This window comes from Endozoicomonas sp. ISHI1, assembly GCF_024606225.1.
Taxonomy (GTDB): domain Bacteria; phylum Pseudomonadota; class Gammaproteobacteria; order Pseudomonadales; family Endozoicomonadaceae; genus Endozoicomonas_A.
On the sequence record NZ_JAGRPU010000008.1, the window covers coordinates 57,672 to 163,606 of the forward strand.

Here is a 105,935-nt window from a genome sequence, read left to right on the forward strand (position 1 = left end):
GAGCGAAATATTCAATCCCGGAAAAAAGAGCAGCGATTTGATGAATATGGCTCTTAAGTCCATAACGCACCTGAGATATAATCCCTGCCTTTGCCAGCCTAACAGAGAATAAACCGCCCAATGCAGTTGATTCGCGGAATGCACAATATCAGACCGGAGCATCGCGCCTGTGTTGCGACTATTGGTAATTTTGATGGTGTTCATCTGGGGCACCGCACTATCCTGGAGACACTGCGGCAGCAAGCCTTCGAGTTGGGCGTCAGGGTCTGCGTGATCACTTTTGAACCTCAGCCCCGGGAATATTTTCAGGGCGGTCAGGCGCCGCCGAGGCTTTCCAACCTGAGAGAAAAACTGACGCTTCTGGAAGAGGCCGGTGTTGAACAGGTATTGTGCCTGCCTTTTAATCAGAAGCTGCAAAACCTTACGCCAGATGATTTTGTTATGAAGGTGCTGGTGGATGGGCTGGACATACGCTACCTGATAGTGGGAGATGATTTCCGTTACGGACTGAAACGGCAGGGAAATTTTGCGCACCTGAGAAAGATGGGCGATCAGTTCGGGTTTGAGGTGTGCGATACCCGAACGGTATCCATGGATATGGATCGTATCAGTAGTACCCGGATCCGTCAGCAGTTGGCGAATGTGAGTCTGAGTGCAGCAGAAAAATTGTTAGGGCGTCCCTTCACCATGATGGGGCGTGTTATCAAAGGTCGGCAGCTGGGTAGGCAGCTGGGTTTTCCAACAGCCAATATACGTGTCTGCAGGCGGACGCTGCCCATACAGGGAGTGTTTGCAGTCAGGGTGTTGTTCGATGGCCGAAGCCACGATGCGGTAGCGAATCTGGGTGTCAGGCCCACATTGGAGGCTAAGCGTGCCATGCTGGAGGTGCATCTTCTGGATTACCAGGGAGACCTTTATGGCCACACTCTGCGGGTTGAGTTTATTAAGAAAATCCGTGATGAGAAAAAGTTTGAATCGCTGGATGCCCTCAAGGCAGCGATTACCGATGATGTAAAAGCAGCAAGAAGCTTCTTTCATCAATAAGCCAGATTGAAAAACCTGTTTCATGAACGCTTAGATGGAACAGGTCGTGAGAAGATTGCCGGGAACGTCGTTCGGAACCTCCGAACGAGTTTCTTAAAACAGTTTGGGATGACGATTGATGGGCATGTGTGTCTGGCCCGCAAGACGTGTGATGATGAGATCCAACTATGACCGACTATAAGCATACATTGAACTTGCCGGAGACTGATTTCCCAATGCGTGGAAATCTGGCCAAGCGTGAGCCTGAAATGCTCAAGCGCTGGTACGACGAGGCGCTTTATGAAGAAATTCGCAAGGTATCTGAAGGTCGTGAAAAGTTCATTCTGCATGATGGCCCTCCTTATGCCAATGGCGATATTCATATCGGTCACGCGGTCAATAAAATCATTAAGGACATGATCATCAAGTCCAAAACCCTGAGCGGTTTTGATGCGCCCTATGTGCCGGGCTGGGACTGCCACGGTCTGCCGATTGAGCACAAAGTGGAAGGTATGCTGGGCAAAGCGGGTGATAAGGTTGATTTTAAAACTTTCCGTGCCAAATGCCGTGATTACGCCAGCAAACAGGTTAATGGTCAACGTGAAGACTTTAAGCGCATGGGCATTCTGGGTGCCTGGGATAAGCCCTATCTGACCATGGATTTCCAGACCGAAGCCGACATAATTCGAGCCCTGGGTAAAATAGCCGACAACGGTCATCTGGTGAAAGGTTATAAGCCTGTTTACTGGAGTGTGGCCGGAGGTTCTGCATTGGCTGAGGCTGAAGTGGAATACCAGGAAAAAACGTCCACCCAGATTGATGTGCGTTATGCCGCTCTTGATGATGCTGACCTGCTGTCTGCATTTGATTTTGACAGTGAAGAGCAAGGTGAAGGGGAGGTAGCTGTTGTCATCTGGACAACAACGCCATGGACTTTGCCATCTTCTCAGGCGGTGACACTGGGAGCTGAATTGGGTTATGCCCTGATTCAGTGTCAGGTAAACGGTCAGCCTGCACGACTGATTCTTGGCGAGCAGTTGGTTGAGTCAGCCATGCAGCGTTATGGCATTGAAGACTACACCATGATTGCCCGTAGCCCGGGCGTCCGGTTGGAAGGCAAAAAAGTTGCCCACCCATTCTACAAGCGTGAAATCCCACTGATCCTGGGTGATCACGTCACAACCGACGCTGGTACCGGCTGTGTTCATACTGCACCTGACCACGGTGTGGATGACTTTAATGTTGGTAAAAAATACGGCATTGGCACTCTGAACTACCTGGATGATGCCGGTGTTTATCGCAGCCACGTTGAACAGTTTGCTGGTGAACACGTTTACAAGGTTGATCCAAAGGTTGTCGAAGCGGTCGAAGGTAATGGTCGTTTGCTGGCTCAGGCCAAAATGGTGCACAGCTATCCACACTGCTGGAGAACCAAAACGCCTTTGATTTTCCGGGCTACACCTCAATGGTTTATCAGCATGGAAAAAGAAGGTCTGCTGAATACCGCCATGAAGTCACTGGATAACGTCAAGTTCACTCCGGACTGGGGCCGTAACCGTATGGAGTCCATGCTGGGTCAGAGCCCCGACTGGTGTATTTCTCGTCAGCGTACCTGGGGGGTGCCCATTGCTCTGTTTATTCACAAGGAAACCGAAGAGCTGCACCCGGATACTTCTGCCCTGATTGAAAAAGTGGCCTTGAAAGTCGAGCGTGAAGGTATGGATGCCTGGTTTGATCTGGAGCTTTCTGACCTCTTAACAGCGGAAGACGCTGAACATTACGTGAAGGTGACAGACACTCTGGACGTCTGGTTTGATTCCGGCGTCACTCATTATTCTGTGCTGGATCGTCGCAAGGGCCTGCATTCACCTGCAGATATTTATGTAGAGGGTTCTGACCAGCATCGTGGCTGGTTCCAGTCATCCCTGAAGACCGGTATTGCTACCAAAGGAGTGCCTCCCTATAAGCAGCTCCTGACTCATGGTTTCACGGTGGATGCCAATGGTCGCAAGATGTCCAAGTCTCTGGGTAATGTCATTGCTCCCCAGAAGGTATTCAAGTCACTGGGCGCCGATATTCTGCGCCTCTGGGTCTCTGCAACTGACTACACCGCAGAAATGACCGTATCTGATGAAATTCTCAAGCGTACGGCAGACAGCTATCGTCGTATTCGAAACACGGCTCGTTTTCTGCTATCTAACCTGAACGGTTTTAACCCTGAAACTGACACTGTGGCCCGGGACGATATGCTGTCTCTGGATCGCTGGGCAGTGGATCGAGCCATGAAATTGCAGGAAGAAGTCATTGACGCTTATGACAGCTACAATTTTCTGAATGTTTACCAGAAAGTCCATAATTTCTGCTCTCTGGATCTGGGCGGTTTCTATCTGGATATTATCAAGGATCGTCAATATACAACGCAGTCAGATAGTCTGGCGCGTCGAAGCTGTCAGACCGCTATGTTCCATATCGTTGAAGCGTTTGCCCGTTGGATAGCGCCTATCACCAGTTTTACAGCTGATGAGATCTGGCAGGCTATTCCTGGTCTGCGCAGCAAGTCTGTTCTGCTGGAAACCTGGTATGAAAACCTGATAAGTCTTGAGGGTGATGAGTTGGGTGCTGAATACTGGAACTCCGTCATGACCGTGAAACACGCTGTTAACAAGGCTCTTGAAGATGCTCGAAAAGGTGACCGTAATGAAAGTGTGATCGGTGGCGGACTTGAAGCAGAAATAACCTTGTTTGCCAATGAAGAACTGCTCGAAACACTGGGCAAGCTTGGCGATGAACTGCGCTTTGTCCTGATTACTTCCAAGGCTGAACTGAAGCCTCTTTGTGAAGCTATTAATGCCGTGGATACCGATGTTGATGGTCTGAAGGTGGCTGTTCGCAAGTCAGAGCATGAGAAGTGTGTTCGTTGCTGGCACCGTCGTGAAGACGTTGGCACTATCGAAGCTCACAAAACACTCTGTGGCCGTTGTGTTGATAATGTTGATGGTGAAGGTGAAGTAAGGAAGTTTGCCTGATTGATCATCATGAGTCAGAAATGCCCGATACAGTTCGGGCATTTTTTCACTCACTGGTGCTCCATTTTTTGACTGCAAGAACAGTCAACCAGAGAAGGAATACTAAGTTCCTCGAGTTATAGGCTTAGAGCTTTATCTTATATTTCGGTTTGTAACCATATCGACGTTTATACGACTCGGCATAAGATTTAACTGGGACTCACTAAGACAGATTAAAAGGGCCTCAACGGTATGAGAAAAAATTCCTGGGGAATGCTCCACTGGTTGTGGATCAGTGGAGTGGTTCTGATTCTGGATCAGCTGGTCAAGCATCGGGTAGTGGACAGTTTATATCTTTATGAGCAGGTGCCTGTCATCCCATCCTTTTTCTCACTGACTCTGGCCTATAATACCGGCGCTGCTTTTAGTTTTCTGAGTGATCAAGGGGGCTGGCAACGGTGGTTTTTTGTGGGAGTGGCATCGGTTGTCAGTCTGATGCTGGTCATCTGGCTTGCCCGAATGAAAAAAGATGAAAGATGGCAGGCATGTTCCATGGCTCTGATACTGGGAGGTGCACTGGGCAATCTTTATGACCGGTTCATGAATGGTTACGTCGTGGATTTCTTGCTGGTGTATTATGACGGCTGGTATTTTCCATCCTTCAATCTGGCGGATATGGCCATTACCTCCGGTGCTGCGATGTTGATTCTGGATATTTTCCGGCCTCAACACAACAGTCATAGCTGAAATTATATCGGACTGTGAGGCACCCGGAACCTCTTGGCTGACGGTTGCCATTGTCTGTGTATGAATGGATTTTTCGAAAGCGGGTATAGAAAAACAATGTCTGATGTTGTGGTAGGACCAGGAAAGCAGGTAACGCTGCACTTCGCCCTGAAACTGGAGGACGGGCAGGTGGTAGACAGTAATTTTGATGGCCAGCCTGCCACTTTTGTCGTGGGGGATGGAAACCTGCCTCAGGGTTTTGAGCAGGTGATCTATGGTCTGTCCGAGGGCGATCAGGGCAGTTTCAGAATTCCTCCTGCCGGTGCTTTTGGCATGCCCAATCCTGAAAATATCAGGGAATTTGCCAGGGACAGTTTCTCTGGTGACATGGCGTTGCAGGAGGGCTTGGTCGTTTCTTTTGCCGATGCGGCCAACTCTGAGCTGGCTGGCGTTATTACAGGTTTGACAGACAGTCATGTTCAGGTGGACTTCAATCATCCACTGGCAGGTAAAGAACTGTTGTTTGAAGTGAACGTTCTGAACATCACTCAAGCGGCTAATACACCAGAAACTCATACACTAGATAAAGAGTGCTGAGGTATGAAAATCAGGCTGGCAAATCCCCGGGGATTCTGTGCAGGCGTTGACCGGGCTATCGACATTGTAAACCGGGCTCTGGATGTTTTTGAGCCTCCTATTTATGTGCGTCACGAAGTTGTTCACAACAAGTTTGTGGTCGAAAATCTCAAAGAGCGTGGTGCCATATTTGTCGAGGAGCTTCATCAGATACCGGATGATTCTATCGTTATTTTCAGTGCTCACGGTGTTTCCAAAGCGGTCGAAGCAGAAGCTGACCGTCGAGGTCTGAAAGTCTTTGATGCATCCTGTCCTCTGGTCAAAAAAGTCCATATGGAAGTTGTGCGGTACTCCCGTGACGGCATGGAGTGTATTCTGATTGGTCATGATGGTCATCCCGAGGTGGAAGGTACCATGGGCCAGTACGACGACGCTAATGGCGGGAAGATGTACCTCGTTGAAACAGAAGACGATGTTCAAAAACTGGCAGTGAAAGATCCGAAACATCTTGCTTACGTGACTCAGACGACACTGTCCATGGACGATACTGCGAGGGTGATTGATGCTCTGAGAGTCAGGTTCCCTGAAATTAACGGACCACGTAAAGACGATATCTGCTACGCCACTCAAAATCGTCAGGATGCTGTGAAGGCTCTGGCATCGGAATGCGATACAGTCTTTGTGGTAGGTTCTGTGAACAGTTCCAATTCCAATCGCCTCAGGGAGTTGGCAGAAAGAACAGGTGCATCAGCTTACCTGGTTGATGGTGCTGATGATATTCAGCCTGAGTGGCTGGAAGGTAAACAAACTCTGGGTATTACCGCAGGTGCTTCCGCTCCTGAAGTGCTGGTGAAAGGTGTTATCAACCGACTGATTGAATTAGGCGCTGAAGAGCCGAAAGAGCTTGAGGGTGAAGAAGAGAATATTGTTTTCACTATGCCCAAAGAACTTCGGATCGTAGAAGTTTGATTTCTAAATGCTTAACTGAATCCTGATTGCTCTGGTACAGCCTTTGCTTATAAATAACCTGTGAATAGTTATCTTTTCAGGGAAGAGAATGTTGCAGGTTATGGATTCAGTGTTGTTGATTGGAGACCGTTCGTCTCGACTATCTGTTTTGAACCGCGCACTGAATGAGTTTGGTTATGAAGTCATTGAGCGACAAGAACAGAATGAGGACCTGCTGACCCTTGTCTCCAGCCTCTTGCCCGATATTCTGGTGATTGGTCTGGATAAACCTGCCCCTTCGCTTTTGGAAAAGCTCGCTTTGATCAGTAAGGCTTCTCCACTTCCTGTCGTCATGTTTGTAGAGCAAACCACCGAGAATATTGTCCAGCAAGCTATTCGATCCGGTGTTAATGCCTACATCGTGGCTGACCTTCAGCCACAACGCCTCAAAACTATTATTGACGTAGCCGTTGCCCGCTTTCAGGAATACCAGTCATTGAAAGATGAGCTGGTGCAGACCCGGAATCTTCTGGAAGATCGAAAGATATTGGACAGGGCTAAGGGTTTGCTGATGACCAGGCAAGGGATTAGTGAAGACCTGGCATATAAAAAGTTAAGAAAGATGGCTATGGATAACGGCAAAACTATGGCGGCTGTGGCCAGAAATGTCATTGATGTTTTCAACATGCTAGAAGAAAAAACGTCATGATCGGAGGGTTGCACGTTGTTGGTGCGCATTTTCACTGCGATGCACCAAGCTGAAATAAAATGAAAGAAAATTCAAAAAATAAGCATTGTTAGAGACTGAAAATAGTTGGCATTAAAAATGCTTAAAGTCAGCTACAACAATAAAAAATGTTCCTGCCAAGGGTGGCAGGAACAGACATTCACAACAAAGGCGTTGTGAAAGAGAGCAAAGGCGCTCACCGCTGTCTGGAAGAATTTCCAAGGCGCGGTGGGCGCTTTTTTTTACATGGATGTACTGTGTCCCTGAAATGCAAGACGACAGGATGTGGTTGTCAGAGCGAAGCAGGCGCCATAGCCGAGGAGCCATTTTCAGGGAGCGGTGCAGAATAATAAATCTTTAGGTAGCAGGGCTGTGAGCTATCAGTAGAGATGTTGGGAGTAATGAATGAAGTGGTTTAAACCCTTAAAGTCGGTCGCACTGAGTGCTCTGATTAGCGTCAGTGGTCTTGTATCGATGCAGGCAAAGGCTGAGTTGGGCTATCCAGAAAAAGAAGAGCTGAGGTTTGGTTTCATCAAACTGACGGACATGGCTCCCATAGCCATCGCCTACGAAAAAGGTTACTTCGAAGATGAAGGTCTGTACGTCACGATTGAAGCTCAGGCAAACTGGAAGGTCTTGCTCGATGGTGTGATCGATGGACGACTCGATGGCGCGCACATGCTGGCCGGTCAGCCTATTGCTGCGACTATGGGTTATGGGACTAAAGCTGAAATTATCACTCCGTTTTCCATGGATCTGAATGGTAATGGTATCACCGTTTCCAATGAAATCTGGAAACAGATGAAGCCAAATATTCCCAAGCGGGCAGACGGCAAGCCTCAACATCCTATCAAAGCCGATGCCCTGAAGCCGGTTGTGGAAAAGTACAAAGACGACGGCAAGCCATTCAACATGGGCATGGTCTTCCCGGTATCTACACACAACTATGAATTAAGGTACTGGTTGGCAGCAGGTGGCATTCACCCTGGATATTATGCTCCGCACAAGGGAGATACTTCGGGTCAGATTAATGCTGACGCACTGCTCTCTGTGACTCCACCACCCCAGATGCCAGCCACTATGGAAGCAGGCACGATCTATGGTTACTGCGTAGGTGAGCCCTGGAACCAGCAGGCTGTGTTCAAAAATATCGGTGTTCCTGTTGTTACGGATTATGAGATCTGGAAAGACAATCCTGAGAAAGTGTTCGGTATTACCAAAGCCTTTGCCGAGAAATATCCCAACACCACGATTCGTCTGACCCGTGCATTGATCCGTGCTGCCAAATGGCTGGATGAAAACAACAACGCCAACCGTCCTGAAGCCGTGAAGATACTTTCCCAGTCCAATTATGTCGGTGCTGATTACGATGTTATTGCCAACAGCATGACCGGGACTTTCGAATATGAGAAAGGCGATAAACGTGAAGTACCGGATTTCAACGTCTTCTTCCGTTACAACGCGACTTATCCTTACTACTCTGATGCGATCTGGTATCTGACTCAGATGCGTCGTTGGGGACAGATTCCTGAAGATAAACCCGATGCCTGGTACGTCGACATTGCCAAGAAAGTTTATCGTCCAGACATCTACGAAGCAGCTGCCAGGTCCCTGATTAAAGACAAACTGGCTAAGGTCAGCGACTTCCCGAACTTTGCTGAAGAAGACGGGTTCAGAAATCCACAGACTCACTTCATTGACGGTATCGTCTACAACGGCAAGAAACCTAATGAGTACATCAACAAGTTCAGTATTGGTCTGAAGCAGGGCGACAAGATCTGATTTCGTCTTGAATGGATCAGCCTGAGGGTTGATCCATGCAAGCTCGGACTGAATTGTCCGCTCAAGGCTGTTTGGGGGAGAGAACAAACATGACAACTGAAACTGCGTTGGCCAATAACAACATCAATAAGCCAATTATTTCCGAAAGTCTTAAAACAACAATAACAAAAACCTTTAAAACCCTGCTGATTCCTTTTGCCGGCATCCTGGTCTTTCTGATGATCTGGGCAGGAGCCGCCAGCAAGATTGATACATCACTGGGCAAATTTCCCGGACCGTCGGCAGTCTGGGAGCAAATGGGGTCGCTTTATGAAGAGCATAGCGCTGAACGAGTGAAAGAGCAGGCCTTCTATGAGCGACAAGAGAAGCGTATTGAAGCCAGACTGGCGAAGGATCCGGATTACGTACCCAAAATCCGTGCCTACACCGGTAAAGAAACGTTTCCAGACCAGATCTTCACCAGCCTTATCACTGTGCTGAGTGGATTTGTCCTGGCAGCAGTCATCGCCATACCCCTGGGGATTGCCATAGGACTGAATAAAACCCTGAATGCGGCAGTGAATCCTGTTATTCAGATTTTTAAACCGGTTTCTCCTCTGGCTTGGCTACCTTTGGTGACCATGGTCGTCAGTGCTGTTTATATCAGTCCTGACCCTTTGGTAGCCAAGTCCTTTTTAAATTCCATGATTACCGTCACGCTCTGTTGTCTGTGGCCCATGGTAATCAACACTTCAGTGGGCGTTTCTTCTATTGAGAAGGATCTGGTGAATGTCAGCCGTGTGCTGAGACTGCCAGCCCTGAAGCATGTTCAGAAAATTGTTCTGCCCGCTTCCATACCGATGATTTTCACTGGTATGAGATTGTCGTTAGGCGTTGCCTGGATGGTTCTGATCGCTGCAGAAATGCTGGCTCAGAACCCCGGTCTTGGAAAGTTCGTCTGGGATGAGTTCCAAAATGGCAGCTCAAACTCTCTGGCCCGGATTATGGTGGCGGTTATCGTCATCGGGTTTATCGGTTTTCTGTTGGATCGCACCATGCTTCAGCTGCAGCGTTTTGTCTCCTGGGACAAGGCCGGCACAGCCAGTTAATTCAACACGGAGGTGAAACAGACATGAACGCTCAAAAAGCAGCCAGCACTTTATTGGATATCAGCCATATCGACATGGTGTTTGATACGCCAAAAGGTCCATTCACGGCACTGAAAGGAGTGGACCTGAAGATCAGCAAAGGAGAATTTGTTTCGCTGATTGGCCATTCGGGTTGTGGTAAGTCAACAGTACTGAACATTGTTGCCGGGCTATACCAGGCCACTACCGGAGGCGTAGTCCTTAACGGTAAAGAAGTCAGGGAACCGGGGCCGGAAAGAGCCGTCGTGTTCCAGAATCATTCTTTGTTGCCCTGGCTGACAGCCTATCAGAATGTTGAGCTGGCGGTTAAGCAGGTGTTTGGACGCTCAAAAAGCAAGTCTGAAACCAAAGAATGGATAGAGCATAACCTCGAGCTGGTGCATATGGAGCATGCCATGCACAAGCGACCTGAAGAAATTTCCGGAGGGATGAAGCAGCGTGTCGGCATTGCCAGGGCTCTCTCCATGCAGCCGGAAATTTTGCTGATGGATGAACCCTTCGGTGCCCTCGATGCCCTGACCCGGGCTCACATGCAGGACTCTTTGATGGAGATCCAGCAGGAGCTGAACAATACCGTCATTATGATTACCCATGATGTGGATGAAGCCGTGTTGCTGTCAGATCGTATCGTCATGATGACCAATGGGCCAGAAGCCACTATTGGTGAAATTCTTGACATCAATCTGGAACGTCCCAGAGATCGCTTGGCTCTCGCAGAAGACCTTGAGTACACCCGCCTGCGCTCAGAAGTATTGAAGTTCCTCTATGAGAAACAACGCAAGGTGGAAAACATTAGCAAGCATAAAAAGAAAAAAGAAGCTTCCGGCAGTAAGAAAAGCTTTCAGGCTGCGTAGTATCCGAAAGGATAAAAACGCAGCTCAATCAACAATAACAACAATAAATCAGCAATGAGCGAGAGAAATAATTTTTGTCGCCCCGGTGATAAAAGATTATTCACAACAAAAAAACGGAGTTTAAGTCCTTGAAACACACAAAGGTAACACTACTGGCAGCAGCTATTGCGGGGGCAGCGGCTGTCTCAACGACTCAGGTACAGGCCGATGAATTTATAGAAGCGCTTACCGGCGGGGAGGCGTTTGGTGACTTCAGGCTCAGATACGAGACGGTTGATCAAGACAATACCAAGAAAGATGCTAAAGCACTGACGCTTCGGTCTCGATTGGGATACAAGACAGGTGATTATTATGGCTTTTCTGGCCTTTTGGAATTTGAAGACTCGAGGTCCATAGCGGGTATTGATGATTACAATGATACGGTTGGCAATGGTACTGACTATTCTGTGATTGCTGACCCGGGAGTTACGGAAGTCGATCAGGCGTTTATTCAATATAAAATGGAAGGGTTGACTGCAAAGCTCGGCAGACAGGTCATCGCTTACGACAATCAACGTTTTGTAGGGCATGTGGGCTGGCGACAGGATCGACAAACCTTTAATGCCCTTAGCGCTGATTATATGCCTGTTGAAGGATTGTCACTGAAGTACGCTTACATCAACAAACGCAACCGGATTTTTGCAGAAGAAAAGGATCTGAGATCCAAGGATCATTTGCTCAATGCTTCTTATGCCACACCCTTAGGCAAACTGACCGGTTACGCGTACTTACTTGAGTTGGATGATGATACCGACAACAGTCTGGATACCTACGGCGTGCGACTCTCAGGTTCGGCAGATGTCAGTGACCTGAAACTCCTCTACACCGGAGAGTATGCCACTCAGGAGAGCGAATCAGGCTCAAATAAATACGATGCCAATTTCTACTTTGTCGAAGGTGGAGTAGCGATATTCGGTATTACCACCAAAGTGGGTTATGAAGTGCTGGGCTCTGATGATGGTAATTATGGCTTCTCGACACCACTGGCTACCGCTCATAAGTTCAATGGCTGGACGGACCAGTTCCTGAGCACTCCTGCTGAGGGTCTTAAAGATCTTTATGCTTCGGTGGGTGGCAAGCTCTTTGGTGGTAAGTGGTCGGTTACCTATCACGACTTTACTGCTGACGAAGAGACCGCCACTGTTGAAGATCTGGGTAAAGAGATCGACCTGGTTTACAGCAAAAAGTTTGGGAAACACTATAACGCAGGTGTGAAGTATGCGACCTACACTGCCGGCGATGAGGCTGCTGGCAAGGTCGATACTGATAAATTCTGGTTGTGGGTGGGTTTAAGTTTCTAACATTAGCGAAAAGGGAGGCTTGAGCTTCCCTTTTTCATAATAGGTGCAAGTAGACGTGCAGAGGAGGTATTTGATCATTTCACTGTAAGGTGAGTCTGTTATTCTGATCTCTCAACTCAGGAAGTATCGCTATGACTTTTCAAACGAATTCTGCCATCAAACCCAGAATGGTGGGCTCTGTGCCTGTTCTTGAAATCGACAACCCTTTTGCCAACGCCATGATTTCATTGCAAGGGGGACAGGTTTTGAGTTATCAGCCAAAAGGTCAGGAGAAAGTCCTCTGGATGAGCCCACTGGCAGATATGACTGAGGGAAAAGCGATTCGTGGTGGTGTGCCCGTTTGCTGGCCATGGTTTGGTTCCAGAAAGGAAGGAGGCCCCAATCATGGTTTTGCCCGTACAAAACTTTGGCAATATGAGTTGAGTGAAACGCTGGACAATGACAAGACCAGAGTCGTGTTGTCTTTGCCCATCGACGGTGTTCAAGAATGGGATGGGAAAGCAGGCCTGGGTATAGATATTATTGTTGGAGAAACACTGAGAATCAGTCTGACCTCCAGAAACAATGGCTCCAGGAAGGTTCAAATAAGTCAGGCGTTGCATACTTATTTTAGTGTTTCAAATACGGATCTGATCTGGATTGAAGGACTGGATGGGAAACGTTACCTGGATGAGACCGACGAGAGCAGAGCTTTTATTCAGGAAGGCGAAGTGATCATCGAGGGTGAGGTTGACAGAACCTATATTGATGACAACGAAACCTGCATCCTGCATGATCCCGGTATTGGAAGAAAAATCACTATCAAAAAATCCGGTAGCAACGGCACAGTTGTCTGGAACCCGGGGCCTGTTCGGGCAGAAAAAATGCACGACGTGCCTACTTTTGATTACAAGTCTATGGTTTGTGTGGAAACGGTAACCTTGCCTCAGGTTCCCGTAGAGCTGGAGCCGGGGCAGAGTCATGTTTTGATGGCTGAGATTTTTGTGGGGTGATTGGTTTTTGCAGGAAGCCCCCAATTTTGCTGAGGGCTTTTTTTCTTGTGGCTAGTTCCAGGCTCCCGCAGCCGTGCCACCACGAGTCCCTACAGAGTCTAATGTAATAGTGGCATTGGCGGTTATGCCGGAGCTTCCTGTGGCCGTTGCCGTCAGCGTATAGGTTCTGCCATTCGCAGGTACTGCAATGGCCAGATTGAAGTTGGCATTACCACTCTCTGGGCTCTGGGTAACAAAAATGCTGGGAGCACCATTGTTGTCATCTCCACCTCCAACGGAAGCGCCCAGGTAAGAGCCTCTTTGAGCTCTATGTCTCTCCATTGCTCCAGCTAGTCCAATCAGAGATGACTCAGCATCCCTCATAGCAGAAGTAGTGACATGCTGGTTGTAACTTGGCACTGCTATAGTTGCCAGAATGCCAATGATTGCGACAACAATCATCATTTCTATCAGAGTAAAACCCTTAATATTCCTCTTCACTGTTACTCCCCTTTATTATTTCTTTTGTATCCAGTAAGTGTTACCTTCCGGGCTTCCTGAATTCAGTTTTTCAGGATCAAGTCCCCTGATAATGTAATCCTCTTTTGTCCCGCTGCCATCAGCGTTTGAAGCAAGTCTGACAAAGACTGAGTTGCCCACAATGCCATTAGTTTCAATTTCGTCTCTTTCAACCAGTTTACCAGTCAGGTTTACTTGCCAGCTCCAGGCTTCTCCTGCAACAGCTGAGCAGGTGTTAGATGCTTGTGCAGAGGGTATGTAAGTATTGAAATAAATCTGAGAAGAGTAGATCGCGGGATCACTCATGACCTTCTCGTCATTTCTCATGTTCATAAACCAGCCGTAGTTATTGGTTGCCCCGAACTTGGCTATTTCCGCAGTGCTGGCATTGCCATTGCTGTCTGGAGTGAAATTGGCAAGAGTACCGACATTGTGCTTGATTGTCGTGTGAGGAGGTACAGCCTTGCTACTTCTGTTGGCAGTATCGACGGTGGGGTTTGCCAGTTTTGGTGAAACCAGCATGTAAAATCTATCTTGAACATCACTATTGAGTAGACCCAGAGGATCTGGACGCAATCCTGAGCCAATGCTGATTGCAAGTTGCCTTTTACCGTTCAGAGCCAGGTCAGAGATGTCTGGGCGAGTGAAGAATTTTCTTGCATTTATCTTCTTCTGAGTCGCTGTCATATCATTCGAATAGCCGATGTATGCAATGACGCCATCATCACTGTCTGAGAAGCCGCCTCCATCATCATCTGCAGCCCATATGAGATGTTGTTTGTCACTGAGACTTTGGACGGCACAGTTACTGACACTTCCATTTGAATCTGCTGTGCAGTTGTTAATATAAAGTCTCCAGACTTGCCCTCCAGTATCAGCAAAGAAGAGCTGGTCGCCATATCCATCACCATCGATATCCGCTACCGTCACTCCACCTGGAATACTGTACTTCATTTTGTTCAAGGTGAGAGTATGTCCACTTGAATGACTGGCAGACCAGATCAAAGCTCCGGTTTTTGCATCGACAATATAAATTGCATTTCCCATGCTGTCTTGTGAATACAGAGCCTGAGAATCCTGGTTGACATCATAACCCCCGGAGAAAATCAGTACGTCCTTGCTATCAGCACCAATTTTGAGCTTGGTTCGAACCGGTCTTGACCAGGATTGCCCTAATTGCTGGAAGGGGGCCACACCGCCATTAATGTACCAAAGCATTTTTGGATTGCCGGTATCAGTCACATTCAAGGCATAGTAATTTCTCCCTCCCCTTCTCATGCCTACGTAGGCGTAAACAAACTCTCCATCATTTGGAGTTGTCTTACTCAACTCCTCTGTAGTGTTACCATCGTTGTCTTTATCTGCAGTATCTGCTCCACCATATATGACGCCATTCTTATTCACATCATTTGCCCAAAGAACCAGATGACCATCTAATCCGTAAGGGCGTCCATGACCCGGTGTTCTATTAGTAGAACCATTGGTATTTAAGTGCCTGACATTGGGAAGTAATTCCTTTGGCATATAGGCAAACAGTTCTTCACCTGTCTGCGCATTAACAGCGTGGAACATGCCATCATTTGTACCGAGGAAGAGGGTGAGGTCAAGCTGGTTTTCTGCACAGCTGAAAGGAGCACTTGCAGAGTAGTTTTTACATTTATAATTGACCAACGCAGGTGTGGAGTGAAGTGGGTCTCCGATACCTTTGGAACGATCCCTGATCCAGTTAATAAGCTCATCTCTTTCGGTCGTTTGACTATCGCTTAGTCCGAACAGAGTCGGTGATAGCGAATTATTTGTATCTACGACTGCATTAGTGCTGGTTAAGATTTGAGCGCCACTATTTACACCTGCAGGACTACTACCAAGAAAGGTATAAACTTTTCGATGACTACTATTGGAGGATGAAACCGAGAGGATATCATTTACACCACCCTTTTCGACTTTACCGCCGTCAATACTTGTGCTCCAGAAACTAAACGCATCTTCTTTGAAAAAACCTGTAGAGGTATCTACGGCGGGCTTAGGCGTTGAGCTGTTATCATATATTTCAGCAGGATCTCCCAGCAATTGATACTTTTTCAGGTTGCCCTGCCAGCGATCGGTCTCTGAAGGTTTGAATATAGAATAATATAATTTGTTGAGGTGTCCGGAACGGTTAAATGAATTTGCGGCTACACCAGGTGCTGCAAATGTACTTTCGTTATCAAGAATACTGTTGACAATGTCGTTAAAAGCATCCGCCAGCTCCTTCGCATCAGAAGCAACAAAATAGCTACCCTTACCTTCCGCCGCTAAATCTTCCATGAATTTTTTTGCATTCTGATCTGTTTGAGTTGCAAAGGCTATTGTATGGGTCGTGACTACGTTATCAGATTCAATAGAGCTGCTGAGGTCATTGGTTGCCATCCAGTCTGCCAGTGTCCTGCCACACTTTTCACCATCATTGCTGGCGTCAGCTGTGCAGCTCTGTCCTGTCAAACTGGCAATACCATTCTTTGCTGCGTCGGTATTACTATTCGCTTGCCCATCTGTAAGTAATACCAGGTGGTTAGTCTGACAGGCGTTTATAATAGGGGAACTCTTTCCTGCGAAGCTGCTTGTATAATATTTGGCGGAGTCATACATACTCGGAACAATAGGAGTTCCTCCACCTGCTGACATGTTCTGAACCAGGGAGACCAGATGATCTTTTACCCGGTATCCTGCACTACTATCGATTCCTCCACTGGCAACTCTGACAATCAGTCTAGGTGAATAGGAAGGGCTTCTATCAAAACTCCTGACATAGCGTTCACCTCCAGTCGCTTTGAATATGAAAGTCAGGTTGTTGCCTGCTCGCCAACCATTTCGGTTGATGACTTCATTGATAATATTCTTGATATCAGGTGAACGGTAGGTTGTCCCATTACTCCAGCTTTGGTTTATACCCCAGTCAACGTATGCTGAAGTCAGGCTGTTTCTTTTCGTTATATTTCTGTAGCCACTGGTAAAGGCAGAAGAAGTATCTTTGTCTTCGGCTTGAATTCTGATGTTCATGTTGCCATAGCTATCAGCATCGGAAGTCAGTTCCAGATAAGCTTCAAGAATGGTGGCATTTTTTTTCAGTGGAAGGTTTGGGTAATGCAGCCCGCCGCTTGAGTACGTACTCTGATTTCCACCAAGTCGTATTTCATTGTATTGGACGTACATGTTTCCATCATAATGCCACTCATAGGCATCCTGATCAGAACCGTTTATACGAGTATTAAGTGTTGCAGTTAAACAACCACTGCCATCTGCGGGTGGAGTATACTCGACAACAAGGCGAGGTTTTTTGGAGCTGTTACCATCAATGTTGTGTGCAATTCGGTTGCCATCACCTGAGCTTTTTTGGAAATAGAAGGTACTGCTGTTATTACCACACCAGTTACTGTCGTTAACTACCTGTTGAAGCAGTGTTGTTACATTGACATCATACTTGCTGGGATTTTGTGAAGTTCCCTGAGTCCAGTTGCCTGGTGTCCAAGATATAGAACCAAATTTTTCTCTGCTGCTGAGGTTCTGGTGGCTCTCAGAAAACGGGCCATTGTGGCTACCTGTTGGCTTACCAGCATAAACATTCAATGAAATTGGAGCAGAGCGATTTTCCGAAGATGTGAACTCAATTTTAGCGCTATTAATTGTTGAACCACTGGGAATACCAACTGACTGGAAGCGAATCCCAGTCATTTTCTCTGTTGTACTCTCAGGTACAGAGTATTTGATATACAACTTTGGAGCGTAGCTCGCATTGTGGCCGTTGTTTTCTTGCTCCTTATAAATATGTCGATCATTTGGTGTCCCTCCAGTAACCTCCATAAACAAGGCAAGGTTTTTTAGCTTTTCGCCTGCAACCCAGTTGAGTGAAGAGTCGTCCAGTATAGATTGGATAATGTTTGAAATGTCGTCAGATTCGCTGTTAGTGCCTTCTGACCAATCATTTGGAGACCAGAGTGTATTAGCAGACGTTCTATTTCTGTTGCCATAACTACTTTGATTAGGTCCCATCGGCTGTGGATTTTTTGCCAGTTCTGCATCGATTTTTATCTCTACGAACTCACTGGATGCATATCGGCTGCGAAATTTGATACGAGCTTCTTCAATAACAGCATTGGAAGGTATATTTAAATCTCTAAAATAAAGGCCATTTAACTGGGTGCTATAAAATGAGTAGTATGATGTGTCATACCAAATTGAACCATCTGAAATAAGCCCTTCAGGACTGTCATAATAGTTTTGAAGCTGATAGGTTTGTTCTTGATCACTTATAGCCGAATTGCTCACTATACCAAGGATCAGTTTGTTGGAAGATGTAGTTACTGTTCCTGTTGCAATATCCTCATTTGCATCATCAGTCGATTCCAAAAGCTCAGGTGTCCCGGCCAGAATAATATTTGAGCCATACAGAGAGTCTATATCTGTAACGGGAAATGTCAGTCTGCTGGGTTCCCCGGATCTGGCATGAAGTTTCATTAAGCCAGCATTGATATCAGATGCATTGCTCATAATGTCAGAAAATGCAACTTTCATGACGTCCAGCCGAGAATCCTCTCCATAACCAGCATCATCATTATCAGTCAGAGACCAGTCCATAGAGCCAGAGTTATCCAGTATAAAAAGGACGTTTGGCTTAATGCTGCTGTCGTAATTAGGATTGCTCAGAAAAATGTCAGTGTCGTCTGCAGAGGACAGAGTACTGGTTGTTAATAATAAAGAGGTGACTAACGTTGTTAGCCCTTTTCGAAACAACATTATTATTATCCTGTTAGTTTGAGACGACGTCAGGCTTTATAAAGCCTTCTTCGAGCACCGTGCTGATATTCATAGCGGTAAGTTCTGATGTGGCTTCAGTGGTATAAACGTAAACCTTTGGTGCAGAACCATCAGCACTTAAAGAGTTACCCCCCAGAATACCTGTCCGAACAGTATTTGTGTTGGACTGAATCTGCAGGCCAGTGACTGAATTGCTTGTCGTTGAACTTAAACTAAATCCACCAGGATCTTTAGCTTGCTCTGATGCTATTGGGCTATCAGATAACATGACTTGAGCTTCAATCAAAGAGCTGTCTGCAGTCTGAAAGGTTGAGTTCTTCAGCTGATAGTTAAATGAAATTCTCTGGCCGTTTGTTGAGAGGCGACTACTCCCTATAGCAACGATGGTGATCAGCAGTAGTATGATCAATGAGACGAATAAGATCGCACCATCTTGTTTAGTCTTATTCATGTTTAGCCTCTATTTCTCAGCTGAATGGTGCTAGTAAATACTCTTCTCAACCTGCGGTCATTAGGCTGAAATGTACTTTGAGCAGCTTGCACATTTAAGATGGGGTAAGACTGATTATTTTGCTGTGAGCTGACTGGGAAACTTGAAGAGACCACCATACTGAGTTTTATATGAGTAATATTGCAATCACCAGACGAAATTTCTGTAGATGAACAGCTTTCGGCATATTTAGTGTTTCCTGATGAATCCGTAATGCCCAGGAGAAACTGCAGGTTCTCTACCCCTTCTACCATCTCATCCCCGTTCACGAAAAGAGCGGGAATAGTATTTCCGTCAGTGGCTGTTAATGGGTTATTGCTCGAGTCCAATCGGTCTTGAACTGCATATGTGCTTCCATTTGCAGAACCCAGTTGATACAAAATAGGACAAAATTCAAGTGTTGCTGTCGAGCAATCATCAGGAATAGCAAAGCCTGATAAGTTAATACCGTTGTCGTTCTCTCCGATTGGAGTGACTCTTTCATTACTAGAGGTTTCAGGATTGGTTGTGATGCATGCTGCAGCTTGTTGGGGCTTGAAGGTGGCAACTTTTTGTCCATCAGTGATCAAGAATATATCGTCTGAGTCATAACAGATTGCCCGGTCAAACTGTAACTGGTTGCCATTGGCTGTGTCATAAAAGTTGACAACTCTTACAACTCCATTTCCTGCGTTGCTATCACTCAAGTCCATTGATTTACTGGTTTCGAAGGCTCTCTGTACTCTCAGGATGTCACTGTTTGTGGCATCAGTAGTGTCTGCAACAATACTCACTGCCTGCTGTGAAAGGTCAACCAGAGAATTGGTTTCTGGTACAACAGAGCTTGGAGCATTGCCTTGAAAACCGGCCATCCGTACGTCTTTCTTGATGACTTCCATGGCAATGCGAGCACTATCTTGAACCTGGGCAAGGGCCGTTTCCGATGAACTGTTGGAAACGCTGTCTGCGAACATTCTGGTAACGCCGAGCATCAGGACTGCACTTAATGCCAAGGCAATGATTAACTCTACCAAAGCCAAACCTGTTTGCTGATGAGGCATCTGAGTAGTTGTCATAATGTAAACCTCATCTCATAACTCTTGTTTAACTCTTGCTTGTTGCCATTATCTGTACCTGCTTCCGTCCAGTTAATAGTCAGAGTAAATTCATTAGCGTTTCTTACCAGACTGGCAGTGCTTCCCGGTAGAGCAGATTGCCAATTATTCCCGCTCAGACCTATACCTTGAACATCGGTGATATTGTCAAGCCACTCCCTGATATCCTGTGTTGCGAGCTGGGTATTGGTACAACCTGTAGAAATACAATTTGGAGAGTTTGGAGCCGCCTTTTGTGAACCATCAGCTTCAATAGAAATGTCTGAATAGCCGTCACTGAGAGCTGTGCCAGGATTACGTCTCATCCGCTCGGCAAGGTCATAAGCAAGCATCGTGGCCTGGCTGCGATTTAAAGCTCCATTGGAAGATTGCATGCTCAGTATCTGTAACCCTGCCACGCCAAGAAGGCCAATGGCCAAAACTAATACTGCCACCATTATTTCGATCATGGTAAAGCCCTTTTCTTTCTTCAACACGACGGAGTCCCTCCAATCCTTACCTGTCCTGAACCATTGATCGTTATACTATTTGCGTAGTTATTACCGCGTGAATCACAAACCGAGAGCGTATTGTTAGTCGAATGACCCTCGTCATTAAATGCAACGATTGCGCCTCCTGTGATGACATTTCCTGTAACGCCTTCAAACACTTTAAGCACAGTGTTGGTATTGGTTTCGAGAATGATATAACCGGCAGACCAGTCAGCGTTGTCACAGTTTGTCTGATCGGTGGATCCGCAGACCTGTACAGGAATATTTCGGGAGGCAGCTTCGCTTCTGGCGTATTGAAGAGCCGCAAGTACAGAGTTGGAGTTAGAGGTAATTCGGCTGTTTTGAATACTGCTCTGATAGCTGGGTATCGCAATACTGGCGACGATAGCGATGATGGCTACTGTCACCATTAGCTCTATCAGGGTAAAGCCTGAGTCGGTTGTTGAAATCTGAACATCCATTAGAAAGTAATTCTTATTATATTTATTTTTTTCTTTTCGCACGTTGCAAAGCGTGGACTGCAACGTTGCATGCCAGAGTTGATCACAATGTTTTTTCAGTTGGCAGTGGATATCGATAATCGGCATTTAGCCCGGACGAGCTGCGATAAATATTGTATTTTTCTTGTGTGTTGCAGGTTTTTATTCTGGTAAATAAAGTGGTGTTTGCCATTGGTCGGTTGAAGTGGTCTTACTATCCGGCCCTTAAGTGGTACTTCTACGGTTCGATATCAAGAACAACTAGAGTGCAGTAAGACGATGAAAAACCTTCTTCCTGAAGCATCGATGCAGAGAACTGATTATGGTGTTCAGACTGGTTCAAAAGCGGATAAGCAAAGCAGGGATGACGCTCCCTGAAATGCTGGTAACACTGTCTGTTTTTGCAGTTCTTATCGCCATTGCAGCTCCCTCTTTGAAAGACTTGTTGGCAGATCGTCGTGTCGCAGCACATACCCAGACACTGTTCGGCAGTATGTTGCTGGCCCGAAGTGAGGCTATTAAACGACGAAGTCCTGTTTCGATTTGCAAGTCCAGTAATGGGTCGGGGTGTGATAACTCACTGACGAACTGGAGCACAGGGTGGCTGGTGTTTGAAGATGAAGATGCTGATGGTGCTCTGGATTCGGGAGATCAGCTAATCAGGGTCTTTGAAAAAACGGAGAATCTGGTTTCGATGCAGTGGAATAACGGCAATACGCTGGGTTTTAACTATCATGGGCAAGCCCGACAAGCAGGCACTTTTACTCTCTGTGAAGCCAATTCGAGTGGCTTTGAAGTCAGGCAGATAGTCCTGAGTCTCACCGGGAGAGCAAGGGTGTCAGAGTCGGGAACGTGCAACTGATTAGACTGTGAAATCTACTGAGGTGCGTATGAAAGGAAGTACACGCAACCTGCTCAACCGACTGCGTCAGAAGGGGGTTGGCCTGATTGAGGTTATGGTGGCTCTGCTGGTGATATCCGTCGGTGTGTTGGGCATGGCTGGCCTGCAAACCAAAAGCCTTCAGCATAATCAGTTGGCTTATCTCCGCTCCCAGGCTGTCATTATTGTTAACGATATGATGGATCGTATTCGTGCCAATAAAACAGTCGCGGCCACAGGTAGTGATTACATTACCACGGAATCAGAGCATGTTGCTGCTGGTTGTACTACTCAGGATTTTATTAATAGTTGTGAATCTTCAGCCTGCAGTGAGTCTCAGTTAGCTACCTATGATGTTCAGCAATGGAAATTCCAGATGGCCTGTCAGTTGCCAGACGCCACAGGCTCTATTGCTATAGAAGATACTTCCTCGGGTCGTGTTTATGTCATCACTCTGAAGTTCAATGATTCCCGTGGTGCCCAGGCCGCACGGGAAGTGGTGTTGAGGAGTGCATTATGAATGGAGAGAGGGTAAGACAGGCAGGGTTATCGCTGGTGGAGATGATGGTCGCCCTGCTGCTGGGGCTTTTTCTTATCGCAGGTATTGGACACCTTTTTTTGACTGCCAATCGTACTTACATGCTTCAGGATGAACTCTCCCGCATTCAGGAAAATGCCCGCTTTGCTATTGATCTGATCGCAAGGGATATTCGCATGGCTGGTTCTACAGGTTGCCCCCTCAGTGCGGATATTGCCAATGCAGTATTTACCAGCATGGATGACCGCACCTGGATGGCGCACTTTGATAAGGGCATTCTGGGTGTTCCTGTGGCTAATCATTCCAGAGTCGATAGCAATGCTATTTCAGAGAGTGTTGTCATACACAGGATTGACCTGGAAAGCGGGCTGAATGTTGTCAGCCATAATACCGGCACAGCCAGAATGACGCTTTCGGAACCTCATAGTTTTAATCAGGGGGATCTTCTGGTTGCGGTTCGCTCTGACTGCCAGGGAGTTTCTGTTTTCAGTGCCGGAGCCAATACCACCGGCTCAACGGTCTCTCACGAATCAGCTTCCAGTGGCAACTTGTATAACTGCACCAGCCAGTTGGGTGGTAACTATAACTGTCTGACATCCGCTGCTGATGCCAGAGGCGAGAGTCATACCGGCTCACAGGTTTTTCCACTGTCGTCTGTCGTTTACTACCTCAGGGACAGCAATGGTGTTCCGAATCTCTATCGCAGGTTTGCCGGTGAAACAGCCTCTGGCGCAATTAATTCAGCTGAAGCGCTTCTTGAAGGTGTAGAAGACTTAAGTCTGCGTTATGGCTATGACACTGACGCCGATGGCATTGCAAATCAGTACAGGACCGCTTCAGACATAGGGTTATTCAGTCTGGATTGGCAAAATGTCACCAGTGTCCGGATGGAATTACTGGTTAGAAGTTTTCAGGAAGTGACGGACACACCTCAGTCCTATTTTTTTGCCGGAAACCGAATAACCCCCACAGATAATTTTTTACGCCGATCTTTTGTGTTCACCATGGAGTTGCGGAATCGAATTCCGCAGTGAGGATCGCTCAATGAAGAGTCCGATAGAGTCCCAGCAGGGAAGTGTGTTACTGGTCAGTCTGGTGCTGCTATTGATTATCACAGTAGCAGGTATTACTTCGATCAGGGTGGCCAGTCTGGAAGAGAAAATGACCGGTAACTTCCGAAATGAACAGTTGGCCTTTCACTCTGCCGAAGTAGGTGTGCTTGAGGCTGAAAATTATGTTGCCAATACTGTTTTTTCGCTTTCCAGTTTTAATGCGGACTGCAGTAATGGGCTTTGTTTCAATGGCACCCAGAGTACCGAGGTTGGAACCTGCGAAAATAGCACTGACAGGCCATGGGAAGATGAGTCTGTCTGGTTGACGTCTTCAAAGCATCGGACAACTGCCATCAATCTGGAGGGAGTTTCTGCTCAGGCCAAATACATTGTTGAGTTCCGGTGCTATCTACCTAAGGAAAGTGATGGCCCTATTCCCGACCCGGCCATTTTTAGTGACTGGGCCCAGTTTTATCGAATTACCGTACTGGCAACCGGTGGCTCGACAGATGCCAGGGTCATGTTGCAGACCACTTACAAGAAGAATGACTAGCAAGAAGATTGACTAGCAGAGCTTTAAGCTCAAGGAGTGCAGTCATGAAGATAAGACAAACACTGATAAAAAGCCTCTCTGTTCTGTCAGTCTGGTCCACTTTTGCATCAGCAGATCCTTCATCGAATCTCTATTCTTCGGTGCCACCACTGTTAAGTCGCAGCTCGGAGCCTCTGGTCATGTTGGTGATGTCGGTTGATCACGAGCTGTTTAAAAAAGCGTATCCGGATTACTCGGACCTGGATGGTGATGGTCAGTTGGATGTGACTTATAAAGACAACTTCGAGTACCTGGGGTACTTTGAAAGTCAGTGGTGCTATTCCTACAGTTCCTCTAATGGTCGTTTTTCTCCGGCTGCACAGGCAACCGGTAGCAACGGCCATTACTGCGATACATCAGCTGCGCCATGGAGTGGTAACTTTCTGAATTGGGCCACCATGAGTCGAATGGATGTGCTGAGAAGGGTGCTCTTTGGGGGTAAACGCTCTGCTGATACTGCATCTCTGACCGTTCTTGAACGAGCCTATTTACCCAGAGATATTCATGCTTTTGTCAAAGTCTACAAAGGCAGTGATCTTGCCAGTCTGACTCCTTACACTGGTTCCGTAAGTCTCTGCAATCTGGCGACCAGTGAAGGTGGTGAGCCAAAGCTTCGTATTGCCAGTGGACAATGGCCTCGCTGGGCATCCACTGAAGTGATTCAGTGCCAGTGGGGGACGTCCAACAGTCCTTCCAGCAGTGATGAGTTAGCAGAAAATACGGTTCGGGTTGAGTCTTGCGTAACAGGTAAAGATGCATCAACATCGGATCGTTGCAGAGAATATTCCAATGGCAACGCCAAGCCGATAGGTTTGCTGCAGCGCTATGGTGAAGATGGCAGTATCCGGTTTGGCCTGATCAGTGGCAGTTACGACAAGAATATTTCTGGCGGATTGCTGCGTAGAAATATCTCTAAAATTGGCGGTAACTCGTCGTCTTCTGATGATGAGGTCAATGTCTCTAATGGTATTTTTAATAACTCCGTCAATGGCATCATCCAGCACATCAACAGCTTCAGAATTGCCAGATACAGTTACAGTCAGAATAAATATACCGACTGCAGCACTTATGGCATTTCTATTGATACCTTCAAATCCGGGCGTTCAACCTATTCCAATCGACATTGCAGCAACTGGGGCAATCCACTGGCCGAAATGTATCTGGAGGCTCTGAGATACTTTGCTGGTCAGTCATCACCCTCCAGTGCGTTTGATACCAGTGTTGATGATCAATTTGTGTCAGGATTATCCACCGAGTCCTGGATTTCTCCTGTCACTTCAGCCAACGCTTGCGCCAACTGTTCTATTATTCTGCTGTCCAGTGGACTGAACTCTTTTGATTCCGATGAACTCTCGAGCAGTGCCGACTTGCCCGGCTTGTCCGGTACTGCCAGTGTCAATAGTAAAACCGATGAAGTGGGTGAGCTTGAATATAACAATAATTTCGCTGGTAACTATCTGGTGGGTGGGACTGGTAGCACACGACAATGTACAGCCAAGTATCTTAATGGGTTGTCAGAAGCCAAAGGTTTATGTCCTGAACTGCCTCAGCTGGAGGGTAGTTATCAGGTGTCCGGATTGGCTTTTTATGGCAACCAGACCGATTTGAACAGTACTCTCGATGGTGTGCAAAAAGTCAAAACCTATTCTATTCAGTTAGCAGAAAGTATGCCCAGCTTTACCCTGAATGCCGGTGGCAAGTCTGTCACTTTCCAACCGGTTTGTCATACCAGTTCCAATTTTGGCACGGGAACGAATTTCTCTGGAAGTGGTAGTGACTGCTCACTGACCGATGTAGTGGTAGAAAATACAGTACTGAATTCTGATGGTGAGGTTGTGGAAGGCAGCTTGCTGTTTACCTGGGAGGACTCTCTCTGGGGTAATGACTTTGATTATGATGCTTCTTCACGAATCAAATTTTGTGTAGGAACCCAGTGCACAGCCACTTCAGATTCAACCTTGAGCATTGGAAGCTTTGGCAGTGATCAGATACGAATGGCTGTTCATGTAGACGGTGTTTACGCTGGATTGAACTTGAGGTTCAGTTACACAATGGCCGGTACCTACGACGATGGATTACAAAATGATTTTGTCTACAAAGGGCAGGCGGGTTATGAAGTGAAAAACTTTACGGCCAGTGGCAACTCTGCAGGCCGACTGGAAAAACCGCTCTGGTTTGCGGCTAAATACGGAGGCTTTGTTGACCTTGATGGTGATGGTACTCCCAAGTATGACGATAATGGCGATGGGATTTCAGATGATGACCGTGAGTGGGACAGCCGAAATAATACTACCGGCTCGTTAGGGGCAGATGGTTTACCTGACAACTATTATTTCGCTCGCAATCCCAGTCAGCTAGAGGCTCAGCTAGGGCAAGTTTTACAGGATATTGTCAGCAGGGTCTCCTCTGCCACCAACGCAGCCCTTTTTTCGAACAGTCAGACCGGAACAGGTGTTCTCTATCAGGCTCTGTTTCAACCCGTTATGGAGTACAACGGTAAAACAATTTCCTGGGGAGGAATGCTTCATGCCCTCTTTGTAGACAGTAAAGGCTTACTCCGGGAAGATAGTAATGGCAATGACAGGCTTGATGATTACTCTGTTGACAAAATCGTAGAGCTGGTTTTTGACCCCAACTCCAACCAGACTCTGTTTCAGCGGTATTCTACTTCAGATTCAGGGGGGACACTGACACCCGATGGCGCTCTCCAGTCCCTCAATCAGCTGAATGCAATCTGGGATGCCAGAGATCAATTGTCCAGTCTCTCCAATGTCACCAGCCAGCGCACATTCAGTTCTCTCGCTTCAGGCGGCCGCCATATTTTGACCTGGTTGGATGAAAATAATAATGGTGTCGTTGATACCGGTGAAACTCTGCCACTGACGCCTGATACATTCAACACAATGGAAGGTTATTTGGGGGTTTCAGCATCTGAGGTTGCCAATGTCGTCAACTATGTTCGTGGTGAGGAAATCTCCGGAACCCGTTCAAGAACCATCGACTACGATGAAGACGGAGAAGATGACGTCTGGCGTCTTGGTGATATTATACATTCAACACCGCAGCTGGTCTCTTCTCCGGGAAGCCGGTTCGATGCCCTCTATTCCGATACCACTTATACCACCTTTTATGAACAATACAAAAACCGTCGGCACGTGCTTTACGTAGGCGGTAATGACGGAATGATCCACGCTTTTAATGGTGGCTTCTGGGATGAAAGTCAATATGGCTATAACGTTACTGGATACAATAACGAAGTCAGTCATCCATTGGGTTCGGAACTTTGGGCTTATACGCCCATGAATCTGCTGCCCCATCTGCAGTGGTTGAAAGAGCCTGACTATCCCCATGTTTATTACATGGATGCAGAGCCAGTAACTTTCGATGCCAACATTTTTGACAGTAATGACAGTGATTATCCCGGAGGCTGGGGAACCGTTCTGGTTATGGGTATGCGACTTGGTGGCGGTGGTTACGACGTGACCTTGGGAGGGAATAACAAAACACTGCGCTCTGCCTATGTGGTGCTGGATATAACTAACCCAGAGGCCCCCCCTAAACTGCTGGCGGAAATAACCCATCCGGAACTAGGCTTTACAACTTCCCGCCCTACATTGGTAAAACGTCGTGTGGCTGCCAAAGATAGCCAGGGTGAAGATGACTGGAGTCAAGCACCTACGACGAATGAATGGTATCTGGCATTTGCATCAGGACCTATCGGTACAGGTGAGGCTGGAATACGAACAGCACTGGATGATGGATCGAGTAACCAGAATCTCAAACTCTTTGTCTATGATCTGAAAAGTAAAGCTTTTGTGTCGGGCATGGCAGCTATGGATTCAGGGATTTCTCAGGCGTACGGTGGCAATACTACAGCCGTCGATTGGGATCGGGATTATAAGGACGATGCTCTTTATCTGGGCGCTATTGAAACCGGTACATCAACTCTGGATGGGAAGCTTCTGAGATTGCGTTTGCAGGATACCCTGACCGACTCAACACTGACAACGCTTCTTGACACCGGGAAGCCTGTTTCAGCCGCTCCTGTTGTGGCCTCAGACAAGAATCGTCACTGGCTTTATGTAGGGAGTGGAAGGCTTCTGACGTATGATGATAATCGCGCCACACAAACCCAGTCATTCTTTGGCTTCAAGGAGCCGCAGAGTAGCAACGGTGATTTAACGTATAATGCGGTGTCTTTGTCGGACTTGGTTAATACGACGGACGTACAGGTATATACCAATGGCACTGTCAATAAGAAAACCAGCAGTGGCAATGTAGCCTTTACTGTGGACTCCTCAACCGTCGGCAGCTTTACTGCACTTCAGTCAGTGATTGCGACCAAGAGTGGCTGGGTGCTTGATCTGGAGGGTGATGGTGTTATTCCTGCCGGAAGATCAATCACTTCGGCTTCCCGATTGTTTTCACTGGTTCTGTTCACTGAATACAGACCGTCAGAAGACAGTTGTCGAGTGGATGGCTCTAGCGCCCTGATTGGCTTGCATTACCAGACGGGGACCGCATCGCCCGATCCCGTTCTGGGTGGGCAGGATCAGGGCGATCAGGTCAGTGAGGATCTTTCCATAAAAAGAGTCAATCTGGGACTGGGTTATGCATCATCTCCCGTTATCCATCAGGGAGCCAGTGGTCATCGAACGGCGGTTACCCAGGGCGCTGGAGGCAGTATCAGCAGTCACGAACTGAATTACAATTTTCAGACTTCCGGTAGAATGTCATGGCGACAGATCTTGCGCATTCCCTGGGGAAGCGAATGATTCCATGGATCTCTGGTATTGCCCTTCATTCTTTTCGATTGGATATTTACAATCATTGTTCGGTATTCACCAAATATGTCACATAACTTCAGTATTGGGTAAAGTCATTATGCTTCACCCAAAAAGACCAGATAACGTCGCCAATCCAGACCTATTTTTTCGAGATAGGCAAGACTACAGCTCCGCACTTCTTCAGGGGAATAATCTCTGGATGCTTTGATGTCAGCAGGAACGGGTTCCAGAGGGACGTTATCACGCCGACACTGGTGGACAAATTGAAACCAGGCCTGCAAGAATTCATTGACCAGTTGTACCTCTTCAGCTGTTTTAGGGCAGCGAAAAAAACGGAATTCCATCGTTGGAAGTGCATCGATACCAGCTGTTCCGTTGATATGTAATAACGAGATCGCCATGTACTTTTCTGCAACGCCTGAAAGCGCATCAAATTGATCGCATGGCCAAAACTTCCATTTCCCGGTCATATGCTGAAAGTCGGTCATATGAACAAATCGACTGTAAAAACCAGTAAACTGTTTCAGGTTTTCCATTTTTTCTTCATTGGTTACTCCTTGCAGATTGCTGATGCAATAGTCCCCATCCATTAGTTTCGTATTATAATGCGCAATCATTTGATTCATCCTGACTATCGCGCTACCCTTCAGCTTCTCAAAATCACCGAATGTTTTATGCCATTGCGCCTCTCTGTCCGAGACAATTCGTTTATCATTACCAAAAAATCTGAGTAAATAGGGATTGTTTTGTAATTCACATTCGATTGCCATAATAATTGCGGGATCGCCGCCTGTAGCACTCAACACATCAACATGTTTGTGCCCCGAGCTATAACTGATAACCCTGTTATTGCGCAGGAAATCAATCGCATTAATCACCTTTTTAAAGCATTCATGGACATGTTTATCATCTAAATGGTATGGCTTACAGTTTATTTCAAGACACTCCATTGTATCCAGGAACGAGATAATCTCAAAATCATTGTTTAGGGTATACCGTCTCTGGTTATGTTTATTCAAACCAAGGTACTTAAAACCCTGCTGTTCAAGGCGCTCTTCAAGAGGATACAGGGCTTTATGCCTAGCTTCACTTTTCGTGTCCGATAAAGAGTTAAGATAATATTCGAACTCTTCTCCATATTTAAGGCATGGACTCATCAATGGATACCCGCTGCTCTCCACGAATTCGGACTTTTTGGCAAACATACTGTCAATAACATGCATATAGCGTCGTTCAAATATTTCTGCCATCATCGATTTGTTAAATGTTTCGCGCAGGTCATCATCGGTGCGTAAAACACGCGACAACAAATTATTATTGCCATAGCCAGAAGTTTTGGCAATCTTAATGAAATCGGATTTATGTTTGTCAATAAAACCAAATATAGCGATTAGCTCAGAAAACTTGCCGTAACGTGATAATATTTTTTCAAAAAATTGAAACAGTTGCCTGCGCAAAAGCCAGGGTACATTATCGCCATTCTTCCAGACTGGGATAAAACCGGTTTCTGCAAGATAATCAATCAGCATTTCAGCGAGATCATAATTTAGACCTTTGTCTTTAAAATAGTCTTTGTTAGATTTTACTCCTTGTGAATGCTCTTGGAATATTTTCTTCAGGACATCACAGATCTCAGTAACCCTTCCAGTATCGATTGTTTGGTCTGGCAAATATCGATTTTGTTCTCTTGCAAAAAAACCACGGTCTTCCCTGCAGATCCTCCTTGTATAATATAAAGCCGATAAAGATATTCAGTGCCTCATCGGTTTTATCATCTTCCTTCGTTTCTTCAAGCTGGTATTCCGGTTCTTTAACGTCAGACTTTTCGATGGTTATTTTTTGATAATGCAATGTTTTGATAAGGTTCTGCAAAGTTTCCCGAAGATGTTCAGCTGCGGACAGTGGAGCCAGGTAAGTATCATGACCTGAAGCGGATACTGGGCCAGGCCCGCCAAAGTGTGCAAGGCAAGAAACCTTGCGCTGTAAAACAGGTTGCTCTGAACCCGTGTAGTGACGTTTGCGATTAGCTGGCAAAAAAAACCTTGCCGCGTTGTCGCTGATAGACAGCCTGTCGACGCTGTCCTTTGGTGAGTAGGGCTCATTTCCGGTGGTCTTTCCATAGATGGCCCCAGACTGCGATATATTCATGTACTTAACTCTCTGAAGTAATGTTTTTTGTGAGCAGACTGACTTCGACTATTAAGTCCAAAAAAAGTTCAAAGAACGATAATAAAGACCGGTGAGTTTGCTGCTTCAGGAAATCAAGAAGAGTGAGCCGAGGGCATAAAAGGTGATGATGCACATTGAGATCACGCAAAAAATTCAGCAGATCATCGAGACACAGCCTACCGACTCGGCCATTTCAAAGAGGAGCCAGTATTGGCAATACAGATCATCAATGAACGTATAATCATAATGCCATTCTGGCGTCATATGCCGGTTATTGGCTGTATCTCATACCAGACAGTGCTGTATGTCCAGTTATTTGAGTTGGGAGTCAGGTAGTCCGATCACTATTCTGAGGATGTGAAGTAAACAACTTTCTTATTAATGACTGATTGCTAAATTCTGGTCACGGTGCTAAAAATAGCACCACAGTACTGCATATAACAATCATCATAACAATAATAAGGAAAGAAGATGAGGCGGAAAATTCTATCTGCTGCTGTGGCTGCAACCGTATCTTTTGGTGCTCAGGCCGAGCAACCCTTTAGTGACTTTTATGTGTTCGGTGACAGTTTGCTGGATACAGGCAACTTCTCTTATGCGACAAATGATGGCGGAGTCATAGCTACTGAATTGCTGGCTAAGGCCTTGGGATTGAATATTGATATTCTTGCCAACGGCGGTAACAACTATGCAGTTGGTGGCTATCAAACCGCCGATGTTCTGGACTCCATAGTTGGAGGTGTAGCCCTTCAGGATCCTGCAAATACCGTTACGACCCGAGGGGGGAATTTCAATTCTTACTTGATTGATAACCCTTCAGCTTCTGGAAATGCACTCTACTTTCTCGATGGTGGGGGGAATGATTTAGCTGGAACATGGTCGAGTGCGCCCGATCAAGCGGCAGCGATTCAGGCATCAGCCCAGAATATGGCTACAGCAGTGGGTGCTCTGAGTAATGCTGGTGCCAACTATATCATGTTGGCAAATTTGCCTGATATGGGGCGGATTCCCCTCACTCAACTGGCTGCTCTGGCTGACCCGAATGATGCCGTTGTGGCAAGTACTGCTGCTGCCGGTTACAACCAGGCGCTTGAAATTTTTGTCAACCAAACCGGTGCCAATGTCATACCGGTAGATTTTCAGGGTTTTATAGATCTTATTATCAGGGATGCTGATCAATTTGGCTTTGCCTCAGGCGTGGATGCAGCTGTTACCGGCGCTGCAATCGATCAGGTGTATACCTGTTATGACAATGGACTGGGGGGCAGTACTGGTCCTTCAACCTCATGTTTCGAGCATCCGGTCTATGGAGTTGATGGCACTGCTCCGGACCCTGACAGCCTGATTTTTAATGATTTTTTGCACCCCACCGGTAAAACCCATGCTCTGGCTGCAGATTACATCGCGGATATCATCATAGCCCCCAGGAAAGTGGGATTGCTACCACAGATGGGGCTCAGTGCAGCTCGCAGTCAATTCAGTGCAGTCGCCAATGAAATGCGTCAGTCCCGCTGGAAGGATGTAAAAAGTGGTTGGTTTATCAGTGGCGCTTCGGGGAGCAGTGAGCTGGATGGCGGCTTAAGTCCCGAAGATGATCGTTACTCATCCACAGTGGGATTGATCAAAAGCCTGGATGACAATCATTTTTTGGGTGTTGCTCTTACTCTGGGGCAGAATGAGCTGGATGTCGATGATTCATCGTTTGAGGCAAACAATTATGGTCTGAATATTCTTTATGGTTATCGTGAAGGTGCCTGGTTTGTGGAAGGTGCACTGGGTTATACCAATATGGATTATTCTGACCTTGCGCGGGGCTTCACCATGGGTTCGCAAACTTACACTGCCAAGGGTGATACCGACGGTTATGCTTTGGGGCTGGATCTTCTGGCTGGCTACAATCTGCTGGATCAATCGGCGAGGTTTGTTTTTGGCCCCGTTCTGGGATTACAAACCATTTATGCTTCTGTTAACGGTTATACCGAGAGTGGCGGCGAAATTTCCAATTACGACTGGGGGAATCAATCCACAGAAAGTATGCAGTTGCGTGCTGGTTTTATGGGGAGTATGCAGCTCACGGAAACCATTGTCATTGACGCCGAAATGTATCATACAGATGAGCAGGAAGGTGGCTTTGAGAGCATTAATGTAACTAATACCAATTTGAATTTTGGGCAGTACCACCTACCCGGAGCCTATGTGGATGAAGGCGGCTTCGTTACCGCTAATCTGGGCGCCGCTATGGATTTGGGTGATGGCAAGTTGCGCCTGAGTTATAACTATAGCGATCAGGCTGATGGCTCCGAGCTGGTCAGTTTGACGTATTCAGCCGCTTTCTGAGGTGGATAATAAAAAAGGCCGGTTCGGCATACACCAATCCGGCCTTTTTTTGTGCTGACTGACTTGCTTTACAGACGCGTCCAGCATCACCTGATCTCATGCAGGCTTACAGGATCATGGCAACAGATCTTTGTTATTCACTGGGAAAGCCATTGATTCCCTGAATCGTGTCAATTCTTTGAAGCTTTTTTTGCAGGTGGAATCCGGTCCACACTTGAATAAGCCGCCTGTCATTCCGCGAATCCCTCGTCTTTCCTTTTTTCCTAGAGTTGAAGTGTCATTCAGTTAAGGAAGTAGGTTGTGTTCAAGCGGAGCTGCTCAGTCAACAGGCCCAAAACTATGAAAGGGCTGACCCTGATCGAGATTTTGATCACCATCCTTCTGATGTTCATCGTTAGCTCTATGACGGTGAATCTGGATTCACTGGTGCAGTCCTTTCGAATGGATTTTTACAATCAACGAATTTTCAGCAGTATGGTGGTGGCCCGCAGTGAGGCGATAAAACGAGGAGTGAATGTCAGTCTTTGTCGCAGCCAAAACGGCTCAAGTTGTGATACCTCTGGCAGCAACTGGAAAGCAGGCTGGCTGATTTTTGTCAATCCCAATAATAATAATTCGGTTGACCCGGGTGAGGTCGTTATCAGGGTTTATGGAGAGATTGACAGTGCGGTCACGATCAGTCTGAATACCGGGAATACTGTGACATTTACATCCAGGGGCAGCCCGACAGCGGTGCGGACTATGAGAGCCTGTCCCACCGGCGGCTTGGGCACTCCAGTTAAAACAGTATCGGTCACGGTCACCGGACAAATTCGAAAAACTTCTTCGACAGGGAATTGTTGATGGAAGGACACTTAAAGGCACGCAAGTCACACGCAAAGCTGCCAAAGGGCAAAGAGGATGGCTTTGGTCTGATTGAAGTGTTGATCAGTGTGGTGATTTTTATGGTCGGCATTCTTGGAATGGCGGGAATGCAGGCTCAGGCGGTCAGGGCGACTCAAGACAGCTTGCAGCGTTCCCAGGCTATCTGGCTGGCCAATGAAATGTCAGAACGTATGAAAGTGAATGTCCAGGGGCTGGAGTCAGGCAAGTATCAGACTACCGCCCAAACCGCCAGCGGTAATGTCCCCTCCTATTGTGCCGGTTCAGTTCCGAGACAATGCATTGCCAACGCCTGCACGGCGGATGAAATGGCTGCCTATGATGTTCATGATCTTATGTGTCGAAATGCCAGGGTTTCCAATCAGCAACTGGTCGTCAGTTGTTCTGCCACCCCCTGTAATTCTGGTGAGACCGTGTCGATAACCCTTTCATGGGAGACCAGAGGTGGTATTGGTACGCTGTTTCTGGCTCAAAAGTCACTGACTCTCACCTATCTACGGCAATGATTAGAACGTCCTTATCCCGACAGCAAGGGTTGTCGCTGATTGAACTGATGTTGGCACTGGTGATTGGTTTGCTGATCACAGGTACTTTTTTACAGCTGATGTTGAACAGCAGTCGTTCCACTTATTTTCATGAAGATCTTGCCCTTGCTCAGGAGAATGGTCGGCATACCCTGTTCTTGCTGAGTCGTGCCGTGAGGCAGGCAGGCTACAGCAATGAAGTGAACAGTCGGGTGCTGCCATTCTTTACCGGTCGATGTGGCAGTGCTGCTCAGTGCACATTGGATGGTGGCGGAACGAACAGTGATCAGGTCGCTGTCCAGTTTCTACCCCGCAATGGTCAGGATTGTGCGGGTAACACCGTTCCTTCAGGGGAGCTGACAGCCGATGTTTACTATGTGGCAGCTGATCCGGCTAATGGCAATATTGATACCTTGTTCTGCCGGGGATACAACCCGGCAAACTCCGCAGCCAGAGGTGCAGCCAGGGCTGTCATCGTGGGTGTTGAGCGTCTTCAGGTGGTTTATGGAGTGACGAATAACAATACCAATAATGTGCATCAGTACCTGGCGGCCAGTGCGGTCAGTAACTGGCAGGATGTCAGAAGTGTCAGACTGGGCGTTCTGGTCAATTCCGGCCAGCAGGTTCGCTCATTTGAGCGGCGAACCCGAACTTACAACATTCTGGAAAGCGGTACTTTGACCCTTAACGATGGACGCCCCCGATATGTCTTTACCACAGCGAACAAACTTAACAACGCCGGTTTCTAGACCCATTCACAGAGTCAGACAGCAGGGTGCGATCATGCTGTTGACCATGATCATTATGCTGGTGATGTTATTCTCGGGGTTGTTTGTCATGGAAATGGCCATTTTTGGGGAAATGGCGGTCAGTAATGAGCAGAAAGGATTGCAGGTCTATCAGGTCTCTTACAGTGAGCTGGATGGGCAGTATCAATACCTTATTAACAACTCCGGTGTTTTACTGGATGCCATGGCCGCTGATGTCAATCTGAGCATCATACAGAACCCGTCAGGTTGTGCTAACCCGGCTCAAGTTTGCCAGACTGCCACACTCCGATATATCGGCGAAGTGCCACCACCTCCGGGTTACAGTCTCGGGAAATACATTGGCCTGATGTTCGAAATTGATAGCGTCGCTACCCTGGGTCAGACAGGTGCACGCTCCAGCCAGACTCTGGGCTTTACCTTCGTGACCACTCTCTGAATCAATCTGAAGGCTGTGCTGCCGATGGAAAAAATAAGAACACCTGACTGAGGATTTTCCTTTTGAAGCATCGTTTACTGTCTATACCGGCTCTCTGCCTGATGTGCCTGTCAGAGGCTTGGTCTGACGATACTGATCTTCTGATCAATGGCTTCAATAATGGTCAGGTTGATTTTCTGGGGTTTGCTGCACCTGCATCGGTCGGTGATGCCGCAAACTCGCTGCAAAACTCTGATGAACTCTATTACATCCTGCTCTGGATGATTAATGGTCCTGGCTGGCGGGGAAACCTCAAACGCTACAGTCTGGGAACGGATAACCAGGTTTATGATGCCAATGGTCATCTGGCCATTGATTCGTCCACCGGATTTTTTACCGGCAGCTCCAGAAGTTTTTGGGGTAATACCAACGATGGTAACAGTGCTACTTCAGGAGGAATGGCTGCCCATTTGAAAAAAAGTCGGACGGTGGTCTCCAATATTACTGGCAGTAACAGCGCCAACCTGAATGCTTCGGGTAATCGTGTCACTGAGAATAACGCGGGCATTACCACCGGGATTCTGGGTCTGTCCGGAAGTGCAGCGGCAACGAACCGTACCAATGTTCTCAAGTGGGCCAGAGGGGTTGATGTAGACGACGAAGACGGTGACGGTTCTACTACGGACAACCGAACCAGTACGGGCGATCCGCTTCATACCCAGCCAAAAGTGATCACTTATTATAAGAACAGTGCCGGGTCCGTGGTGGACCGAACGGTTTATTTCACCACCAACGACGGCTTCTTACACGCTGTGAATACCGATAATGGCAGCACTGAGTTCTCATTTATCCCTAAAGAGCTGCTCGTTAACCTTAAAATCTACAAAGACAATCTGGTACAAGGGGCAGACCACTATACCGGCCCATCTTCCGATGAGGGGTGTGTCTGGAACTTCAGAATACCCGGTAGTTGCATCCCTGAATACTGGTGCAGTTTTCAGTATCAATTGTTTGATATTCATCCTTCACAAAGTTGCCGTCTCAATGCACCAAGGACAGATGGCGACTGTGACTATAATATATTTGCGCCCCCGGGCACCTGTCACAACCCTGAGTTTTGCGAGTATCGCTATCGCTTTGGTGATCTCAATCTTAATCAGAGCTGCAGGCTCAGGAGCCGCCCTCAAATACCTCCTCCCACTGTGAATAATACACCGGTCAAGCTTTATGGCATGGATGGCCCGATGACGGTATGGATCAATGATGCCAACGGTGATGGTGATGTTCTTCAGAGCAATAATGGCTTTCCCGATTCCGGAGAGCATGTCAACCTTTATCTCACCATGAGGCGTGGTGGCAGTAATATCTACGCTCTGGACGTCATTCGCAGATATAACCCGGAATTGAGATGGGTGATTCGAGGCGACCAGGATAGGAACAATCAGGCAGACAGCACAACACTGAATCCTGATTTTCCTGAGCTGGGCCAGACCTGGTCAGCCCCGACTCCGGCAAAGGTCCGTTTTAATGGAGCCGACAGGCAGGTGCTGTTGTTCGGTGCTGGCTACGATCAGGATGCCGATGAACAAACGACGATCGGCCATAATGACATCGGGCGGGGAATCTACATGGTGGATGCCAGCACAGGCCAGAAGCTCTGGTCTGCCGGCAACAGTGGCACGGACCTGGACCTGACGGATATGAATTACAGTATTCCTGCTGATCTGGCGGTTATCGACATCGACAGGGATGGACTGACGGATTACTTTTTTGCGGTGGACATTGGCGGTCAGGTCTGGCGATTCGATGTCAACCAGAGCAACACCGGGGCCAGTGACTTTGCCACGGGAGGCCGAATTGCCAACTTCTCTGGCAGTACCCAGGCCGATGCCCGGCGGTTTTATGAAAAGCCAGACGTTTCCCTGTCCAGATCGCTTGACCATCTGAATATTGTGGTAGGCAGCGGCTTCAGGGCGAAACCTCTGGATACTCAGGTGGATGACCGGCTTTATGTCATCAGAGATCCCAATATTTACAACGCGCCTGTCAGTTATGACTACCACAATGGTTCAGTCATTGATGAGTCAGCGCTCTACGATGCCACGGCCAACCTCGTACAGCAGGGAAATGGGGGGCAGCGAGCGGCGGCTCTCAATGCGCTGGACAGTCAGAAAGGATGGTATATCCGCTTTGAGGTGTCTGGAGAAAAACTATTGGGCAGGCCCACCGTGTTCAATAATGTTTTGACCTTTACTACCTATGCGCCTGGTGGCGGTGGTTCCAGCTTCCTCTATGTATTGAACATCGATAATGCCGGCGCAGTGCTTGATCTTGATGGTAACAGTCAGGTGGTTAAGGGCGACCGCAAGAGACAGCTTCGTTACAGTATCCTGACTCCAGCCCCTGTCATTCTTAACCGTGGCAGTCAAGGCGCAGATATCTGTGTGGGTGGGGAGTGTTTTCAGGATATTCTCAGGGAAGCGGGTTCGATACCTTTCCACAAAACGTTCTGGAGGGAAAATCAGTGAGAAAGGTAAAGGGATTTACACTGCTTGAAATCTTTATTGTGGTGACCATCATCAGTCTGCTTATCGGAATTATGGTTCCGTCGTATAACGAATATGTGTTGCAGTCACGACGCAGCGAAGGCATATCATCCCTGTTGACGATGATGCAGCAGCAGGAACGATATTTTACCGAACAACTGACGTATACCAGTGATCTCTCAAAATTGGGTTACACACTGGCCGGCCCCAATAATGTGTCTTCCGAGAATGGTCATTATCTGATCACTGCGACAGCCTGTGCTTCCATGACAATCTCCCAATGTGTATTGCTCACCGCAACCCCCCAAGGTGTTCAGGCTCCGGACGGTACCCTGACCATTAACAGCCGTGGTACCCGAACGCCTGTTAGTGCCTGGCAATAGCTTCTTCTCACCAGCAGCCCGAAGACGGTGCCGCCGCGCTGTTCAGGCTGCCTTTGACCCCGAGCTGATTCAAGGTGATGGTTCGACAGTCAGTATCGTCAATCTGGCTACTGCTGCTATTCGCCGTAGCCGTCAACGTATACGTGGTGTTTGTCCCTGTTACCGCAATGGTGTAATGCCCATCTGGAGAAGTAGCACCACCAAGATTGTTGATATCAGTGGTATAAGCATTATCGTAGGTGTAAAACTTTTCTTGTTCTGCCGCTGCCGTCATCAGGGCGACATGGGCATCCGTCCTGCGACTTTCAAAAACATATTGTTGATAGGATGGGATGGCAACAGCGACAATGATGCCGATGATAGCAACGACGATCATCAGCTCGATCAGAGTGAAGCCACTGTCTTCCATAGACATTGACCGGTTGTCCATAACTCAGCTCCTTAACATAATGTCTACTTGGGAATATTAAATATCTGTCGCCAGGATTGTCGCCCGTCATCCGTCAGCGTGTACTCCAGATCGGTGCTGGAAATATTACCGGCCCCTCCCTGAATAATAATGCTGGTTTTGCCATCACTGCCCTGGTGAATTACCGGAGCCGGAGCCAGACCTGCACCCAGGCTGATTTTCCTTTCGGAGATCGTGTTATCAGTAAAACCATTCGGAGTCAGCACTTTCTGAAGACTGGCGGGTATGGCCGTGCCTGTCTGGTAGTGCAGCGCATTCAGGTAGCTGGTGCCATCCACCAGACACTGATCGGCAGGGGGCTGGTATTCGCTAAACAGCAGCAAGGCAAAAGCATTGGCCGGGGAGCTAATACTTTTACCGGCAGGATCTTTGCCGTCATAGATCAGTCGATTTTTCCAACCGGCTTCGGTGGTCAGGGCGTTGCGAAGGGATTCAAAATTACTCACTGTCTTGCCCGCAGATACCGTAAAGCCGGAGGCCAGATCGCCATCGGCCTCCACCTTAATATCCGTGGTATCAATCAGGTTGCTGAAGGGCACTGTGCCATAAGAGAACACGCCACTGAGTCTGGGTTCTTTTACGCCAAAAAAGAATTCCTGCCGGGTATTAAGGCTGTCTTGCCGGGTCAACTCACGGCCAGTACCAACAAAGACCCAGCGTTCATTATCGCTGTTGGTCACCGCCGTCGGGCGGGCAGTCACAGGGCGCTGCGGGCGAGTTAATGTGCCCAGTGTCCAGTTAGCAGCCAGTGGATCTTCCAGATTGATCCTGAGCAGCTCGCCACTGAGATTGCCTGCGGTTTCCACACTGCCAAAGTAGATGGCATCGTCATAGTAATCCTGATCCCAGTCCACGGTGGTCATATGGCCGGCATAAGCCTGGGCGATACCGCTGTCCATGGGGTCAAAGGTGCTGAGAAAGCTTTTGCTCTTAAGGTCATAGACGAACACTTTCATGTTCTGGTCACTGGTGGCATCGTCCAGTGCCTGTCGTATACCACTGAGCCCCGTGCCGGTCGGACCAGAGCCAAAGGCCAGGTACCAGTTATTTTCGGTGGGAAAGTTATAGTCACCGGAAGCATCGGGTTTTCGCCTTTGTATCACCACGGGGCGGCCCGTGGTAAAGCCCAACTCCGGGTGAGTAATTTCTGCCATCAGTTTGGGAGGCTTTGTCGGGTCGGTGATATCCAGCATGACGTAGGCAGAGCGCATGGTTCGGGCAGCACTGTTCACTGTGACGTCAATGGGGCCGCCGCCCAGTCGCATACCCATGAGCAGGACTGTTCCCCAACCCTTGGGGTGTTCGGCATCCGCAGGGAAAATATTGGCGTCAAAAATCAGGGGCTCGCCATCCATGTAGTAGACATGGGGGTAATCCTGTTCTGTCAGCCAGCGAAGATGGGGTAAAAGGTTCATGGGAGCGTAGGCCCAGAGTTCTCCACCCAGAGGGTGCTGATAGGTATCAGAGGAATGGCTTAGGTCAAATTGCTGATTAGTGTTGTTCCAGAAGCCGGCATTGAAGGCATGAATCATCCCGTCATTGGCACCCACATACACCACCTGACGACGGTTTTCGTACTGTTTTTGAAACTCGATAAAAGTTGAGTCATTGCTGTTGAAGGGTTTGCTGTCAGAGTAATACCCTTCCGGTTTGGAGACGACGACGGGGTTGGAATGAATGATGTCGCCCAGGCGCCAGACTTCCATATCGCCATCATTATCGATGTCTACAGAGCGGGAGCGGTAACCCGGCTGATCTTCGCCGCGAATGTACTTCACCAGTTTGTCCGACTCCGACGCATTCACACCCAGATAGCCACTGTTGTTGCCTGTGAAGGTGGCAGAGACGAACGGTTGTTCCTCACCGCTATCAACATTGCCATTATTATTGGCATCCAGCCAGGTGAGAATGTGACGGCCAGTATTGGTCAGCGCCGTATAGTTTCTTTGACTGGTAACGTTGCTGACTTCCATCAAGCGTTTACGGGCATCCCAGACGGGTTTCAGATCGGTCAAATCCACTCTGCCGCCATCTGCTGTCAGTGTCACGCCGTTGTCGGAAGAGGTATATCGCTGAATGACAGTGGAATTACTGATGGGGTCGAAAGACAGGGTCACTATCCGGTCGGTTGCATAGTCATCGAGGGTGCGGTTCCCATTGGTGTCCTCACGGAAGTGACCTTTGGCATCAACAAACAAACTGTGAACCAGCCCAACCCAACTGATATCAATGTTATTGACGGTCACTTCGGGAAGAAACAGCCCCTGGATGGCTGAGCTCACACCGCTGGCACTGTTAGCCACCAGGGCAGCACTGGCACCGGAAGAGATGCGGCTGGCGATATCCTCAAGTATCTTTCCCAGCTGTTGACCCAGTCGGGCAGGGTTGCTGACGACAAAGTAATTATCAGGAATACCATCCGGATCCAGAGAGCCTGTCAGGTTGTTGCGGTTGTCCCACTCCTTGTCATCGGCGTCAGGAATGTTGTCACCGTTGGCGTCATGATTAGGCGTGCCATCGTTATCAAGGTCGTTAAAGCCACCGTACTTTGCTGCCATAAATAAAGGTTTTGGCAAACGATTGGAAACAGTCGCGTTTGGCGTGAAATTTTTGGTGACATCGGTAGGGGTTAACTCTGTGCCAGTGTTACTGAGGCATGAGGGCCCGTTGCCGCCTGTGGCTATGCGGTCTGACTCTCTGCAGGTTCGCATCAATAATGCCGACTCACTGTCACCATCATCGTAGCTCTGGTTTAACTTAGGGGTGTTGTTAATGTAATCGGAGTTGTATTCGGCATCCAGAACCATACCGCTATAATTCTGGACCCCCGATATGGAGTAGCCATACCTGAAACTGTTGGAGCCATTGAATGACGGGTCAAACAGACGCACGCTCAGATTATTGGTGGATGTGGTGATGGTATAAGAGGCTTCGGAGTCGGTATCACCATCTCCGCCAAAGGTTTCATCGGCCCAGCCTAAGCGCAAGGTAATGCTGTCAAGCAGGCCTGAACTGTCCAGGGTAAAGCTCTCTACCGTCTGGTCCAGATGACGGCAGGGGCGATAGAGTGTTTCGTCAAAACCATCTGCATAGTCAATGGTCTGGCAGATTGGGGTCAGTGACACAGTTTTGCGGTTGCCGAGGCCGTCAGGAACACCAAAGGTCAGTGTCGGAACTGTCTGAGCCAGTTCAACAGTATAAGTGGTAACCGTCTGGTTGCCCGCCAGGTTTGATCTCAGGTCGTGGGTTCGCGCGTAGTGTGCCAGACCGGCCATATAATAGCTGCCTTCATAGTGCGGAACTTCAGGACAAATACCCCGGGCATCAGACAGGCCATTCAGGTTTTTGGGTTCGCACTGTCGGATGCCACTGCTGCCGTTACTGCCGATGATGAAGGAGCCGGGAAACGAAAGACCAGGTTCAAGGTTACCGACATCATTGGTTAACCGGTCTAGTTGTGGGATCCCGGACGAGAGTATATCGCTAATATTGCTGTAGTCATCGCTATCGTAGGAGTTCTGTCCTGTCGATAACACAATAATGGCGCAGTTGGCACAGCGGCTATCAACCGTAAATGGATCCTGCCAACCGGGTTTTGGTAATCCCAGGTCCGAACTCACACTGTAATCGGTAGAAGGTCCGGATTCCCCTGCAAAGTAGCGGAGCGCTTCCAGGTAGATTTCTGACATGGGATTGCCCCAGTCTTTACAATTCACCGGGCTGCCAGAGCTGCAATTATATTTCTGGTCGGTGTAACTGTATTCCGAAATTCTGAAACGGTTGACGGTAGCCACCATGCCAGAATTGTTTATAAACTGCCCTGTGCTCTGATTGACTTCATCGCTGGCGAAAGAAATATTCTTGCGTATGACTCCGCCCTGAGTATTGCCGTCATAGCTGCCGGTAATGAGTCCAAACTTTACCTGGTCCTGATAGGTTTGAATCAGTCCCACCGGTTTTTTTGAGCTGCCATAGGTCTGGCAGCCACTATCGGTTGAGCCACTGTGACAGACATCGACCCTGACGTTGTAATCGGCATCCGATGAGCCCTGACAGCGAACCCGGTTTAAACCCGCCCAGTTTGGGTCATTGCTGCTTCTGACTCTCAACAGGGGAGCACCGTTCTGACTCTGGTTCAGATTACAGAGAGTAATGCTGGAAGTGTAAGGCGTGAAGTCATTGACATCCCCTCCCGTATAGATCTTGCTGAATGCATGGAAGTCGTAGGGGATTTCTGCCCTTTCCAGGGTAGTCAAGCCAGTGGTATCGGTCACTCTCATTCCGCCGTAGAGCACCTTACGGATCAGGTCGATCCGGGACATTGTCACCCAGTTTAAAAAGTTACCACTCCAGGGTGCGCCTGACGTGGTGCAGCTATGGCCATTGGCTCCTGTTGCTCTTACAGAAGGTTGAAAACGACTGCTGCTGTAGGTGTAGCACCAGTCTGATTCAAAATATCCATAGTAATCAATGGTGTCTTTGTAGGTGGTATCTATTAAGCCATCACCGTCTACATCCGTGTAGTCGCTGTAGGCTTTTTTGAAAAGTTCGTGATCAAAGGAGAGCGCAAAGAGCACCAGAGGGGGGGAGCTGGTGGTTCCCTGACTGGGAGTTGCAGCATAGTCCGAGGAGGCTGCAATGGCCTGTTGCGAGCTCAATGCTTGTAGCAAGCATGTCAGTAAACAGATTGTTAGCCAAAGCCTGTGTGAGAACTGTTTTCTGGCTGAAAAAAATGCAGACAGGCTGATCCCTTTTGACACGAACACTGTGAAAATCCTTTTATGCGAAGTTAACTCACCGTTTGTAGGTAGACTGTAACATGACCTGACTATTGAGGTTATCGACTGAAGCGAGCACGGTTACACGATAAAGCTTTGACCAGTCAGAAGGGTTGGCAGGATTGGGGCTGACCCCAAACAGGGTTCTTGGAACATAGCAGAGAAATTCTAAAATATAGCGGGCAGAGCTTCCTGAAGGCATGGTGGTGGCGGCAATGGTTTTGCCGGGGTCTTTCCAGAGCGCGGCGCTCTCCCAGGGACGGGCATGTCCGGCCCGACAGCTGATAATACTGTTGCGGTCAGAGCCACTGAAGCAGAGGCCGTTACTGCAATCACCGGCGAATGTGTTGATGTCATTACAACTGTTTTGATTTTTGATACAGCGTTCGGCCTCCAGCAGAACGGTTTCCGCAGCGACGAAAGCGGCCTGATGAGTCCGGTAGCTGGCTGACATTCTCTGCTCAAGGCTTGAGAATTGCACTGCTGTCAGGGTTGCCATCACCATCAGGGTAAGAAAGATCATGGTGTAGAGCAGAGCGCTCCCGTTTTCATCATGATGTCTTCTGATGCGGCTCATGATTCCCCTCTGTTTCTCAAGGCCATGGTCATGACGTATTCCTTTCGCAAAAAACGATCCGACTGAGCAACCTGTACACCATCAAAAAGATAGGTTCTTGGGGGCGCCGGTGAAGGTGCCGGAGCAGGGAGAATTTCTGTTTCACTGCGCGTCAGCAGATGAATGCGGATGGAGGTGGCCTGTAGCCAGTCAGCATGGCGAAAACTTCGATCACCGGCACTGATATAGCGGTTAGCAACCCCATCGTTATCGGTATCCAGACCATAATGAATTCGAATATCTTCAATACCATCCACGATGGCCAGCGCTGTGGGGTTGCCTGCTTCTTTTCTGAACAGGGTCGGCAGTCCGTTATCCGGTTTTACAAAATAACTCACAGATTCCAGCGGCTTCAGATAACCCGGGTTAAATGACAGAGCGCCGGTAGGGGTTGAACCATCATAACAACGAAAGCTGCCCTTGAGTTGATTGACACAATTGCTGAAATCGCCGCCACCGCTGGTGGTATGGGTGACTGTGCTGCCACTGATGGAACTCAGGGCTATCAGAGCTACCTGAGAACAGTCTTGACGGGTGATGGCAGCAGCATGGCCTACTGACAGGGTTGAGCCGATGTTGCGGTCCAGTGTCAGAGTCGATGTGGAGGTGTCATGGTGGGTTACGGAGAAAACAATGTCGGGATTAACCTTAAAGATCAGCAGGCTTTCCGAGGTGGCCTGAGCGTCCATCTTTGACCGGGTGTCAGAAAGGTTCAATCCCTGAATAGGTTGTTCAGCGGTGAGCCATTCATGGCTGGCACTATTTTGAAGCAGGGCATTTCCAATAGAAGTTTCTCTATTGCAGCCTGTGTATCCTGCTACACGGACGTCACTCGAAATGGAGCTTACGGCAATTCGTGCTGCTTCCTGCATCAGTCCCAGCTGAAAGTTCAATCGATTGGAATTATTGCTGCTCAGAAAGACCTGAGTGACTGAGGCAATGATCAAAATGCCCAATAACATGGCAATCATCAGTTCAATCAGGCTGAGTCCCTTCTGCTTGATGTGGTTCATGATTTATAGAGTGCTCCTGAGAATCACCTGGCGGCGGGTCTGCTGTCCTTTGCTGTCATCAAAGAAGATCGTGATGGTGTAGTTCCGGCCCTCTGGTACATCGGTTTTGACAATTGAACCGTCTGAATCGGGGAGCTGGGCGTCCAGAATGAACTTCCATTGCGCAATGTCATAACGGGCTAACTCAGCGGGTGTGCAATCTGCGGTGTCGCAATCATTAGGATAAGCAGCGGGCGCATTGCCGACACTGGCCGAATAACCGGGCCCGTTAAGTGCGTAGACCGGGTTGGCTTTGATCCTGTCGAGCATGTCGTAGGCAAGGATGTTGGATAGGGAATTGAGATAGGCAATGTTGTTGTAACTGATGCTTCGGGTCTGTAAAGCGGCCATACCTAAGAGGCCAGAAGCCAGAATGACGACTGTGATCAGAACTTCTACCAGGGTCATGCCTGCTTGGGAACGTCCTGAATTCATGGACAAACCACTGAGTTGGCGGAGCGTACTCTACCAGACAGGTTAATGGTAACACCTCTGGCGATCTTCGATGTTGTCAGACTGTCGCAAATAAGAAAGTTGCCTGAACTGGTGTTGTTGACGGTGCCATCTCCCTGAAACACGATTGGCGTGCTGTTACTCCAGGTAATTGAGGCGATAGATTCTATTGTCTGTGAGCGTCTCAAGGTATCGACTCCTGCGTCAAATACGCCGTTACTGTTTTCATCGGTGAAAATGACCCAGCCTTGACTCCAAAGGGTTGGATCTGCTGCGCAGGTAGTCCCGTCAGTGGATGCACAGGCGATGGTATTGCTGCCGGTTTTAACGGCTTCACTGCGGGCGTAGAGCAGGTTTGAAAGGAGGTTTTGCTGAATGTTTGAGAAACGAATGGTGTTCGAGACTTCCCTCAGTTGTGGCAGTCCCATGGCAACAATAATCCCGGCGATCAACAGAGTGATCATCAGCTCAATTAATGAAAATCCTTTTTCTCCAGGCTCAGGGCTGTTTTTTGCCCCGGGCTCAAGGCTGTTTGAGTGCCCCATGAGATCTGACCGGTTTTTAGCGTTTATCTGATCAGTTTAGAAGTGGATTTTGATGATTCGGGTGAAGGGGTAGAGAACCTGCGGAATTATTATCAAAGCAGCCAATGAGATAAAAACAGGGATGGTTTTTTGACAGGGGGCTAATGATTTCGGCCGCATGGCAGTTATAAGAATGAGATAACCCTTAAACTCTCGTTGAATCAGGTCAATGTCATGGAGCAGGAAAACAGGGATACCATCCGGCTGCTCATAGTGGATACTTCCTCTGAAGAAGCTGAGGCACTGCTTAATGTTTATCGGGATGCCGGATACCCGACCCGTGCTCATCATGTCACTTCTATAAAGAGTCTGGAAGAAGCTCTGTCTGGTCATCAGAAATGGGATTTGATGATTATCTCTTCAGCCGAGCTGCCAGAGGGATTAACGATCAGTTCAGTGCTTGATCGGGTTGACCAGCAGGGCAGGGACATTCCTTCGATAGTATTGTCAGAACAACCGGAAGAAGAACAGTTGCAATGGCTCAAGCTGGGAGTAAGAAGTGTTATTGCTCAAGACAATGATGAACTGCTTCTGCTGACTTCTGATCGGGAAATTGCCGACCTTAACGCCCGCCGTCACCATCGACTGATGAGCGTTGCCCTGAATGAATCAGAGAAACAGAGACGTCACCTGTTGGACGATCAGGTGGATGCCATCATCTATATCAGTGAAGGTCAGGTTAAATACTCAAACCCGGCATTCAATGAGCTGGTGGGTCTGGATGGCAATGCCAGTCTTCTCGGTAAACCCTTTACTGATCTGGTGGCGGGAAAAGATCGCAGGGAAGTGGGTGATTTCCTGAACAGTATCGAAGACAGTGGCCGGGCCCTGGCAGCGATTCAGTGTCCGTTGCTGGCAGTTCAGGATAATGAAGTGCCTGTCAGGGCTATAGTCAGTCCTACTTCCTTTGAGGGACGTTATACACTGAGTCTGCTGGTTAGGCTCCAGGAAACTGAAGAGGCCTCGGATGTTGAGCATAAAGACGTCGAAGTGGCCCGTCTTGATAGCGAAACCCATCTCTATGATAAAGAAGCTTTCAAAGAGCAGATGGATGTTGCCATGCAGAGAGTGGTTGCGGGTAAAGACCAGTTTGCCTTGCTTTGTATTACTCTCGATTCACTGCGTGCGCTTCATGCCAAAGGCGGTAAAAGAGTCAGCCAGCCCTATTATAAAGAAGTCAGTTCACGTCTTGGTTTGGAGTTAATAGAACATCAAGCTGCCAGTTGGAGCGGTGACTGTATCATGGCTTTGGTGAAAGCCAGTGATGAAAAGTCGGTGCGGGAATTGGCCGATCAAGTCATTAAAGCGGTTACACAAGAGACGGTCACACTGGGCAGCAATGAGCTTCCGGTCAGGCTGAGTCTGGGTAGTGTCATGCTGACCGATTCCAACAGTGATCCTGATACTCAGTTGGTCAGAGCTCGCCATGCTGCTATTCAGGCCCAAAAAGAAGGCGGCGGAAAACTTTGTTTCTATCAGAAACGTAAGGTTAATGCGGTCAGTTCGGTTGAGAAGCATCTGGCAGGAATGGTCAGCCAGGCTCTGAAAAATGACAATTTTAAATTGAAATATCAACCAGTGGTCAGTTTGAAAGGTTCTTCTGAAAAGCACTTTGAAGTTCAGTTGCGTATGGTGGATACCAGAGGTCGTGAACATGACTCAGTGACATTTAGAAATAAGCTGGACAAAAATGCTCTCTGGAGCAAAGTCGATCGCTGGCAGGTCATAGAAGCAGGAAAAGAGCTTCTGAGCAGAACCCAGAATAAGGATAACATCCGACTCTTCATGCATCTTGGCGGCAATGCCATTCTGGAGAAAGAGTTTTTGCCCTGGTTGGGCGTTGCACTCAAGGCGGCAGCTATGCCTGCTTCGTCGGTGATTGTGGAAATCAGTGAACAGAATATTGTCCGCTTCAATAAACAGGCTCCGGACTTTTTCAAGGCGGTCAAGGCGCTGGGTTGCAGTACCGGAGTGAGTGAATTTGGCTGCAGTTTGAACCCTATGGAAACCATTGCGCCAATGGCGGTGGATTATGTCAAGGTTGATCCTTCTTTCACTAAAGATCTAACCAGCGAAAATCAGGGTAAAGAACTCAAGAAAATGGTCCTCGCTTTATCGGAAAAGGGGCAGAAAGTGATCGTTCCTCAGGTTCAGAGTGCTGTTGAGATGGCCCCGCTGTGGCATACCGGTGTCGATTTCATCCAGGGCGACTTCCTTCAGGAGCCTGTGGAACATATGGACTTTGATTTTGAGGGGGACTTCTAGTGGCTGACGCAGCCTCCCCGTAATCAAGGAAGATTTTGAGTTTTACACTGACTGCAACATCGTTGAAAATAGCCGGCTCACAGATTGAAGATTAAGAGATCAGGCTTTTTAATGTCAGCAAAGCTCAATATCGTCATGGCCCAGCTTAACCTCAAAGTGGGTGATATAGACGGCAACACCCAGCGGGTGATCGAATCGGCTGAAGAAGCGCGTGATCAGCATCAGGCCGATCTGGTGGTTTTTCCTGAACTGACACTCTGCGGGTATCCACCTGAAGATCTGTTACTCAGGCCCAGTATGGTGTTGAGAATTGAGCAGGCTATCAGCAAGCTCGGTGTGGTCAAAGGTATTGATCTGGTGATTGGATTACCTGCCATGGGAGCACATGGTCTGGAAAATCAGGCAGTGGTCCTTAGAGACGGTCAGGTGATGGCCCGATACGCAAAACAACATCTGCCTAACTACCAGGTATTCGATGAGAAGCGCTACTTCATGTCGGGACATGAACCCTGCGTCTATGAGTGTAAAGGGGTAAAACTGGCTCTGACTGTCTGTGAAGATCTCTGGTATCCCTCATCCGCTCAGCAGGCTGCAGATGCCGGGGCGGAGCTGGTTCTGAGCCTCAACGCTTCCCCCTTTCATAAAGATAAACACACTATCCGTTACCAGACCATCCGCAACCGTTGTCTAGAAACGGGTCTTCCCGTGCTTTATGTCAACCTCCTGGGTGGACAGGATGAGCTGGTGTTTGATGGTGGCTCTTTTGCCATGAACGGCAATGGACAGGTCGCTGTCAGGGCCGATTACTTTGCCGAAGGTCTCTACAAAACCTGTTTCGACATAGCAGACAAGACGTTTGATCAGGAAGACGTTGCCGAGCTGCCTGGCCTGCACGAACGAGTCTACAATGCTCTGGTCACGGGAGTTCGTGACTATGTGAATAAAAATGGCTTTAAAGGGGTTGTGTTAGGTTTATCCGGTGGGATTGATTCTGCCTTGACTCTGGCCATTGCCACCGACGCTTTGGGCGCCGAACGGGTTCAGGCGGTTATGATGCCTTTCCGCTATACCTCAAACATGAGTCTCGAAGATGCCCGGGAAGAAGCCGAAATTCTGGGTGTCGATTATTCCGTCATGCCTATTGAGCCGATGTTTGATGCGTCTATGTCAATGCTGAGTTCTCAGTTTGAGAATACCCGAAAAGACACCACAGAAGAAAACCTCCAGTCCCGTTGCCGGGGCGTCATGCTGATGGCCATTTCCAACAAGAAAGGTTACATGGTCCTCACTACCGGCAATAAGAGTGAAATGGCGGTAGGCTATGCCACGCTCTATGGCGATATGTGCGGTGGTTACAATGCTCTGAAAGATGTACCAAAAACGCTTGTCTTTGAGTTGTCCGAGTACCGTAACTCTCTGGGTTATGTTATTCCGCAACGGGTGATTGATCGTCCACCTTCTGCCGAACTCGCACCTGATCAGGTAGACGAAGACAGTCTGCCTCCCTACGACGAGCTGGATCGAATCATCGAAATGTATGTGGAAGAAGATAAAAGCGCTGAAGCCATTATCGATTCCGGCTTTGACCGGGATACTGTCTATCGGGTGTTGCGTCTGATTGATGTTAATGAATTCAAACGTCGGCAGGCGGTGGTGGGGGTTCGTATTACGCCCCGCGGTTTTGGACGTGACCGCCGTTACCCGATTACCAACGGCTGGCGTCCGGGTATTTGATGGTCTGAACAAACCCGGACTACCCCGGTCGCGCTTATGCGTTTGCCAGAGCCATATAGGTCTGGTGAACCTCATCCAGTTGTTTAAACAGCTGCTCCAGCGAGCCGCTGTTATCAACCACGTCGCTGGCTTTCTCCAACCTCTGTTTACGGGAAGCCTGTCTCGCCATAATAGCCCGGGTTTGTTCTTTGCTCATGCCGTCGCGGCTCATGGTTCTTGCCAACTGAGTGTCTTCAGGAACATCGACAACCAGGATACGTTGGGTGAGCAAGTGTTGATCTGTTTCTACCAGAAGCGGCGAAACCATGATGGTGTAAGGAGACTCGGACGCTTCCAGTTCCTGAATAATCTGATGACGAATCAAAGGGTGCAGCAACTGTTCCAGCCATAAACGTTCGCTGTCGTCATTAAAAATAATGTCCCTGAGCTTTCTTCGGTCCAGAGTGCCTTCGTCAGTAAGAATATCCTGACCATGTCTTTCTGCAATTTTCTGCAGAGCTGGCTGACCGGGTTCCACCACTTCTCTTGAAGCCTGGTCCGCATCCACTACGGTAATACCGAGACTGGAAAAGTAGTCGGTAACGGCGGTTTTACCACTGCCGATGCCGCCCGTTACGCCAATAACCAACTTACTCATGTTCAGCTCACAGTCCCATAATCTGCAGATAAGATTGAACCAGTGTTTCTCCCCAAAGCAGGGCAATAAAGCCCGCAGCGGCCAGATAAGGCCCAAAGGGAATAGGGTTGCTCCGCTCCTGCTTTTTCAGGATGATTAGCACCACCGCGACAATCGTTCCCACCAGTGAGGACAGCAGAATAATCAGAGGTAGCATTTGCCAACCCATCCAGGCACCGAGTGCCCCCAGTAGTTTAAAGTCGCCATAGCCCATACCTTCTTTGCCCGTCAGCAGTTTGAATAGCCAGTAAACAGACCACAGTGAAAGATAACCGGCAGCAGCACCCAGCACCGCGTCCTCTAAAGGAATCAATAACTCAAAGCTGTTGGCTAGCAGGCCCAGCCAGAGTAAGGGCAAGGTAATGCTGTCCGGCAGCAGTTGGGTGTCCAGGTCAATCATGCTCAATGCCAGCAGGGACCAGACTAAACAGCACAGTAAAATCGTCTGGAGCGTGGCGCCAAAGTAGATGCCAACAGCAACGGTCAGCAGGGCAGAGACTACCTCAATGATCGGATAGCGAACAGAAATAGAGGTTTTGCAGGAAGAGCAACGGCCTTTCAAAAACAGATAGCTGATAACCGGGATATTTTCCCAGGCCCGGATCTTGTGGCCACAGCTCGGACAGGTGGAGTCGGGCTTGATCAGGTTATAAGGTTCCATCTCAGCAGGAACCTTGTCCGGGTGAAGTGTTTCCAGACACTCCAGCTTCCACTGCCGTTCCATCATTACCGGCAGGCGCAGAATAACAACATTGAGAAAGCTACCAACCAGAAGGCCGACCAGGAGCAGGATGAGATAGAAATAAGTGGGTGAAGACTGGAGTAATTCTAAGAGTGCCATTAGTCAATAAATCCGGTTTTCTTAATATGAAAGTGCCGCATGTTCAGATCCAGAGACACATTATAATTTGATAGCAGCGACACTTTGGCTCATGGCTGTTTTCTGGTCTTACTCTACTTGATTTTTGGATTCAGTGCATTCTTATGGGCAAACTCTATTGGTCTGTCAGGTTGTCCTTATCGATTTCAAAATGGCTATGATGTGTCAAAAACAATGATTACATTGGAGCAAATTAATGCATTTCGGTCTGTAGTTGAGAGTGGCAGCTACAGTGCCGGAGGGTGTGACATAACCAGATACCGATTCACATCAAAAAGCTTCATGGGCTCTACATTGCACTACAATCATCGTGGTGGCCACCCGGTCTGAACTCGAAAAGTATTGCATGGTGCCAAATGAGACTTAGGTTTATTTTCTTTTATCGTCTTCTGTTAAGCCTGATTACCGGCTGTCCTGCTTTCCTTTATGCCTCCCCTTATCAAATAGAAGTAATAGCTGTTAATGCTGAAAACATGCGATATATTGCATATACCTCGGGTACTGTTCATCAAGCCAAACATGATTTATCCGAAGCATCGAACAGGCATTTATCTAACGAAAGTTTGCCACCGGTTATCGAGGAATCTGGCGACACCCAAAAGAAAGTGCTCTACGAACTGAAAGACGATGATAATTTTATTACACCCACCCCAACACTCCCGCCGGTGCCCGATGTTATTGAATTTGCTCACGAGAAAGAAGTCTCAATACAGAAAGAGCTTGCAGCCAGCACCTTGACGGTCAAGCCAACGCCTAATGAACCAGCTGCAAGACACTTCACCTATGCAACCATAAGGGCAGAAGCAAGCTCCAATGACATGCAATCGACAACGCTTTTGCCACAAGCCTCAATTCTTTCAGCTTCGGCTTCATCCAGCCCTGCAGATTTTCAGAGCAATGGGAATAAGCTACTTTGCACTCATTGCGGCAAGAGCCTGACTGCAGGAATGCATACACAAAAACAAAACCATCAAAAACAGCTTATGGGGCAGAGTCCGAGCTCTTTTGCTGGCCCCGGTGGCCTTGGTGGCCAGGGTAAAGACCAGCAAGACGAAGAGAATAAGGATGCGAAACGCGCGCAACACAAGAAATACACTCCTCCCCCGCCACCACAGGGTGGCGGATCCAAACGTCGCCAGTTCCGCTCTGCCGTCACTGCGGCGCAAAGACTGCCGGATGTAAAGCCACATGTACAGTGCAGGCTGCGCTTGCTCAAACTGCAACGCATCAATGACTACCTGCTGCTGGAGGAAGAGTACATCACGAATCAGAGCCGCCTGAACCGGGAGAGCAGTATCGACAGGGAGCAGTTAATGGTGGATGAGGTTCGCGGCTCGCCAATGAAAGTGGGGGTACTGGAGGAGATCATCGATGAAAACCATGCCATCGTCAGCGGGTCGGACGGTTTGCCGCACTACGTGAACATCATGTCCTTCGTGGACAGGGACAAGCTGGAGCCGGGCGGTCAGGTGCTCCTTCACAGCAAGCAGATGTCCATCATTGGCGTACTTTCGGATGAGGTCGACCCCATGGTTCGTGTGATGATGGTCGAGAAAGCCCCGATGGAGTCTTACGTTGATATTGGCGGCCTGGAGAAACAGATACAGGAAATCAAGGAGGCCGTCGAGTTGCCGCTCACACATCAGGAGCTTTACGATGAAATTGGCATTTCCCCACCTAAGGGGGTCATCTTCTACGGGCCGCCCGGAACCGGTAAAACGCTGCTGGCCAAGGCCGTCGCACACCATACCAGCGCCACCTTCCTGCACGTCGTCGGGTCGGAGCTCATTCAGAAGCACCTTGGCGACGGTGCCAGACTGGTGCGTGAGCTGTTCCGCGCTGCAGAGGAGTATGCGCCGTCCATCGTCTTCATTGACGAGATCGACGCCGTCGGTACTAAACGCTACGAGTCACATAGTAGTGGCGAGAACGAGATCAAGCGCACCATGCTGGAACTCCTGAACCAGCTTGACGGATTTGATAGCCGCACCGACGTCAAGGTCATTATGGCCACCAATCGCATTGAGGCACTTGACCCGGCTCTCATCCGGCCCGGTCGCATCGACCGCAAGATCGAGTTCCCTGTACCGGACTCCGAGACCCAGAAAAAAATCTTCAACATCCACACCGCCAAGATGGCCCTGGCCGAAGACGTCAATCTCGAAGAGTTCATCATAACCAGAGATAACCTCAGTGGTGCTGACATCAAGGCCATCTGCACAGAGGCCGGTCTGCTGGCCCTGCGCGAGCGCCGAATTCGGGTCACACAGACAGACTTCAGAAAGGCCAGAGAGCAGATTATGTACCTTAAAAATGAGTGTATTTCGGAAGGGTTGTATTTATGATGCGTGTGCATACCACCGGGTGAATTAGCCTGATGACTCAGAACGACTCATTAAACACTGCTTGAAAAGAAAAATATCCGGTCAGAGAGACCCTGTGCCAAAAAGATATTTTAGGGCAATCACTTTTTGTGATTCAGGGTAAAAAAGCACTCCCAACCGAGTTCGCTCTCTATCTGTATCCTCGCGCAAATCATCTGGCGAAGCAGGCGAAAGAATTTGAACAGGTAGCACTTTCTGCTCAGGATATGAAGATTACTGAGTTCAAAATTTGCTACGACGTACAAATTTCCATGGCGTTTTTAACTGAGCTTGATGCAACGATTGCTGAAACTTATCCGTCATTGCTGGTACATTGGCTGCACCGCAACCGACACGACGCATTAGCTTTTCTTGAAAAAGATGAAGCGCAGGTAGCTCTGATGCCCACTTTATCTGATTTACTGCCATCTGAACGTGTTGGGGTAATGAACATTGGAGCATCAAAACTGGGCATCTATGCTCATCCCGCTTCGCCACTGGCCCGGCTAGTCTTCTTTCCTTTGATATTTCATTAGCGTACCCGATAAGTAGCAGGGAACAGGTACAAATCGCTGATCATCGAAAGAGTGTTGTTAAAGAAATCAAGTAAGTGATCGGCCATGGGAATCAATATGTGAAAATGCTACAAGAGTTTAAACAAACCCTGATCGCCCAGACCACCACCAGAAAAATCAAAGTCCGCGCAGGGAGTCAGGATGGTTAGCATTACCGGCGAAGAGGGACTGGAACAAGCCCGGCCATCAGGCGGCTATTTCCAGCCGAACCCCTGGCAGCCTGTCGGACTTAAGCGTCCGTAGCGAGGATTGCAAGAAATTGAGGATAAAAATTTCTGCTTCTGAGGAGAATAGCGAGCTATTTGACGAAGAAGCAGGAATTTTTAGACCAATTTATTGCAACCGCAGTAGGACAGCCTTAAGTCCGACAGGCTGCTAGCGCTTTCAGCAGTCGGTGCACAGTATCCCATCGGGGCTGGACCTTGCCGTTAAAGGCTTTGTACAGACTCTCCCGGTTCAGGCCGGTCTGTTCCGCCAGTTGTGTCACGCCTTTATGTTTGACCACATGCCCAAGAGCCACAATAAAAACACCGGGATCATTATCCTGATAGGCTTCAGTCAGAAACCAGGGGATGTCATCATCGGTCAGGGCATTATCAAAAGGATTGTAGGGTTTCAACGATTCGCTCATGATTGTTTCCTCCAGTTCTTGCAATATTTCTCTGACTTTTCAATGTCCTGGGACTCGCTGGATTTGTCCCCAACACAATAGGATGACCAGCTGCTCACCACGAACAGTGAAATAGGGCCGATAGCCTTTGCCTGCAAGTATCCGCATTTCACTGATATTGCCACCCACGGATTTTACATTATGGTTAGCAATGCCGGCGAAGACGCACTGGAATAGGCCATAGAAATAGCCCCGACTGGCGACAGCCTTGAAGCCCGTGGTGCACCCGCGCAACGTAAGCGTTCAAGCAGGGTATTGACTCCCCCTACTTGCCGAGATCGGATTTTAACGGATTGGTCCCGAATTTCTCTTTCCAGATTCGCGGGATTAGCTCTCGGATATCGCACGTTGCTCAAGATGTGTCAGGGTTCCAAGGCTGATGGCAATACGACTGGACTCAAGTTTCTGATGCTGGCGGTAAAGCGGAGCGCGGAAGCAGTAATTCTCTACCAGCAGACCCGCGATGAAGCTGACATCGGGAAAGCTGCGATCAAATAATCCTAATGGTGTGGTTACCGTTGTTAGCGTCTGGCTGGGCTTGTGGCGAACGACTTCGCGCTGATATTTCAGGATGACATAGCTGGCAGGGCGCTGCGCCAGACTATAGGTGTACTTGTAGTCAATGATTTCGTAATGGTCTGCGTCTTCAAATTGTCTTTATTCCCAAAAAGAGGCAAAAGGTCATTTATGGAAGCTTGAGAAATTTTCTGGGAACCATTGTTAATGAACTTGCCAAGTACAAAAAAGTGCAAAATTGCGGAGGGGCATTTGATGCGCGATTACGTCCATATTTGCATTAGCATTCCGATGAAATATTCTGCTTTCCATATTGTCGGTTATATGAAAGGAAAATGTGCAATAGCTATTGCAAGACCTTTCAAAGGTAAGCAAAGGAATTTTTCTGGAGAGTACTTCCGGATACGAGGGTATTTCGACGCACAATAGGACTTGATGAAAATGTGATTAGGGAATATATCAGAAACCAAGAGAAAAATGATGGAACACGAGATCAGTTGAAACTTGGTTTTGACTCAGGCACTTGGGGGTAACATAAGCCCTTTGAGGGTTTCACTTAATAAGCCCCCGGCTCTACCGGGGGTAATTAACTGATAATCGCAATAATCCTGACACAGCGAGAGAGTCATGAATCAAAAGAGGAGATATCTTTGTTGACAAAAACCGAAGGGGTATCCTACGTTGTTTAAAATTTTATGATAATGTCGATAATATAAAAATATTAAATGGAATTTAAAATGTCATGAAAAAATATAGATACATTTTGCTATTATTAATTCCTTTATGGCTTTCAGCAAATAGCATAATTCCAGACAATGCTGCTAATGGTCTGAACAATGATACAAGCATAAATCAGCATGAAGAAAAATGGTCAGACTTTACTTGGTATCCGTTTAAGATTTTGAGTTACCCTGCCAGATTCTGGAAAAGACCTTATGAGCAAAATATCACTGAAATAGAAAAAGAAGATAAAAAGCATTCTTTAAAAGGATACATTTTAACTGAGCTTGCTGATGGCAGTTATTCTTCATATGAAAAAATTAAAGATGGAATTGAATTAGAAATAAATAATAAAGCTGATTTCGAAGGGCGGTCTGCATCATATCGAAAAGATTATTCTAGATACACTAGTAAAAATTTCAACAAGCCAAATAAGCTTCAAACATACCTTTCTTCTGTTCCAAGTGTCTCTAAAATTGATGATAATGCAATATATGGATTAAAAAATATAGATCTTATCCTATCAGGAGGAACCTGGAAACCCTATTCGCTGGCTGTTGCAAAGAATCATTTGGCATTTTCAAAAGCAAGGCGTACTAAATACAAATTCATACTGTTTAGCCAGAATAGCGAAGATGATGACTCAATAGATTTGATGAATTGGATGCACGATAGGCAACCTTATTGGGGAAAAATATTTTTAATTAATAAGTGGCTGAAAGAGGGTCGAGTAAAATCTGGTAAATGGATTACCTGGATAGATGATGATATTGTAATCAATGATTTTAAGAATGATAAAAGCCATCTTGATAAAATAATAGATTCAGTTGGGGAGCATGCTTGCATTATAACTTCTCAGGATTACTGGTACCATCAAGGATTACAACAATTAAATGATGGTCGTTTACCGAATACAGGCATTATTATGGTTAAGAACACAAGGTATTGCTCTTATATTTTAGAGTTATGGCTTAGCTATGCAGATGATCCAACTTTGGGAAAAAATAGTCAAAAATATACGCTTCACGAACAGGAAGCTTTAGTCAGGTTAAAGATAAATATCGATAAAAGATCTTTAGTTATCAAATTTATTAGAAACAGGACTAAAGATTGGAATTTTAATACATTTAAAAGATTTAATCATTTTTACAATGGTAGTCAGGCAAATTACAATTCAGATACAGAAAATGATAGAGCAATAGCTGCACTTATGAATGATGCATATATTCATCACACAGGGATGGCTTCTCTCTATAGACTTGCACTTATCGCTCACTCACTCTTTGAAATTTCAGGTAATTACCCCGTTATCCAACATGCTGACGATGGCAGCTAACGGCACGCACACCGGCTGCAGATCAGCGCAGCCAGGAACCTGCGTTGTATGAGTGCTTTTTATCAAAATGGAACGCCTTGCGTTCCAAATCGAGCAGGTCCCACTATCGTCGTCTGACCCGTATTGAAACCCCAAATCCAGAGAGCGATATCTGCTGGAAGCCATACAATAGAGCTGGCATTCCCGGTCGCTGGATCGTCAGGTCAGCAAGCTGTATTACGAGCGCTTGTTGTTCAGCAAGGATAAGCAGCCCGTGCTGCAGGAAGTTGAACAAAAAACTAAAAAGTTTGAAGGGTAGACGTGCATTAAAACTATTGACAAGTACTCCTGATTTTCAGTGGACACAGAGTAAGTAACTTGCGGCCAAAATGCATTAAAACTGTTTTTATATGTCTGATTCCTGAATGTAGCTGGATAAAGCTGTTGACTGATAGCCCTATATAATAAGGGCTATAGAGGAATAAGCTATTTCCGTGTCGATAGTTTAATGCATGTGTCTGGAGTTTTAATACATTTTCACATCTGTTGGTTAGACCACAGACCCCAACTGGAAAATAGGCAAGTACATGGCAATGATAAGACCACCAACCAGTACACCGAGAACCGACATGATCAAAGGTTCCATCAAGCTGGTCAGACCATCGACCATGTTGTCTACTTCGTCTTCGTAAAAAGTGGCGACCTTATCGAGCATTTCATCCAGAGCGCCGGATTCTTCACCAATAGCCACCATCTGAACCGCCATGGCCGGGAATATGCCAGAGTTTCTCATGGCGAACTGCAGCTGCTGACCGCTGGATACGTCTTCCTTTATGCGTTGGGTGGCATCGAAATAGACGACGTTACCAGCAGCCCCGGCAACCGAGTCAAGGGCATCCACCAGGGGTACACCGGCGGCAAAAGTCGTCGACAGGGTTCTGGCGAATCGGGCGACTGCTGATTTATCAAGAATGACACCGATCACGGGAATCTTAAGGGTGACCCGATCCATTCTGTCTCTGGTTGCTTTGGATTTTTGTAGCAGTTTTTTGAACATAAATCCAAAGGCAACGAGAGCGCCTATGGTCATATGCCATGAACTTTGGACCCATTCAGAAATGCCGATAACCAACTGGGTAAATGCGGGTAGCTCAGCACCAAATCCCTGGAATACTTCCTCAAACTGGGGCACTACGTAGACCAGCAGAATGCCAGTCACAACCATAGCAACACCCACAACAGCGATGGGGTATTTCATCGCTTTCTTGATTTTGGCCTTAAGGGCTTCGGTTTTCTCTTTATAGGTGGCGATTCTGTCCAGCAGTGACTCCAGAGAACCAGACTGCTCACCGGAAGCGACAAGATTACAGTAGAGGTCATCGAAATACAGTGGATGGTTTCTCAGGGCATCAGCCAGAGTGGAGCCGCCGGCAACATCATTCTTGATTTTGCCAATGAGATCTTTCATGGCAGGCTTTTCGATACCGTCAGAAGTAATATCAAACGCTTGAAGCAGGGGAACCCCCGCCTTCATCATGGTGGCTAGCTGGCGGGTAAACAGGGCGATATCCATGGGTTTGATCTTGCCGCCCTTGGTGCCCAGTGACATACCCTTCTTTCTGACTTTTGTGGAGTTGATTCCCTGCTTGCGGAGCTCAGCTTTGACCAGTGCAATACTGCCGCTCTGGATTTCTCCTTTGACCTTCCGCCCACTCTTGTCTTTACCTTCCCAGACGAATGTGGCTGTTTTTGTTGGTTTTCGTGCCATATATAGCCAGTTCCGTAGCTTCTTTTGTCATTCTTGTTGAGCCACTGCGATGCCAGGCAGTGGCATTATACCGCTCTAAACGGAGTCCGCTGTTGGGGATTCATTATAGCGCTAATGGCTTTGTCGGCGAGTATTGTACGAGACCTTAGGGAAACTTAATACGAAGTGGAAGACAAAATCAGAAAAAGGTGACAAAAGTCCTGAGGATGAGTGGGTTTTTTGCACTGTAATCATGATCCTGTCGAGTTTGTCAGGTGTTTATGAATCCATTCATACATTGGTTTAGCAACAGTCCACTGAAGTGGTGCTGTAATCGTCGAGGTTCAGGGCGGTGAGACAGCGCCCCCAGACGCACCCGGTATCAAGGGCATGGATTTTTTTGCGCTGACTGTTGCCTTCCAGGGCAGCCCAGTGACCAAAAATAATGCGTTCTTTGTAGACGGGGCTATCAGGAAAATTATACCAAGCGGCGAATGTCTCAGTGGCAGATGCTGTCTTGTTGTCAAGATCAAGCCGACCGTATTGGTCACAAAAACGCATCTGTGTCAGATAAGCTGCGGTCAGTTTCAGTTTGGCTCGACGGGTATAAGCTTCTTCCATAGAGTTGATGGAATCTGATTTGAATAGAAACTGAAGAAACTCTTGATAGTTTTCTCCCTGAAGGGCTTTCTCAAGTTTGCTTGCATACAGGCAGGCCTGCTTCAGGGTCCAGATCGGAGGGATTCCAGCATGTACCATTGTGACTTTGCGTTTTTTATCATAGTGAATCAGTGGGCGGTGCCTTAGCCAGTCAATCAATGAGTCTCTGTCAGGAGCGCTGAGCAGTGGGGCTAATGTATCTTTCTTTTTGGATCGACGAACTCGTGCAGCAACCGCCAGCAAGTGCAGGTCATGGTTGCCCAATACAGCGGTACAATCGCTGCCGAGACTTTTCAGGTAGCGTAGCGTAGCCAGTGAGTCTGGGCCACGGTTTACCATATCCCCCGCTACCCACAACTGGTCACGGCCAGGCTTGAACTGAACTTTGTCAAGCAGATGTCTGAGAGGCTCGTAGCATCCCTGGATATCACCTACGGCGTACACGGTCATTAACAATAATCTCCTGAACCTTTAAACGTGTGATAGCCATTTATAGCAAAGGTCTTTGAAGGTTCGTGGTTTTAAGACTAAATCGGGAATGCTTGATTGAAATGCACAAAAGCTTTTTCTGATTCGCTGCCTGGCTCAGTAACAGTTTGTGACCGGCTTGGAGAAATATCCTTTTCTCCGTTGACCGGGTGGAGACTGCGTTCTCCACAGTGATGAAAACTGCATTTCCCTGCTAATAGTAGTAACTCAGTGGATAGCGAGCATGCAAGTCGTCTGGTCGTTTATCATGTAACGGCAGCTTTCTTACATTGGAAAAATTTTCATCCCCGAGGCTGACGAAAAATGATGTCAGTCGCTCATGGCAGCTGAATGCAGATAATTGGCGATAGCAACAAATTCTGGCAGAGTCACCGTTTCCGGACGACTCGCAGGGTCGATACCCAGCTCAGTCAGTTTATCGGCAGAGATTAGCTTTTTCAGAGTGTTTCGCATAGTTTTGCGGCGTTGCTGGAAAGCTTCCCGAACCACCCTTTCCAGCAGTTTTACGTCATCTGCCGGGTAAGGTAAATCTCTATGAGGCTCAAGCCGAACAATAGCTGAGTCAACTTTGGGGGCAGGTTTGAAACAGCCAGGGCCCACAACAAACAGGTTGTTCACCTTGCAGTAGTATTGAGCCATGATGCCCAGTCGCCCATAGTGCTTTTCACCGGGCTGGGCTGCAAGTCTTTCCACAACCTCTTTCTGTAACATGAAATACATGTCGCTGATCTGTCCCTGAAACTCTAGCAGGTGGAAAATCAGGGGAGTGGATATATTGTAGGGCAGGTTGCCTACCAGCCTCAGTGTTTCGCCTTCTCTAATAAGAGAGGAGAAATTGAACTTGAGTGCGTCTCCTTCGTGAATTCTGAACTCAGGATTCAGGCCAAATCTGAGCTTCAGGGTCGGGATAAGATCCCTGTCGAGTTCAACTACATCCAGCTGCCCGGCAGCGTCCAGCAGAAACTCGGTCAGTGCACCCTGACCCGGGCCAATTTCCACAATTCGGTCGCCTGCCCTTGGGTGTATGGAACGGATAATCCGTTGAATGACACCGTGATCGTGCAGAAAGTTCTGACCAAATCGTTTACGGGCCTTGTGGTAGGGAATTTCAGCCATGCTTTTGACAAACTTAACGAGCAATAGAGGGGGCGCTATGATAGCGGCAGACAACCCTTTTGGCTACCGAACCATATCGAGAGCATAACGAACAGCAGCAAACAGGCTTCCCGAATCGGCTTTTCCTGTGCTTGCCAGATCCAATGCTGTGCCATGATCAACAGAAGTGCGAATGATTGGAAGTCCCAGGGTAATGTTGACGGCATTGCCAAAACCTTTGTACTTCAGAACTGGCAGACCCTGATCATGATACATGGCCAGAATGGCGTCAGCAGTCTCAAGATATTTGGGGTTAAAGAGCGTGTCTGCAGGCAGAGGGCCTACCAGATTTATACCTTCACTGTTTAACTTCTCGAGTACTGGAATAATGGTTTCTATCTCTTCCATGCCAAGGTGACCCCCTTCTCCAGCATGGGGGTTAAGACCGCAGACCAGAATTCTGGGATTCTCGATCGCAAATTTTGTCACCATATCCCTGTGGAGAATTTTGATGACTCCTTCCAGAGAGGATCGCGTGATAGCAGATGAAACGTCCTTAAGTGGCAGGTGGGTGGTGGCCAGTGCGACCCTCAGGCCTTCTGTTGCCAGCATCATAACGACTTGTTGAGTGTTGGTTTTTTCGGCCAGAAATTCTGTATGACCACTGAAAGAAACGCCTGCATTATTGATCACTTCCTTGCTGATAGGAGCGGTGACCATGGCATCAAACAGGCCGCTCTGGCAGCCTTCGATGGCATAGCTCAACATTTCCAGAACGTAGGGGCTGTTGGCTTCATCCAGCTGACCGGCTGAGCAGGGTTTGGGTAAGGAGACTGGGGCAACGAGAAGTATTCCTTCTCTGACGGGTTCTTTTTCATCAGGGTTGAATAATTCAAAGGTAACATCCATGCCCAGACTGTCTGCACGTTCCGCCAAAAGCTCTGGGTCTGCAGCAACTACTATTTGTACTGGCGAAGTATAATAAGCCAGCTGAAGGCAGAGGTCGGGTCCGATACCTGCGGGCTCGCCTGAGGTAATGATCAGTCTGGGCAGTGTGTTGCTTGTCATAAGTCAGCCATGAACCAGGGAAAATACAATCCACGAGAGTCTATATAAAAGCAACGCCCCGGAAAACCGGGGCGTCAATTTTATCTGGGTTTCGACTCAGAGACGAATTTCAATGTAGCTCTGATCTCTGATTTCACGTAACCACACCTGAAGCTCTTCTTCAAACTTACGGTTGCCCAGTATTTCACGGACCTTGTTTCTGCGGACCCGGTCGCTGATATCTGAGTGACGTGTGCCCAGTACCTCCAGAACGTGCCAGCCGTAAGTGCTCTTGAAAGGTTCGCTGACTATTTTTTCGGGCGTCTCTTTCATGGCTTTCTGGAATTCCGGAACCAGAGATTTCGGAGAAACCCAGTTCAGATCCCCGCCATTCAGAGCTGAGCCAGTGTCGTCAGAGTAGGCCTTGGCCAGTTCAGCAAAATCCTCACCGTTTTCAATTCGGTCGAAGAGGTTTTTGGCCAGCATCTGTGCCTCAAGGTCGCTGCGAATCTCGTTGGGCTTGATCAGAATATGGCGAACGTGTATCTGATGCTCCATATGCTTCTCGTTACCGCGAGTGTCGATTAGCTTGAAGATGTGAAAACCACCAGGACTGCGGATCGGTGCAGATACTTCTCCGTCTCTCATCTTCAACGCCTGTTCAGCAAACAGGGTTGGCAGTTGATCAGCGGAGCGCCAGCCAAGGTCGCCACCGTTCAGGGCACTCTGGCCGCTGGAGTAGGTGAGCGCCATTTCGGCAAAGTTGGCACCTCTATCAAGCTGAATAGCAATATTGTTGGCCTTCTTTTCGGCTTCCCGCACCTGATCAGGTGATGGGTTATCCGGTGTGGCAATCATAATATGACCCAGACGATATTCAGTCTGCATGCTGGCCTGACCTTCCGGCGACTTGAGGAAATTATTCACTTCCTGCTCGCTGATCTGAATGCGTTCAGCAATCTGGCGCTGACGCACGCGGTTAATAACCATCTCGCGTCGGATTTCTTCCCGGGCATCGGCGTATGACAGGCCGTCTGATTCAAGATTTTTTCGGAATGCCTCAACGGTCATACCATTGCGCTTGGCGATTTTGCTGATAGCGTCATTTAACGTCCAGTCATCAACGCGGATTCCACCACGCTGACCCATCTGCAGTTGCAGGTTTTCAAGAATCAGCTGGTCAAGTACCTGCTTCTTGAGGATGTTGTCTGGTGGCATGGGGATACTTCGGCTGTTCAGCTGTCGCTGCACAGCTTCAATACGGTTGTTCAATTCGCTTTCCATTACCACGTCTTTGTCGACGATGGCAACAATGCGATCCAGTGGTACGGGCTTGGCGTTGGCCGTACCACCGACTGCTGCAAGGGCGCAGCAGGCGGCAAAGAATAGATTCTTCAATCCCGTCATCATTACTTCTCGTGAATCTCGTAACCTTGGATACCTTGCAAGTATTCCGTTCCGGAGCTACCGGTTATATTACCCAGTCCACGAAGGATGAACTGGAAGAAAACACCGCTCTTCGGATCAGGGTGGTCGATATTATCGTCTGTTTCGATCCATGAACGCCAGAAAAACCGAACCTGATAACAGCAACTGTTGTATTCGACACCCGCAAGGCTCTCAAGGTTCCTTTTGTTGGTTAAATCATATTGCCAGCGTCCCAAGCCTACCCAGTGGGTGGTCGAAGGAATCGGCCAGGCAAAAGACAGATCGGTTTGTTTCAGGTTGTTATCAGCAGTTTCAAAGATTGGATTGCCATTCTGGTCGGTGCCAATCTGAATATTTTGTCCATCTTTGTCTTGAACATACCGATCAACCTGATCCCTGAAACGGAAACCGAGGTTCAGAGTCTTACGCTGTTCAGGCTGCCAGCGATAGTAAAGACCATAGTTGTCCAGACGATTCTCGTTGGTATTCCAGGAGAAATCCTGCCTCAGGCTCATTGTGCGATTGAAATTGTAGATGAATTCCGATGCCAGGGGCGACGTTGGTTCGGTCAGTTCGTTCCTGAGCCTTGCATCGATAGCGTCAAGGTTTTCGTCTACATCCTCAGGTGGTTTGCCTGCCTGCCCGAGGTTGCTGGCGATGTATACCTCGCGATCTTTGAAGTAGACAATTTGACCGATACCAAAGCGCATTCTTTCAAAGCCGTCGTCTTCAATGAGACGGGTCGTTACACCCAGAGAGAGCTGGTTGGCATCGCCAATACGATCATAGCCACTGAAGCGGTTATCCAGCCACAGAGAACCGTAGGTGAAGCCCATGGCGCCTGTGTCAAAAATCGGGTTGTACTCCTGATTCTCGACATAAGGCACATAAAGATACTTGGCTCTGGGTTCCAGAGTGTGTGTAAAGTCGGTGCCGAACAAGTCGGTAAAGCGCTCAAAATAGAGGCCACCATCAAGACTAAAGGAGCCAGCACTGGTGTTTGGAGACTTTGTGAAGTCGCTATCGTTAAACGTTCGGTCAATGTAGGAGTTACGGAGATCTTCCATGACTTCCTGCTGGCTCAAATTATTCAGGCTGTAGTTTACACTCCGAACCTTCACTTCAGGTGTCAGGAAGCCCCACATTGTCTGCATTGTATAGCTGATACCCGCCTGTCCATAAGCCCGACCCCCTTCGGCTTTTTTGATACCAAAGCCCTCATCGTAAACGCTTTCTCTGGTATCAGGGTCATCGAAGTCCGGGTGCTGGATTTCTCTCACAAAGCGCCAGTCTTCGGCCCGACTGAACTGAGTGTAATCCGCCAGATAATTAACCTGCAATGTTTCGCCTGCCTGCCAGTTGCCGCTGAAGACCAGCTGTGGAAGCTTGTTATATGGGTCATCAGACGTCTGACTCATATTTTTGAACTGGTGAGCATTCAGGCTGAAGGTCCAGTTGTTGTAGGCATTGCCACCCAGATATCGGGTACCTGCCATCTGGTTCAGTGGACTGGAGCTGGACAGCTTTAAATGGGTGCCAAAGTCCTCGATGTAGTTTTTGTCACTGGCATCGGCATAGTCGAGTTCTGCCGTCCAGCGCTCAGAAAAACGCTGCTTATATCGCACACTGGCCAGCCAGCGCTCCTGATCGTAATAAGGATTTTCTTTTTCCAGCTTGTCCTTGTTAGTCAGGCCAGCAATACCAACTTCACCTTCACCGCTTTCATTCATGTAGCGGAATTCATTTTCTAGCAGCAGGCCTCGTTTGGAGATAATGCGAGGAGTAATGGTGGCGTCGTAATCAGGAGCAATATTCCAGTAATAGGGCAGGGTAAAGTCCAGGCCATTATCACTGTCAGAGGCTATTGTCGGGTAGAGAAAGCCGGATTGGCGGCGATCATCAATCGGGAAATACATGTAGGGCGTATAGAAAATCGGCAACCCTCCAACTCGGATAACAGCGTCACGTGCCGTACCATAACCAGTATTGCGATCCAGGGTGACATTCTTGCCTGTTAGCAGCCAGCTTTCATCACCGGGGCGGCAGGTGGTGTAGGAGGCATCTTCGAGAACCAGGGTAGAGTCCTCGTTCCGAATGATTTCTTTGGAACTCCCTCTGGCATGGGCCTCATGCATGGCGTAGCTGGCATTCTTGATGGTAGCCCGGCCAGTATCGAGCAGCATATCACCGTAATCACCGACCAACAGAGTACCGGGCTCACGATAAACCACGTTGCCTTCGAATTCGGCATGGTTGGTAGCGCGATTCATTCTCGCAGTATCGCTCTGGATTTGACGGTTGCCCTGTCTGATAGAAACGTTGCCGGTAAGAGTGCCTATGTCATTCTGGCCAAAAGAGGATTCATCGGACTCGGCAACGATAGGTGCTGTATCAGAGTTGCCCGTGAAGTTTTTACCGGGACGGGCAGGCTCTGAATAGTCACCTGTGCACCAGGGCGTTGCCTGATCCAGTGCTTTCTGTTCATTCTCGTTGAGCTGGGATTTGGGCACCCAGTCAAGCCTTTCCCGAAGGTTTGCGCGGCGATGGCCGGTAGCGACAGTCACCGTTTGACCGCTGGCTTTGTTTCGGGCGGATTGGGTGACTGGCGGGGCAATGGGGCGAGAAGCTCGATTCATCACACCTGGCTTTATTGGCTCGGCGGAACACTGCCAGCCGGCACCATCAGAGCTGGCTTTACAGTTCCACTGATCATTAGGCGACAGGGTGGATTCGCCATAAACCCGGGCGGCCGGTTGGCTGGCAAGCAGCACAGTAGCAATCGCCAGTGTTAATGTCGCTGGTTTGAAAGGTAGAGGGTATTTCTCCATGAGATCAATTATCCCGTGCCGTTCTTATTACCACGGTTTGACGCTTTTTTTCACAACTCCAAATTAAGTCGGGTCGGGAGAAAGCGTTAGACCATGGTCGATGGCTGTTTAAATCTGCTCTGGCATGCGCACAGAGAACCTTGTTACACATCCTGCTGTCGGAGGCAGCATTTTCTACTAATAAGGACATCTGTACAGCAGTGGTTCGGGCCTTATGTGTGGTTGTCATGATCGCCAGCTGTTCCGAAAACATGAAGGTTCAGATCACAAGCCTGCCTGAGACCGGCAGACCTCTGAAAATCGTAGAGCGAACATCTGCTTTTTGCCATGAGCGAGTGTCCGGCTGAGTGTTTCAGGAAGACGGTGATTTCGGTTCATGGTGTTGCAGTGGAGGATAATACCTGAATTCCCTCTGAATAGTGTGCTAAATGGCGCTTCTTTTGTTTTTTTACCTTCCGCCTGAAGACTCGGCATTCCATAGCTTGTTCACAATTTGTTACTGAGCCTGATTGTTCACGCAGTGAACAATCAGTGGGGTCCGTTATATTACCCTTACTAGTCTGTGTTACTCTGTCTTTCAGTGCAATACATTTCAACACTTTGATGTTAAACCTTCCGTCGTTCAGCCCGAATATTGCATAGATAGCCATGATTAAAAGGTATATGAGCAAGTGACTCTATGAGTCTGAAGGTGACCGCTCAATCAACACAGGATATGTAAAGCAAGTGACACCCTCTCCTAACGACCGCCTTCAGCAATTGAAACAATGGGCGTATAAGGCTTTAACACCGGGTCAGGCGTTACTCGACCGGGACGGCCAGATGAGTCCTGTGGGTGGTGATGCCGGCTTCAGGAATTATTATCGACTTCAGGTTCCTGAAGGTACATTGCTGGCAGTGGATGCCCCGCCAGAAACTGAAGATTCCCATGCTTTTGTCTCAATTGCTGGTTTGCTCAAGGCCCAGGGCGTTTGTGTGCCGGATGTGCACTCAGTCGATTATCAGTCAGGCTTTATGTTGGTGGATGACTTCGGCGATACTCTGTTGCTTCAGGCCCTGAACGACAATACTGTTGATGAGCTTTATGGCAAAGCTCTGGATGTTATTCTGCAAATCCAGAAGTGCGAGCCTGATGCTCTGCCTCCTTACAGTCGTGAGCTGTTGATGACAGAGCTGGACATCTACTCCCATTGGTTTTTGAAAGAACTGCTGAGGCTGGAGGTCGAAAGTCGCTCCAACAATCAGCTTGACCGGCTGTTTGAACTGCTTACCGAGGCAGCACTGCAACAACCTAAAGGGGTTGTTCATCGTGACTTTCATTCCAGAAACCTGATGGTGCTTTCCGAAGGAAAACTCGGGGTCATTGATTTTCAGGGAGCCCTCCACGGCCCAATATTGTATGACGCTGTTTCTTTGTTGAAAGATTGTTATATCAGCTGGCCGAGGCACAAGGTGGAAAGTTGGTTGAGGTTGTTTATCAAGTCTCACCCCCGGCTGAAGGAAGTGAGCTTTGAAACCTGCCTCAAATGGTTTGACTGGATAGGACTGCAGCGACATCTCAAGTGTCTCGGAATATTCTCCCGGCTTTGGCTCAGGGATAACAAGCCCCGGTACCTGCGGGAGATTCCAGCGACCTTTGCCTATGTTCTGGATGTCTGTGAACGTTACGAAGAGCTGGCTTATCATGCCAAATGGCTCAGGCAGTCTGTGGCACCGATTCTTGATGATTGCATTGCATCTACACGGAAAGAGACTGAACAATGAAAGCAATGATTCTGGCTGCCGGCCTGGGAACGAGGCTGAGACCACTGACTTTGGAAAAACCCAAGCCACTGGTAGAAGTGGGCGGTAAACCCCTGATAGTACATCATCTGGAAAACCTTTCAGAGGCTGGCTTCAAAGATATAGTGATCAATCATGCCTGGCTGGGAGAAAAACTGGTTGCAGCCTTGGGTAATGGCAGTCATTGGGGGCTGAATATTGAATATTCAGCGGAACCTGAGCCTCTGGAAACCGGTGGTGGTGTTTTCAAGGCGCTGCGTCTTTTGGGTGATGATCCTTTCTTTTTGGTCAATGGTGATGTCTATACCGACTATGCTTTCCAGTCTCTGCCAGATTCACCCAGAGGTCTGGCTCATCTGGTACTGGTGGATAATCCTGACTTCAAGGAAACCGGAGACTTTGCCCTGGATAGTCATGGGCGGGTTCAGGCGGACGGTCAAAACAAGCTGACTTTCAGTGGATTGAGTGTGTTGTCACCAGAACTCTTTGCACATTGTAAATCCGGGGCTTTCAAGCTGGCACCTCTGTTGATTGATGCGATGGCCTCGGGCAAAGTTACGGGCGAACATTATTGCGGACTCTGGACCGATGTCGGCACAGTGGAACGTTTGCAGAGTCTGGAAGAACATTTAAATCAGAGCAGGGCAACATGACAGCAATTCTGATCGGTGTATTCATCGGTTTTGTGTTTGGAGGGCATTTCGGAGCGCTATTTGGTGGCATACTGGGCGCCTGGATAAACCGGAATTACATTAATCCCAATCAACAGGGGGGCGGGCCCCGTGGGTCTTTCAATCGTCAGAGGGCTCAGAGTGCGTTCTTCCAGGCCACTTTTCTGGTGATGGGCAAGCTGGCCAAGGCTGACGGGCGAGTCAGTGAGGATGAGATTGAAATGGCATCAGCCATTATGAATCAGATGCGCCTGTCACCGGATCAACGTGAGGCCGCGATCAATCTCTTTAATCAGGGTAAACAGCCTTCGGCAGATATCAGTGCAGCTCTGGCTGAGTTTCGCAGGGTCGCTGGCTCGAGTACCTTGCTTCCCCTGTTTCTTGAAATTCAGCTGCAGGCAGCCTACGCCGATGGCAGCCTGACACAGGCTGAGAGAGCTGTATTCAAGCAGTTATGTGATCAACTGGGTATCAGCCAAATCAGTTTTGAGCTGCTTCATAAAAGGTTTCAGGCTCAGAGAGCTTATTATCATGCCGGAGGCCGGCAAGGGGGGGGCTGGGCGCGTCCGGATAGTGGGCAAACCCTTTCCAAGGCTTATGAAGTGCTGGGTGTTGAGTCTTCCGCAACGGACAGTGAAGTGAAAAGAGCCTATCGGAAGCTGATGAGTCAGCACCATCCTGACAAGCTTGTGGCCAAAGGTTTGCCGGAAGAAATGATGGAAGTCGCCAAGCAGAGAACTCAGGAAATTCAGGCGGCCTACGATCAGATTCGGGAGCACCGGAAGAATAAATAATCCTGGTGCATTTTGTTGGGAACTTTCCCGAGATGGATTAGACTAATATTGCTCTTAACCGCAGAAAATGGAATGCCTGTAGCATTGGAAGGGACGCCTTCCCTCTCACAGGAGATTCTTCCGTGTATACGGTCAGACAGCGCTTCATATACTGGCACATTCCAGCCACAACCCGAATCACATTGAAAAGAGAGCAAGGAGAAGTCTACTGCTTCTATCCAGTCAAACGGGTGAAAAAGTTACAGAGTGCTGTGAGGTATATTATTCGTCAGATTCATGAACCTGCTGCAAAAACGATACGGGATCGCAGGGTAGTTCTCTGCTAAGTTTGAACAAACTGGCAGGTGCAGCAATGCCGACCTGCCAGAAGGTTTTCATCATGAAATCAGGCTTTGCTCCCCTTAAGGCCAAACCATGTCAGGTAAGTAAATCCGATCAATGGAATAATAAAGGCCAAACTAATTTCTGTCATATCTGAAATCCACCCCATCATTGCGGTGAGCACAGCGCCACCAAGAATGGCCATAATCAGGCAGCTGCCGCCTAGCTGAGTGTCTTTGCCCAGGCCATTCACAGAAAGGCCATAAATGGTAGGGAACATCAACGACATGCAGCCAGAGATAACCACCAGAGCATAAATACCAGCATAGCCATCGCTCATCATTACAACGACAGTCATAACAGCCGCGACCGTGGCAAGCCCCCCCAGCAACTTCGCAGGTTCGATGTAGCGCATTAGAGAGGTACAAAGGAAGCGGCTGCTACTGAATAAGAGGATTGAATAAAGGTAATAGGTCGAAGCTTCTGCCTCGTTACCTCCAATATTATTCATGACATAACGGATCGTCCATGACCAGCAGCCAATTTGTGCTCCCATGTAAAGAAACTGACCAAGTACCCCGCGGACAAATACTTTCTTTCTAAAGAGGCGAGCAAAGGATTTTGAATAGCTGTATGCTTCAGAGGCATCCACCGCTTTTGGCATTCTACAAAGCACTATAGAGAGCCAGACTCCCAGAATGACGGCAGCCGTCATTATGTATGGCACCATAACAGCCATTAATTCCTGGGACTGGATAGCTTTCAGCTGCGTAGTCGCCATGGCACCGCGCTCCGCGTCTGAAGCCGGATTCAGCTGGCTCAGGATATAGAATTTCCCGATCAGGACTCCGGCAACTGAACCTAAAGGATTGAAGGACTGGGCAAGGTTCAATCTCTGGGTGGCGGTGTCCTGTGGTCCCATAGAAATAATGTATGGGTTGGCACTGGTTTCCAGGATGGATAGCCCGCCAGCCAATACAAACAGAGCTGCCAGAAAGTGGGAATACTGCATAGTCTGGCTGGCGGGATAAAACAGCAATGCACCGAACGCAAACAGACCCAGCCCAAGCAGTACACCGGATTTGTAAGAAAACTTTTTAATGTAGACAGCAGCAGGAAGAGCCAGGCAGAAGTAAGCACCGTAGAAAGCCATCTGAACAAGACTGGATTGAGCATCGTTTAAGATGAAGACCTTACGGAACTGGGCAATGAGTACATCGGTCATGTTATGTGCCAGTCCCCATAAGGCAAAACAACTGGTTATCATTACAAAAGGAACCAGTAACTTTTTTGGCACAAAGGGTGATTTTTTTCTGGTAGTCGATTTGCTATCGATAGACTGGGTTGTAGATAATTCACTCACTACATGTCTTCCCCTGGATGATATAAATCAAGCCTTAACCCAACAATAAGTAATCAATATCCACGGACACCCCGGGCCGCTTTTCGGGGAGCAGGCAGTGACACCTGTCAAAAGCTCGCACAATGCACCTGTGAAAAGCACCCGTAAAAAAGGTGGACAACTGACGTATTGCTATATCGGATTAAATTTACGAAATCCCTCATGCCATAGCTGTCCTGTCATGAACGCATTCCAATTGCCATAGAGGAGAGCATGAATGGCTGCCTGCAAACCGTTGCCTCAGTAGGTTTTCCGATGAGTTTCCGGGAGGGAGTATAGTTTGGTTGCTCAGTTATGCATGGCAGTTTTGCCTGAATTGTATTCAGGCTCAAAATACGTGACTCTGGGAACTGGCTCGTTTGAGCCCAAACCTGTGTTTTATGACAGGATTGGGTCGTGAGGTTGTGACAGGTATTCTCTGGATTGCATCTCTTGCAGACGACTGATGGTGCGCTGGAACTCAAAGTTCAGCTTGCCGGAGGTGTAAAGTTCTGATAGGGGAGATTCGGCGGTCAGGATGAGTTTAACGTTGCGGTCATAGAACTCGTCCACCAGATTGATAAAGCGCCTGGCCTGATCGTCTTTCTTTTCGCCCATTTGTGGTACATTTTCCAGAATGACTGTCTGGTAAAGACAGGCCAGTTCTATGTAGTCGTTCTGGCTTCTTGGACCATCACAGAGTGTCGCGAAACTGAACCAGCCTATGTCTTCGCAGGTGCGCTTGCTGTTGATCAATCTGCCCGCTATCTCAATGATCTCGGCTTCCCGGCAGTGGCTGATATCCGGTGCCAGGTCATTGAATGTTTTCTGCAGATGTCGATCGGCTTCCGTTCCTAATGGACTGTGGTAAGTGTCTGCTTTTTCCAGGAGGCGGAGGCGATAGTCCGTGCCGCCATCAACGTTGACCACCAGAGTATGCTCCTTTATCTGAGCAATGGCTGGCAGGAAACGGATTCTTTGCAAACCGTCTTTGTAGAGCTCATCGGGTACCACGTTGGAAGTGGCTACCAGTGTAATGCCTCTCTGAAAGAGTTGCTCAAAGAGACCACCTAAAAGCATGGCGTCGGTGATGTCAGAGACAAAAAACTCGTCAAAGCAGATTACCCGGGTTTCAGCAGCCAGTATTTCTGCCACTTTATCCAGAGGGTTCTTTTCTCCGGACAGATTTTTCAATTCACCATGAACCCATCGCATGAAGTGGTGGAAGTGCATGCGCTTTTTCTCGGGGAACGGCAGGCAGTCGTAAAAGGTGTCCATCAGATAGGTTTTACCCCGGCCAACGCCTCCCCAGAAATAGAGTCCACGAGCGGTGTGGGTTTCTTTGTCGGCAAAAGGGTTGATGCGTTTGAGCAGAGAGGTGCGGGGAGTGACAGCCGTCAGTTGATCAAAAAGACGCTGGAGATGCTGAACCGCTGCTTCCTGAGCCGGGTCATGGCTGAAGCTGTCTTTCTTTAAGTCCTGCTGGTAACGAGATTCCGGGGTCATGCTGGTCATTCAGTTGTTATTTCACTCTATCCATCGTTGACGGGGTTCGTATCAATAGTTGATGAAACAGTAAAGGCTCACCCCTATATCGGCTGGCATGCGATGTACTCTCTTTATTACAAAAGGCTGGAATAAAGGAGCACAATGTAACCTTCCTGCTTTAGCAGGACAAGGTATGTTTTGGCATCCGGATGTTACACAACCGCTCTATACTTTGCGCATAAAAGATTATAACTTTGACATCAATAAGGGACGTGAAATGTTCCACCCAATGAGGCGATGCTGTGGAAAATGTGAATGTACTTTGGTTTGTAGGCAGTTTGGCATTTTTAGCGGGAATAGTCGGTGGTGTACTTTTGTACCATTTACTGGCAGGCCCTCGTTCAGATCGAGGCAAAATGGAAGCTCAGCTGGTAGAGCTGGAGGCTGAATTTAAACAGTACCAAGATAGCGTGGCCGATCATTTTAATACAACGGCGCACCTGATCAACAAACTGACGGACAGTTATAAAGATGTCCACGAGCATATGGCTAACGGAGCCGAATCACTGTGTGACGATGACAATGTCAAGAACAAGCTCAGTGATTCTCTGATCAGCAGCACTGCCTTGCTGTCGGGGCAGATTCCAAAGCGCCGTAGCGAGCGTCCAAAGCCGTTGGAGCAACCGCTGGACTACGCACCTAAGACAACCGCTTCGGATGAGAAAGGCACCTTGTCTGAAGACTTCAGGATAACATCTGAAGCCCAAGAGGCGGTGAGTAGTCAGAAAGCTTCTTGACCCTTTGATCGCTCTGAAAATTTTTGAAAGCCCTGCAACAGAGGCTGTCTCAATAGCTGGGCAGTTTGGTCAGGACAGAGAGTCCAGATATTTTTCTGCGTCCAGAGCCGCCATGCAGCCGGTGCCGGCGGAAGTAATAGCCTGACGGTAAACATGATCCATAACGTCACCCGCAGCAAATACACCTTCTTTAGAAGTCAGTGTCGCATTGCCTTCCGGGCCGCCGTTGACCTTGATGTAGCCGTCTTTCATTTCCAGCTGACCTTCAAAGATACCGGTGTTCGGTGTGTGACCGATGGCAATAAAACAGCCTTCGGCGCTGATTTCACGAAGCTCGCCTGTGTTTACATTCCTGATGCGAACGCCAGTCACGCCCATGTCGTCACCCAGTACCTCATCCAGAGTAGAGTCGAGAGCCAGTTCCATGTTGCCGTTTTCTGCACGCTCCATCATCTTGTCCAGCAGAATTTTTTCTGCACGGAAACCCTGACGACGGTGAATCAGAGTGACTTTTTTAGCAATGTTAGAAAGATAGAGAGCTTCCTCAACAGCGGTGTTACCGCCACCCACAACCACTACGTCCTTGTTTTTGTAGAAGAATCCATCACAGGTAGCACAGGCGGATACGCCCTTGCCCTTGAAGGCTTCTTCGCTGTTCAGACCCAGGTAACGGGCGCTGGCACCGGTGCTGATAATCAGGGCGTCACAGGTGTAAGTATCGGTGCCTTTCAGGGTGTAAGGTTTCCTGCTCAGATCGACCTCTTCGATATGATCAAATATGATTTCGGTACCAAAGCGTTCTGCATGAACGCGCATGTCTTCCATCAGGCCGGGGCCTTGAAGACCTTCGGGGCCTCCTGGCCAGTTGTCCACGTCTGTAGTGGTGGTCAACTGCCCGCCCTGTTGCATACCAGTGATCATAACCGGCTTCAGGTTTGCCCGGGCAGCGTACACTGCAGCAGTGTATCCTGCAGGACCGGAACCCAAAATCAGTAGCGGGACGTGCTTGGCTTCACTCACATTTTACTCCTTGAACGGGAATGTCTGTCAGAGACAGAAAAAATCTCTGATAGTAAGGGATTCATAATTCGTTAAACTGGGTGAATAATAACGGCTTGCGCTGACGAGAACCAGAATCTCTTCAGCGATCGGTTTGTATTTACTATCAAGCTGACTATCTGTCGTCAGCTGGTGTGCAACATCAATAATAGGAATTTTGCTATGCCAACGCCTGTGCCGGGAAGTGGACTCGGCTATTTTTTCAAGGGTATATCCTATCTTCCAGATCCGGCTATCCGCTGGTATGTATTGATTCCACTGACCGTTAATATTCTGGTGTTCAGCTTTCTGATCTATCTCGGTCTTGAGCAAATGAGTGTGCTGATGGAGTCGTTGCTTAACTGGCTGCCCAGCTGGCTATCTTTCCTTGAATTTTTGCTCTGGCCACTTTTATTTCTGGCCATGTTGGGTGTCGTCTTCTTTACCTTTACCATCGTCGGGAATTTTATTGCATCACCCTTCAATGGCCTTCTTGCCGAGAAAGTTCAGAACCTTCATGGTAAGTCAGACCTGCCCGAATACGAGTTGAAAGACTGGCTGACCCTGTTGCCCAGAGCCATAGGTCGGGAGATCAGAAAGCTGATCTACTACCTGCCCAAGGCTGTGATTCTTTTGATTTTGTCCTTTATCCCTGTGGTGAATCTGATCACTCCTGTGCTCTGGTTTATGTTCAATAGCTGGATGATGTCGATCCAATACTGTGACTATGCTGCAGACAATAGAGGAGTGTCGTTTAATGACATGCTGGATCGTCTAAAACAGGATAGAAATTATGTCTGGGGCTTTGGTGCAACCGTCACGCTGGTTATGCTGATTCCCTTTATTAATTTACTGATCATGCCGGCTGCTGTCGTGGGTTCCACGATGCTTTGGGAGGATCGGATTGAGTAGTACACTTTCTGCCTGAGTTTTTGCAAACCACCCGAAGGGCGACGACCTGAACCTGTCAAATTCAGGCAGACGTTGCGTCAGCGATCTATCGGGCTGAAGAAGCAGGTGTTAGGCTTAGGCCAGTTTTCGACTTTGAGGCTTGGAGGTCTATTAATGAACTGTCTTTTCTGCAGTATAGTGGCAGGGGAAATTCCCGTCGATAAAATCTACGAGGACGACGAAATTCTAGCATTCAGGGATATCAATCCTCAGGGGCCTGTGCATGTTCAGGTGATTCCCAAGAAGCACATCGCAACACTTAACGACGCGACTTTCGAAGATCAGGCTGTATTGGGAAAGATGGCGCTGGTGGCCAGTCAGATTGCCAAAGATGAAGGCTTTGCTGAAGACGGTTACAGAACGGTGATGAACTGCAATAGTCATGGCTGTCAGTCGGTTTATCACATCCATCTTCACCTGATTGGTGGACGCCAGATGAGCTGGCCTCCAGGCTGATGAGCCTTGCCTGAAACTCTGGCCGTGGGAAAACGCTGCTTTTGAAGTCCGGATCTTCCCGCTAAAGCGTGAGTTCAGGCTTCAAGCTTCTATAATCTCATAGCTGTGGGTGATTTCGACACCACCCTTGCCGAGCATCATGGCGACAGAGCAATACTTGTCTGCAGACAGTTCTATCGCACGCTGCACATGGGACTCTTTTATTGCTGTGCCCTTCACCACAAAGTTCAGATGAATTTTGGTGAAGACAGCGGGTACAGCATCGGCACGCTCAGCTTGAATAACAACGTGGCAGTCAATGACCTTCTGGCGAGCTTTTTCCAAAATACCGATCACATCAACGGATGAGCAGCCGCCCAGCCCCATCAGAATAAGCTCCATCGGGCTGGGTGCGGATTTAACACTTCTATCTGCGTCCATGACAACAGAGTTATTACTGTCACTCAGTCCCAGAAAGCGTTCCTGATCGACCCATTTGACTTGTGCTTTCATTACAGCGTGTTTCCTTTCTTTAAGACGGCTATCAGCATTAAACCCACAAGCTTCGCAAATCAGGAGCCTGTCATGGGAGTTGTGAGCAGCCAGACAAATATCCCCATCGTCTTTTATCAAAATCCAACGGGTATCAAGCGACTATCTTACCTCAGTAGAGAGAGGTCAGGCTAACCGGGATTATTTTATGATGGTCATTTTCTGTGAGTACTACCCATTAGGGCTTGGGCTCATCGGAGTAGTGATGCTGAGCGATCGGTGGCGATGTAATAACAGTGAGGAATGTTAATGAGCTTTTTTGGAACAAAAAAGTAAAAAACCTGTTTTTTCAGGCTGTGTATTAAGTAAACCCGAATAAGCATGGCTATATTGCTGTTTTAGTGTCTTATTTCTCCTGGAGTTGAGATCATGTTCAGTAAACTCAGTGGGTTATCGGGTGTAGTGGTCGTGACAGTCTTGCTATCTGCTTGTACCTCCTCCAATGAAAGCTTTACGGTCAAGGTGAATCAGGTTTCTCCTTCCGGGGTGGGCGCTGACCTGGGAACTGTCACTGTTACGCCAGCTCCAGATGGGGGGGTGGAATTTACGCCCAATCTTCATGACCTGCCACCAGGAGAACATGCTTTTCGTGTCCATGAAAACCCCAGCTGCGAAGCCGGCTCGAAAAATGACATGATGATGGCGGCACATGCGGCCGGGGCAGCTCTTGATAGTTTGCCCGGACTTACTGTAGACGACAAAGGTTTTGCCACAAGTTCTGTGGTAGCCAGGAATTTGAAGCTGACTGATCTGGAAGGGCGCTCGCTGGTTATCGATTCTGACGTCGATACCAGTAGCGACAACCCTCCGTTAAAGGGGGGTGGTACAAGAGTTGCCTGCGGGATTATCAAGTAGCGAATAAGGTTGGCTGCTGAGCATGGAGGAGGCACTTCTATCCGTGGTAAAGAAGTGCCTTCTTTCGGGATTTCGCCTTAACTGAAGGTCTGATGTTCCGCGAAAAGAGTACATTGGTCATGGCTAGCAGCCTGTCGGACTTAAGGCTGTCCTACTGCGGTTGCAATAAATTGGTCTAAAAATTCCTGCTTCTTCGTCAAATAGCTCGCTATTCTCCTCAGAAGCAGAAATTTTTATCCTCAATTTCTTGCAATCCTCGCTACGGACGCTTAAGTCCGACAGGCTGCTAGGCTTAAAAGTACTCAGTTACAGATATTGCCCGAACAGTTTTTTCAACCCTTCACCCGGGTCTTCCTGAAGCATAAAGGCTTCACCGACCAGGAAGCTGCTAACGCCTTTCGAGAACATGCTGTCAACGTCTTCTGCGGTGTGGATGCCGCTTTCTGTAATCACTTTTCGGCCCTCCGGAATTTTACCGAGCAGAGAGAATGTGTTGTCCAGTGAGACTTCAAAGGTATGCAGGTTTCGGTTGTTGATGCCCAGTAATGTGCCTTCCAGAGGCAGAGCACGTTCCAGTTCATTGGCATCATGAACCTCAACCAGTACATCCATTCCCAGATCCAGGGCAGTACTGCTGAACTCCTGAAGTTCCCCGTCTGTGAGACAGGCAGCGATCAGCAGGATACAGTCTGCGCCGATCATGCGGGATTCATAAATCTGCCAAGGGTCGATCATGAAGTCTTTGCGTAAAACGGGCAGGGCGCAGGCTGAGCGGGCTTCCTTCAGGTAGCTTTCGTCACCCTGGAAAAAGTCCTTGTCAGTGAGTATTGAGAGGCAGCTGGCACCCGCTTTTTCATAGCTTTGGGCAATGTTGGCCGGGTCAAACTTTTCGCGGATCACCCCCTTGCTGGGAGACGCTTTTTTGATTTCGGCAATAATGGCTGCCTGCTGAATTTCTGTCCGGGCTTCCAGGCTTTTGGCAAAGCCACGGGTTCCCTCGGTGTGACGAGCCCTGGTAATGACTTCTTGCATGGGCAGTGTCGCCTGACGCTCTGCGACCTCTCCACGCTTTCTCTCAACAATTGTGTTGAGGATGGTTGGCATAGACATTCGTTACCCCTCTGCAATCACTTGTGTGAAGCTGGCCAGCTCACGCATTTTTTCCAGGCCCAGTCCACTGGCAATAGCGTCCTGCGCCATGGCTATCCCTTCCTGCAGGTTAGTGGCGACGCCGGAAACATAAATGGCTGCACCGGCGTTCAGTGCGATCATGTCGGCCGCCTTGCAGGCATATTCGCCTTCCTGCTTGCCCAGGGTATCCCTGATCAACGCCAGGGAGTCCTCGGAGCCTTCTACGCTCAAACCGACCAGACTCTGGGACTCAATGCCAAAGTCTTCCGGCTTGATCGTGTATTCACGAATTTCGCCGTCTTTGAGCTCAGCAACAAAAGTTTCGCTGGCGATACTGATTTCGTCCAGACCGTCCATGGAATGTACGACCATGACGTGGTAGTTGCCCAGCTCACGCAGCACCTCAGCCATGGGGCGGCACAGTTCACGGGTGAACACGCCTATGACGAGGTTTTTTACACCGGCCGGGTTGGACATGGGGCCCAGGATGTTGAAGAAGGTCCTGATGCCAAGTTCTTTACGCACACCGACAACGTTTTTCATGGCTGAGTGGTGGGCAGGAGCAAACATGAAACCCACGCCTACTTCTTCCGTACAGCGTGCTACCTGTTCAGGCGTGATGCCGAGCTGAATGCCTGCCTTTTCCAGCAGGTCAGCACTGCCGCTGGAGCTGGATACCCCTCGGTTGCCGTGTTTGGCAACGCGGGCACCGGCAGCAGCTGCGACAAATGAAGAAGCCGTGGAGACATTGAACAGGTGGGCGCCATCACCGCCGGTGCCGACAATATCCACCAGGTGCTCAGCGTTAACTTCAACAGCGGTAACCATTTCTCTCAGTACCTGGGTAGCCCCGGTAATTTCTTCAATGCTCTCGCTTTTCATACGCATGGCGGTCAGAAATGAACCGATCTGGGCACTGGTGCACTGACCTGTCATGATGTCCCGCATGATGCTCATCATCTCGCCACGGTCCAGGTCATGGTGGCTAATAGCTCGGGCAATACCCTCTTTAATATTCATGTCATCTGGTTCCAATCGTTGTTCTGAAACGTTGTTTTGTATGGTCCGGATTTTGTCACCATTGACATCATTGCTTGAGGAAATTATCCAGCATGTCATGGCCGTGGTCGGTCATGATGGATTCCGGATGAAACTGGACGCCTTCCAGAGGCAGAGTCTTGTGGCGAATCCCCATGATCTCATCCATGCTGCCGTCTTCATGCCGGGTCCAGGCAGTAATTTCAAGACAGTCTGGCAAGCTGTCTTTTTCAACGATTAGAGAGTGGTAGCGAGTTGTTGTGACCGGGTTGGGTAGACCAGCGAAAACCCCGAGGCCCTTATGGTAGACGGGTGAAACTTTTCCGTGCATGACTTTCCGGGCCCGGACTATTTTACCACCGAAGACCTGACCCATGCTCTGGTGTCCCAGGCAAACACCAAGAATGGGTTTCTTGTTACTGAAGTGCGCAATGGCTTCCATGGAAATACCGGCCTCATTGGGTGTACAGGGACCCGGAGAAATGATGATACGCTCAGGGTCAAGGGCTTCTATCTGTTCCAGGGTTATGCTGTCGTTACGATGCACTGCCACTTCCTGACCCAGTTCGCCAAAGTACTGAACCAGATTCCAGGTGAACGAATCGTAGTTGTCGATCATTAGAAGCATCTTAGTTTCGCTCCCCCGCTTGCTTCTGATTGTTGGAGGCGGCAGACAGACCTGTCTGGGCCATGGCAACGGCTTTAAAAAGGGCCCGACCCTTATTCATGGTTTCTTTCCATTCCATCTCGGGAATCGAGTCGGCAACAATACCTGCACCGGCTTGTACGTGGAGTTTGCGATCTTTGATCACTGCAGTCCGAATGGCAATAGCTGTATCCATGTTGCCGTTCCATGCCAGATAACCCACCGCTCCGCCATATACCCCGCGCTTGACAGGTTCCAGTTGATCAATAATTTCCATGGCTCGTACTTTGGGTGCGCCACTGAGTGTACCTGCCGGCAGCGTCGCTTTGAGCACGTCCATGGCGTCCATACCGTCTTTTAACTGACAGGTGACATTCGACACTATGTGCATAACATGAGAGTAACGCTCGATGATCATCTTGTCGGTCAGAGCAACACTGCCTGTTTTTGCTACACGGCCAACGTCGTTTCTGCCCAGATCAATGAGCATCAGGTGTTCTGCCAGTTCTTTGGGGTCATTAAGCAGTTCTTTTTCCAGCGCCTTATCGCGCTCTTCAGTGGCACCGCGTTTGCGAGTGCCGGCAATAGGTCTGACGGTGACTTCACCGTCTTCAAGTCGTGCAAGAATCTCCGGTGATGAACCTACGACATGAAAATCACCCAGATCCATGTAATACATATAGGGGGATGGGTTGGTGCTGCGCAGAGCCCGATAGAGGTTGAGCGGCGAGCTGTCAAAAGGAATGGTCATCCGCTGGGATGGAACCACCTGCATAGCGTCTCCAGCCAGGATGTATTCTTTGATGGTTTTTACTGCCGCTTCAAAGGCTTCCTGACCGAAACCGGATTCGAAATCATTTTCCCGTGCAGGGTTCAGGGAGGCTTGAAACGGTGGCTGCACGTTGGTTGTTTGCAGTCTGCGTACGAGGTCATCCAGACGAAACTCTGCTTTTTCCAGTGCAGAAGGTTCTTCCGGGTCAGCATGAGTGACCAGAATCAGCTTGCCGCTGAGGTTATCAAATACCACCAATTCGTCAGAAACCATTAACATGATGTCTGGGTTGTTTAGCTCATCTTTTGGTGCGGTTTGTTTCAGTCGTTCTTCAATATAGCGGACCGTGTCGTAAGCAAAGTAGCCAACCAGTCCACCGGTAAATCGGGGTAGATCAGGCAGCTCGGCGACTTTGTAACGTTGTTGAAACTGTTTGATAAACGTCAGTGGATCTTCAGGGTTATATTCCTCAATAATCTGGCCATCGGTTTCCAGTGTTACCTTGCAGTCAGGGCTGTAACCTGACACCCGGAGTACGGTTCTGCATGGTAGTCCAATCATGGAGTAGCGTCCCCACTTTTCTCCGCCTTCCACGGACTCAAGCAGGTAAGAGTAGCGACCATTGGCCAGCTTCAGGTAAGTGGTCAACGGTGTGTCCAGGTCCGCCAGGATTTCCCGGATTACAGGAATACGGTTATATCCTTCGCGGGCCAGACGAGAAAATGCTTCAGGGGTCATACTGGCCTCTTTATTATCTGGCTGTTATAAGTAGTGCAAAAAAACGCAGGGTTTTGGCTGAGTTGGGGTTTTTTTATCAGGCGCAGGGCCAGCCAAACCATCGCCAGAAGGAGAACTTTGAGGCAGGGGCAGAGGACCTTACCGACAGGGCAGTGGCTCTGGTGTTGATGTATGTCTCTGAATGACGTGCTATCACTGCTGGCTCCGCAATTGTTCTGGGCGCAGTCGTATGAATGAGAGTCGAAGGTTATATGACTGCAAGGGTTAATGCAAACGCTGAGACTCTGAAATTCTGTCGCCTATTGCTTGTTTCCTGAGCCACAACAGTTTGGTTGTCTGTCGGTGCTCAGGGTGAGCTCTCAGAGTAGGTCCGTCAAACTATCGACAACACGGTCAGGGTGTGCTGACTCAATAGGTTCACCATGGTTATAGCCATAAGTCAGACCCACTACTTTTACATTGGCAGCTCTGGCTGCCTTAACATCATTGCTGGAGTCTCCAATCATGAGACTGTTCTGTGTATTGCAGCCAAAGTGTTTCATGGTGTGCTGAAGGGGCATGGGGTGGGGCTTTTTCTCTTCCAGGCTATCACCACCGACGCTGAGTTCAAAGAAGTGGTCAATGCCCATATGCTGCAACAGTGAATCGGTGAATATTTCAGATTTATTGGTCACCACAGCCTGCTTGATGCCCGCCTTGTGCACCTGACTGAGGAAGGTGAATACGCCAGGGTAAAGAGCGCTGTGTTGACCTACTTCGACAGTGTAGTGGTGTTTGAACCTTTCCAGGGCTTTGGCAAAGACGCTCTCTTCCACGACACCGGGTTGATCTCCCATTATGTCATCGGCCAGAGCCCTTTTGACCAGGGATGAAATACCGTCACCTACCCAGAGTCTGGCCTTTTCATCACCGGCTTCAGGCAGGTTCAGATCTCTCAGCATTTTGTCCAGGGCTATAGTCAGGTCCGGAGCACTGTCAACCAATGTGCCATCCAGGTCGTACATGATTAACTGAACGGGGCTATCCAGCAATTCAAACAACTTCATTATTTTCAGATATCCAGAGGGGGAATTAAAAGACAGTGAGATTATAGGAAGATTCCGGTCGAGATTGACAGACTAACATCAATTCGACCAGCAATAGCATCATGCTAGCTTCTGCAATGCATGAGACTTTGGAGTAGGGTCGCAACTGACTCTACTCCGGAATAGTTGACTCAGAGGGGCTCTGCTTTGGAAAGCTCTGCACGCATTTGACCGATAATGTCCTTGTAATTATCAGCATTGAAAATGGCTGAACCCGCAACGAAAGCATCTGCACCGGCTTCAGCGATCTGGCGGATGTTTTGTACACCAACGCCGCCGTCTACTTCCAGACGAATATCTAGCCCACTGTCGTCAATAATTCTGCGAACATGGCGCAGTTTGCGCAACGTGGAAGGAATGAATTTTTGGCCACCAAAGCCCGGGTTTACGGACATCAGCAGAATCATATCCAGTTTGTCGATCACGTATTCAATGACATCGGGAGAGGTCGCTGGGTTCAATACCAGGCCGGCCTTGCAACCGCCTTCACGAATCATCTGCAGGCTGCGATCAATGTGATCTGAAGCTTCAGGGTGGAAGGTGATCATGCTGGCACCGGCTTCAATAAAATCACCGATAATGCGGTCTACCGGGCTAACCATCAGGTGGACATCAATGGGTGCGGTGACACCATGTTTTCTCAGGGCTTTGCAAACCATGGGCCCAATGGTCAGGTTGGGAACGTAATGGTTATCCATGACATCAAAGTGTACCCAGTCAGCTCCGGCAGCAATGACGTTGTCCACTTCTTCTCCCAGACGGGCAAAGTCGGCTGAAAGAATGCTCGGGGCGATAATAAAGTCACGCATGTTTTGGTTTCCGGTGAGTTCCGATCAGAAATGAGGGGGATTTTAGACTTTTGCCTGACTGATGTCAGTTCTTTAAAGATTTATGCAACCAACTCATTAAGAGCCTCTACTTATTTCTCATTGGAATCGAGAATCAAGGACAAGTACTTCAAAAAAGTATTTACCTTCAAGTCACAGGACTGACTAACTTAAATCCTGTTTCCAAAATGAGTGTTTGGCTTTGAGGTATTTTGGTCTCCTGCTTATTGATAGAGGCTGGCTGAGAAGCGGGTTCCTACCGATTTGCAGAGTGTTTGTCTGTATACCCGGTTTTTTTAAAGGTGCTCATGCGTTTCACTAAGGTTATAAAAAACTTTTTCCTTTCCCCGATGGTGTTGTCATGCCTGATTGTGGGGCAAGTGGCCAATGGTCAAATAGACGATAGTCTTACTGACAGCCAAAAGTCGTCACCTGTCGCTGCTGCGCTTGACTCTGGAACTGGTTGTCCTCGCGGCCAGATCTGTACCGGCAATGTTGTACTGGTTGGCATGCAGACTGATATGAGTTCGTGGAATAGATACGTGATCAAAACCAGTGTTGTGGTTGCAAATGACGCATCTGATCTGAGCAAAGGTTACCGCCGCGTGCATACGGGAGGGGCAGACTTTCAGGGCTTTTACTATCGGGTAAAGCCCGGTAAAACTTATTATTTCAAGGCTACCTACCTCACAATGGATAAAAGTGAAGGTCGCAGGGTGCGATTCACCGAGTCTTTTTATTACAAATCCAGAGGTGATGCACTCAATCCGGGTGGCTCCGGTGATGAAGGGCCGATATTACCCGCAGAGGCCAAAGCGATGGGGCTTCCATCCATACCAAAATGCCGGAGTGTCCTATCTCCGGCACAATTCTGTACCAATCTGGTGGTGCACATCTTCTGGGATAACGATCTTGGTCACGGCAAACGTGTACTTGATATTGACCTTTACGTTGATAATCAACACGTCAAACACGGCCATGGGTCTCATTACAGAGGTGGAGGGCAATTCAAGGACTTCTTCTATGTACTTCCGCATTCGAAGTACGTCGGAATACCGGTGAGTTTTATGGTTAGGTGGCGTATTTTGGAGCAGGAAGAATCATGCGCTTCTTACTTTGAAAATTCTCAAACATTGGAGAATAGATATACACCGGGATGGGCCTTTGCGTGTAAATCGTACGATTCCTGGGAGAAGTGCCAGTATCGCTGGGAAGATTTACAGTAACTGGCCTTACTAACAAGGTGTCTTGAGGTCTCAGGCTGCTTTACATTAGTCGGGTGTCAGTAAGGCTGACACCCTGAGCAAGAATTATTAAGAATCAGGGGGCAGGGTTAGGTTGCAGGGTGTGGATAGTTTCAATTTCTTCCAGTAAGGAGGCTGATAGCTGTAATTCACTGGATGCGAGATTGCTCTCTAGTTGTTCCAGGTTAGTTGCTCCAATAATGTTACTGGTCAGGAAGGGGCGGGAGGTGACAAATGCCAGTGCCATCTGCGCAGGATTCAGGCCCGAATTTTTTGCCAGCTGGACATAGGCTTCTATAGCCCTGCGAGACTCAGGTGAGTCATAACGCTGGTATTGCGGGTACAGCGTCAGCCGAGCGTTTTCGGGTCGGGCACCGTCTATATACTTACCCGAGAGAGCGCCAAATGCCAGTGGTGAATATGCCAGTAGACCGACCTGCTCGCGGTGGGCTATTTCAGCAAGACCTACCTCAAAAGAGCGGTTTAGAAGGTTGTAAGGGTTTTGAATGCTGACAGCCCTTGGTCGTTGCTTTTCAGCGCTGATACGGAGGTGCTCCATAACGCCCCAGGGGGTTTCATTGGAAAGGCCATAATGTCTTATCTTGCCTGCCTTAACCAGTTCATCCAGGGCTGAAAGTGTTTCTTCAATGGGTGTGCCATCAAATCCATCCTGATGGGCGTAGCCGAGCTTTCCAAAGAAGTTGGTGTTGCGGTCAGGCCAATGCAGCTGATAAAGGTCAATGGCTTCGACGCCCAGTCGTTTCAGACTGCCATCAATAGCCTTGTGGATATGCTCCGGTGTCAACATTCGGCCGCCATCTATGTAAGACAGGCCGGGGCCGCAGACCTTGGTGGCAATAACCAGATCGTTGTGTTTACCACGCTGCTTCAGCCAGTTCCCGATGATAGACTCTGTGTGGGAATAAGTTTCTTCCCTGGCCGGTACCGGATACATTTCAGCAGTGTCAATAAAATTGACACCATATTCCACAGCTCGATCCAGTTGAGCAAAGGCTTCCTGTTGCGTATTTTGCTCGCCCCAGGTCATGGTGCCGAGGCAAAGCGTGCTGACACTGATATCGGTACGCCCCAGTTTTCTATATTCCATTGAAATCAAGCTCCAGAGGTTTCAGCTCAATGGCAGGATAACTCCTGATTTAGAGTGTTCACAAGGGCATTTGCAGATTATTTATAGCAATGACTAAGCAGGAATCATCAAATGTTTCAGAAAGGGGTTTCATTCCTGTAAACAGGCGATATAATACCGCTCCCGTTTCCCAATTGAGCGCCCATGTTTGAACAGGTCGTTGCCGGAGCTATTAGCCTTGCTTCGATCCCTGATCAGTTCCCTGAGAAGGGCGGCCAAGTAAGAACAGGTATTGCGTGAGCGATACTACTGAGGCGAATTTAATGAAAACTTTTAGTGCAAAACCAGAAACCGTAAAACGTGACTGGTTCGTGGTCGACGCTGAAGGCAAGACCTTGGGTCGTCTGGCTACCGAAATTGCAACCCGTCTGCGCGGCAAGCATAAGCCAGAATACACTCCTCACGTTGACACAGGCGATTACATCGTTGTTGTTAATGCAGAGAAGGTCCATGTTACTGGTCGTAAAGCGTCTGACAAGATGTATTACCGTCACACTGGCTTCCCTGGTGGTCTGCGCTCTGCCAGCTTCGAAAAGCTGATTGCGCACAAGCCGGAAATGGTCATCGAGAAAGCTGTTAAAGGCATGCTGCCAAAAGGCCCTCTGGGTCGCGATATGTATCGTAAACTGAAAGTTTACGCCGGTACTGAGCATCCGCATGCTGCTCAACAGCCACAGAAACTGGACATTTAATCGGGGGTAGACATGTCAGTGACTCAATACTACGGTACCGGACGTCGTAAGTCTTCTACCGCTCGCGTTTTTCTGAAATCTGGTTCTGGCATCATTTCTGTCAATGGCCGTAGTCTGGACGAATACTTCGGTCGTGAGACTGCTCGTATGGTTGTTCGTCAGCCTCTGGAACTGACCGAACTGCTGGAAAAATTTGACATCAAAATCACCGTTAACGGTGGTGGTGGTTCCGGTCAGGCCGGCGCTATCCGTCACGGTATCACCCGTGCGTTGATCCAGTACGATGAGAGCCTGCGTTCTCCTCTGCGTAAAGCTGGCTACGTGACTCGTGATGCTCGTGAAGTTGAACGTAAAAAAGTGGGTCTGCGCAAAGCGCGTAAGCGTCCACAATTCTCCAAGCGTTGATGTCGCTGGCGTCTGTTATCAGGCGCTGCACAAAGTGCCCGCTTTATGCGGGCATTTTTTTGGGTGGAAAAAATATCGAGATCTATGCGGCTGGTGATGTTTTCTCATCCTGACAGGAAGTAGGTTGTATAAAAAGTAAACTTAATCAGTGTTTGCTTTGTGGCAAGACAGTATGGGTATGAAATGCCGGTATGTGCTGATGAACAATGATGCGAGCTGGAGCGCTTGTGGTGGTTGGTTTTGTTTCTGAGGTACAGGAAAACTTCATGTAAGGCTTTTGTATAGAAACTAAAACCAGTATCATTACGCCTTGCTGCTTAGGTGGGACAAATAATCAGACAAAGCTTTGATAGGGGGGCGAGGGAAAGGTCATTTGAAGGTTTTTCTCTTATAAGAGACGCGACTCTTGTACTCCCTGCTAATATCCCACCCGTGAATTAAAAGAAGTTTTTGGGCATTTGCCTGGATGGGGAGAGTAGGTTAAATGAGTGACAACGGCGTAAATAACAGCCGGCGCCGCTTTCTCGTGGCTGCGACTTCGGTGGTGGGGGCCGCCGGGGCCGTTGGGGTCGCTACACCTTTTATCAAGTCATGGAATCCCAGTGCCAAAGCAAAGGCTGCTGGTGCTCCTGTGAAGGTGAACCTCAGCAAGTTGGAGCCGGGACAGCAGATTGTAGTTGAGTGGCGAGGTAAACCTGTGTTTGTGGTAAGACGAACTCAGGCCATGCTGGATAATATCCGGTCTCTGGATGACAAGTTGAGAGACCCCGGGTCCGAGAAATCAGAACAGCCCGCGTACGCAGCAAATGAGTACCGATCCGTGAAGGATGAATACCTGATTCTGGTTGGTCTTTGCACCCATCTCGGGTGTTCACCCAAATACATGCCTGAAGTCAAGCCGATGGAATTTGACCCTGAATGGAAAGGTGGTTACCACTGTCCATGTCATGGTTCCAAGTTTGATCTGGCCGGTCGTGTATTCAAGGGAGTGCCTGCGCCCACCAATCTGGAAGTGCCTCCTTATACCTTTGAGAGCGACACAGTGATCATTGTCGGCCAAGATGAGGAGAATGCGTAATGGGTAACTTCATGGATTGGCTCAATGCCAGGCTACCTGTCACCCAGGTCTGGGAAGATCATCTCAGTAAGTACTACGCACCAAAGAACTTTAACTTCTGGTATTTCTTCGGCTCTCTGGCGTTGCTGGTTCTGGTTAACCAGTTACTGACCGGTATCTGGCTGACCATGAGTTATGTGCCCAGTGCAGAGCAGGCCTTTGCTTCTGTTGAATATATCATGCGTGATGTGGAATATGGTTGGCTGATTCGCTACATGCACTCTACTGGCGCCTCGTTCTTCTTTATTGTTGTCTACCTTCACATGTTCCGAGGTCTGATCTATGGCTCTTACCGTGCTCCAAGGGAGCTGGTATGGATCTTTGGTATGGCAATTTACCTGGCGCTGATGGCTGAAGCCTTCATGGGTTATCTGCTGCCATGGGGGCAGATGTCTTACTGGGGTGCACAGGTTATCATCTCCCTGTTCGGTGCTATCCCTGTCATTGGTCCAGACCTTCAGCAGTGGATACGTGGGGACTTCCTGATCTCCGGCATCACTCTGAACCGTTTCTTTGCCCTGCACGTTGTGGCTCTGCCTATCGTTATTCTGGGGCTGGTGGTTTTGCACATCATTGCCCTGCACGAAGTGGGTTCCAATAACCCGGACGGCGTTGAAATCAAGAAGCTGAAAGACAAGAACGGCGTGCCTCTGGACGGTATTCCTTTCCACCCTTACTACACCGTGAAAGACCTGGTAGGGGTGGCAGTCTTCCTGTTTGTTTTCTGCAGTGTCATGTTCTTCTTCCCGGAAATGGGTGGTTACTTCCTGGAGTACGCCAACTTTGAACAGGCCGACGCGCTGAAGACTCCGGCGCATATTGCTCCGGTATGGTACTTCGGAGCGTTCTACTCGATCCTGCGTGCAATCACTTTTGATATAGGCCCGATCGACTCCAAGCTCGGTGGTGTCATCATGATGGGGGCAGCGATTGCTATCCTGTTTGTCCTGCCATGGCTGGATCGAAGCCCGGTTAGATCTTGGCGCTACAAGGGTGTTATCAGTAAAGTTGGCATCTTCCTGTTTGCTATTGTCTTTGCGGTGCTGACCTGGTTGGGAACTCAGCCTGCGACAGTGACTTACACGTTGATTGCACAGCTTTGTACCCTGTTTTACTTTGCATTCTTCCTGTTAATGCCGTTTTACACACGATGGGAAAAAACCAAACCCGTACCGGAGAGAGTGACCGGATAATGAAAAAAACAATAATTACCTTGTTATTTTCGCTGGTCCCTGTGCTTGGATTTGCGGCTGGTGGTTCAGATTACCCTCTGGACCCGATTGAGACTGATCATTCTGACAAGGCATCGCTGCAGCGTGGAGCCATGTATTACCAGAACTTCTGTGCAGGTTGCCATGCGACCCAGTTCCAGCGTTACGAGCGAGTAGCTGATGATATTGGCATTCCACACGACCTGATGATGGAAAATCTGGTACCAAAGTCTGCCAAGATCGGTGATTTAATGACGAACGGTATGCGAAAGGATGAAGCCAAGGTATGGTTTGGTGCTGCGCCACCGGATCTGACCATGGTCACCCGTGTGCGTGGTGAAGACTGGGTCTACACCTACCTGCGTACTTTCTACGAAGATCCAAAGCGTCCATGGGGTGTCAATAATAAGGTCTTCCCGGACGTGGGTATGCCTCATGTTCTGATGGAGCTTCAGGGTGTTCAGATTGATAGCTGCCAGGGCTCAAGCCCAATTGAGCGAGACCCTCTGACCGGTGAAAAGATTTGCGGACTGACCGTGGATTCTGAGCGAAAAGGCTCCATGACTCCGGCGCAATACGACCAGGCGATGTATGACTTAACCAACTTTTTGTCATACTCCGCTGAGCCAGTGAAGCAAAAGCGCCAGCAGCTGGGTATCTACGTCCTGCTGTTCCTCGTTCTGCTCTTCATCGTAGCTCTGCTGCTCAAGCGTGAATACTGGAAAGATATTCACTGATTGACAGTCTGTAAGAATAAAAAAGCCCATGTCAGGGTGTCTGGCATGGGCTTTTTGTTATCTGCTGTTTTCCCTTGCTGATGGTTGCGGGGACTAGTCTGCTTGGAGAAAAGGCTTGACCCGGTCAATGATTTCCAGTGCCAGAGAGTCCTGACAAGATGTTCGACAATCAATGGTCACATCAGCATATTTTTTGTACAGCATCACCCGCTCTTCAAACAGATCTTCAATGGTCTGATCTTCAGCGCGAGCGATGCCTCGTGTGTCAAAGTTATGAATGCGCTCACGAATCTGCTCCAGATCCAGATCCAGAAAGACGATGATCGATTCTTCGGCAAGATGTTTCATGGCGGCGTCGCTGTAGACGGCTGAGCCTCCTGTAGCAATGATATGCCGCCTGAGATTAACCTTGAGCAGTTCTGCTTCTTCAATGTTTCTAAGAGACATATAGCCTGATTGATCAACAATATCCTGCAGGGTTTTCTGTTGGCTGATCTGTATCAATACATCGGTATCAAGAAAGCCAAAGGCCAGATCTTTGGCCAGAATGATACCGATGGTGCTTTTTCCTGCACCAGGCATACCGATCAGTGTGATATTGGTTTTCATTGTCAGCGTCACCCATGACTGCTTTCCAGAGTTGAGTGGTCTATTCTCAGGCACGTGAAGGCTTGACTGCAAGTCCTCTCTTATTTGAAGCCGAAGACCATGGAAAAAGTAAATGTGTAACAGCTCCTGCGGCTGGCTCCCTAATCACTCGGCTGCTAATATGTCACCCTTAAAATTTCTTCGATCTTCGATTCATTTATTTTTGAGCAATCCATGAGTAAATCATTAAGAGACCAGTTGATGGGAGCTGGTCTGGCTACCAAGCATCAGGCACTGAAAGCCAAAGCCAGCAATAAGAAAAAGAAGAAGCAGGCTGCCAAGAGTGGTGAACTGACCGATCAGGAAAAGCGTCGCATTGAGTTGGAAAAGCAGAAGGCGGATCAGGTAGAGCGTGATCGTGAGCTCAACCGCAAGCTGGAAGAAGGGCGTCAACAAAAGGCGCTGGCGGCACAGGTTCGCCAGCTGATTGAGATGAACAGCATCCCCCGGGATGTAGGTGATGTGGGTTACAACTTTGTTGTGAATGGCAAAGTTAAGAAGATCTATGTCTCTGAAGATATGCAAAACAGACTGAGCAGGGGGCTCTTTGCGATTGGTATTCTGAGTCAGGGAGATGAGGAAGAATACCGGGTGATTCCCGCGACAGTGGCCAGAAAGATAGAAGAGCGTGAGCCTGCTGCGGTGGTTGTTCAATCTGAAAGTCAGAGTGAGCTGACCGAGGAAGAGCAGCAGTGGTATGCGGATTATGAAATCCCGGACGATTTAATGTGGTAAGGCATCAGGGGGCTTCCAAGCCCCCTAGCAGCCTGTCGGACTTAAGCGTCCGTAGCGAGGATTGCAAGAAATTGAGGATAAAAATTTCTGCTTCTGAGGAGAATAGCGAGCTATTTGACGAAGAAGCAGGAATTTTTAGACCAATTTATTGCAACCGCAGTAGGACAGCCTTAAGTCCGACAGGCTGCTAGCTAACGAAACTGGTTACTCGGCGGCAGCAACCACTTCAATTTCTACTTTCACATCTTTAGGTAGGCGAGCCACCTCTACCAAGCTGCGGGCAGGGAAAGGGAATGTAAAGTACTGCTTGTAAACTTCATTGATGTCAGTGAAGTCGTTCATGTCTTTTACAAACACCGTCGCTTTCTTGACTTTGTTCAGGCTGCTGCCTGCCGCTTCCAGAACAGACTTAAGGTTTTTCAGGCACTGATGAGCCTGTTCTTTGGTGTCTTCAGACACGTCTCCAGTTTCAGGCTCAATGGGCAGCTGACCGGAGGTGAAAATCAGATTGCCAAATTGAATCCCCTGGGAATATGGGCCAATGGCAGGTGGTGCATCCGGGGTCTCAATGACTTTATGCATAATACTTAAGTTACCTGGGGAGGTTGACTGATTGTAGTCAGCGAATTCTAATCACCTGCCGAGACTTTGTCATCGTGGTGAAGGGGGGTAATTAGCCTATTTCGGTACAATTACTTAAGAGGAATATCCAGACCACCTTCTTTGAGGTACTTGAACACCTCTTTATAACGCTTTTCGACGGAAGCATCTTTCAAGTTTCCGAACCAGAATTTCCAAAGGGTATTGCCAGTTGCATCGGCAGCCTGAGTGCCATTAGTGCCAAAGTAGAGCGTGTTTCCTCGTTTAGTGGTCAGCAAGTAAGAGGCACCTACTATTTCATCGGGCATTTCTGTGCAGGTCATCTCTTTATCATGGAGACTGGAATTGGCAGTGTTATTGACCTCTTTGTTATAAATCTGTTGCTCTTCCGGCGAGCGTTTATTCAGGCCACCTTTAATATATGCCACATAAAGTTCCACAGGAGAACCTTTCTGCGCCATTCTGCGCAGGGTGAAAGTTCTGTCCTGAATGGTTTTAACCCGGTGTGGGTCATCCTGCATGGAGGCTGACATGGTTTGTCTCAGGGCTTTGCCCACAGGGTTGCATAGAGGGGTGGTCGGCTTACGGGTATGGATAATCGCTATGGCATGACTGATGAGCCCTTCATCAAGCATGTTCATCAGGCTCTGCTCAAAGGTTTTCTGAAAGCTGACAGCCACCGGGCGTGTGAACTCATCACTGCCGGCAACCTGAACTTCAGGTGAGTGCATAAGGGGGCTAATGATCAGGCTTGCGATATTGGTTTTGGTGCTGGCGGCAAGCTCTCCATCGCTGATTATTGTGCTGGAGATGTCCGTAAGCATAGTCATTTTCAGTTCATTGACATCCAGCTTTTCCAGCGCTGCATTGCTTATTTTCGGTCCAGGTCCGGCCTCTTCAGACTCGGAGGCGTTACCTTTCACCAGCCAGAATGCCAGAATCAGTAAGGCAATATTCCGGACTGTCTTGCCGACAAAAACCTGTTGTGAACGTGAATGCTTTGGTGTGAGCTGCAAGGTATTTTTCCCGTATTCTGTTCATCATCAGCTCACTTAAAGTAGTCAATATTTCGGTTTCTGCCAGCCCAGAGCTTTCAGTATCAGTTGAATGATGTGGCTCTGATACTTTTTTTTATGAAGCAGCAGGGAAAGGATTCTTTTCATCGTGATTCCGCAGATCTTGACTGGAATCAGCTCGCCCAGCTCCAGTTCGTGGCTAACACAAAGTCGGGACAGACAGCTGATGCCCTGTCCGGATTGCACCAGTTTTTTGATGGCTTCAGTCTGATTCAGCTCCATCTTGATACTCAGGTTGCTCAGCTTTTGACCCAGCTGCTGATCAAAAATATTACGGGTTCCGGAGCCTGACTCCCTGAGAATCCAGTTTTGGTGATTCAGTTCTCCTACCGAAATTTCACCACATTTGGCAAGAGAGTGGTCGGGACTACAGATGACCAGCAGTTCATCTTCCTTCCAGGGGATGACGTCAATATCTTCATGTTGGCAAGGGCCTTCAACACACCCGATGTCCAAGTCAAAACTGGTGACACGATTGATGATGTTCTCAGTATTACGGATATCCATGTTAAAACTGATCTTGGGGAAGTCGGCGCTGACCCGGGCCAGGATATCGGGTAAAAGATAGTTGCCAATAGTGGTACTGGCACCGATTCGAAGATGGCCCGATTCGGTGTTCTGCAGATCTCTGAACAGGCTTTCTATTTCAGACGTTCGATCCAACATCTCAGAAGCCAGAGGTATCAGCAGCTCGCCCTGATGATTAATCAGGAGTTTGTTGCCGGTTCGGTCAAACAACTGGCAGCCCAGCTGATTCTCCAGCTCGGCAATGGCCATACTGGTAGCGGGCTGAGAAAGGTTAAGCTGTTGGGCAGCCAGGCGCACCTGTCCGAGACTTGCTACAGCCCGAAATGTCTTGAGCTGTTTGAGAGTGATGTGCATGATGAAGTTCTGATTATGAGAACGGCGGTATTTTATACTGCTTGAGCAAAAGACTGAATCTTTAACATCCACTACACTATATCGGCAGGGTCATTAACTCCGTCATAGGTTGGAACACCTTTAATTGCTATTGGGTTTATATCTTCTAAACATGCCATATTAAAATAAAAGCGCGAGATAAGATTTATTTATGGCCTTTAATGAAAATTCTTATAACCCATAGAGTTTATGGCTGGGGTAAGCTCTGTACCTTTCTTCTGGTTGAGCTGTATATTCTTCTGCGGGCTGCTATTTTTCTCTCGTTACCCCCGGAAGCCATTGGTCTTCCAGGTCTACCCAACCCGACATAATCCTGATATGTCTCATTGAATCTTTTCCAGAGGTTTAGATATGCACGAAACCGGCCTTGCTACACAGGTCCTGATACTGGCTGGCCTGCTGCTTCTTGCTACCAGCTCGTCCATATTATTAAAAAAATTGAGGTTTCCTTATACCATTGGCTTGGTAGTGATCGGCATGGTTCTGGGGATTCTGGCGCAATACACCGATGCATTGGAGCCATTGCTGAAGGTTGATCTGTCCCATGACTTGATCATGTATATCCTGCTTCCGGTGCTGATATTTGATGCGGCTATCAATATAAAGCCCCCACATCTGTTTCGTGAAATGACTTCAGTTCTTAATCTCGCCATATTTGGTGTAATCCTTTCCATGCTTGTGATTGGGGTTGTCATGAATTTGCTGACTCCACTCAGTCTGGCTGGAGCCATGTTGTTTGGAGCTCTGATTTCAGCAACGGACCCCGTGGCTGTTATTGCCCTGTTCAAGGAGGTAGGAGCGCCGGCCAGGATGTCCATGCTGATGGATGCCGAAAGTCTGTTTAATGATGCCACCGCTATTGTTATTTTCGGGATTGTTCTTGCAGTTATTCAGGCCGGCGTCGGCGTTGGCGTCGGCGTTGTTTTGGGTGGCGTCTGGTCATTTATAGAGGTCTTTTTTGGCGGAATAGTGGTTGGTACGGTCATGGGTATCGCTATGCATGGGCTGTTGAGGCTGGGCAGAAACGAGCCTTTTGTGCAGATTGCTCATACCACTATTCTGGCTTACAGCAGTTTTATTATTGCTGATCATGTGCTGGGAGTGTCCGGTGTCATGTCAACGATTGCTGCAGGTATTGTCACTCGAACAAGTTCAGGAAAAGTGTTGTCTGAACAGGTCCGCAGTTTTATTACGCCCTATTGGGAATTCATGGCTTTCATAGCCAACAGCTTGATTTTCCTGCTGCTGGGGATGAAAGAAAACCTACTTTTCAGAAATCTCAATCACTTACAGGTCTACTATCCCTACCTTCTGCTCGCCGTTGCTGCCGTTCTGATTGGTCGTCTGGTCGTCGTCTATCTGCTCCTGCCGATATCAAACCGCCTGCCAGTGGGGCGTCCGGTGGATAACAAAACCAAAGCCATTATGTTTTGGGGTGGGCTGAGAGGCGTTGTGCCCGTCGCGCTGATGCTGTCGATTCCTGACAGTATTCCTGAAAAAAAGCTGATTATGGATATGACTCTGGCTGTGATTTTGTTCTCTCTCCTGATTCAGGGCACCACAGTCAACTGGCTGATGAGCAAGCTGGGTGTCAATCAACACTACAATGTTGTGAGAGATGCCATGCGAAAGCTTGGGGGGTGACCCCCGTCTGTTATATCTCAAGAGAAATTGTGGGTAGTCGTTGATTCATTGTCGATGGGGTCCTGCTGAGTGTAGACTAGCGCCCACTTAAACTGGACTCGTTAATAGATCATGACTGTTCGTACTCGCGTAGCTCCCTCGCCGACCGGCGATCCCCATGTGGGAACAGCCTATATTGCCCTGTTTAATATGGCTTTTGCCAAGAGTCAGGGGGGGCAGTTTCTGCTTCGTATAGAAGATACTGATCAGGTGCGAAGCACGGCTGAATCTGAACAGCAGATTCTGGACTCCCTGCGCTGGCTGGGCCTGAACTGGGATGAAGGGCCTGATGTGGGCGGTGCATACGGCCCTTATCGTCAGAGTGAAAGGCGTGAAATTTACGACCAGCATGCGCAAACGTTGCTTGATAAGGGGCATGCTTTCCGTTGTTTCTGTTCTGCTGAGCGTCTGGATGCACTCAGAGCAGAGCAAGCCGAAACCAGGCAGGGCTCAGGTTATGATGGCCACTGTCTGCATCTTTCGGAAGAAGAAGTGCGGAGCAAAATGGCAGCAGGTGAGCCTTATGTTGTTCGCATGAAGGTGCCTTCTGAAGGGATTAGTAAAGTAGAAGATATGCTGCGTGGCACCATTGAGATTGAATGGTCTCAGGTGGATATGCAGGTTCTGGTTAAAGCGGACGGTATGCCTACTTACCATCTGGCTAATGTGGTCGACGATCACCTGATGGGGATTACTCACGTCATCAGGGGTGAGGAGTGGATCAGTTCTGCCCCTAAGCACCAGCTGCTTTATCAATACTTTGAGTGGGATATGCCAAGGCTCTGCCATATGCCGTTGCTGCGAAATCCTGACAAGAGCAAGCTGTCCAAACGTAAGAATCCAACCAGTATTACCTATTACCGGGATGCCGGTTACCTGCCAGAAGCGTTGCTGAACTACCTGGCTCGTATGGGCTGGTCGATGCCGAATGAGCGTGAGAAGTTTAACCTGGAAGAGATGGTTGAAAACTTTGACATCCAGCGTGTCTCTCCGGGTGGGCCAATTTTTGATCAGGAAAAACTCTCGTGGCTGAATGCCAGCTGGATTCGTGAAGAGTTGAGCACCGAACAATTTGCCGATCGCCTTCATAAATGGCTGCTCAACAGTGATTATATTATGAAGTTCCTGCCATACGCTCAGAGTCGTGTAGAAACTTTGGCTGACTTTGCTCCCATGGCCAGCTTTATGTTCTCTGGCATGTTGGAACTGTCAGAAGAAGACTTTGTGCATAAAAAGCTTGAGCCGGCTGAGGTAAAGAAAGTGTTGCAATTCACTCTTTGGAGGCTGGAGCAGCTCAGGCAATGGAATAAAGAAAACATCTTTGCTGAGGTGAAAACTCTTGCCAAAGAGATGGGGCTGAAGCTGGGTGATTTTAATCCTCCTATTTTTATTGCTATTGCTGGCACACCCAACTCCTGGTCGGTGATGGACTCCATGGCCATTCTGGGTGCAGACATGACTCGTGCTCGTCTGCGTCACGCGGTCAATGTTCTGGGTGGATTGTCCAAGAAAGAAACCAAGCGTTTTGAAAAAGAGTTCAGAGCGCTGGGAGCTGAGTTTGAGTAAATCTGGCTCATTCCTCTCAGAAAAAGCTGGATTTTTCCGGCTTTTTCTTCATCAGGGGTAGAAGGTTTGTGCGAGGCTTGGGTGATAAAGCGTCCAGCGAAAAAAAACTATATAACTAACTGCTTCGATTAAACATTTTTTCATAAGTGAGCTTGACAGTTCAGGGGGGCATCCATATCATTCGCCCTGCGTTTCGGGGTAGCCAAATAACCTCTCAGAAAGAGAGGGGTGAGCCGAATCATTGAGAACTTTTTTGGGGCTATAGCTCAGCTGGGAGAGCGCAACACTGGCAGTGTTGAGGTCAGCGGTTCGATCCCGCTTAGCTCCACCAACTTTTCAAAGCCAGACTTTTTATTTGTCATAGGTATTTGAATAAAAATTGTGTCCCGTTCGTCTAGTGGCCTAGGACACTGCCCTTTCACGGCAGTAACAGGGGTTCGAGTCCCCTACGGGATGCCATATTCAAAATCAGTAAATAGTATTTTTACGGATTACTCTGACCGGATAAGTCATTAAACTGCGTCGCTCAGTTCATTGTTGAATGGTCTGATTAAGCGGGAATAGCTCAGTTGGTAGAGCACAACCTTGCCAAGGTTGGGGTCGCCTCAGGGTTAAAGAGTGAGTCTCGTTTCCCGCTTCGGACTTTGAAGAAGTCTTAAATTATCTTCGCTGCGGGAATAGCTCAGTTGGTAGAGCACAACCTTGCCAAGGTTGGGGTCGCGAGTTCGAGTCTCGTTTCCCGCTCCAATTAAAGGCTGTATGCAAAAGCATACAGACACAAGAGATTGTGTCCCGTTCGTCTAGTGGCCTAGGACACTGCCCTTTCACGGCAGTAACAGGGGTTCGAGTCCCCTACGGGATGCCATTTTAAGACTTTGAAGAAGTCCTGAATCATCTTCGCTGCGGGAATAGCTCAGTTGGTAGAGCACAACCTTGCCAAGGTTGGGGTCGCGAGTTCGAGTCTCGTTTCCCGCTCCAATTAAAGGCTGTATGCAAAAGCATATAGGCGCAAAAGATTGTGTCCCGTTCGTCTAGTGGCCTAGGACACTGCCCTTTCACGGCAGTAACAGGGGTTCGAGTCCCCTACGGGATGCCATTTTAAGGCTTTGAAGAAGTCCTAAATCATCTTCGCTGCGGGAATAGCTCAGTTGGTAGAGCACAACCTTGCCAAGGTTGGGGTCGCGAGTTCGAGTCTCGTTTCCCGCTCCAAATTAAAGGCTGTATGCAAAAGCATACAGGCACAAAAGATTGTGTCCCGTTCGTCTAGTGGCCTAGGACACTGCCCTTTCACGGCAGTAACAGGGGTTCGAGTCCCCTACGGGATGCCATTTCAAGACTTTGAAGAAGTCCTGAATCATCTTCACTGCGGGAATAGCCCAGTTGATAGAGCACAGCCTTGCCAAGGTTGGGGGCGCCTCAGGGTCAAAGGGTGAGTCTCATTTCCCGCTCCAATTAAAGGCTGTATGCAAACGCATATAAGCACAAAAGATTGTGTCCCGTTCGTCTAGTGGCCTAGGACACTGCCCTTTCACGGCAGTAACAGGGGTTCGAGTCCCCTACGGGATGCCAATCGGGGCTATAGCTCAGCTGGGAGAGCGCAACACTGGCAGTGTTGAGGTCAGCGGTTCGATCCCGCTTAGCTCCACCAAAATAATGCGTTATAAAAAAATCATTCATTTGACTGGGTTATAGTCGTATTTAATCAGCCTTCAAAAGCTTCAGTGCAATCTACCACTTGATCATTGAGAAAATAACTGCATAATACGCATCAGATTTTGGGGCTATAGCTCAGCTGGGAGAGCGCAACACTGGCAGTGTTGAGGTCAGCGGTTCGATCCCGCTTAGCTCCACCAAAATTACACTTCCTCAGTGTTGACAAGACAGTGTGTCCCATTCGTCTAGTGGCCTGGGACACTGCCCCGTAACGGCATTACAGGGGTTCGAGTTCCCTACGGGATGCCATTCAGGTCTAATCCTTCCTGCCTTTCCCTTCAACAGTGTCCTGTATGTGAGGTTTTCTTTTTTCTGCTCTCTGCTCAAGCGAGCCGACCTGAGAATCGGTGGTCTGATTCTTGATACAGATCGAATCAGCCAGCTGTGTGCATCAGAATATGTAGAGTCCAATTACAAAGAAAATACCGGGTACGAAGAAGCCCACCAGAGCGCCGGACTCCCTATCGCCCCAGTGCTTGTCGGAGATCTCGCCCATTAGGTAGGTGGCGGCAACCCAGACCACCAAGCAAAGAGCCACGATGATCCAACCGGTGGTCGATAGTTCTTCAAGAATTCGATGTAAATTGAACATTACAGCCTCTTAAGTATTGTGCTTTTGAATCTGCTCCCTTTAACACTAGTCCAGCATAGACTGGCTTCCGGGAAGCGCACGGTTATCATGTTGTTAATTTATTAGAGTGTCTTAAGAGACATGAGTTCCCTATGGAACCTGTGAACTTGAAGAAATAGGGAGGTAGCCTTCCTCTACACCTGAGGAAAGTTGTCCTAATGCCCCAATCACTGTATTAGTTTCTTGTGGCAATTTCATAGTACAATCGCATCGAGTCTCTCCCTGATCAGAGCTCGAAACTGTTTTAATGGAGCTAGCAGCCTGTCGGACTTAAGGCTATTCTCCTCAGAAGCAGAAATTTTTATCCTCAATTTCTTGCAATCCTCGCTACGGACGCTTAAGTCCGACAGGCTGCTAGTCCAACGGGAGAGTAGGTGTAACTTCAACGCCATCGCAACTTTTTCAGTAGGTAGCAGGTATCGATGCAGCATTGAGCTTTGTCAAACAAACGTTTGAGGCTGAAGGAAGAAGCATTGAGGAGTGAGCCGAATATCATCAGGGCATTGACAGGAGTTATGATCCTTATGCTATTGACTAACAGCTATACCGGGCTGTTTCTGGATGAGTGCATATATGTTTGACGTCGTTGAGATGCCTGAGGACAAAGCCAGCTTCTATCGCATTCTGATGGCCCGGGCAAAGGCATTGACCGAGGGTGAAACCGATACCCTGGCCAATCTCGCCAATGTTGCCAGTCTGCTATTTACGACCATGGCTGAAGTAAACTGGGCTGGGTTTTACATCGCCAGGGACAATCAGCTGGTGTTGGGACCGTTCATGGGGAATCCTGCTTGCGTTCGCATCCCCTTTGGCCGGGGAGTCTGTGGTTCCGCTGCCCGAGAGCAAACCACCCAAGTGGTGGATGATGTAAAAGCATTTCCCGGCCACATTGCCTGTGACTCAGCCAGTCAGAGCGAGATTGTGATCCCCTTTTGTGAAGAGGGTGAGGTGAAAGCAGTTCTGGATATCGACAGTCCGATCACTTCCCGTTTTGATGAAGAAGACCAAAAAGGTCTGGAAGCTCTGGCAGAATTGCTGGCAGCAAGGATTCAATTCGACCAGCTGCGCTACTGAATCTTCTGTTCCGAAATCTCATTAATCAATAATAGGGTTTTGGAATGCCTCTCAATGGTTTCCCGTAAACTTATTTCTTTAAATCCAATGGCTATACTTGGGTGCTTTATCTTTTTCAGGGAGGAGAAAAGCAGTGTCTACCTGGATATGGCTGACTTTGATGGCTGCCGTTGCTCAGGCATTTCGCTCAGCAGGGCAAAAAACACTTTCTGAGCGTGTCAGTGTCTGGGGTACCACATTTGCCCGGTATGCTTTCGCGCTTCCGTTGGTTTGGGTTTATCTTTATCTGCAACTGCACTGGCGGGATACTCTTCTGCCCGAAATATCTTCTACTTTTCTGCTCTATAGCCTGGGAGCAGGATTGGTCCAGATAGCTGCTACCACTTTCATCATCAAACTCTTTCAGCTGAGAAACTTTGCTATTGGGGTTATTTATTCCAAGTCTGAGACGGTTCTGGTTGCTGTGCTGGGTGCCATTGTTTATTCCCAGGTGCTCAGCTGGGCGGGATGGGTCAGTGTTCTGCTGGGGATGATCGGGTTGATCTTTTTGAATCCACTCGGACCCGAGAAAGGATGGCGTTCCCTGTTTTCGGTATCTGCCGCTTTTGGTCTCGCCGCAGGGTTCTGTTTAGCTTTGACCACTCTCTGGGTCAGGCAGGCGAGTTTGGCGTTGGGTATTGATCCGCTTGTGGCTTCGGCCTATACACTGACCGCCACAATTTCAATGCAAACAGTCATTCTGGGTGGCTTTATCTGGATCAAGGAGCCTAAAACTCTGGGAAAGCTCATTCAGCAATGGAAGTTAAGCGGCGCCGTCGGGTTTTTGAGTCTGTTGGGGTCCATTGGTTGGTTCACAGCCTTAAGTCTGCAAAACCCGGCGCTGGTCAAAACGCTGGGGCAGGTTGAATTCTTTTTTGCGCTGATCATCTCTACCCGTCTGTTCAGGGAAAAGCATTCGCTTCGAGAGTACTGTGGGATGGCTCTGATTATAAGCAGTGTTATTCTGTTGCTCTGGCTGGACTGACTTATTAAATAGTGGGGTTAAGGGTCGATAAAACGGTTATCAAGCTACCAGAGGCTTTTGAACGTGACTGTTTGTCGATCTTTCTTTTTGATCCTGATGTTGATCCTAAGTCATCTCGCCCGAGGTGAATTTGCGGAATTACCAAAAGTGCCGGACTTCTCTGAACTGAAAACCTATGAAGAGGCCATAGACCGGCTGTTTGAGGGTAGGGGTCAAGACTTTAAAAAAATCACTACCGAAGGCGGTCAGATTGATCAGGCTTACACTGCTTTGTTCGATGGTATGCGCTGGTTTGTAAAGATCGTTCGAGAAGATTGTTCTGAGTGTGACCAGATACGGTTTGAATACGAATGGCTGCTGAAAAAAAACCTCCCCCGTTACCGTTGGTTGGCCAAGGTGAACGCAGAACTAGTGCTTCCCGATCGCGCTGCTACCTTTATGCTTAATCGTAGGCAGCATTACATCGTGAGTTATCCTCTGGTAACGGGTCAAAGCATAGGAACCTTATATCGACACTACCTTCACTCTGCTTATCTCTTGAGTACCGGGCAGAAAACTTTGCTAAGCAGGATTTTTTACCGTTATGGACAGGTATTGGCCCTGTCCCATCTTGATCCAAAGCAGCCTGCTAAAAACAGTGCTGAAATGTTGGGCAGGGTGGTCCGTTTACATCTGCCGGATCGAAATGGCAGAAATGAAATCTATGATCTAGAGTCCGATCGGATTTACCTGGTCGACCTGGCGGATAGTGCTGAAGATTTTGGTAGACCCATCAAGGTGGGTGAAGATCTTGAGGCGTGGTCGGCCTCTTTGGCGGAAATGATTATGACCGCTCGCACCCGGGAGGGGGTTGATTGCGGGCCAGTCTATGACTGCATAGTGAACCCGTTCAAGCAGTTTGCTCTGGGCTATGCAAGCAGTCTGCCTCTCTACAAGCGCACAATGGTAATGGACGTGGTCAGGTCGACGATGATGGGGGCGCTGAGGGAAGAGTGCGATAATGAAATGGAGGAAGAGATCTTTTGCCCTGCTGTGGAAATGATTGAGCAGCAGTTTTTCAACGACTAGCAGAGCAGCCTGTCGGACTTAAGCGTCCGTAGCGAGGATTGCAAGAAATTGAGGATAAAAATTTCTGCTTCTGAGGAGAATAGCGAGCTATTTGACGAAGAAGCAGGAATTTTTAGACCAATTTATTGCAACCGCAGTAGGACAGCCTTAAGTCCGACAGGCTGCTAGCACTTAAGGCTCAAGAACTCTGACAAGAGAAAGCAGCCAGTAAACTGACTGCCGAAAAAAGATTATTCGCCCAGCATATCTGCCTTGAGATCAGCATCGACAGGTTGATCTCCCAGCCACACGCCCAGCAGCGCTCTGCTGAAGTCATCGCCTTTGATGGTGGTGAGCTTTTTCCCATTCTTGTAGACATCAACGCCTTTACCCGGTGTAACAAACATTACGAAGTTATCACCTTTAACAATCTCCGCCTGGAAAACATCGATAAAGGCGGACAATCGATCTTTGAGAGGTTCGACCTGACCACCAGTTGATTTTTCAAATCCTTCATTCACGGCTTCAGTGAGTTTTTCAGAAGTGATCAGTTTGGAGGTGATGAACAGCTGAATGGCTACAGGCGTTTCGCTGTTGAGCACGCTGCTGGCGTCATCGGTTTTTTCAGTGGTGTAGAGCGAACCCACATAAAGGTCTACAAAAAATTTGGAGCGGATACCTGCACCATTGAGTTCCAGGGTCTGGTTATCAATGTTTAACGTTTCTGGAACCTTGATACCATCCAGCTCAATGGCCAGCACGTTCAGGCTCATCACAAGCGCTGAAATAAAGAGGAGTATTTTTTTCATGGATCTCTCCGGAAGTGAGCGACAGAATAAAAAACACAATATACGTTAACTGACAGATAACTGTTATAAGACAAATGTATCAATTCGCAAAAACAGAAGATCAAGGAAGACCAAGTATAAACAAAGGTGGGGAAATCGGCCTTTTTTATTGTAGATATTCGCCGAGACTTGGCAGAACACTCTTCCTCTGTATAATGCACCTCCGCTGATCGGGGCATCGCTCTTAAGGATACGTTCTTGACGAGCACGCAGCGATCCATTGCGACACCGTTCAAAACGGTGATTGACAATCGGATCGAACAGCGTAGAATGCACCGCCGCTGAGACGGAAATGCAACGCTTACCGAGTGAGTGAATGTGGTCCCGGCAAGTTGAAAAGTGGCTTATAAAACAATCACTTGACAACGAACGGCGCCGAGGTAATATGTGCGCCTCGCTGAGCAGTACTGACTGCTGCTTCAGCCGGTTAAAACCTGCTTGTTTTAACCTCGTTCTTTAACAAATTATCAGACAATTCGTGTGGGCGCTTGTGCGAATGGCATCGGTCAACAGAGCTTTGCTCTGAAATGATTTAAATGCTGATCAAGCAAGTGAACATACCTGTAATTCATGTACGTTTAATTGCAAAGATTGAGCCGTTGGCTGGTTCTTCGGAATAGCTGACAAAACGATTTAAACTGAAGAGTTTGATCATGGCTCAGATTGAACGCTGGCGGCAGGCCTAACACATGCAAGTCGAGCGGTAACAGGACTAGCTTGCTAGTTGCTGACG

The 105,935-nt window shown here is 48.4% G+C and carries 89 protein-coding genes, 13 tRNA genes, 1 rRNA gene and 1 pseudogene; 63 read left to right on the forward strand and 41 right to left on the reverse strand.

Annotated features, from left to right (window positions below):
• Positions 1–120 precede the first annotated feature (120 nt).
• The 11 genes from ribF to KBW69_RS07355 all read left to right on the forward strand — a co-directional run bounded on the left by ribF (position 121) and on the right by KBW69_RS07355 (position 13,100).
• Positions 121–1,044 (forward strand): bifunctional riboflavin kinase/FAD synthetase, encoded by a 924-nt coding sequence (gene ribF / locus KBW69_RS07305; RefSeq protein WP_257255218.1) that lies wholly within the window; start codon positions 121–123, stop codon positions 1,042–1,044.
• 167 nt (positions 1,045–1,211) lie between these two features.
• On the forward strand, positions 1,212–4,049 hold the full coding sequence (gene ileS, locus KBW69_RS07310; RefSeq protein ID WP_257255217.1) for an isoleucine--tRNA ligase: 2,838 nt from the start codon (positions 1,212–1,214) through the stop codon (positions 4,047–4,049).
• A gap of 231 nt (positions 4,050–4,280) precedes the next feature.
• Positions 4,281–4,775 carry a signal peptidase II gene (gene lspA, locus KBW69_RS07315; RefSeq protein ID WP_257255216.1) on the forward strand — a complete coding sequence of 165 codons (495 nt, stop codon included), beginning with the start codon at positions 4,281–4,283 and terminating at the stop codon, positions 4,773–4,775.
• A 96-nt stretch (positions 4,776–4,871) separates the two neighbouring features.
• Positions 4,872–5,351 carry a peptidylprolyl isomerase gene (locus KBW69_RS07320; RefSeq protein WP_257255215.1) on the forward strand — a complete coding sequence of 160 codons (480 nt, stop codon included), beginning with the start codon at positions 4,872–4,874 and terminating at the stop codon, positions 5,349–5,351.
• Positions 5,352–5,354: 3 nt separating this feature from the next.
• Positions 5,355–6,299: a 4-hydroxy-3-methylbut-2-enyl diphosphate reductase gene (gene ispH, locus KBW69_RS07325; protein WP_257255214.1), complete on the forward strand. Its 945-nt coding sequence runs from the start codon at positions 5,355–5,357 to the stop codon at positions 6,297–6,299.
• 88 nt (positions 6,300–6,387) lie between these two features.
• Entirely contained in the window at positions 6,388–6,987 is a 600-nt protein-coding gene (locus KBW69_RS07330) for an ANTAR domain-containing response regulator (RefSeq protein WP_257280466.1), read from the forward strand.
• 423 nt (positions 6,988–7,410) lie between these two features.
• The gene (locus KBW69_RS07335) at positions 7,411–8,787 is read left to right on the forward strand and encodes a CmpA/NrtA family ABC transporter substrate-binding protein (protein ID WP_257280467.1); all 1,377 of its coding nucleotides are present in this window, start codon (positions 7,411–7,413) and stop codon (positions 8,785–8,787) included.
• Between the two features lie 89 nt (positions 8,788–8,876).
• Positions 8,877–9,875, forward strand: a complete 999-nt coding sequence (locus tag KBW69_RS07340) for an ABC transporter permease (RefSeq protein WP_257280468.1) — start codon at positions 8,877–8,879, stop codon at positions 9,873–9,875.
• Between the two features lie 23 nt (positions 9,876–9,898).
• Complete coding sequence (locus KBW69_RS07345; protein ID WP_257255053.1) at positions 9,899–10,768, forward strand: ABC transporter ATP-binding protein; 870 nt, start codon at positions 9,899–9,901, stop codon at positions 10,766–10,768.
• 128 nt (positions 10,769–10,896) lie between these two features.
• Entirely contained in the window at positions 10,897–12,108 is a 1,212-nt protein-coding gene (locus tag KBW69_RS07350) for an alginate export family protein (RefSeq protein ID WP_257280469.1), read from the forward strand.
• Positions 12,109–12,239: 131 nt separating this feature from the next.
• A complete protein-coding gene (locus tag KBW69_RS07355; protein ID WP_257255630.1) occupies positions 12,240–13,100 on the forward strand; it encodes a D-hexose-6-phosphate mutarotase in 861 nt (286 codons plus the stop codon).
• A gap of 51 nt (positions 13,101–13,151) precedes the next feature.
• Here the strand turns inward: KBW69_RS07355 and KBW69_RS07360 are convergent, their stop codons facing one another.
• The 6 genes from KBW69_RS07360 to KBW69_RS07390 are packed head-to-tail and all read right to left on the reverse strand — an operon-like array spanning position 13,152 to position 20,928.
• Positions 13,152–13,580: a type IV pilin protein gene (locus KBW69_RS07360; protein ID WP_368736471.1), complete on the reverse strand. Its 429-nt coding sequence runs from the start codon at positions 13,578–13,580 to the stop codon at positions 13,152–13,154.
• 15 nt (positions 13,581–13,595) lie between these two features.
• A complete protein-coding gene (locus tag KBW69_RS07370) occupies positions 13,596–18,371 on the reverse strand; it encodes a pilus assembly protein (RefSeq protein WP_257280470.1) in 4,776 nt (1,591 codons plus the stop codon).
• 13 nt (positions 18,372–18,384) lie between these two features.
• Entirely contained in the window at positions 18,385–18,843 is a 459-nt protein-coding gene (locus KBW69_RS07375; protein WP_257280471.1) for a PilX N-terminal domain-containing pilus assembly protein, read from the reverse strand.
• A 2-nt stretch (positions 18,844–18,845) separates the two neighbouring features.
• A complete protein-coding gene (locus KBW69_RS07380) occupies positions 18,846–19,922 on the reverse strand; it encodes a PilW family protein (protein WP_257280472.1) in 1,077 nt (358 codons plus the stop codon).
• A gap of 11 nt (positions 19,923–19,933) precedes the next feature.
• On the reverse strand, positions 19,934–20,452 hold the full coding sequence (gene pilV / locus KBW69_RS07385) for a type IV pilus modification protein PilV (RefSeq protein ID WP_257280473.1): 519 nt from the start codon (positions 20,450–20,452) through the stop codon (positions 19,934–19,936).
• The gene (locus KBW69_RS07390) at positions 20,446–20,928 is read right to left on the reverse strand and encodes a GspH/FimT family pseudopilin (protein WP_306674515.1); all 483 of its coding nucleotides are present in this window, start codon (positions 20,926–20,928) and stop codon (positions 20,446–20,448) included. The genes pilV (KBW69_RS07385) and KBW69_RS07390 overlap by 7 nt, the downstream gene beginning before the upstream one ends.
• Before the next feature lie 340 nt (positions 20,929–21,268).
• On the opposite strand from KBW69_RS07390, the gene KBW69_RS07400 reads away from it, so the two are divergent.
• Genes KBW69_RS07400 through KBW69_RS07420 form a run of 5 tightly spaced genes read left to right on the forward strand, consistent with a single transcriptional unit; the run spans position 21,269 to position 28,783 of the window.
• Positions 21,269–21,808, forward strand: coding sequence for a GspH/FimT family pseudopilin (locus tag KBW69_RS07400; protein ID WP_257280474.1), 540 nt, complete (start codon positions 21,269–21,271; stop codon positions 21,806–21,808).
• A 28-nt stretch (positions 21,809–21,836) separates the two neighbouring features.
• Positions 21,837–22,346: a type IV pilus modification protein PilV gene (pilV, locus tag KBW69_RS07405; RefSeq protein WP_257280475.1), complete on the forward strand. Its 510-nt coding sequence runs from the start codon at positions 21,837–21,839 to the stop codon at positions 22,344–22,346.
• Positions 22,343–23,398, forward strand: a complete 1,056-nt coding sequence (locus KBW69_RS07410; protein ID WP_257280476.1) for a PilW family protein — start codon at positions 22,343–22,345, stop codon at positions 23,396–23,398. The genes pilV (KBW69_RS07405) and KBW69_RS07410 overlap by 4 nt, the downstream gene beginning before the upstream one ends.
• A 10-nt stretch (positions 23,399–23,408) precedes the next feature.
• Positions 23,409–23,969, forward strand: a complete 561-nt coding sequence (locus KBW69_RS07415) for a PilX N-terminal domain-containing pilus assembly protein (RefSeq protein WP_257280477.1) — start codon at positions 23,409–23,411, stop codon at positions 23,967–23,969.
• Between the two features lie 44 nt (positions 23,970–24,013).
• Positions 24,014–28,783 (forward strand): pilus assembly protein, encoded by a 4,770-nt coding sequence (locus tag KBW69_RS07420; protein ID WP_257280478.1) that lies wholly within the window; start codon positions 24,014–24,016, stop codon positions 28,781–28,783.
• A 107-nt stretch (positions 28,784–28,890) separates the two neighbouring features.
• Here KBW69_RS07420 and KBW69_RS07425 read toward each other — a convergent pair whose 3' ends face one another.
• Both KBW69_RS07425 and KBW69_RS07430 read right to left on the reverse strand, forming a co-directional pair.
• Complete coding sequence (locus tag KBW69_RS07425) at positions 28,891–30,465, reverse strand: hypothetical protein (protein ID WP_257280479.1); 1,575 nt, start codon at positions 30,463–30,465, stop codon at positions 28,891–28,893.
• A complete protein-coding gene (locus KBW69_RS07430) occupies positions 30,428–30,943 on the reverse strand; it encodes a hypothetical protein (protein ID WP_257280480.1) in 516 nt (171 codons plus the stop codon). Before KBW69_RS07430 ends, KBW69_RS07425 begins: the two co-directional genes overlap by 38 nt.
• A 492-nt stretch (positions 30,944–31,435) precedes the next feature.
• On the opposite strand from KBW69_RS07430, the gene KBW69_RS07435 reads away from it, so the two are divergent.
• The 7 genes from KBW69_RS07435 (at position 31,436) to KBW69_RS07465 (ending at position 38,821) form a co-directional block, all read left to right on the forward strand.
• Positions 31,436–33,301, forward strand: coding sequence for an autotransporter domain-containing protein (locus tag KBW69_RS07435; protein WP_257280481.1), 1,866 nt, complete (start codon positions 31,436–31,438; stop codon positions 33,299–33,301).
• A 339-nt stretch (positions 33,302–33,640) separates the two neighbouring features.
• Complete coding sequence (locus tag KBW69_RS07440; RefSeq protein WP_257280482.1) at positions 33,641–34,144, forward strand: GspH/FimT family protein; 504 nt, start codon at positions 33,641–33,643, stop codon at positions 34,142–34,144.
• Positions 34,144–34,689, forward strand: coding sequence for a type IV pilus modification protein PilV (gene pilV / locus KBW69_RS07445; protein ID WP_257280483.1), 546 nt, complete (start codon positions 34,144–34,146; stop codon positions 34,687–34,689). The genes KBW69_RS07440 and pilV (KBW69_RS07445) overlap by 1 nt, the downstream gene beginning before the upstream one ends.
• Positions 34,686–35,456: a PilW family protein gene (locus KBW69_RS07450; protein WP_257280484.1), complete on the forward strand. Its 771-nt coding sequence runs from the start codon at positions 34,686–34,688 to the stop codon at positions 35,454–35,456. Before pilV (KBW69_RS07445) ends, KBW69_RS07450 begins: the two co-directional genes overlap by 4 nt.
• A gap of 34 nt (positions 35,457–35,490) precedes the next feature.
• Positions 35,491–35,913: a hypothetical protein gene (locus KBW69_RS07455; RefSeq protein ID WP_257280485.1), complete on the forward strand. Its 423-nt coding sequence runs from the start codon at positions 35,491–35,493 to the stop codon at positions 35,911–35,913.
• A 62-nt stretch (positions 35,914–35,975) separates the two neighbouring features.
• On the forward strand, positions 35,976–38,420 hold the full coding sequence (locus KBW69_RS07460; protein WP_257280486.1) for a pilus assembly protein: 2,445 nt from the start codon (positions 35,976–35,978) through the stop codon (positions 38,418–38,420).
• Positions 38,417–38,821 carry a type IV pilin protein gene (locus tag KBW69_RS07465; protein WP_257280487.1) on the forward strand — a complete coding sequence of 135 codons (405 nt, stop codon included), beginning with the start codon at positions 38,417–38,419 and terminating at the stop codon, positions 38,819–38,821. Before KBW69_RS07460 ends, KBW69_RS07465 begins: the two co-directional genes overlap by 4 nt.
• Before the next feature lie 7 nt (positions 38,822–38,828).
• Here KBW69_RS07465 and KBW69_RS07470 read toward each other — a convergent pair whose 3' ends face one another.
• From KBW69_RS07470 to KBW69_RS07495, 6 genes are all read right to left on the reverse strand, one after another.
• Complete coding sequence (locus KBW69_RS07470; protein ID WP_306674516.1) at positions 38,829–39,251, reverse strand: type IV pilin protein; 423 nt, start codon at positions 39,249–39,251, stop codon at positions 38,829–38,831.
• Between the two features lie 23 nt (positions 39,252–39,274).
• Positions 39,275–43,960, reverse strand: coding sequence for a pilus assembly protein (locus tag KBW69_RS07475; protein WP_257280488.1), 4,686 nt, complete (start codon positions 43,958–43,960; stop codon positions 39,275–39,277).
• 124 nt (positions 43,961–44,084) lie between these two features.
• A complete protein-coding gene (locus tag KBW69_RS07480; RefSeq protein ID WP_257254783.1) occupies positions 44,085–44,645 on the reverse strand; it encodes a PilX N-terminal domain-containing pilus assembly protein in 561 nt (186 codons plus the stop codon).
• Positions 44,642–45,697 (reverse strand): PilW family protein, encoded by a 1,056-nt coding sequence (locus KBW69_RS07485; protein WP_257274234.1) that lies wholly within the window; start codon positions 45,695–45,697, stop codon positions 44,642–44,644. Before KBW69_RS07485 ends, KBW69_RS07480 begins: the two co-directional genes overlap by 4 nt.
• 3 nt (positions 45,698–45,700) lie before the next feature.
• Positions 45,701–46,171 carry a type IV pilus modification protein PilV gene (gene pilV / locus KBW69_RS07490; RefSeq protein ID WP_257253235.1) on the reverse strand — a complete coding sequence of 157 codons (471 nt, stop codon included), beginning with the start codon at positions 46,169–46,171 and terminating at the stop codon, positions 45,701–45,703.
• Positions 46,168–46,734 (reverse strand): GspH/FimT family pseudopilin, encoded by a 567-nt coding sequence (locus KBW69_RS07495; RefSeq protein WP_257274233.1) that lies wholly within the window; start codon positions 46,732–46,734, stop codon positions 46,168–46,170. Before KBW69_RS07495 ends, pilV (KBW69_RS07490) begins: the two co-directional genes overlap by 4 nt.
• A 213-nt stretch (positions 46,735–46,947) precedes the next feature.
• On the opposite strand from KBW69_RS07495, the gene KBW69_RS07500 reads away from it, so the two are divergent.
• Both KBW69_RS07500 and KBW69_RS07505 read left to right on the forward strand, forming a co-directional pair.
• A complete protein-coding gene (locus KBW69_RS07500; RefSeq protein WP_257280489.1) occupies positions 46,948–49,038 on the forward strand; it encodes an EAL domain-containing protein in 2,091 nt (696 codons plus the stop codon).
• Positions 49,039–49,149: 111 nt separating this feature from the next.
• Complete coding sequence (locus KBW69_RS07505) at positions 49,150–50,772, forward strand: NAD+ synthase (RefSeq protein WP_257280490.1); 1,623 nt, start codon at positions 49,150–49,152, stop codon at positions 50,770–50,772.
• A gap of 34 nt (positions 50,773–50,806) precedes the next feature.
• On the opposite strand, the gene coaE is transcribed toward KBW69_RS07505, so the two are convergent.
• Together coaE and KBW69_RS07515 are read right to left on the reverse strand one after the other, a co-directional pair.
• A complete protein-coding gene (gene coaE, locus KBW69_RS07510) occupies positions 50,807–51,409 on the reverse strand; it encodes a dephospho-CoA kinase (RefSeq protein WP_257253148.1) in 603 nt (200 codons plus the stop codon).
• 7 nt (positions 51,410–51,416) lie between these two features.
• Positions 51,417–52,289 carry an A24 family peptidase gene (locus tag KBW69_RS07515; RefSeq protein ID WP_257253147.1) on the reverse strand — a complete coding sequence of 291 codons (873 nt, stop codon included), beginning with the start codon at positions 52,287–52,289 and terminating at the stop codon, positions 51,417–51,419.
• 395 nt (positions 52,290–52,684) lie between these two features.
• Here KBW69_RS07515 and KBW69_RS07520 point away from each other — a divergent pair, with 395 nt between their 5' ends.
• Both KBW69_RS07520 and KBW69_RS07525 read left to right on the forward strand, forming a co-directional pair.
• The gene (locus KBW69_RS07520; RefSeq protein WP_257253146.1) at positions 52,685–54,673 is read left to right on the forward strand and encodes an AAA family ATPase; all 1,989 of its coding nucleotides are present in this window, start codon (positions 52,685–52,687) and stop codon (positions 54,671–54,673) included.
• Positions 54,674–54,801: 128 nt separating this feature from the next.
• On the forward strand, positions 54,802–55,227 hold the full coding sequence (locus tag KBW69_RS07525; protein ID WP_257280491.1) for a hypothetical protein: 426 nt from the start codon (positions 54,802–54,804) through the stop codon (positions 55,225–55,227).
• A gap of 397 nt (positions 55,228–55,624) precedes the next feature.
• Here KBW69_RS07525 and KBW69_RS07530 read toward each other — a convergent pair whose 3' ends face one another.
• Both KBW69_RS07530 and KBW69_RS23690 read right to left on the reverse strand, forming a co-directional pair.
• Positions 55,625–55,897: an addiction module antidote protein gene (locus KBW69_RS07530; RefSeq protein ID WP_257274465.1), complete on the reverse strand. Its 273-nt coding sequence runs from the start codon at positions 55,895–55,897 to the stop codon at positions 55,625–55,627.
• A gap of 366 nt (positions 55,898–56,263) precedes the next feature.
• Positions 56,264–56,563: a transposase gene (locus KBW69_RS23690; RefSeq protein WP_373690679.1), complete on the reverse strand. Its 300-nt coding sequence runs from the start codon at positions 56,561–56,563 to the stop codon at positions 56,264–56,266.
• A gap of 11 nt (positions 56,564–56,574) precedes the next feature.
• Here KBW69_RS23690 and tnpA point away from each other — a divergent pair.
• Positions 56,575–56,985, forward strand: a pseudogene (gene tnpA / locus KBW69_RS07535) (IS200/IS605 family transposase).
• A 209-nt stretch (positions 56,986–57,194) separates the two neighbouring features.
• Complete coding sequence (locus KBW69_RS07540; RefSeq protein ID WP_257274466.1) at positions 57,195–58,508, forward strand: hypothetical protein; 1,314 nt, start codon at positions 57,195–57,197, stop codon at positions 58,506–58,508.
• A gap of 529 nt (positions 58,509–59,037) precedes the next feature.
• Here the strand turns inward: KBW69_RS07540 and KBW69_RS07545 are convergent.
• The 6 genes from KBW69_RS07545 to KBW69_RS07570 all read right to left on the reverse strand — a co-directional run bounded on the left by KBW69_RS07545 (position 59,038) and on the right by KBW69_RS07570 (position 67,781).
• A complete protein-coding gene (locus tag KBW69_RS07545) occupies positions 59,038–60,255 on the reverse strand; it encodes a type II secretion system F family protein (RefSeq protein WP_257280492.1) in 1,218 nt (405 codons plus the stop codon).
• 282 nt (positions 60,256–60,537) lie between these two features.
• A complete protein-coding gene (locus tag KBW69_RS07550) occupies positions 60,538–61,344 on the reverse strand; it encodes a symmetrical bis(5'-nucleosyl)-tetraphosphatase (protein WP_257274467.1) in 807 nt (268 codons plus the stop codon).
• 348 nt (positions 61,345–61,692) lie between these two features.
• The gene (rsmA, locus tag KBW69_RS07555; RefSeq protein WP_257280493.1) at positions 61,693–62,499 is read right to left on the reverse strand and encodes a 16S rRNA (adenine(1518)-N(6)/adenine(1519)-N(6))-dimethyltransferase RsmA; all 807 of its coding nucleotides are present in this window, start codon (positions 62,497–62,499) and stop codon (positions 61,693–61,695) included.
• A 63-nt stretch (positions 62,500–62,562) separates the two neighbouring features.
• On the reverse strand, positions 62,563–63,546 hold the full coding sequence (gene pdxA / locus KBW69_RS07560) for a 4-hydroxythreonine-4-phosphate dehydrogenase PdxA (protein ID WP_257280494.1): 984 nt from the start codon (positions 63,544–63,546) through the stop codon (positions 62,563–62,565).
• Between the two features lie 96 nt (positions 63,547–63,642).
• Positions 63,643–64,935, reverse strand: coding sequence for a peptidylprolyl isomerase (locus tag KBW69_RS07565; RefSeq protein WP_257280495.1), 1,293 nt, complete (start codon positions 64,933–64,935; stop codon positions 63,643–63,645).
• Positions 64,935–67,781: an LPS-assembly protein LptD gene (locus KBW69_RS07570; RefSeq protein ID WP_257280496.1), complete on the reverse strand. Its 2,847-nt coding sequence runs from the start codon at positions 67,779–67,781 to the stop codon at positions 64,935–64,937. Before KBW69_RS07570 ends, KBW69_RS07565 begins: the two co-directional genes overlap by 1 nt.
• Before the next feature lie 726 nt (positions 67,782–68,507).
• Here KBW69_RS07570 and KBW69_RS07575 point away from each other — a divergent pair.
• From KBW69_RS07575 to djlA, 3 genes are read left to right on the forward strand one after another with little or no spacing between them, the layout of a single operon-like run.
• On the forward strand, positions 68,508–69,545 hold the full coding sequence (locus tag KBW69_RS07575; RefSeq protein ID WP_257280497.1) for a phosphotransferase: 1,038 nt from the start codon (positions 68,508–68,510) through the stop codon (positions 69,543–69,545).
• Entirely contained in the window at positions 69,542–70,216 is a 675-nt protein-coding gene (gene murU, locus KBW69_RS07580; protein WP_257280498.1) for an N-acetylmuramate alpha-1-phosphate uridylyltransferase MurU, read from the forward strand. The genes KBW69_RS07575 and murU overlap by 4 nt, the downstream gene beginning before the upstream one ends.
• On the forward strand, positions 70,213–71,028 hold the full coding sequence (gene djlA, locus KBW69_RS07585) for a co-chaperone DjlA (RefSeq protein WP_257280499.1): 816 nt from the start codon (positions 70,213–70,215) through the stop codon (positions 71,026–71,028). The genes murU and djlA overlap by 4 nt, the downstream gene beginning before the upstream one ends.
• 385 nt (positions 71,029–71,413) lie before the next feature.
• Here the strand turns inward: djlA and fucP are convergent, their stop codons facing one another.
• Both fucP and zapE read right to left on the reverse strand, forming a co-directional pair.
• Complete coding sequence (fucP, locus tag KBW69_RS07590; RefSeq protein WP_257280500.1) at positions 71,414–72,712, reverse strand: L-fucose:H+ symporter permease; 1,299 nt, start codon at positions 72,710–72,712, stop codon at positions 71,414–71,416.
• 417 nt (positions 72,713–73,129) lie between these two features.
• Positions 73,130–74,236 carry a cell division protein ZapE gene (gene zapE / locus KBW69_RS07595; RefSeq protein WP_306670744.1) on the reverse strand — a complete coding sequence of 369 codons (1,107 nt, stop codon included), beginning with the start codon at positions 74,234–74,236 and terminating at the stop codon, positions 73,130–73,132.
• 284 nt (positions 74,237–74,520) lie between these two features.
• Here zapE and KBW69_RS07600 point away from each other — a divergent pair, with 284 nt between their 5' ends.
• Positions 74,521–75,015, forward strand: a complete 495-nt coding sequence (locus KBW69_RS07600) for a YhcB family protein (protein ID WP_257274589.1) — start codon at positions 74,521–74,523, stop codon at positions 75,013–75,015.
• A gap of 69 nt (positions 75,016–75,084) precedes the next feature.
• Here the strand turns inward: KBW69_RS07600 and trxB are convergent, their stop codons facing one another.
• Positions 75,085–76,035, reverse strand: a complete 951-nt coding sequence (gene trxB, locus KBW69_RS07605) for a thioredoxin-disulfide reductase (RefSeq protein WP_257280501.1) — start codon at positions 76,033–76,035, stop codon at positions 75,085–75,087.
• Positions 76,036–76,236: 201 nt separating this feature from the next.
• Between trxB and cysZ the strand changes: the two genes are divergently transcribed.
• Both cysZ and KBW69_RS07615 read left to right on the forward strand, forming a co-directional pair.
• Positions 76,237–76,965 carry a sulfate transporter CysZ gene (cysZ, locus tag KBW69_RS07610; RefSeq protein ID WP_257280502.1) on the forward strand — a complete coding sequence of 243 codons (729 nt, stop codon included), beginning with the start codon at positions 76,237–76,239 and terminating at the stop codon, positions 76,963–76,965.
• 153 nt (positions 76,966–77,118) lie between these two features.
• A complete protein-coding gene (locus KBW69_RS07615) occupies positions 77,119–77,460 on the forward strand; it encodes a histidine triad nucleotide-binding protein (protein WP_257280503.1) in 342 nt (113 codons plus the stop codon).
• A gap of 81 nt (positions 77,461–77,541) precedes the next feature.
• Here the strand turns inward: KBW69_RS07615 and KBW69_RS07620 are convergent, their stop codons facing one another.
• Positions 77,542–77,952 carry an OsmC family protein gene (locus tag KBW69_RS07620; protein WP_257280504.1) on the reverse strand — a complete coding sequence of 137 codons (411 nt, stop codon included), beginning with the start codon at positions 77,950–77,952 and terminating at the stop codon, positions 77,542–77,544.
• A gap of 408 nt (positions 77,953–78,360) precedes the next feature.
• Between KBW69_RS07620 and KBW69_RS07625 the strand changes: the two genes are divergently transcribed.
• Positions 78,361–78,846, forward strand: coding sequence for a superoxide dismutase family protein (locus KBW69_RS07625; protein ID WP_257280505.1), 486 nt, complete (start codon positions 78,361–78,363; stop codon positions 78,844–78,846).
• Between the two features lie 306 nt (positions 78,847–79,152).
• Here KBW69_RS07625 and trpC read toward each other — a convergent pair whose 3' ends face one another.
• The 4 genes from trpC to trpE all read right to left on the reverse strand — a co-directional run bounded on the left by trpC (position 79,153) and on the right by trpE (position 83,171).
• Positions 79,153–79,956: an indole-3-glycerol phosphate synthase TrpC gene (gene trpC / locus KBW69_RS07630; protein WP_257280506.1), complete on the reverse strand. Its 804-nt coding sequence runs from the start codon at positions 79,954–79,956 to the stop codon at positions 79,153–79,155.
• A gap of 3 nt (positions 79,957–79,959) precedes the next feature.
• The gene (gene trpD / locus KBW69_RS07635) at positions 79,960–80,997 is read right to left on the reverse strand and encodes an anthranilate phosphoribosyltransferase (RefSeq protein WP_257280532.1); all 1,038 of its coding nucleotides are present in this window, start codon (positions 80,995–80,997) and stop codon (positions 79,960–79,962) included.
• Positions 80,998–81,064: 67 nt separating this feature from the next.
• Positions 81,065–81,643, reverse strand: coding sequence for an aminodeoxychorismate/anthranilate synthase component II (locus KBW69_RS07640; protein WP_257280507.1), 579 nt, complete (start codon positions 81,641–81,643; stop codon positions 81,065–81,067).
• Between the two features lies 1 nt (position 81,644).
• Positions 81,645–83,171: an anthranilate synthase component I gene (gene trpE / locus KBW69_RS07645; protein ID WP_257280508.1), complete on the reverse strand. Its 1,527-nt coding sequence runs from the start codon at positions 83,169–83,171 to the stop codon at positions 81,645–81,647.
• Between trpE and KBW69_RS07650 the strand changes: the two genes are divergently transcribed.
• A complete protein-coding gene (locus KBW69_RS07650; RefSeq protein WP_257280509.1) occupies positions 83,156–83,356 on the forward strand; it encodes a hypothetical protein in 201 nt (66 codons plus the stop codon). The genes trpE and KBW69_RS07650 overlap by 16 nt on opposite strands.
• Before the next feature lie 174 nt (positions 83,357–83,530).
• Here the strand turns inward: KBW69_RS07650 and KBW69_RS07655 are convergent, their stop codons facing one another.
• Positions 83,531–84,217, reverse strand: coding sequence for a phosphoglycolate phosphatase (locus KBW69_RS07655; protein WP_257280510.1), 687 nt, complete (start codon positions 84,215–84,217; stop codon positions 83,531–83,533).
• A gap of 170 nt (positions 84,218–84,387) precedes the next feature.
• Positions 84,388–85,065 carry a ribulose-phosphate 3-epimerase gene (gene rpe, locus KBW69_RS07660; protein WP_257280511.1) on the reverse strand — a complete coding sequence of 226 codons (678 nt, stop codon included), beginning with the start codon at positions 85,063–85,065 and terminating at the stop codon, positions 84,388–84,390.
• A gap of 326 nt (positions 85,066–85,391) precedes the next feature.
• Here rpe and KBW69_RS07665 point away from each other — a divergent pair, with 326 nt between their 5' ends.
• On the forward strand, positions 85,392–86,309 hold the full coding sequence (locus KBW69_RS07665; RefSeq protein WP_257280512.1) for a hypothetical protein: 918 nt from the start codon (positions 85,392–85,394) through the stop codon (positions 86,307–86,309).
• Between the two features lie 94 nt (positions 86,310–86,403).
• On the opposite strand, the gene KBW69_RS07670 is transcribed toward KBW69_RS07665, so the two are convergent.
• Entirely contained in the window at positions 86,404–87,435 is a 1,032-nt protein-coding gene (locus tag KBW69_RS07670; protein WP_257280513.1) for an NADP(H)-dependent aldo-keto reductase, read from the reverse strand.
• Between the two features lie 302 nt (positions 87,436–87,737).
• Between KBW69_RS07670 and rplM the strand changes: the two genes are divergently transcribed.
• From rplM to KBW69_RS07695, 5 genes are all read left to right on the forward strand, one after another.
• Entirely contained in the window at positions 87,738–88,166 is a 429-nt protein-coding gene (rplM, locus tag KBW69_RS07675; protein WP_252176280.1) for a 50S ribosomal protein L13, read from the forward strand.
• A 12-nt stretch (positions 88,167–88,178) separates the two neighbouring features.
• On the forward strand, positions 88,179–88,571 hold the full coding sequence (rpsI, locus tag KBW69_RS07680; RefSeq protein WP_257280514.1) for a 30S ribosomal protein S9: 393 nt from the start codon (positions 88,179–88,181) through the stop codon (positions 88,569–88,571).
• Between the two features lie 484 nt (positions 88,572–89,055).
• Positions 89,056–89,649, forward strand: coding sequence for a ubiquinol-cytochrome c reductase iron-sulfur subunit (gene petA / locus KBW69_RS07685; protein WP_257280515.1), 594 nt, complete (start codon positions 89,056–89,058; stop codon positions 89,647–89,649).
• Entirely contained in the window at positions 89,649–90,881 is a 1,233-nt protein-coding gene (locus KBW69_RS07690) for a cytochrome b N-terminal domain-containing protein (RefSeq protein ID WP_257280516.1), read from the forward strand. Before petA ends, KBW69_RS07690 begins: the two co-directional genes overlap by 1 nt.
• A complete protein-coding gene (locus KBW69_RS07695; RefSeq protein WP_257280517.1) occupies positions 90,881–91,636 on the forward strand; it encodes a cytochrome c1 in 756 nt (251 codons plus the stop codon). The genes KBW69_RS07690 and KBW69_RS07695 overlap by 1 nt, the downstream gene beginning before the upstream one ends.
• A gap of 93 nt (positions 91,637–91,729) precedes the next feature.
• Here KBW69_RS07695 and KBW69_RS07700 read toward each other — a convergent pair whose 3' ends face one another.
• On the reverse strand, positions 91,730–92,245 hold the full coding sequence (locus KBW69_RS07700) for a shikimate kinase (RefSeq protein WP_257280518.1): 516 nt from the start codon (positions 92,243–92,245) through the stop codon (positions 91,730–91,732).
• 213 nt (positions 92,246–92,458) lie between these two features.
• Between KBW69_RS07700 and KBW69_RS07705 the strand changes: the two genes are divergently transcribed.
• On the forward strand, positions 92,459–93,019 hold the full coding sequence (locus KBW69_RS07705) for a DUF2058 domain-containing protein (protein ID WP_257280519.1): 561 nt from the start codon (positions 92,459–92,461) through the stop codon (positions 93,017–93,019).
• Between the two features lie 204 nt (positions 93,020–93,223).
• Here the strand turns inward: KBW69_RS07705 and KBW69_RS07710 are convergent, their stop codons facing one another.
• The 3 genes from KBW69_RS07710 to KBW69_RS07720 all read right to left on the reverse strand — a co-directional run bounded on the left by KBW69_RS07710 (position 93,224) and on the right by KBW69_RS07720 (position 95,577).
• Positions 93,224–93,601 (reverse strand): RidA family protein, encoded by a 378-nt coding sequence (locus tag KBW69_RS07710; protein WP_257280520.1) that lies wholly within the window; start codon positions 93,599–93,601, stop codon positions 93,224–93,226.
• A gap of 110 nt (positions 93,602–93,711) precedes the next feature.
• Positions 93,712–94,635, reverse strand: a complete 924-nt coding sequence (locus KBW69_RS07715; protein ID WP_257280521.1) for a hypothetical protein — start codon at positions 94,633–94,635, stop codon at positions 93,712–93,714.
• A 45-nt stretch (positions 94,636–94,680) separates the two neighbouring features.
• Positions 94,681–95,577: a LysR family transcriptional regulator gene (locus KBW69_RS07720; protein ID WP_257280522.1), complete on the reverse strand. Its 897-nt coding sequence runs from the start codon at positions 95,575–95,577 to the stop codon at positions 94,681–94,683.
• Positions 95,578–95,967: 390 nt separating this feature from the next.
• Here KBW69_RS07720 and KBW69_RS07725 point away from each other — a divergent pair, with 390 nt between their 5' ends.
• The 15 genes from KBW69_RS07725 (at position 95,968) to KBW69_RS07795 (ending at position 100,827) form a co-directional block, all read left to right on the forward strand.
• Positions 95,968–97,260 (forward strand): sodium:proton antiporter, encoded by a 1,293-nt coding sequence (locus tag KBW69_RS07725; protein WP_257280523.1) that lies wholly within the window; start codon positions 95,968–95,970, stop codon positions 97,258–97,260.
• 111 nt (positions 97,261–97,371) lie between these two features.
• Positions 97,372–98,865, forward strand: coding sequence for a glutamate--tRNA ligase (gene gltX, locus KBW69_RS07730; protein WP_257255143.1), 1,494 nt, complete (start codon positions 97,372–97,374; stop codon positions 98,863–98,865).
• Between the two features lie 255 nt (positions 98,866–99,120).
• Positions 99,121–99,196 (forward strand) — tRNA-Ala (locus tag KBW69_RS07735).
• Between the two features lie 52 nt (positions 99,197–99,248).
• Positions 99,249–99,324: transfer RNA gene (locus KBW69_RS07740), tRNA-Glu, on the forward strand.
• A 95-nt stretch (positions 99,325–99,419) separates the two neighbouring features.
• Positions 99,420–99,502: transfer RNA gene (locus KBW69_RS07745), tRNA-Gly, on the forward strand.
• 34 nt (positions 99,503–99,536) lie between these two features.
• Positions 99,537–99,612: transfer RNA gene (locus KBW69_RS07750), tRNA-Gly, on the forward strand.
• A 42-nt stretch (positions 99,613–99,654) separates the two neighbouring features.
• A tRNA-Glu gene (locus tag KBW69_RS07755) sits at positions 99,655–99,730 on the forward strand.
• 37 nt (positions 99,731–99,767) lie between these two features.
• A tRNA-Gly gene (locus KBW69_RS07760) sits at positions 99,768–99,843 on the forward strand.
• 42 nt (positions 99,844–99,885) lie between these two features.
• A tRNA-Glu gene (locus KBW69_RS07765) sits at positions 99,886–99,961 on the forward strand.
• 37 nt (positions 99,962–99,998) lie between these two features.
• Positions 99,999–100,074, forward strand: a tRNA-Gly gene (locus KBW69_RS07770).
• A gap of 43 nt (positions 100,075–100,117) precedes the next feature.
• Positions 100,118–100,193, forward strand: a tRNA-Glu gene (locus tag KBW69_RS07775).
• A 165-nt stretch (positions 100,194–100,358) separates the two neighbouring features.
• Positions 100,359–100,434: transfer RNA gene (locus KBW69_RS07780), tRNA-Glu, on the forward strand.
• A gap of 3 nt (positions 100,435–100,437) precedes the next feature.
• Positions 100,438–100,513, forward strand: a tRNA-Ala gene (locus KBW69_RS07785).
• A gap of 129 nt (positions 100,514–100,642) precedes the next feature.
• Positions 100,643–100,718, forward strand: a tRNA-Ala gene (locus tag KBW69_RS07790).
• Positions 100,719–100,752: 34 nt separating this feature from the next.
• Positions 100,753–100,827, forward strand: a tRNA-Tyr gene (locus tag KBW69_RS07795).
• Positions 100,828–100,969: 142 nt separating this feature from the next.
• Here KBW69_RS07795 and KBW69_RS07800 read toward each other — a convergent pair.
• Positions 100,970–101,170: a hypothetical protein gene (locus KBW69_RS07800; protein ID WP_257280524.1), complete on the reverse strand. Its 201-nt coding sequence runs from the start codon at positions 101,168–101,170 to the stop codon at positions 100,970–100,972.
• Between the two features lie 600 nt (positions 101,171–101,770).
• On the opposite strand from KBW69_RS07800, the gene KBW69_RS07805 reads away from it, so the two are divergent.
• From KBW69_RS07805 to KBW69_RS07815, 3 genes are all read left to right on the forward strand, one after another.
• On the forward strand, positions 101,771–102,283 hold the full coding sequence (locus KBW69_RS07805; protein ID WP_257280525.1) for a GAF domain-containing protein: 513 nt from the start codon (positions 101,771–101,773) through the stop codon (positions 102,281–102,283).
• Between the two features lie 133 nt (positions 102,284–102,416).
• On the forward strand, positions 102,417–103,307 hold the full coding sequence (locus KBW69_RS07810; protein WP_257280526.1) for a DMT family transporter: 891 nt from the start codon (positions 102,417–102,419) through the stop codon (positions 103,305–103,307).
• A gap of 63 nt (positions 103,308–103,370) precedes the next feature.
• Positions 103,371–104,375, forward strand: a complete 1,005-nt coding sequence (locus tag KBW69_RS07815) for a hypothetical protein (protein WP_257280527.1) — start codon at positions 103,371–103,373, stop codon at positions 104,373–104,375.
• Between the two features lie 230 nt (positions 104,376–104,605).
• Here the strand turns inward: KBW69_RS07815 and KBW69_RS07820 are convergent, their stop codons facing one another.
• Positions 104,606–105,163, reverse strand: coding sequence for a chalcone isomerase family protein (locus KBW69_RS07820; RefSeq protein WP_257280528.1), 558 nt, complete (start codon positions 105,161–105,163; stop codon positions 104,606–104,608).
• 674 nt (positions 105,164–105,837) lie between these two features.
• On the opposite strand from KBW69_RS07820, the gene KBW69_RS07825 reads away from it, so the two are divergent.
• Positions 105,838–105,935: ribosomal RNA gene (locus tag KBW69_RS07825) — 16S ribosomal RNA — on the forward strand; the annotation flags it as partial.

Excerpts from the sequence above, each read along its gene's own strand:
- ribF (WP_257255218.1), top strand. The coding sequence starts at position 121 with ATGCAGTTGATTCGCGGAATGCACAATATCAGACCGGAGCATCGCGCC.
- ileS (WP_257255217.1), top strand. The coding sequence starts at position 1,212 with ATGACCGACTATAAGCATACATTGAACTTGCCGGAGACTGATTTCCCA.
- lspA (WP_257255216.1), top strand. The coding sequence starts at position 4,281 with ATGAGAAAAAATTCCTGGGGAATGCTCCACTGGTTGTGGATCAGTGGA.
- KBW69_RS07320 (WP_257255215.1), top strand. The coding sequence starts at position 4,872 with ATGTCTGATGTTGTGGTAGGACCAGGAAAGCAGGTAACGCTGCACTTC.
- ispH (WP_257255214.1), top strand. The coding sequence starts at position 5,355 with ATGAAAATCAGGCTGGCAAATCCCCGGGGATTCTGTGCAGGCGTTGAC.
- KBW69_RS07330 (WP_257280466.1), top strand. The coding sequence starts at position 6,388 with ATGTTGCAGGTTATGGATTCAGTGTTGTTGATTGGAGACCGTTCGTCT.
- KBW69_RS07335 (WP_257280467.1), top strand. The coding sequence starts at position 7,411 with ATGAAGTGGTTTAAACCCTTAAAGTCGGTCGCACTGAGTGCTCTGATT.
- KBW69_RS07340 (WP_257280468.1), top strand. The coding sequence starts at position 8,877 with ATGACAACTGAAACTGCGTTGGCCAATAACAACATCAATAAGCCAATT.
- KBW69_RS07345 (WP_257255053.1), top strand. The coding sequence starts at position 9,899 with ATGAACGCTCAAAAAGCAGCCAGCACTTTATTGGATATCAGCCATATC.
- KBW69_RS07355 (WP_257255630.1), top strand. The coding sequence starts at position 12,240 with ATGACTTTTCAAACGAATTCTGCCATCAAACCCAGAATGGTGGGCTCT.
- KBW69_RS07370 (WP_257280470.1), bottom strand. The coding sequence starts at position 18,371 with ATGTTGTTTCGAAAAGGGCTAACAACGTTAGTCACCTCTTTATTATTA.
- KBW69_RS07375 (WP_257280471.1), bottom strand. The coding sequence starts at position 18,843 with ATGAATAAGACTAAACAAGATGGTGCGATCTTATTCGTCTCATTGATC.
- KBW69_RS07380 (WP_257280472.1), bottom strand. The coding sequence starts at position 19,922 with ATGCCTCATCAGCAAACAGGTTTGGCTTTGGTAGAGTTAATCATTGCC.
- KBW69_RS07390 (WP_306674515.1), bottom strand. The coding sequence starts at position 20,928 with ATGGATGTTCAGATTTCAACAACCGACTCAGGCTTTACCCTGATAGAG.
- KBW69_RS07400 (WP_257280474.1), top strand. The coding sequence starts at position 21,269 with ATGGTGTTCAGACTGGTTCAAAAGCGGATAAGCAAAGCAGGGATGACG.
- pilV (WP_257280475.1), top strand. The coding sequence starts at position 21,837 with ATGAAAGGAAGTACACGCAACCTGCTCAACCGACTGCGTCAGAAGGGG.
- KBW69_RS07410 (WP_257280476.1), top strand. The coding sequence starts at position 22,343 with ATGAATGGAGAGAGGGTAAGACAGGCAGGGTTATCGCTGGTGGAGATG.
- KBW69_RS07415 (WP_257280477.1), top strand. The coding sequence starts at position 23,409 with ATGAAGAGTCCGATAGAGTCCCAGCAGGGAAGTGTGTTACTGGTCAGT.
- KBW69_RS07420 (WP_257280478.1), top strand. The coding sequence starts at position 24,014 with ATGAAGATAAGACAAACACTGATAAAAAGCCTCTCTGTTCTGTCAGTC.
- KBW69_RS07430 (WP_257280480.1), bottom strand. The coding sequence starts at position 30,943 with ATGAATATATCGCAGTCTGGGGCCATCTATGGAAAGACCACCGGAAAT.
- KBW69_RS07435 (WP_257280481.1), top strand. The coding sequence starts at position 31,436 with ATGAGGCGGAAAATTCTATCTGCTGCTGTGGCTGCAACCGTATCTTTT.
- KBW69_RS07440 (WP_257280482.1), top strand. The coding sequence starts at position 33,641 with ATGAAAGGGCTGACCCTGATCGAGATTTTGATCACCATCCTTCTGATG.
- pilV (WP_257280483.1), top strand. The coding sequence starts at position 34,144 with ATGGAAGGACACTTAAAGGCACGCAAGTCACACGCAAAGCTGCCAAAG.
- KBW69_RS07450 (WP_257280484.1), top strand. The coding sequence starts at position 34,686 with ATGATTAGAACGTCCTTATCCCGACAGCAAGGGTTGTCGCTGATTGAA.
- KBW69_RS07455 (WP_257280485.1), top strand. The coding sequence starts at position 35,491 with ATGCTGTTGACCATGATCATTATGCTGGTGATGTTATTCTCGGGGTTG.
- KBW69_RS07470 (WP_306674516.1), bottom strand. The coding sequence starts at position 39,251 with ATGGACAACCGGTCAATGTCTATGGAAGACAGTGGCTTCACTCTGATC.
- KBW69_RS07480 (WP_257254783.1), bottom strand. The coding sequence starts at position 44,645 with ATGAGCCGCATCAGAAGACATCATGATGAAAACGGGAGCGCTCTGCTC.
- KBW69_RS07485 (WP_257274234.1), bottom strand. The coding sequence starts at position 45,697 with ATGAACCACATCAAGCAGAAGGGACTCAGCCTGATTGAACTGATGATT.
- pilV (WP_257253235.1), bottom strand. The coding sequence starts at position 46,171 with ATGAATTCAGGACGTTCCCAAGCAGGCATGACCCTGGTAGAAGTTCTG.
- KBW69_RS07495 (WP_257274233.1), bottom strand. The coding sequence starts at position 46,734 with ATGGGGCACTCAAACAGCCTTGAGCCCGGGGCAAAAAACAGCCCTGAG.
- KBW69_RS07500 (WP_257280489.1), top strand. The coding sequence starts at position 46,948 with ATGGAGCAGGAAAACAGGGATACCATCCGGCTGCTCATAGTGGATACT.
- KBW69_RS07505 (WP_257280490.1), top strand. The coding sequence starts at position 49,150 with ATGTCAGCAAAGCTCAATATCGTCATGGCCCAGCTTAACCTCAAAGTG.
- coaE (WP_257253148.1), bottom strand. The coding sequence starts at position 51,409 with ATGAGTAAGTTGGTTATTGGCGTAACGGGCGGCATCGGCAGTGGTAAA.
- KBW69_RS07515 (WP_257253147.1), bottom strand. The coding sequence starts at position 52,289 with ATGGCACTCTTAGAATTACTCCAGTCTTCACCCACTTATTTCTATCTC.
- KBW69_RS07520 (WP_257253146.1), top strand. The coding sequence starts at position 52,685 with ATGAGACTTAGGTTTATTTTCTTTTATCGTCTTCTGTTAAGCCTGATT.
- KBW69_RS07530 (WP_257274465.1), bottom strand. The coding sequence starts at position 55,897 with ATGAGCGAATCGTTGAAACCCTACAATCCTTTTGATAATGCCCTGACC.
- KBW69_RS07540 (WP_257274466.1), top strand. The coding sequence starts at position 57,195 with ATGAAAAAATATAGATACATTTTGCTATTATTAATTCCTTTATGGCTT.
- KBW69_RS07545 (WP_257280492.1), bottom strand. The coding sequence starts at position 60,255 with ATGGCACGAAAACCAACAAAAACAGCCACATTCGTCTGGGAAGGTAAA.
- KBW69_RS07550 (WP_257274467.1), bottom strand. The coding sequence starts at position 61,344 with ATGACCGTGTACGCCGTAGGTGATATCCAGGGATGCTACGAGCCTCTC.
- rsmA (WP_257280493.1), bottom strand. The coding sequence starts at position 62,499 with ATGGCTGAAATTCCCTACCACAAGGCCCGTAAACGATTTGGTCAGAAC.
- pdxA (WP_257280494.1), bottom strand. The coding sequence starts at position 63,546 with ATGACAAGCAACACACTGCCCAGACTGATCATTACCTCAGGCGAGCCC.
- KBW69_RS07565 (WP_257280495.1), bottom strand. The coding sequence starts at position 64,935 with ATGATGACGGGATTGAAGAATCTATTCTTTGCCGCCTGCTGCGCCCTT.
- KBW69_RS07570 (WP_257280496.1), bottom strand. The coding sequence starts at position 67,781 with ATGGAGAAATACCCTCTACCTTTCAAACCAGCGACATTAACACTGGCG.
- murU (WP_257280498.1), top strand. The coding sequence starts at position 69,542 with ATGAAAGCAATGATTCTGGCTGCCGGCCTGGGAACGAGGCTGAGACCA.
- djlA (WP_257280499.1), top strand. The coding sequence starts at position 70,213 with ATGACAGCAATTCTGATCGGTGTATTCATCGGTTTTGTGTTTGGAGGG.
- zapE (WP_306670744.1), bottom strand. The coding sequence starts at position 74,236 with ATGACCCCGGAATCTCGTTACCAGCAGGACTTAAAGAAAGACAGCTTC.
- cysZ (WP_257280502.1), top strand. The coding sequence starts at position 76,237 with ATGCCAACGCCTGTGCCGGGAAGTGGACTCGGCTATTTTTTCAAGGGT.
- KBW69_RS07615 (WP_257280503.1), top strand. The coding sequence starts at position 77,119 with ATGAACTGTCTTTTCTGCAGTATAGTGGCAGGGGAAATTCCCGTCGAT.
- KBW69_RS07620 (WP_257280504.1), bottom strand. The coding sequence starts at position 77,952 with ATGAAAGCACAAGTCAAATGGGTCGATCAGGAACGCTTTCTGGGACTG.
- KBW69_RS07625 (WP_257280505.1), top strand. The coding sequence starts at position 78,361 with ATGTTCAGTAAACTCAGTGGGTTATCGGGTGTAGTGGTCGTGACAGTC.
- trpC (WP_257280506.1), bottom strand. The coding sequence starts at position 79,956 with ATGTCTATGCCAACCATCCTCAACACAATTGTTGAGAGAAAGCGTGGA.
- trpD (WP_257280532.1), bottom strand. The coding sequence starts at position 80,997 with ATGAATATTAAAGAGGGTATTGCCCGAGCTATTAGCCACCATGACCTG.
- KBW69_RS07640 (WP_257280507.1), bottom strand. The coding sequence starts at position 81,643 with ATGCTTCTAATGATCGACAACTACGATTCGTTCACCTGGAATCTGGTT.
- KBW69_RS07650 (WP_257280509.1), top strand. The coding sequence starts at position 83,156 with ATGCTTCAGGGGTCATACTGGCCTCTTTATTATCTGGCTGTTATAAGT.
- trpE (WP_257280508.1), bottom strand. The coding sequence starts at position 83,171 with ATGACCCCTGAAGCATTTTCTCGTCTGGCCCGCGAAGGATATAACCGT.
- KBW69_RS07655 (WP_257280510.1), bottom strand. The coding sequence starts at position 84,217 with ATGAAGTTGTTTGAATTGCTGGATAGCCCCGTTCAGTTAATCATGTAC.
- rpe (WP_257280511.1), bottom strand. The coding sequence starts at position 85,065 with ATGCGTGACTTTATTATCGCCCCGAGCATTCTTTCAGCCGACTTTGCC.
- KBW69_RS07665 (WP_257280512.1), top strand. The coding sequence starts at position 85,392 with ATGCGTTTCACTAAGGTTATAAAAAACTTTTTCCTTTCCCCGATGGTG.
- KBW69_RS07670 (WP_257280513.1), bottom strand. The coding sequence starts at position 87,435 with ATGGAATATAGAAAACTGGGGCGTACCGATATCAGTGTCAGCACGCTT.
- rplM (WP_252176280.1), top strand. The coding sequence starts at position 87,738 with ATGAAAACTTTTAGTGCAAAACCAGAAACCGTAAAACGTGACTGGTTC.
- rpsI (WP_257280514.1), top strand. The coding sequence starts at position 88,179 with ATGTCAGTGACTCAATACTACGGTACCGGACGTCGTAAGTCTTCTACC.
- petA (WP_257280515.1), top strand. The coding sequence starts at position 89,056 with ATGAGTGACAACGGCGTAAATAACAGCCGGCGCCGCTTTCTCGTGGCT.
- KBW69_RS07690 (WP_257280516.1), top strand. The coding sequence starts at position 89,649 with ATGGGTAACTTCATGGATTGGCTCAATGCCAGGCTACCTGTCACCCAG.
- KBW69_RS07695 (WP_257280517.1), top strand. The coding sequence starts at position 90,881 with ATGAAAAAAACAATAATTACCTTGTTATTTTCGCTGGTCCCTGTGCTT.
- KBW69_RS07700 (WP_257280518.1), bottom strand. The coding sequence starts at position 92,245 with ATGAAAACCAATATCACACTGATCGGTATGCCTGGTGCAGGAAAAAGC.
- KBW69_RS07705 (WP_257280519.1), top strand. The coding sequence starts at position 92,459 with ATGAGTAAATCATTAAGAGACCAGTTGATGGGAGCTGGTCTGGCTACC.
- KBW69_RS07710 (WP_257280520.1), bottom strand. The coding sequence starts at position 93,601 with ATGCATAAAGTCATTGAGACCCCGGATGCACCACCTGCCATTGGCCCA.
- KBW69_RS07720 (WP_257280522.1), bottom strand. The coding sequence starts at position 95,577 with ATGCACATCACTCTCAAACAGCTCAAGACATTTCGGGCTGTAGCAAGT.
- KBW69_RS07725 (WP_257280523.1), top strand. The coding sequence starts at position 95,968 with ATGCACGAAACCGGCCTTGCTACACAGGTCCTGATACTGGCTGGCCTG.
- gltX (WP_257255143.1), top strand. The coding sequence starts at position 97,372 with ATGACTGTTCGTACTCGCGTAGCTCCCTCGCCGACCGGCGATCCCCAT.
- KBW69_RS07800 (WP_257280524.1), bottom strand. The coding sequence starts at position 101,170 with ATGTTCAATTTACATCGAATTCTTGAAGAACTATCGACCACCGGTTGG.
- KBW69_RS07805 (WP_257280525.1), top strand. The coding sequence starts at position 101,771 with ATGAGTGCATATATGTTTGACGTCGTTGAGATGCCTGAGGACAAAGCC.
- KBW69_RS07820 (WP_257280528.1), bottom strand. The coding sequence starts at position 105,163 with ATGAAAAAAATACTCCTCTTTATTTCAGCGCTTGTGATGAGCCTGAAC.